Genomic DNA, 111,802 nt, shown 5'->3' with positions numbered 1-111,802 from the left:
TAGCAGATAGCTTACCGCTCCAGACACATGGCGATGCCCATGCCGCCGCCGATGCAGAGGGTTGCGAGGCCCTTTTTCGCATCGCGCTTCTGCATTTCATAGAGCAGCGTGGTGAGGATGCGCGCGCCACTCGCGCCGATCGGATGGCCGATCGCGATCGCGCCGCCGTTGACGTTCACCTTGTCGGCGTCCCAGCCCATATCCTTGCCCACGGCAAGCGCCTGCGCGGCAAAGGCTTCGTTCGCCTCGATAAGGTCGAGATCGCCGACCGACCAGCCCGCTTTCTCCAGCGCGCGGCGGCTCGCCGGGACCGGGCCGATGCCCATGATCGACGGATCGACCCCGCACGACGCCCAGCTCGCAATGCGCGCGAGCACCGGCGCGCCGCGCTTTTCGGCCTCCTCGGCGCTCATCACCACCAGCGCTGCGGCGCCGTCATTGAGCCCGCTGGCATTGGCGGCGGTGACCGTGCCGTCCTTTTTGAAGGCAGGGCGCAGGCCCGATACGCCTTCTACCGTCGCACCGGCGCGGATATATTCGTCGTCCTCGACCACCGTGTCGCCCTTGCGGCCCTTGACCGTGACGGGCGTGATTTCATCCTTGAAGCGCCCATCGCCGCGCGCCTTCTCGGCCAGATTTTGCGAACGCACCGCGAATGCGTCCTGATCGCCGCGCGAAATATCGTATTTCTCGGCGAGATTCTCAGCGGTGATGCCCATATGATAGCCGTTGAACACATCGGTCAGGCCATCCTTGATCATCGTGTCGATCAGGCTGACATCGCCCATCTTGGCGCCCTGACGCAGCGTCTGGGCATGCGCCGACATCGACATGCTTTCCTGCCCGCCCGCGACGATGATTCGCGCATCCCCGGCGGCAATCGCCTGATAGGCGAGCGCGACCGTGCGCAGCCCCGATCCGCAGACCTGATTGACGCCCCATGCGGGTACTTCCTTGGGGATGCCCGCCGCCATCGACGCCTGACGCGCCGGGTTCTGACCCTGTGCGGCGGTCAGCACCTGTCCCAGAATGACCTCATTGACGTCTTCCCCGGAAATCCCGGCCTGTGCCAGCGCGGCCTCGATCGCGCTGCGCCCCAGTTCATGGGCGGGAACGCCCGCAAAGGCGCCCAGAAAGCTGCCCACGGGAGTGCGCTTGGCGGCGGTAATCACGATATCTGGCATGGAATTCTCCGGCAGTCGTTATGATCTTCGGTTCGCTACTTAGTAAGAACGCGGCCGCGTATCCAGTCGCGCAGCGGCAGCCACAGCACTTCGCGCCGCCGGCCGCCGATCACCATCCCCACATGGCCCGCGCCGGTCATATGGCGATCGGCGAGCCCGACCGCACTGGCATGGGGGACGATGCGGTCGCTGGTCGATACGAATTCGATCGTCGGAATATCGAGCGCCAGCGGATCGATGTGCATCCCCGCCACCTGCCAGCGTCCCGTTCCGGGAAGGTCAGCGGCATAGAATTGATCGAACATCTGTTGCCCTGCGGCGTAGGTGAGCGGCGCACCGCCATTCGCCCAGTCCTCCAGCGTGACGAAGCTGCGCGCCTGTGCGCTGTCGGGGGCAAGCTCGGCAAAGCGTTCGAACTTGCGCACGGTGCGCGCCGGATCGAGCCGCCAGAACCCTGCCTGCAACACCTCCATGGGAACGAGGCCGAGCGCGCGGCAGATCGGCTCGGCGCTTGCCCAGAGCGAATCGATATTGTCGAGCGCGTCCGCGCCATAGCCCACGAACCGCCAGGGCGAGGCGATCATGGCGAGTCCGCGCACGCGATGCAGCGCCGCCGCTGCCGCGGCGATCGTCCCGCCAAGGCAATAGCCGACCAGAATCGGCTGCTGGTCGAGCGCCTGCAGCACCGGGATCAGCAATTCGGTGACATGGCGGTTCACATCCTGATCGTCGCGGCCGGCGACCGGATCGCCCCAATCGACCAGCATCGGGCGCAGGTCGCGGTGTCGGGCAAGCCAGCGCAGCAGCGAGGCACCGCGCAGATCGAGGATTTCGGGCGGATTGATCAGCGATGGGACGAATACCACCGGCACACCGCTGGTTGCGCTGCCATAATCGCGCAAACTGGCCCGTCCGGCGCGGGCGATCGCCGGGCGCGGTGTGCGCGGCCGTCCGCGCCGGGCGTTCTGATAGCGCGAAAGGCCTTTCAGCGCCGCAGCGAGCCGTTCGGGCGACCCGGCGGTCTCCTCCCGCACCATTTGCAGGAACATCGGCAACGGACGCGGTCCGTGTTGCGGCGCATCATTATTCGGTGTTAGATGATGATCAGACACTATTGAGGACGCCATGAAAAAAGGTTCGACCAAAGACGGCCCGGTCATTGTCAAAAAATACGCGAACCGTCGTCTGTATAATACCGAAACTTCTTCCTACATCACGCTTGAGCATCTCGCCGCGATGACTCGCGAAGGGCGGGATTTCAAGGTCGTCGATGCGAAGACCGATGACGATATCACGCACAGCGTGCTGACCCAGATCATCATGGAAGAGGAACAGCGTGGCCAGACCATGCTGCCGGTCAGCTTCCTGCGCCAGCTCATCGCGCTCTATGGCGATTCGATGCAGGCGATGGTCCCGGGCTATCTGGAAGCGTCGATGGACAGTTTCCGGCGCAATCAGGAAGAATTCAAACATGCGGTCGAAGGGGCGTTCGCCAATACGCCGTTCGCCGAACTGACCAAGCGCAACATGGCGATGTTCGAAGCAGCCGCCGCTGCCTTTAACAGCCGCGCGGGCGAAGCAGGCGCAAGCGAAGCGCCGGCCGGCACAGCGACCAAGGATGAAGAGATTTCGGCGCTGCGTGCCGAATTGACGCGGCTTCAGGACAAGGTCGAAAAGCTCGGCAAATAAGCGCGGTGGCGTGATCCGGGCCAATCGCTCCAGCGTCTTTGCGGGCTGCGAAGCGGCGCGGCAATCCAGAGGCGAGGCGCGCATGGCCGGATCGCTTCGCCGCTGCGCTTCTCGCAAAAGCGGGTTTGGGTTGGGGTGGTGGCAGACGATGGCGGCCCCGGCCTGCGCCGGGGCGACGATTGCGAAAATCGCGGTGCATACAGGCCGCCGATCCCATGCGTCGCCCCGGCGCAGGCCGGGGCCGTGGGCGTGGGGCGCTATGGTTGCGCGGAGTGGCTCCGATGCAAGGCTGCGGGCGGTGTAGCGCTCTGGATTGCCTGACGGGATCGACGCAGGCCGGTATCGGGATATGCGAGGACAGGGATACGCGCTTGCGATGAACGTTGCGCCGGGATGGATCGCGGTTGCTGTTCTGCTGGTCATCGCGCTCGGTTGTGCGCTGGCCGAACGCGCCCGGCGGAGGCGGCGCGATCTTGACCGGATCGGCATGATCAACTGGATGTCGCTACAGCTCCTCGCGCTGATGGCGGCGCTGCTCGTCGCCGCCTTCACCTGGGTGAAGGGATAGCGCGGCGTCAGTAAAAGGTGCGCAGCGTCAGCACCCGTTCGGTGCCGTCGCACATGCCCAGCCGCACCTTCGTGCCCGGCGTACCCGCCGCCCAGCCGGTGTCGACGCTGCCGGCGCTGTTCGTCGCGATCGTCCGGCCGTCGACCGAGCAGATCAGATCGTCCGTCTGCCAGCCCTGCTTCGCCGCCGGACTGTTCGCCATGACGTGCAGTACGCGCAGCCGGTCGCGGTCGACGCCGGTCAGCAGCCCGCTGGTCGACCGCACCGGCATCGTATCCGCTTGCCTGCCCGGACGGAGCACCATCCGCCCCGCTTTCGCATCGATCAGCAGGCGATAGCGCCGGAGCAGCCCCGACCCGATCCGCCCCGCCATTCCGGTTTGCCGGGAAAAGCCCGATTCATCCTCGACCCGCACCTCGACATTGCGGGCCTGAAGCGAACCCACCGACAGGGCCGGTACGATGGTCAGCCCGACGCGGATCGGCCCCCCCAGCCCGAACGCGATTGCCGAGGTTGCGGGCGAACGCCCGTCCGATCCGGCACGCCATATTGCCGGGGTTATGGTCACCGCGCCGCCATCGCCGGTATCGACCAGCACCGGTGCGACCCGCGTGCCGCCAAGCCTCAGCGCGGTCACGAAGACTTCGCTGTCCTTCGCCCGGCTGAGCGGTGCACGCTGCCCGTCGAAGGGAATCGTACCGCTCGGCAGAAACCGCATCCGCCCCGCATCATAATCCAGATCGAGCGCGCAGCAGGCAATCAGATCTGCCCCGATCAGCGCATCGACCGGTATATCTCCGCCGGTCGCGGATTGCGGCAGATCGGCGACCGCCATCCGAGCCGCGCGGCGGGTGAGGCCGCCCAGCGACAGGCTGCGTGCGCCTGCCCAGCCGATGGTGATGCCGCCGCCGATCGCATCCGCCTGCGACGTAGCGGCGATGCGCATTCCCGCTTTCCGGGCGAAATCGCGCGACACCAGCGATATGCTGACGCCCGTATCGATGATCGCGACAGCGCGGCGGCCATTGATCCGGGCGGAGACGCGTATCTGACCGGCATCGGTCAGCGTGAAGGGCATCCAGCGGCTGGCGCTGTCCTTCGATAAATGTATGGGCGTTGCGGCGCCGGGCGCGGGCCATGCCGCCGCCAGAAACCATATCATGCCGAAGATCAGGCGCCACATGGTGCGATCCTAACGTTCCCGCATCCGTCCCGCCACTATCCTGCCCGAGAGGGAATGCCGATCAGAGACAGGCCTCGAGCAGCGCCTGATCGAAACCGAACTGCCGCGCCTTGTCGAGCGTATAGGGGCGCAGACCCATCGAGCGATATTCGCCGACGATCTTTCCGTCGGCGCTTTCGTCGAGATATTCGAAGCGGAACAGCTCCTGCGTGACGATGACAGGCCCTTCCATCCCGATCACTTCGGTGATGTTGGTGACGCGGCGCGACCCGTCGCGCAGGCGCTTCACCTGAACGATCAGATCGACCGAATCGGCGATCTGGCGGCTGATCGCTTCCTTGGGCACTTTGATGTCGCTCATCATCACCATATTCTCCATCCGCGCGAGGCATTCGCGCGGGGAGTTGGAGTGGAGCGTCGCCATCGACCCGTCATGGCCGGTGTTCATCGCGGAAAGCAGGTCGAAACATTCCGCGCCGCGAATTTCGCCCAGAATGATCCGGTCGGGGCGCATACGAAGCGCGTTTTTCACCAGATCGCGGATCGTGATTTCGCCTTGCCCCTCCAGATTGGGCGGGCGCGTTTCGAGCGGCAGCCAGTGCGGCTGTTGCAGGCGAAGCTCGGCGGCATCCTCGATCGTCAGCACGCGCTCGCCCGGGTCGATCATCTTCGACAGCGCGTTGAGCATCGTGGTCTTGCCCGAACCCGTGCCGCCCGAAATGACGATGTTGAACCGGCTGGCACCTGCGACCTTCAGCGCGGTCGCCATTTTCTGACTCATCGACCCGCCCTGCGCCATCATGTCGAGCGTGATCGGCTTTGCCGAGAATTTGCGGATCGAGATCGCGGTGCCACGCAGGGAAAGCGGCGGCACGATGACGTTGACGCGGCTGCCGTCTTTCAGCCGCGCATCGGCGAGCGGGGTGGTCTGATCGACCCGGCGGCCGACCGAGTTGCAGATTCGCTGCGCGATCTGGAACAGATGCTCCTCGTCGCGAAACTGGACATTGGCGAGTTCCAGCTTGCCACGCCGCTCGACATAGGTCTGGTCGGGACCGTTGACCATGATGTCGCTGACCGCGCTGTCGGCGAGCAGCTCTTCCAGCGGCCCCAGCCCGAGCAGTTCGTCGACCAGCACCTTTTCCAGCGCAAATTGTTCGCGCCGGTTGAGCGTCAGTTTCAGGTCCGCAAGCACTTCGTGAATGATCGGACGAAATTCCTCCGCCAGCTCATCCTTGGACAAGGTCGCTGCCGCTTCCGGGTCGACGCGTTCCAGCAGGCGCGGCAGCACCTGTTCCTTGATGCGGTGGATCGAATTTTCGAAACCGTCCATCCGGCCCCCCGCGACCGGGTCGGGAACGGCCTGACGTTCGCTGAGGCGCGCCATCGCTTCCCGCCCGCGTTCGGAAAAGCCCGAATCAGGCGCCGGCGGGGGCGCGGGGGGCGTTTCGATCGATTCGGGCAGCGGCGGGAATTGGGAGCCCGGTTCCTCCGGCGATTCCGCTTCGGGGGAGGGGCGATGGTGCGAGCCGCCCTGCATCGGCCGGGCCACGCCGAAAGCCGGGCGGCCACCCAGACTTCCCGGTCCGTTCCGTCTTCCGAATGCGCTCATTACCGATTTGTACCCGGATATCGTGAAAACCGATTCTGCGATACGGCACAAGGCTTTACATTTGGATAACTACGCCGGGCGGGTCTCGGCTCCGGCGCAGTCCCGCCGCTGAGGTCGGGTAACGAAAAAGGCCGAAGCGCACTCTGCTTCGGCCTTTTTCGGTTCACCTCACACCTGTTGCGGGCGGCGGGGAGATCAGGTCACAGCCAAGTGGATCGATCCGAACCCTTTGCACGGTGGTCATTGCGAGCCCCGAAGGGGCGCGGCAATCCAGAAGGGGCGCGCAACGCTCCGGATCGCTTCGTCGCTGCGCTTCTCGCGATGACGATCGGCCCGGCGAGTTGCACCGTGACCGGCGGTTACTCCGCCTTTTCGGCGAGGACGGTCAGCCCCTTTTCATTCACCTCGGCAAAGCCGCCTTCGATGCGGATCATGTCGGGCTGGCTGCGCTCATCGGCATAGACGGCGAGTTCGCCGTCGCGCACCGTTGCCATGAACGGCGCATGGCCCGCCAGCACGCCGAAGTCGCCCTCAGTGCCGGGAACGACCACCTGATACACCTCGCCCGAGCGAACGAGCTTTTCCGGGGTCACGAGTTCGAAATGCAGTGCCATTTTTCTCAGCTCCCCCCTCCCTTTCAAGGGAGGGGCAGGGGGTGGGTGAGCGGCGGGCGGGCTGAATGCCCGGTCGCCGCTGCCGCGGCGAGCGCTGCCTTTGAAGCAGCGCACCCACCCCAACCCCTCCCTTGAAAGGGAGGGGCCGGATGTTTGTTACGCTTCGTTCGCCATCTTCTCGGCCTTGGCAACGGCTTCGTCGATGCCGCCGACCATGTAGAAAGCCGATTCGGGCAGATGGTCATATTCGCCGTTCACGACCGCCTTGAACGAGCGGATCGTGTCTTCCAGCTCGACGAACTTGCCCGGAATGTTGGTGAACACTTCGGCGACGTGGAAGGGCTGGCTGAGGAAGCGCTGGATCTTGCGCGCGCGCGCAACGGTCAGCTTATCCTCTTCCGACAACTCGTCCATGCCCAGAATGGCGATGATGTCCTGAAGCGATTTGTACTTCTGCAGGATCGACTGAACCGCACGCGCGGTTTCATAGTGATCCTGCCCCACGACGCGCGGTTCGAGAACGCGGCTGGTCGAATCGAGCGGATCGACCGCCGGATAGATGCCCAGCTCCGAGATCGCGCGATTGAGCACCGTCGTCGCATCGAGATGCGCGAACGAAGTCGCCGGCGCCGGGTCGGTAAGGTCGTCGGCGGGAACGTAAATCGCCTGAACCGAGGTGATCGACCCCTTGTTCGTCGAGGTGATTCGCTCCTGCAGCTGCCCCATATCGGTCGACAGGGTCGGCTGATAGCCCACTGCCGAGGGAATACGGCCGAGCAGTGCCGACACTTCTGCACCCGCCTGGGTAAAGCGGAAGATATTGTCGACGAAGAACAGCACGTCCTGCCCTTCCTGATCGCGGAAATATTCAGCGATCGTCAGGCCCGACAGCGCAACGCGGGCACGCGCACCGGGAGGCTCGTTCATCTGGCCATAGACCAGCGCAACCTTCGATCCTTCGCTGATCGCTTCGCCCGCTTCGTTCTTGGCGATAACGCCTGCGTCGAGGAATTCGTGATAGAGGTCGTTGCCCTCGCGGGTACGCTCACCGACGCCCGCAAAGACCGACGTGCCGCCATGGCCCTTCGCGATATTGTTGATCAGTTCCTGAATCAGCACGGTCTTGCCGACGCCCGCGCCGCCGAACAGGCCGATCTTGCCGCCCTTGGCATAAGGCGCGAGCAGGTCGATGACCTTGATCCCGGTGACGAGAATCGCGCTCTCGGTCGACTGGTCCATGAACTCCGGCGCCTTGGCGTGGATCGGAGCGGTCAGCCCGGCACCGATCGGGCCGCGCTCGTCGATCGGCTCGCCGACGACGTTCATGATGCGACCCAGCGTCTTGGGGCCGACCGGAACCGAAATCTGCGCACCGGTATCGGTCACGCGCTGGCCGCGGGTCAGACCGTCGGTGCCGTCCATCGCGATGCAGCGAACGGTGTTCTCGCCCAGATGCTGCGCCACTTCGAGCACCAGCCGCTGGCCGTTATTATCGGTTTCCAGCGCCGACAGGATCGCGGGCAGATCGTCGTCAAAGCTGACATCGACGACCGCGCCGATCACCTGGCTGATACGGCCGACATTGTTGGTGCCCGTTACGGGCGGGGTCATTTCAGCGGCGGTTGCCATTGGGTGCTTCCTTGCCTTGCCTTACTCGTCGCCCCGGCGGAGGCCGGGGCCGCTTGCTTTGGTGCGCCTTGCCAGAAATCTGGCGATCCCGGCCTCCGCCGGGGCGACGCGGAGATTACAGCGCTTCTGCGCCCGAGATGATCTCGACCAGCTCGGTCGTGATCGCTGCCTGACGCTTGCGGTTATATTCGATGTTGAGCCGCTTGATGAGGTCGCCCGCATTGCGCGTCGCATTGTCCATCGCGGTCATCTTCGACCCCTGTTCGGACGCCGCATTTTCCCGCATCGCCCGGAAAATCTGTACCGCCACGTTGCGCGGGAGCAGATCGGCGAGGATTCCCTCTTCGTCCGGCTCATATTCGATTGCGGCCGTGCCCTGCGGCGCCGTCGCGTCTTCCGGAACCTTTACCGGAATGATCTGCTGCTGCGTCGGGTCCTGCACCAGCACCGACTGGAAGTGCGAATAGAACAGATGCGCGACGTCGAATTCGCCCGCGTCGAACCGCTCGACCAGATCCTCCGCCCATGCATGCGCATCGGCGAAGCTCAGCTTACCCAGATCGCCCGGCTCGACCGATTTCACGATCTGCCCCGGATAGAGCCGGTTGAGCACCGCGCGGCCCTTTTTGCCGATGCAATAGAATTTGACCGTCTTGCCCTGCTTGATGAGCGCGTCGGCGCGGCGACGGGCGAGGCGGGCGATATTCGCATTGAACGCGCCCGCCAGTCCCTTGTCGCTCGTCGCGACGACGAACAGATGCACCTGATCCTTGCCGGTGCCGGACAGCAGCTTGGGCGTGGTCGAGCTGATCGTCACCTTCGATGCCAGCGACGCAACCACCTTTTCCAGCCGTTCGGCATAGGGGCGGCCGGCCTCGGCGGCGTTCTGCGCGCGCTTCAGCTTCGCCGCAGCGACCATCTGCATCGCCTTGGTGATCTTCTGCGTCGACTTCACCGAGTCGATGCGACCTTTAAGAGCCTTAAGAGAGGCCATTCCTACCTATCACCTCCGTTTGGGCTGAGCCTGTCGAAGCCCTGTGCTTGCTCTTCCGAAGAAGAAGGACCGCCCTTCGACAAGCTCAGGGCCAACGGTTTCATCAATCGTTACGCAAAGGTTTTCGCGAATGCGTCGAGCGCTTCCCTGAGTTTCTTCACCGTATCGTCGCCCAGCGCCTTGGTCGTGCGGATTTCGTTCAGCACATCGGCGTGATTGGTGCGCATATCGGCGAGCATCGCGGCTTCGTAACGCGTGACCTGTTCGGTCGGCACGCTGTCGAGATAGCCGTTGGTGCCCGCATAGATCGCGACCGTCTGCTCTTCGAAGGGCAGCGGTGAGAATTGCGGCTGCTTGAGCAGCTCGGTCAGGCGCGCGCCGCGGTTGAGCAGCTTCTGCGTCGACGCATCGAGGTCCGACCCGAACTGCGCGAATGCCGCCATTTCGCGATACTGCGCCAGCTCGAGCTTGATCGAGCCCGACACCTTTTTCATCGCCTTGGTCTGAGCAGCCGAACCGACGCGGCTGACCGACAGGCCGACGTTGATCGCCGGACGGATGCCCGCGAAGAACAGGTCGGTTTCAAGGAAGATCTGGCCGTCGGTGATCGAAATCACATTGGTCGGAATATAGGCCGAAACGTCGCCCGCCTGCGTTTCGATGATCGGCAGCGCGGTCAGCGAACCCGAACCGTTTGCGTCGTTCATCTTCGCCGCACGCTCGAGCAGACGGCTGTGCAGATAGAAAACGTCACCCGGATAGGCTTCACGGCCCGGAGGACGACGCAGCAGCAGCGACATCTGACGATAGGCGACCGCCTGTTTCGAAAGATCGTCATAGACGATGACGGCGTGCATGCCGTTGTCGCGGAAATATTCGCCCATCGCGCAGGCGGTGTACGGTGCGAGGAACTGCAGCGGAGCAGGCTCCGACGCGGTCGCGGCGACCACGATCGAATATTCCATCGCGCCGTTTTCTTCGAGCTGGCGAACGATCTGCGCAACCGTCGAACGCTTTTGCCCGACCGCGACATAGATGCAGTACAGCTTCTTCGATTCGTCGTCGCCCTTATTGACTTCCTTCTGGTTGATGAAGGTGTCGATGGCGACGGCGGTCTTGCCGGTCTGACGGTCGCCGATGATCAGCTCGCGCTGACCACGGCCGATCGGAACCAGTGCGTCGATGGCTTTCAGGCCCGTCTGAACCGGCTCATGCACCGACTTACGCGGAATGATGCCCGGCGCCTTCTGCTCGACGCGGCGGCGCTCATCGCTCTGGATCGGGCCGCGGCCGTCGATCGGATTGCCGAGGCCGTCCACGACGCGGCCCAGCAGGCCCTTGCCCACCGGCACGTCGACGATCTGGCCGGTGCGCTTCACCGTGTCGCCTTCGCGAATGCCGGAGTCCGGCCCGAAAATCACGATACCGACATTGTCGGCTTCGAGGTTCAGCGCCATGCCCTGCACGCCGCCGTCGAACTCGACCATTTCGCCCGCCTGGACGTTGTCGAGGCCGTGAACGCGCGCAATACCGTCGCCGACCGACAATACGGTGCCGGTTTCGGAGACCTGCGCTTCGGTGCCGAAGCTGGCGATCTGGTCCTTGATGACCTTGGAGATTTCAGCGGCGCGGATATCCATGAATTCTAGCCTTTTAGCCTTTCATCGCGTGCGCGAGGGAATTGAGACGGGTCTTGATGGAGCTGTCGATCATCTGGCTGCCGATCCGAACGATCAGACCACCCAGCAGGTCGGGATCGACCGAAAGGTCAAGCGCGACATCGCGCCCGACCCGGGTGCGAAGCTGCGCCTTCAACGCATCGACCTGCGCTGAGGTCAGCGGATGTGCGGAGGTAACTTCGGCGGTGGTTTCCCCGCGATGCGCGGCGGCCAGCGTGCGGAAATCGCGAATGATCGCCGGCAACTGCGCAAGGCGACGATTTTCCGCGACCGTGCCGAGGAACTTTGCGGTCAGGGAATCGATCTGCATCGCATCGGCAGCGGCGGTGACCGCTTTCACCGCCTGAGCGCGCGTGACGAGCGGGCTCGCCACCAGCCGGGCGAATTCGTCCGATTCGCTGAGTGCTTCGCGGACCTTGCCGAGGCTGTCCTCCACCGTTTCGATTCGCTGCGAATCGCGCGCGAGCTCGAACAGGGCGGTGGCATAGCGTCCGCTAAGGCTTGCCTGAATACCGGCGGAATTCTCCACGCGTCGAGGTTCCTCTTTGGAAAAACTAAATCGCCATACAAAAAAAGGGCGGCAAAGCGCGCCCGTGCATGGGTTGTCGGCTGCTAGCATCGGTAAGCCTGTAGGGCAAGCCGCACGAGAATCGCGAATATGCGATGTTTTCTCTTCGGGCCGCTGTGCTTTGATCGCAATTACCGGGATGCCAGCATGCCGCCCAGGCAAGTAGAGAGGCAGGCGATGGACAAAAAATTCTCTCTTCACGGCGAGCAGGGCCGGATGGCATGGGCGGCATTCGACGCGCGCGACCGGGCCGCCGACGGGCGCTTCGTCGTCGCGGTGAAGACAACGCGGATTTATTGCCGGCCGAGCTGCCCCGCCCGGCGACCGCGCCGTGAAAATGTCGAATTCTTCGCTGACGGCGCTGCTGCGGGGCAGGCGGGCTATCGCCCCTGTCTGCGCTGCCGCCCCGACGATGCGGCGCGCGACGCGGTGGCCGTTACCCGCGCGCTCGCGCTGATCGAGGGAGCGGAGCTGCCGCTGCCGCTCGACGAACTAAGCCGGGCGGTGGGCTATGCGCCGCATCATTTCCAGCGATTGTTCAAACGCGCGACGGGGGTGTCCCCGGCCGCCTATGCCCGCGCGCTGAAGGCGGAGCGTGCGCGCGATTCACTGGCGAAGGAGGAGAGGGTGACCGATGCGATCTACGCTGCGGGCTATTCGGGACCGAGCCGCTTTTATGCGGATAGCAAAGAGCGGCTGGGCATGACGCCGGGCGCATGGAAACGTGGCGGAGAGGGCGTGACGATTCGCTGGACGATCGCTGATACCGATCTGGGCCCGCTGCTGATCGCCGCGACCGACAGGGGGCTGTGCCGCGTTTCGTTCGATGAGGACGCAGCGGTGCTGGTCGAACGCTTCCCCAATGCCGATATCGTGCCGGGCGGCGATGCGCTTGCCGATCTCGCCGCGAAGGTGGTGGCGGAGGTGGAGACGCCCGGCCGTCATAGCGACCTGCCGATCGATGTGCGCGGCACTGCTTTTCAGGAAGCGGCGTGGCAGGCGCTTCGCCGCATCCCGCCCGGCGAAACGCGAAGCTATGCCGAGATCGCCGCCGCAATCGGAAAGCCCGGTGCGGTGCGCGCGGCGGGAAGCGCGTGCGGCGCGAACCATGTCGCGATCCTCATCCCGTGCCACCGCGTCCAGCGCGGCGACGGATCGATGGGCGGCTATGCTTATGGTGTGGAGCGCAAACGCGCGCTGCGGAAGCGCGAGGGGGTGGAGGAGTGAAGGGCGCGGGGCGGGTCAGGGGAGAGCCGCGGGCTGAGCAAAAAGAAGAACGGTGCTTCGACGATGCTCAGCACCAACGGTTCTGGTCGCCCGCTATCATCCATTCCGTTCGCCCTGAGCTTGCCGAAGGGCCGTTCTTCTTCGGACGAGAAAAGAACGGGGCTTCGACAAGCTCAGCCCGAACGGTAAGCGGAGGAATAGCGCCTCCCACGCCCTACCGGTTGAACACCTTTTCGCCGAAGACATTGCCCGCAGGCGCATAGCGGCACACCAGAAAATCATCGCGAGCGTTGCTTTCCAGCGCGCAGCCGACCCGCGTGCTCGCGGGCCATACGATCTGCGTATAGTGCGCGACATCGCCGAAGGTGCCGGTCTTCGAGCTGTCGGGCACCGGCCGGTTCACAAAGAACCGCTTTTCGGCGACCCAATGGCCGACCATCTCGGAATAGAGATAGGCACCGCGCGTTCCGGTCCACAGATTTTCGCCCGATCGGGTGGGGCGGTCCTGCATTTCGGAATGTTCGAATCGTCCGGTCGCGGCGAGTTCGCGCGCATAGGCATCGGCTTCGCGCGCCAGTCCCTCGTCCCAGCTGAGCGGCGCGTCGCCGACTTCCGCCCGGGCGCGATTATGCCCGGTCAGCATCGCCTGTTTCAGCTGATCGGCCCCGCGCGGCGCTTCGCCGGCAAAGCTGCGCGGTTCGACCACGCGCTGCGGCGTGCTGTCCGCCGGAACCGTGCACGCGGCAAGGCCGAGCGCCGTCAGCCCCGCCGCGATCTTCCTAAAACGCATGTCCGTCGCCATATGCCGCTCCATGATCGCCGCCCAAACGCAGCCGCTCGCGCTTTATATCCATTGGCCCTTTTGTGTTTCCAAATGCCCCTATTGCGATTTTAACAGCCATGTCCGCGATAGCGTAGATCAGGCGGCGTGGTGCGAGGCGCTGCTCGCCGATATGGCGCATGAGGCGGCGCTGCTGCCCGGACGGCGGCTGGGGTCGATCTTTTTCGGCGGCGGTACGCCATCGCTGATGCCGCCCGAAACGGTTGCGGCTTTGCTCGCGGCGGCGGAGCGGCACTGGGGGTTCGGTCGGGAAATTGAAATCACGCTGGAGGCCAACCCTTCCTCGGTCGAGGCGGCGCGGTTCGGCGATCTGGCGCGCGCGGGGGTCAACCGGGTGTCGCTGGGATTACAGGCGCTCGACAACGAAGTGCTCGGCTTTCTGGGCCGCGCGCATGATGTGGCCGAGGGGCTGGCGGCGCTGGAAACCGCGCAAAAGGCGTTCGACCGGGTGAGCTTCGACCTGATCTATGCCCGGCCCGGCCAGACGCTTGAAGCATGGGAGGCGGAGCTTTCGCGTGCCTTGTCCTTCGGGACCGAACATCTGTCGCTCTACCAGCTGGTGATCGAACCGGGCACCCGTTTCGCCACGCTGTTCGCGAAGGGCGAGCTGACGCTGCCCGAGGGTGATGCCGCCGCCGATCTGTTCGACGCGACGCGCAGCATGAGCGCGAGCGCGGGGCTTCCCGCTTATGAGATCTCCAACCATGCCCGGCGGGGGGCGGAAAGCCGTCATAACCTCACCTATTGGCGCTATGGCGATTATGCCGGGATAGGGCCGGGCGCGCATGGGCGGCGACTGCACAGCGCGACGTTGCGCCACAAAAAGCCGGAAAACTGGATGGCGGCGGTGGCGCGCAACGGCCATGGGCTGAAGGCCGAGGATGCGCTCGAACCCGATATCCGCGCGACCGAGGCGATCCTGATGGGGCTCCGGCTCGACGAGGGCGTCGACCTCGCCCGGATCGCCGGGATCGGCGAGGCTGCGCCCGACCGCTGGCTGGATGCCGACCGCATCGCCCGGCTTGCCGCGCAGCGGCTGGTCGAGGCGACGCCCGACCGGCTGCGCGTTACCCAGGCGGGCATGCCGCTGCTCGACGCGATATTGCGAGAGATCGTGGTCGATCCCGTCGACTGATCCCCACGCCTTCGCCATTGCGAACCCGGCTTGGTGCCGCGCTCCTTCGGGCTCGCAATGACGACCTGTGGCGCGGGAATCAGTCGAAATTGCTCGGCGCGGGCGAGATTGTCACCGTTTGCCCGTCGCGGATTTCCTGCACTTCCAGCGCGCGCTGGGCGACGCCGTTTTTGTTGAAGCGGAACGCGCCGTCCAGTCCGGCAAAACCGTCATCGCTCATCAGGTCGCTGACCGGAAAGGGCTGGCCCATCTTCCAGTCGCGCGCGATCCGCACGGTCAGCAGTACGACATCATAGCCGATCGTCGACAGCCGATAGGGTGCTTTGCCGAAGCGCGAGCGATATTTCTCGGCATATTGGCGGTACAGCCCGTCGGGTACGCTGGCGAACCATGCGCCGTTCAGCGCCTTGTTATCACCGACCGCCGAATCGGTGTTCCACAATTCGGTGCCCAGCACCTTTGCCGATGCGCCGGTCGTCGCCCGGATCGTCGGGATGGCGAGCGCCGCCGTCCCTGCGCTGTCGGCGATCAGGATCGCCTGATAGGGCGAGGTCGCCGGGATGCGCTTGACCGCCGCGTCGATCGAGGCGCGGCTGCGATTATAGGTCTGGATCGACACGACATCGCCCTTTTGCTGCCGCACCGCGCGCAGCAGCGCGTCCGATGCGCGCTCGCCATACAGGCCGATGGGAACCAGCGCCGCGAACTGGGTCATGCCGCTCTTCGCTGCATAGCTCACCACCCGCTCGATCGACTGGGCAGGCGAATAGCCAAGGATAAAGGCGCCGTTTCCGGCGACCGAACTGTCGTTCGAAAAGCTGAGCACGGGAACTTTGGCCGCTGCGGCGATCGGCGTTACCGCACGGACATCCTCCGACAGAAGCGGGCCGAGGATCAGGCCGTTGCCGTCCTCGATTGCGCGGCGCGCAGCGGAAGCTGCGCCGCCCGCCGTGTCATAGGTGGTGATCCGCACCTTTTCGCTTTTGGTGTCGAGCAGCGCCATCTGAGTCGCATTGGCGATCGACTGGCCCACCCCCGCATTGGTGCCCGACATCGGGACAAGGAGCGCGACGCGGTGCCGCTGGTCATCCTGCGGGATGCCGGGGCGCACTGGTTCGGGGTTTTCGGCGGGGCGCGTCGGCCGGGGCGGGGGCTGGTTCGTTTCGGGCGCTCCGCGCGGAACGATGCCCGAACAGGCGCTGAGCGCCATCGCCCCTGCCAGCGCGATCATGCGGAAGAGGCCCATGCCCCGTTGCGGTTTCACTATGGCCTCTGCCATTACAATCTCCATGCACCCCAATTTTGCGCCAGGTCTCTATATCGTCGCCACGCCGATCGGCAATCTCGGCGACCTCACCCCACGCGCCGCAGCGGTCCTTTCCGCCGCCGATGTGATCGCGGTGGAGGATAGCCGCGTCACTGCCGGGCTGCTCCGCCATATCGGGGTGAAGCGGGTGATGATACCCTATCATGACCATAATGCGGAAAGCGTCCGGCCCGGCCTGATCGAGCGGATGGGCCGCGAAGTGGTCGCGCTGGTCTCCGACGCGGGAACGCCGCTGATTTCCGACCCGGGGTATAAGCTGGTGCGCGAAGCGCGGGCGGCGGGGCATCTGGTAGCGACGATTCCGGGTGCGTGCGCAGCGGTTTCGGCGCTGACGCTGGCCGGGCTGCCGACCGACCGGTTTTTCTTTCTGGGTTTCCTTCCCACCAAGGCCAAGGCGCGCGCCGATGCGATTGTGGAGGTCGCTGGCGTGCGGGCGACGCTGGTCCTGTACGAATCGGGGCCGCGGCTTGCCGCGCTGCTCGCCGCGCTGGCCGAGGGGCTTGGCGAACGCGAAGCGGCGGTCGCGCGCGAGATCACGAAAAAGTTCGAGGAGTGCGTCACCGGAACGCTTGCCGGGCTCGCCGCGCATTATGCCGATGCCCCGCCGCCGAAAGGCGAGATCGTCGTGGTCGTCGGCCCGCCGGGCGAGGCACCGCCCGCCAGCGAGGAAGATGCCGATGCAGCGCTCGCCGAAGCGCTCACCCGCCTGCCGGTGTCGAAGGCGGCGGGTGAGGTTGCGAAGCGGCTGGGGCTCGATCGCAAGGCGCTGTACGCCCGCGCGCTCGAGATGAAGCAGTGACCGACCGCCGCCGCGCCGAGATGCGCGGGCGAAGCGGGGAAACGGTCGCGGCATGGTTCCTGCGCATCAAAGGCTGGCGAATCCTCGACAGCCGGGTGCGCACCAAAAGCGGCGAGGTCGATCTGGTGGCCAAGCGCGGCGGGATCATTGCGTTCGTCGAGGTGAAGACACGCAGCCGGGCGGAAGAGCTCGACCATGCGATCGACGAACGGCGGCTGGCGCGAGTCGCGGCGGCGGCAGAGATGCTTGCGCCGCGCTATGCGACCAGGGGCGAGGATGTGCGGATCGACGTCGTGCTGGTGACGCCGTCGCTGCGCCCGGTGCATATCGAAAATGCGTGGATCGGGTGAGCTCCCCGTCGCCCCGGCACTCCATCGTCGCCCCGGCGAAGGCCGGGGCCGCCCTGTTGTGCATCCCATCCACCGGCCCCGGCCTCCGCCGGGGCGACGATTAATGGTCTGCGCCAACACGGTCCTTTCCCTGCGCCGGGGCGACGGAGAGGGCGACGTGCGGCCCTGCACGTGACTTGGCGACATCGGCACCCTAAATGACCGTTCGGGCTGAGCACTGTCGAAGCCCTGCACTTCTTTTCGCTCGTCGGGAAGAAAGAACGGCTCTTCGACTTCGCTCAGGGCCAACCGAGTTTGAAGGACGCATATGACCCTGACCGTCGCCTGCCAGATGGACCCGCTCGACAAGATCAATATCGCCGGGGATTCGACCTTTGCGCTGATGCTGAAGGCGCAGGCGCGCGGCCATCGGCTCTTTTATTATCCCCCCGAAGCGCTGAATTATTCGGACGGGCGCGTCTGGGCAAAGGCATGGCCGGTCGAGGTGCGCGCGAACCCGGACGATCATTTCACGCTGGGCGATCCGGTCAATCTCGACCTTGGCGAAGAGGCCGATGTCGTGCTGATGCGACAGGACCCGCCTTTCGATCTCGGCTATATCACCGCCACCCACATTCTTGAGCGGATCAGCGACCGGACGGTGATCCTCAACGAGCCCGCGCAGGTGCGCAATGCGCCCGAAAAAATGTTCGTGCTCGATTATGCGCGCTACATGCCGCCCACGCTCATCACCCGCAGCTATGACGAGGCGCGGGCGTTTCTCGATACGCATGGGTCGATCGTGGTGAAGCCGCTGCACGGCAATGGCGGCAAGGCGATTTTCAAGATCGATTCGGACGGGCAGAATCTCTCTTCGCTGATCGAGGTGTTCAACAATGCCTATCGCGAGCCGCATATGGTGCAGGCCTTCCTTCCCGACATTGCCAAGGGCGACAAGCGCATCGTGCTGGTCGATGGCGAGGTTGCGGGCGCGATCAACCGCCTGCCGGGCAAGGGCGAGATCCGCTCGAACCTCGCGGTCGGGGGCAGCGCGGAGAAGACCGAACTGACCGAAACCGAGCGCGAAATCTGCGCGGCGATGGGGCCTGAGCTGAAGAAGCGCGGGCTGATCTTTGTCGGGATCGACGTGATCGGCGGCAAATGGCTCACCGAAATCAACGTCACCTCGCCAACCGGAATCGTCGCGATCGACAAGTTCAACGGCACCGACAGTTCGGGGATGATCTGGGACGCGGTCGAACGGCGCGTGGGTGAATTGACGACGCGCTGAAGCGCCGCCCGGACCTTTACGACGATACGGCGCGTTCGTTCGCATCCATGGGCCAGTTCGTCATCAACCTGATCGCCGCAGGCGGATATTGGGGCATTGCGTTCCTGATGGCGCTGGAAAATGTCGTGCCGCCGATCCCGTCCGAACTCATCATGGGGCTGGGCGGAATCGCGGTGGCGCGCGGCAACATGAACCTCGAACTGCTGCTGATCGCCGGTACGATCGGCAGCGTCGTCGGCAATTGCTTCTGGTATTGGGTCGGGCGAAAGCTGGGCGTCAAACGGCTCAAACCCTTTGTCGATCGCTGGGGCCGCTGGCTGACGGTCGATTGGGCCGAGATCGAACGCGTCGAGCGATTCTTCCACAAACATGGCGGCTGGATGGTGTTCGTCTGCCGCTTCCTCCCCACCTTTCGCACCATGATCTCGCTGCCTGCGGGCATGACGCATATGGGTCTGCCGCGCTTCCTTGCCTGGACGACGACCGGCACGCTGATCTGGAACGCCGTGCTGGTCGGCGCGGGCTATTATCTGGGGCGCAACTTCAGCAAGCTCGATCAGGTTATCGGGCCGGTGACGATCGCGATCGTGGCGCTGGTCGCGCTCTGGTATCTTTGGCGCGTCTTCACATGGAAGCCTTCGCCGAGCGAGGAGTGATTCCCGGACCGGATCGTCAGCGAGGAGCCCAGCGACGAAGCGATCCAGTGACGCACGCGCGACGGCGCTGGATTGCCGCGCCCTGCCGGACTCGCAATGACGATAACGCCTTATATCAAGCGGCTCATCCCTCCGCGCGCGGATGGGCGTTGCGATACACGTCCAGCAGATGCGCCGCATCGACTCGCGTATAGATCTGCGTCGAACTGAGGCTGGCATGGCCCAGCAATTCCTGAAGGCTGCGCAAATCCGCGCCGCGCCCCAGCAGATGCGTCGCGAAACTGTGGCGCAGCGCATGCGGGGTGGTGCGATCCGACAGGCCGAGCACGGCCCGCGCGTGCCGCACCGAACGGCGCACCAGCGCGGGCGATAGCGGGCCTCCCTTTACCCCGCGAAAGATCGGCGATCCGGACGACACACCGAAGGGACAAAGATCGGCATAGCGTTCCAGCGCCTCGCGCACCTGCGGCAATAGCGGGACCATCCGCGTCTTCGACCGCTTGCCGGTAACGCTGAGCGTTTCGCCCAGCGGAAAGATGCCGCCCTCGAGCATCAGCGCCTCACCGATGCGAAGCCCCGCGCCGTAAAGCAGCAGCAGCACCGCCCAGTCGCGCGCCGCGATCCACGGTTCGCTCGCCTCCTCCGCCACCGTTTCGGCGAGCGCCAGCACTTCATCCGGCGCGATCGGGCGCGGCACGCCTTTTTTGACGCGAGGGCCCTTCAGCGGCGGGCCGCTTGTCCCTTCGCCTGCCCAGGACAGAAACCCGCGTATCGCCGATACCTCCCGCGCCGCCGACACATTGGACAGACCCTCGCTGCGGCGATGGGCGAGATAGGCGCGAAGATCGGCAGCGCTTACCCGGCCAAGCGCGGCGCGCGAAATCTCCTCGCCCCAATGCTGTCCCAGAAACGCGACAAGGCGCGCCGCCGTCGCCCGATAGGCGCGCACCGTATGCTCCGAACGCCGCCGGTCGGTGCCGAGATGGCGGGCAAAGCCCGTGGGAAGATCGGATATCATGACTATTGCCCTTGCGGCACCATAGCGCGCCGCCGTGAATATATCACGGACCATCCGGTAAAACGCGTAGCTGAAAGATACCGTTCATCAAGGCCCGGCTTATATGCATTGCAACAGGGGGAAGTGACCGTGCATCCGGGCAGTGCGCGATCACCGGTGAAATGGGCGGTTTGCCGCCGGGTAAGGATTTGGGACGATCGATGATTCATGGCGCTCGGCAGATCAATGCATCGCATGCTGAATCGCCCGTCGGGTTCCACGGTCCCTACAGGCACCAGCAACTCGTCGACGCCATTGTCGCTGCGGTGCGCGCGGGCGATGATGACGCAGTCAACCGGCTGGACCGGGTCCTGCGCGAGCTGGAGCGCCAGCAGCGCCATTTCCGCTAAGCCCGCACCGCGCCGCACCGCCCGGGAGCGACGCGGCGCGAGCGCGAGGCAATTGCCGTTCAGCCGATCGTCTGACCCGTCTTGCCCCAGTCGGCGAGGAAGCCCTCAATCCCCTTGTCGGTCAGCGGATGTTTGATCAGCTGGCGGATCACCTGCGGCGGCGCGGTCATCACATCGGCGCCCAGCTTCGCCGCTTCGAGGATGTGGACGGGGTGGCGCACGCTCGCCACCAGAATCTCGGTATCGAACATATAATTGTCGTAGATCAGCCGGATATCTTCGATCAGGCGCATGCCGTCGAACCCGATATCGTCGTGACGCCCGACGAACGGCGAAATGAAGGTCGCGCCCGCTTTCGCCGCGAGCAGCGCCTGATTGGCGGAAAAGCACAGCGTCACATTGACCATCGTGCCGTCGCTGGTCAGCGCCTTGCAGGTTTTGAGGCCGTCGATGGTCAGCGGCACCTTGATCGCGACATTGTCGGCGATCTTGCGCAGCACTTCGGCCTCTTTCATCATGGTTTCATGGTCGAGCGCGACCACTTCGGCCGAAACCGGCCCCGGCGTGATGCCGCAGATTTCCTCGACCACTTCGAGGAATTTGCGACCCGATTTGTGGATCAGCGACGGGTTGGTGGTGACGCCGTCGACCAGACCGGATTCGGCCAGATCGCGGATTTCGGCGGTATCGGCGGTATCGACAAAGAATTTCATGGCTTGGCTTTCCCTGGCAGGCAGAATTTCGAGCGCTCCCTAACCGCTGATCGGCGAAAGGTCACCCCGGATCGAACCGGCAGCGCCTATTCGCCGCTGCGCGCGCGCAGCCGATCGCGCAGCGCGACCAGTGCGCCGCGCAGTTCCTGCACCTCGGGCACGCTGCATCCGCTGGCGGCAAAGACGCGTTCGGGCAGGCGCGCCGCCTCGCCGCGCAGATTGCGCCCCTTGTCGGTCAGCGAAACGATCACCCGCCGCTCATCCTGCGGACTGCGCTGACGATCGACCAGCCCCAGCGTTTCGAGGCGTTTGAGGAGCGGCGTCAGCGTATTGGTTTCGAGCATCAGCCGCTCGCCAATCTCACCCACGCGAACCGAGTCGCGCTCCCACAGCACCAGCAGTACCAGATATTGCGGATAGGTGACGCCCAGCCGGTCGAGCAGCGGCTTGTACATGCGCGTGATCGCATGGTTCGCGGAATAAACCGCGAAACACAATTGGTTATCCAGCGCCAGCAACTCGGCGGAAAGATCGGGTTCGGCCGTTTCCATCGCCCTTCTATAGCGCGGCGAAGCGCAAAGACGAAATAGCGCGCGTCGTATCTTGAACGATTATATCGTGCACGATATATATCATGCCCCTAAAGGAGATATCCGACATGAAGACGCTCTATTCGACCAGTGCCGTGGCAACCGGCGGACGCGAAGGAAGCGCGCGCTCGAAAGACGGCGCGCTGGATGTGACGCTCACCACCCCGAAAGAACTGGGCGGGGGCAGCGGCGCAGGCACCAATCCCGAACAGTTGTTCGCCGCTGGCTATGCGGCCTGTTTCCTGAGCGCGGCAAAGCTGATCGCGGGCCAGCGCAAGGTGACGTTGCCCGATGAAGCCGCCATCACCGCAACGGTCGGCATCGGTCCGAATGACAAGGGCGAAGGCTATGGCCTTGCCGTCGCGCTGACTGCTGATTTCCCCGGTATCGAGCGCGACGAAGCGCAGGCGATCGTCGATGCCGCGCATGCTGTCTGCCCGTACAGCAATGCGACGCGCGGCAATATCGACGTAACGCTCTCGCTCGCCTGAGCCGGAGCGAAGGGGCGCGGCATCTGAGCGCGCCCCTTCCTCCCTCGCGCGCGTCGCGGTAAGGCACCGCCATGCAGTCTTCCCGCGCCCGGGTCATCATCATGAACGCAGCGCTCGGCCCGCTCGATTACCGGGTGCCGCACGGCATGACCGTAGGGCCGGGGTCGATCGTCGTCGCACCGCTCGGCCCGCGCCAGCTATTGGGCGTGGTGTGGGAGGCGGACCGGCTTCCGACCGAAGAGGTCGGCGACAACCGGCTGCGCAACCTGATCGGCGTGATGGACGCGCCGCCGATTTCCGCGCCGCTGCGCCGCCTGATCGAATGGACGGCAGACTATTATCTCGCCGCCCCCGCCTCCGTCCTGCGCATGGCGCTTGCCTCCACATCGGCGCTGGAGGGCGCACGCACCACGCTGGAATATCGTGCGACGGGCGAAGTGCCGCAACGCTTAACGCCGCAGCGCGAACAGGCGCTCGAACGGATCGGCGAGCGGCAGGGCAGCATCCGCGAACTCGCCGCCATGGCCGAAGTGTCGGACGCCGTGCTGCGCGGACTGGTAAAGACCGGCGCGATCGAATCGGTCGAGGTCGATCTCGACGCGCCGTTCCCCATCCCGGTCGCCGATTTCGCCCCGCCCGAACTCGCCCTGCGTCAGGCGGAGGTTGCGGGCGTGCTGCGCGATGCCGTGGCGGAGCACGCCTTCCGCCCCTTCCTGCTCGACGGGGTCACCGGATCGGGCAAGACCGAAGTCTATTTCGAGGCGGTGGCAGAGGCGATCCGGGCGCGGCGGCAAACGCTCGTCCTGCTCCCCGAAATCGCGCTGACCCAGCCGTTTCTCGCGCGCTTCGCCAAACGCTTCGGCTGCGAACCCGTGGCATGGCATTCGGACCTTCGCCAGTCGCAGCGGCGGCGCGCATGGCGGGCGATTTCGAGCGGGGAGGCGCTGGTAACGGTGGGCGCGCGATCGGCCTTGTTCCTGCCTTACGCCAATCTTGGCTGCATCATCGTCGATGAAGCGCATGAAACCAGCTTCAAACAGGAAGAGGGCGTGCATTATCACGCCCGCGACGTGGCGGTGATGCGCGGCCTGTTCGAAAAATGCCCCGTCGTGCTGGCGTCTGCCACGCCTGCGATCGAAACCCGGCATCAGGTCGAACTGGGCCGCTATACCGAGTTGAAATTGCCGGGGCGCTTCGGCAAGGCCGAACTGCCGACGCTGGAGGCGATCGACATGATCTCCGATCCGCCCGAACGCGGCCGCTGGATCGCGCCCAAACTGGTCAAGGCGATCGACGCAACGCTGGAGCGCAAGGAACAGGTGCTGTTGTTCCTCAACCGGCGCGGCTATGCACCACTCACCCTGTGCCGCAATTGCGGTCACCGGTTCCAATGCCCGAATTGCACCGCGTGGATGGTCGAGCATCGGCTGACGTCGCGGCTCGCATGCCACCATTGCGGGCATACCATGCCGACGCCGCGAATCTGCCCCGAATGCCGCGAGGAGGATACGCTGGTCGCCTGCGGCCCCGGTGTCGAGCGGATCGCCGATGAGGCAGCGGCGCTCTGGCCCGAAGCGCGCACCGCGATCGTCACCTCCGACACGCTCTGGTCGCCCGCGCGCGCCGCCGAATTCGTCCGGCGAATGGAGGCGGGTGAGATCGATATCGTGATCGGCACCCAGCTGGTGACCAAGGGCTATCACTTCCCCAATCTGACGCTGGTGGGCGTGATCGACGCCGATCTGGGGCTGGAGGGCGGCGACCTTCGCGCCGCGGAAAAGACGTTTCAGCAGATCATGCAGGTATCGGGCCGGGCAGGGCGGGGCGAGAAACCCGGCACCGTCTATATCCAGACGCATTCGAAGGATGCGCCGGTGATGCAGGCGCTGGTCACCGGCGATGCGGAAAGCTTTTACGCGGCGGAGACCGATGCGCGGCGCGATGCCGATGCGCCGCCCTTCGGCCGCTATGCCGCGATCATCGTGTCGAGCGAGGATAAGGAGGCGGCACAGCTTACCGCGACCGCCATTGCCCGCGCAGCGCCCGACATCGCCGATATGATGGTCTTCGGTCCCGCGCCCGCGCCGCTCGCCATGCTGCGCGGGCGGCACCGGTTCCGCCTGCTCGTCCATGCACGCCGCGCGCTTGCTGTGCAGGATGTGATCCGCGACTGGATCGGCGCGCTCAACTGGTCGCCCAAAGTGCGCGTCGCGGTCGATGTCGATCCGTACAGCTTCCTCTGACGGTCTTGCGAAAGCCCGACCGATCGGGGACAAGGCGCGAGGGCAAGCGGATGAGGGAGAGGGATGCGGCTGTTGCGCGTGCTGATGATGGTGGTCGCTGCGATCGCCTGCACCGGCGTGCCTGCCAGTGCCGATGATATTTCGGCGGCGGCGCGCGGGGTGGTGCGGGTCGTTATTATCGCGCAGGCGGATGGCGAGGAGCTGGGGCGCGGCCATGGCAGCGGCTTCGCCATCGCGCCCAACCGCATCGTCACCAATGCCCATGTCGTTGAACTGGCGAACAAATTCCCCTCGCTGGTGACGATCGACATCGTGCCCGAAAGCGGCGATGCGCATTATGAGGGCGAACTGGTCGCCTTCGATCCCGATGCCGATCTCGCCATCATTCAGTTTGACGGGCCGCCTTTGCCGCCCCTGACCTTGTATTCGCCATCGCTGCCCGACGGGGCGGGGTTGGTGTCGCTCGGCTATCCCGGCAATGTCGACAAGGCGACGATGGAATCGCTGTCGCAAATGCTCATCCCGACCGCGCCGGTGCGATCGAGCGGTATCCTGTCGACGCATCGCGACCTTCGCGGGCTCGGCACGATCGAGCATACCGCGCAGATTGCACGCGGCAATTCGGGCGGGCCCCTGCTCGACCAGTGCGGGCGCGTGGTGGGCGTGAACCGGGCGGTGACCAGCGCCGACGATGGCGATGGCGGTTTTGTGATGTCGCTTGATGAAAACGCGCTGGCCGCGTTCCTGAAAGCACAGAAACAGCCCTTCCGCTCGGTCGACTGGCCCTGCACCAGCATGCAGGCGGTGATGGATGCGGCGCGCGAGCGTGCCAGCCGTCAGGCGGATAACAACGAGGAAGCAGCGCGCGAGCGGCGGTTTCAGGCGCTGCGTGCGCAGGACGCCGCGGTCGCTGCGGCGCGGGCGAAGAATGACGCAACCCGCGAAAATATGATGGGCGGCGCGGCGCTGCTGCTCGTGCTCGGCGCGCTTGGCGTCGGTGCGGGCGGGTGGATCGATAGCAAGGGCAATCGCCGCCGCGCGATTCAGGTTGCGGCGGCGGGCGGTGCGGTCATGATCGGCGCTGTCGTGCTGTTCGTGCTGCGCCCCGATTTCGACCCGGCGAGCCTCGACACGGACAAGGGGCAGGCGGGCGGCGATAGCGGCGCTGCACTGGTGTCGGGCAAGCTCAAATGCAGCTTCGACCCCGATCGCAGCCGGGTGACGGTTTCGGACGCAGCCCCGATGACGCTCGACTGGAAACAGGGCTGCGTCGCGGGACGCACCCAATATGTCGAGGGCGCGGACGGCTGGACGCGGATTCTCGTCCCCGACAATGAAGCGAGTGTGACGGTAAACCATTTCGATCCCGCATCGCGCAGCTTTACCAGCGACCGCTATCTGCTGCCGCGCGATGCGATGGCGCGGGTGCGCGAGCTGCGCACCGATGCCGAGCTGAAGAGCTGCACCAGCGATCAGGCGAAGCTGGGCGAGCTTGCCTCACGCCAGTCGGCGATCCGCGCCGCGCTGCCCGAACAACCCGATGAGCGGCTGGTCTATAGCTGTTCGCCGCAATGACCGAAGGGGGACTATCCATGCGAAGCCTTGCCGCCGCCGCGCTCCTGCTGATTGCAGCAGCGCCGCCCGTATATGCCCAAACCGACGTGTCGGTATCGGTTGCGCCCGGTCTGGGCGAAACGCATTCGGGGAGGTTGCTGATCTTCGCCGAAAAGGTCGCGCCCGATGCCAAACCGCAGGAGGAGGTCGATACCTCCGCCTTCAACCCTACCGGCACGGCAGTGGCGGGGCGCGAGGTGACCGATTTCCGACCCGGCACGCCGGCGCTGATCGGGACCGGCACCGATGCCTTTCCGACGCCTTTTGCCGAGCTTCCGGCCGGCACCTATCGCTTTCAGGCGGTGCTCGACCCCGATCACAGCTATGCCTATGCGGGCCGCGACGCGGGTGATCTGGTCTCGCCGGTGGTGCAGGCGAGCTTGCCCGGCGCGGTGCCGGTGCTGACGCTGGACAAGGCACTGCCGAAAACCGATTTCGACGCGGTGCTGGCGCGCTATCCCGAAGACCTGCGCGCTGCGGTTGATCAGGGGCTGAAATCGGTTCGGCCGGTCGATTTCCAGAGCACGGTCATGACCCGTTTCTGGGGCAGGCCTACCGCGATTCACGGCTGGGTGGCGCTGCCGCCCGGCTATAACCCGAACGGCAAAGCGACCTTTCCCACCGTCTATTCCGACGGCGGGTTCGGCAGTTCGCTCGATTCGGCGAAGATGAGCGCGGCGATGATGGCGCACCGGATGGCGACGGGTGAAATGCCGCCGATGATCTGGGTCTATCTCGACCATCATATCGCCACCGGCACGCATGAATTCGCCGATTCGAAGAATAACGGGCCATGGGGCACCGCGCTGGTCACGGAACTGATTCCGGCGCTCGAACGCCAATATCGCATGGATGGGCGAGCAAGCAGCCGCTTCCTGACCGGGCATAGCTCGGGCGGCTGGTCGACGCTGTGGCTTCAGGTCAAATGGCCAAAGGTGTTCGGCGGCACCTGGCCGACCTCGCCCGACCCGAGCGATTTCCACGATTTCACCAATGTGAATCTCTATGCTGACAACGCCAATTTCTATCACGGCCCTGACGGCAAGCCGCTGCCGCTGATCCGCGACAAGGGCAAGGCGATCGCGACGACGAAGGAATTCGGCGAGCTGGAGCATGTGCTGGGCAGCTATGGCGGTCAGTTCGCCAGCTTTGAATGGGTATTCTCGCCGCGCTGCCCCGATGGCCGCCCCTGTCCAATATTCGACCGGGCGACGGGCGCAGTCGATCCGAAGGTCGCGCGCTACTGGATCGACAATTATGACGTCGCGCATATCGTAAAGCGCGACTGGCATGCGATCGGTCCGGACGTGAAGGGCAAGCTGCACCTGATCGTCGGTACGGCGGATACCTTCTATCTCGACGGCCCCGCGCACCGGCTGCAAAAGGTGCTGGAGGAGGTCGGCGATACCTCCAAATTCCGCTTCATTCCGGACCGCACCCATTTCGACCTGTTCCGCATCGGCGACGACCGGCAGGGCCTGATGAAGGTGATCGGCAAGGAAATGTACGACATCGCCCGCCCCGGTAATGACTGGCAGGCGAAGCAGTAAGAGTCCGGCGAGAAAGATCGTCATTGCGAGCCCCGCAGGGGCGCGGCAATCCAGGGCGGTACGCGCGCGCCGCTGGATCGCTTCGTCGCTTCGCGCCTCGCGATGACGATCGGGTCAGCGCGTCATGACACGCTGCGTTGATGTGGACCTATGCGCGTATTGCGATCGTCGTCACCCCAGCGAAAGCTGCGGCCTCCGGGGGGCTTGGGGAGAACCGATCCGCGCACCTGCAGCAGATGCCAGCTTGCGCTGGCATGACGGCGAGGGGATGGGGCGCCATCCATGCAGCCTGGTATAACGCCTGTGCAATCCCGGCATCAGCGCGATGCGGACAGGGGCGGCCGATCCGGTGCCCCTGCCTGCACAAACCATCAGAACACCGCGTCGACCAGCTTGCGGAACGCGTCCGCGCGGTGGCTGATTTCGTGCTTCTTCGCCGGGTCCATTTCGCCGAACGTTTCGCTTTCGCCCAGTGGCACGAACATCGGGTCATAGCCGAAGCCGACATTCCCGCGCGGCGGCCAGACGAGCTGACCCTCGACCGACCCTTCGAACCATTCGACATGGCCGTCGGGCCAGGCGAGCGCGAGCATGCACACGAAATGCGCCGACCGGCTGACGTCCGGTCCCTTTTCGGCGAGCTTCCCCTCGACCTTGCCCATGGCCATATACCAGTCGCGTCCCGGTGGCCCCTCGACCGGCTGCCGCTCCGCCCAGTCGGCGGTGTAGACGCCGGGCGCATTGCCAAGCGCCTCGACGCACAGCCCGCTATCGTCGGCGAGCGCGGGCAGGCCCGAAAGGTCCGCTGCCTGCATCGCCTTCAATTCGGCATTGGCATAAAAGGTCGTGCCGTTCTCGACCGGTTCGGGAAGGTCGAGTTCTTTCGCCGATACCGGCTCGATGCCGAAGGGTTTCAGCAGTTCGCGAATCTCGCGCACCTTGCCCTCATTATGGCTGGCGATGACCAGCTTGCCGGGCGTGAGTTTGCGGATCGCCTGCGGCGCATCGCCCCCGATCCCTTCTTCGGGGCCGCTCACTTGCCGACAGCCTTTAGCTGCGCCGCGAAGATTTCGTTACAGCCCATCCGCGCGAGGCGGAGCAGGCGAAGCAGCGCTTCCTCGTCATAGGTCGCGCCTTCCGCCGTCGCCTGCGCCTCGGCGATATTGCCGTCGGACAGCAGCACGAAATTGGCGTCGGCATCGGCGTTCGAATCCTCGTCATAATCAAGGTCGAGCACCGGATTGCCCTGATAGATGCCGCAGCTGACCGCCGCGACCTGCTTCTGAATCGGATCGGCGGCCAGATCGCCCTTTGCGATCAGCTTGTCGACGGCCATCCGCAGCGCGACCCATGCGCCCGAAATCGACGCGGTGCGCGTGCCGCCATCGGCCTGAATCACATCGCAATCGAGCGTGATCTGGCGTTCGCCGAGCAGTTTCAGGTCGGTCACCGCGCGCAAGCTGCGCCCGATCAGCCGCTGAATCTCCTGCGTCCGGCCCGATTGCTTACCCTTCGCTGCTTCGCGGCTGCCGCGTGTATGGGTGGCGCGGGGCAGCATGCCATATTCAGCCGTGACCCAGCCTTCGCCCTTGCCGCGCAGCCAGGGCGGAATGCGTTCTTCCACGCTTGCCGTCACCAGCACGCGGGTATCGCCGAACCCGATCAGCACCGATCCTTCGGCATGGCGGGTGAAGTTCGGTTCGATCGTGATGGGGCGCATCTCGTCGGGGCTGCGGCCGGATGGGCGCATGAACATTTCTCCTTTGGTCTCGTTATCGCGGCACCTAGACCCCGTCGCGCCGTCGCGCCAGTGTCGCCGCGATATTCCGCTCAAAGGGACCGTATATGATGAAGAAGCGCCTTTCGATCCTGATCCCGCTCGCCGCGCTTGCCGGCTGCGCGCATAACGAGGCGCAGCCGGGTGAGGGGAGCACCGCCGGGCCTGAGGCGATCCGCTATGAAACCAGCCCCTGTTTCGGCATGTGCCCGGTATATACCGTCACCGTCCGCCGCGACGGCAGCGGCACCTTTACCGGCATGCGCAACACGCAGGTGAAGGGCGACCGCACCTTTACCGTCACCCCGGCGCAATATGCCGCTTTCGCCGCGCGCCTCGCGCCCTATCGCCCCGAAGGCGAGAAATTATATCAGCCCGGATCGCCGCTGTGCGAAAATGCCGCGACCGATATGCCGGGCGTGGATGTGAAATGGACCGGGCCGAAGGGGACCGATCATCTCAACGTCTATTATGGCTGCGACCGGCGGAAGAACGGCGCGATGATCGATGCGCTCGGCAATGCCGTGGACTCGCTTCCCATCGAATCGCTGATCGGCGAGCGCCCTTGAGCGGGGCGCGGCTTGCGCTACATCATAGGATATGATGGCACCGCCGATCACCGAATTGTCCGAACGCGCGCGCGACATCTTCCGCGCCACGGTCGAGGCATATCTCGATTCGGGGCTGCCGGTCGGATCGCGCACGATTTCGCGGCTCCCCGGCTTCAACCTGTCGCCCGCATCGGTGCGCAATGTGATGCAGGATCTCGAAGAGCTGGGCCTGCTCGCCGCGCCGCATACCAGTGCGGGGCGTATGCCGACCGATTTCGGCCTCCGCCTGTTCGTCGACGGCATGATGCACGCGCTCGAACCCAGCAGCGAGGAGCGCGCGGCGATCGAATCGCGGGCAGGCGAAGCCGGATCGATTGAGGAGGCGCTGTCCAACACCACTGCCGCGCTGTCGGGCCTGTCGGCCTGTGCGGGCATGGTGATGGTGCCCAAGCGCGAAATGATCGTTCGCCAGTTCAGCTTCGTACCGCTCAGCCAGGACAAGGCGCTCGCCGTGCTGGTCGGCGAAGACGGCGGGATCGAAAATCGCGTCGTCGACCTGCCCCCCGGCATGGCACCCTCGGCGCTGGTGGAGGCGGGCAATTACCTCACCGCGACGCTTGCCGGGTCGACGCTGGCCGAGGTGCGCGCCCGGCTGGTCCGCCGGATCGATGCCGAGCGCAATGCGCTCGACGCCGCTGCACGCGCGCTCATCGAACGCGGCATCGCTACCTGGACGCAGGACGGCGATGCGCGCCCCGTGCTGATCGTGCGGGGGCAGGCGCGGCTGCTCGACGAAGCGGCGAGCGAGGATCTCGAACGCGTGCGCCTGTTGCTCGACGAGCTGGAGGGCAAGCAGGAGATTGCCCGCCTGCTCGACAGCGCACGCGACGGCGAAGCGACGCGCATTTTCATCGGTTCGGAAAATAAACTTTTCGCGCTGTCCGGCTCTTCGGTCATCGCAAAGCCGGTCCGGGCACTGGACGGTCAGGTCGTCGGCGTGGTCGGCGTGATCGGCCCGACACGGTTGAACTACGCCCGCGTCGTCCCCATGGTGGATTTCACCGCAGCGACCGTTGCCCGATTGCTGGGCTGACGGCCTCAACAGACATGAACAGGAAACAATGAGCGACAACGATCAGATCGATCCCGGCAAGACGGGCGAGGCCGAAGATCTTCGCGAGGAAACGGCGGAAGCCGCGCCCGAACTCGCCGAACATGACAATGCCAATGACCGTATCGCAAAGCTGGAAAAACAGCTTGAGGAAGCGAATGCGGCGACGCTCTATGCGCAGGCGGAAATGCAGAATGTCCGCCGCCGCGCCGAAAAGGAGGCGAAGGACGCGCGTGCTTATGCCGTCACGCAATTCGCGCGCGACGTGTTGTCGGTCGCCGACAATCTTTCGCGCGCGCTGGGCGCGATCCCGAACGAGCTGCGCGGCGATGACAAGATGAAGGGGCTGGTCACCGGTCTTGAAGCCACGGGTCGCGAGCTGGAGACGGTGTTCACGCGCCACGGCATCGCAAAGATCAGCGCGATGGGCGAGGCGCTCGACCCCAACCGGCATCAGGCGATGATGGAAGTGCCGAACGACGAGGCCGAACCCGGCACCATCGTTCAGGAAATTCAGACAGGCTATATGCTCAACGACCGGCTGCTGCGGCCCGCTTTGGTCGGCGTCGCGAAAAAGCCCGACTGACGGCGATGTCCCCGGCTCGGCCGCTATCGGCCGAGCCGGGGTGACGCGGGCCGCGCGAGTTCCTATGTTCGAAGGCATGTCGGCCCGCATCGCATCCATTCCGAACCGGCGCGCGATCATCGATCGCCGCGCGCTCGCCGAACGGCTTTCCGCGCTGGAAGGGCGCGACATCCCCAAATTGCGGCTGGCCGCTGCACTGGTGCTGAAGGACGCGATCGCCGATGGGCGGTCGGAGATCGAAAAGCGGCTGCGCGCCAAACCCTCGGCGGGGCTTGCCACCGCGGCATCGGGTGCGTTCCTGATCGATCAGGTGCTTCGCCTGTTATGGGATTTCACGCTCGAACGGCTCTATCCGAATAACAATCCCAGCACTGCCGAGCGGATGGTGCTGATCGCGGTGGGCGGCTATGGCCGCGGCGAAATGGCGCCGCATTCGGATGTCGATATCGGCTTTCTCACCCCCTGGAAACAGACGGCGTGGAGCGAGCAGGTCATCGAATCGATGCTCTATTCGCTCTGGGACATGGGGCTGAAGGTCGGGCACAGCTCGCGCTCGCTCGACGACATGGTGCGTCAGGCAAAGGCCGATGTGACGATCCGCACCAGCCTGATCGAAGCGCGCTATATCTGGGGCGATACCGATCTGTATGACGAAGCTGCCCGCCGCTTCCATCATGAGGTTCAGGCCGATACCGCGCGCCAGTTCATCGCCGACAAGCTCGCCGAGCGCGATGCCCGGCACAAGAAAATGGGCGACAGCCGCTATGTCGTCGAACCCAATGTGAAGGAAGGCAAAGGCGGGCTTCGCGATCTTCAGACGCTGTTCTGGATCGGCAAATATGCCCATAATGTCCGCCGTGCCGCCGAACTGGTCGATGCGGGGCTATTCACTCGCCATGAATATCGCCAGTTCAATCGCGCGGAGAATTTCCTCTGGGCGGTGCGCTGCCACCTCCATGTCATCACCGGCCGCGCCGAGGATCGGTTGACCTTCGATGTGCAGCCCGAAATCGCCGAGCGGATGCATTATGCCGACCGCCCCGGTAAATCGAAGGTCGAACGCTTCATGCAGTTCTACTTTCTTCAGGCGAAGCGCGTGGGCGACCTGACCGGGCTGTTCCTTGCCCATCTCGACGAAAAATATGCCGCGCGCGGGCGGCGCTTCGGCCTGCCGACGATCCGCCGTACGCCCAAAAAGCTGCACGGCTTCGTGCTCGATCGCGGGCGGCTTGCGCTGCCGTCGGACGATTTCTTCGCCGAATATCCGGTCCGGCTGATCCAGATCTTCCACCTCGCCGGCAAACATCGGCTGGAGATTCACCCGCTGGCGATGCGGGCCGCATCGCGCGATGCGAAGCTGGTCGACGATTGTCGCCGCGATCCGCTCGCCAATTCGCTGTTCCTCGACGTGCTGACCAGCGAACGCGATCCCGAAACCGTGCTTCGCTGGATGAACGAAGCGGGCGTGTTCGGCCGTTTCATGCCCGATTTCGGCCGTGTCGTCGCGCAGATGCAGTTCGACATGTACCATCATTATACGGTCGACGAACACACGATCCGCGCCATCGGGCTGCTCAGCAAAATCGAACATGGCGCGCTGGCCGAGGATCATCCGCTCGTCACTGCGATCCTCCCCAATATCGCCGCGCGCCGCGCGCTCTATGTCGCGGTGCTGCTCCACGACATTGCCAAGGGGCGGGGGGGCGATCATTCGGTGCTGGGCGCGGAAGTCGCCGAACGGCTGTGCCCGCGCCTCGGCATGACGCCGGGCGAAACCGAAACGGTCGCCTGGCTGGTGCGCCATCATCTGCTGATGTCAGCGACTGCGTTCAAGCGCGACCTTGCCGATTTCAAGACGATCCTCGATTTCGCCGAACAGGTGCAAAGCCCGCAGCGGCTGATGATGCTGCTGATCCTCACCACCGTCGATATCCGCGCGGTCGGCCCCGGCATCTGGAACGGGTGGAAGCGGCAGCTGCTCACCAATCTGTACGAATCGGCCGAAGAAGTGCTTCGCCTCGGCCATAAGCAAAAGGGCCGCGACGAACGCATCGCCGCGAAACAGGCCGATGTCGCAGAAGCGCTTGGCTGGGACGATTCGCGGATGAAGCTGCTCATCGACGATCTCCCCGAATCCTACTGGATCGCCGAGCCGGTCGATGTCATCGCCGCCAATGCGCGGCTGATCGATGCGGCGGCGCGCGAGGGCGAGGGGCTGTCGATCGCGGCGGAGGTCTATCCCAATCAGGATGCGACGCTGGTCAGCATCCATTGCGCCGACCATCCGGGGATTTTCTATCGCATCGCCGGTGCGATCCATGCCGCGGGCGGCAATATCATCGACGCGCGAATCCACACCTCGCGCTCGGGACAGGCGATCGACAACTTCCTCGTGCAGGACCCGCTCGGCAACCCGTTCGACGATCCGGGACAATTGTCGCGGCTAAAGGATGCGATCCGCGAAGCGCTCACCAACCGCGCCAAAATGGCCGAGCGGCTGAAGCGCAAGCCGCTTCCCCGGCTGCGCGCCGAAGCGTTCGAGATTCATTCGAACGTGTTCATCGACAACAACGCCTCGAACCGCTTCACGGTGATCGAAGTCAATGCCCGCGACAAACCGGCGCTGCTCCATCACCTTGCGCAGACGCTGTTTCAGGCAAAGGTGACGCTGCACAGCGCGCATATCGCCACCTATGGCGAGCGCGCGGTCGATACGTTCTACGTCACTGACCTGCTGAACGACAAAATCACCAGCACCACCCGCCTCGCCGCCCTAGAACGCCGCCTCCTCGAAGCCGCCGACCATGAAGAGGACACCCGCGAAGCGGCGTGACGGCGTGATAAACCTTTGGGGGTCACGATGAAGACGATCGGCCTGATCGGCGGGATGAGCTGGGAAAGCTCCGCCGAATATTATCGCCTGCTCAATCAGAGCGTGCGCGCCCGGCATGGTCCTGCCGCCTCGGCGCGCTGTGTCCTCTGGTCGTTCGATTTTGCGGAAATCGAGGCGCTGCAACGCGCCGGCGACTGGGACGCGCTCACCGACCGCATGGTCGATGCCGCGCGCCGGGTGGAGGGCGCGGGCGCCGATCTGCTGCTGATCTGCACCAACACCATGCACAAAATGGCGCCGCAGGTGGAGGCGGCGATCACTATCCCGCTGCTCCACATCGTCGATCCCGCCGCCCGGCGGATCGTCGGTGCCGGATTGTCGAAGGTGGCGCTGCTCGGCACCGCCTTCACTATGGAGCAGGATTTCTACCGGGACCGGCTGGCGCAGCACGGGCTCGACGTGCTGGTGCCGGACATGGCCGACCGCGCGACGGTTCACCGGACAATCTATGACGAGCTGGTGGCGGGTATCGTTACCGGGGATTCCCGCGCAGCGTATCGCGACATCATCGCGCGGCTGGTCGGGCAGGGGGCGCAGGCGGTAATTCTCGGCTGCACCGAAATCATGCTGCTCGTCCGCCCCGAAGACAGCGCCGTCCCGCTGTTCGACACCACCGCCCTCCATGTCGAGGGCGCGCTGGAGGCGGCACTGGCGCAATGACCGGCGCGATGGAACTCGCCGACACCATTCGCCAGCTGGGCGCGCTGATCGCTCGCTGTCCCGACCGCGCATTTTTCGACGGGCCCGCCAGTGAAGCAGACATCGCCAAGACGGAAGCGGCGATCGGGCGAGCGCTACCCGATGCGTATAAGCAGTTTCTGCGCGCGCATAATGGCGGCTTCATCGCGCAGGAAGCCGTTACGGAGCGTGATGAAGCGACACTCGATACCGAAGCGTGGAACGCCAACCACTTACTGGGCTGCGACGCGATACGTCACGAATATCGCGATGCGTTTCTGATCGCGCGCGATGTCGAGCCGGACCTTGGCGACTGGCCCTTCATCCCCTTCTGCCAGACCGAGGGGCAGGAAACCCTGGTATTCGGTCCGCCGGGGCCAGACGGTATCGCCCCGGTGCTCGATGCCTTTCACGAGGTCGGTGCCGACGAATGGGGCGTGCTGGCACCCGGTTTCCATGTGTTTCTCAACCGCTATGTCGATACCGAAGGGTTTCCCGAAACCATCGCCCTGACCAACGGCTAGAACGTGCAAGGGCGCGCGCCACTCTCGCCCGCTCAGCGCGAACCTCTCCTGCACCGCTCGCGCAATCATCCCGGAATACGCGCGACGACCTTGATTTCGAAATCGAACCCGGCAAGCCAGTTCACGCCAACTGCGGTCCATGCCGGATAGGGCGCTGCATCGAAAATTTCTGCCTTCACCGCCATGATCGTGCCGAACTGCGCTTCGGGGTCGGTGTGAAAGGTGGTGACGTCGATAATATCGTCGAAATCGCAGCCCCCGGCGTTCAGCGTGGCCTTCAGATTGGCGAAGGCACGTCGCACCTGCGCCTCGAAATCGGGTTCGGGCGATCCGTCCGGGCGGCTGCCGACCTGGCCTGAAACGAACAGCAGTTTGTCGGCGGGGACTGCCGCCGAATAACCATGCTCCTCATACAAGGCATGGCGGTTAGCGGGAAAGACCGGCTTTCTGGTCGGCATGGAAGAACCTTTCTCTGCGAGAGGGAGGGAACACCACAACGGGATTCCACATACGTCGCGTATGTAAATGCTTGTGGAGATTTAAGTCAAGTTTGCATACGAAGCGTATGTGAGTAGGGAAAAGGGCTATGGCAGGGAAACACGCGCCGAGCGTATGGAGGAAAATCGCGAACGCCTGCTCCGGTCGGGACGGCTTGCCTTTGCGCGCGATGGTTTCGCAGCGGCGTCAATGGACGATCTTACCGCCGCTGCAGGGCTGACTCGCGGCGCGCTCTATCACACGTTCGGCGATAAGAAGGGCCTGCTCGCTGCTGTCGTGGCGATGGTCGATGGCGAGATGGCGGCGCGCGCGAAACAGGCCGGAGCGCAGGCGGAAACGCCATGGGAGGCGCTGCTGGCGGAAGGGGCGGCCTATATCGAAATGGCGCTCGATCCCGAAATCCGCCGTATCGTCCTGCTCGATGGCCCTGCCTTTCTCGGCGATCCGTCGCAATGGCCAAGCCAGAATGCCTGTCTCGAACTCACGAAAAGCGCGGTGGCCGATCTGGTTGAAAGCGGCGTCATGCGCCCCGTCGATGTGGAGGCAGCGGCGCGGCTGCTGAGCGGCGCCGCGTTCAATGCGGCTTTGTGGGTCGCGGCCAGCCCAACGCCGGACGAGACCCTGCCCAATGCGATCACGGCCTTCCAAATGATGGCGCAGGGCTTTCTCGCCTCGCGCTCCTGACCCCCATCAGCCCGGCCTGATCCGCGCCGAACCACCTCACCCCGGCAGATCATCCTTCGGGGCCTGCACCCGCGCTGCTTCCTCCGCCTCGGCTTTTGCTTCCGCCTTTGCCTCGGCCTTGTTCTTCGCGGCCTTGGCCTCGCTTGCCCGCGCTTCGTTGCGCGCAGCCTTTTCGCCTTCGGGTTCGGGCGGGACGAAGCTGATCACCACATCGTCTTCCTCGACATAGGGCTTTTGCCCCGCCGCGAAGAATTCCAGCTCGCCATCCTCGTGCCGCACCGCGATCGGCTCGCCGCCTTTGGGCAGGCGCTCGCGATAATCGGCGAAGCTGAACTTTTCGGTGATCCGCGTCTTGCCGAAGCTCCACCCCTCGGCGAGGAGGCGCTGCAATTCCTCGATCGTCCGCTTGCTCTCCAGCAGCACGCGGCCGCGCGGCGACACGCCGCCTTTCTTGATATCGGCGGCCGCCGTCTGGGTCATCAGCTCGAACCCGATTTCGGGGCCGAGATCGGCGCAGATCAGCGAATTATACGCGTCATTGTCCGACGCGACCAATGCCTGCTGATACTGGCCGAGGTCGAGATGGTCCTGCGTCACTTCGTCCAATATATCGCCGCGATACACGTCCAGATTCGCCCGGCGCGGTCCCCTCAACGCAAAGGTCGAGCTGTCGGCGATCGTCACCGGATAGCCCAGTTCCTTCAGATAGACGCCGAACGCCGTCGTCCAGTCATTCGCCCCGACGATCAGCACGCCGTCGCCCTTGCCCCGGTCGATGCCCAGCCGCTTCGCCACCTGCCGCGCCGAAAAGCCATGCGCCAGAATCGTGACCACCACCACGCCGAAGCTCAGCGGCACCAGCGCCTCGGCATCCGGCAGGCCATATGCCTGCAACCGGATCGCGAACAGGCCGGTAATCGCCACCGCGACGATACCGCGCGGCGCGACCCATGCGATGAACAATCGCTCCTTCCACGGCATCGACGATCCCAGCAGGCTGACCAGCGCCGTCACCGGACGGACGAGGAACAGCAGCAGGAACAGGAACACCACGAACCGTGCGCGGAACTGCGACATCGTCTCCCAGTCGAGCGAGGCCGACAGGATGATGAACACGCCGGAGATCAGCAGGACGGTCAGGTCCTCCTTGAACCGCCTGAGCACCCGCGTCGAATGGACCGGCCGGTTCGCCATCACCACGCCCATCAGCGTGACGGTGACCAGCCCCGTCTCATGCTTGATGATATCGGCAATGACGAACCCTGCGATCACGACGATCAGCAGCACCGGGGATTTCAGAAATTCGGGCACATAGCCGCGCGGGAACAGCCAGGTGATCGCAAAGCCCAGCGCGACCCCCAAAAGCCCCGCGACGGTGGTGGCCAGCAACACATCGAGCGTGACCGAGAGCAGCCCGGTATCCGGCCCCTCATAGGTGATATAGCCGTAAATCGCGACGGCCAGCAGCGCGCCGATCGGATCGTTGACGATCCCCTCCCAGCGCAGCGTGTCGGACACGCGATTGGGAAGGTGCAGCGTGCGCAACATCGGCCCGATGACGGTCGGCCCGGTAACCACCAGAATGCCGCCGAACAGCATCGACACTTCCCAGGACAGCCCCGCGCCCCAATGCGCCGCCCATGCGCCGAGCAGCCAGCCGATCGGCACACCGATCAGGACCATGCGCAGCACCGGATTGCCCGCATGGCGCAGATCGCGGAAATTCAGGCTCAGCCCACCCTCGAACAGGATGACAGCGACCGCCAGTTTGATGATCGGTTCCTGTAGCGGCCCCAGATCGCGCTCGGGCACGATAATGCCCAGCACCGGCCCCGCGATCACACCGGCGAGCAGCATCAACGCGATGGCAGGACGGCCCGTGCGCCAGGCAACCCATTGCGCACCGATGCCGATAATGCCGATCAGCGCCAGCTTTACGAGAAGCGAATCAATCATGCCGTACCGGCGGTAGCAGAGCAGGGCGCGGCAGGAGAAACAAACTTTCTATATCGTATTGCCGTCATCGGCGTAGCTGCCCCCAATAATATCCGAACATTGTCGCAAAGCAGGGGCTTTCCCGTTCCCGGCTCTTCTCCGGCACCGAGCCGGGTCGACAGGATCAAACGCCGATAGCGGCGGGCGGTTGCACAAAAGCGAGGCGGCACGGACGGCGCGATAAAATATATAAAGGATGCCGGGCGCTGTATCGCATTGCGCCTGCGATGAACGGCGCGGGATTACGCCGCCGCCACGCGATCGCGTGCGGCGCGTGTTTCGCGCAGCGGTGGTGCGCCGAACAGGCGGCGATAATCGCGCGTGAATTGCGATATGCTTTCATATCCTACACCGAACGCCGCGCTGCTCGCGCTCGCGCCATCAGCCAGCATCCGTCGCCGCGCTTCGACCAGCCGCAGTTGTTTTTGGAACTGCACCGGGGTCAGCGACGTCTGCCGCCGGAAATGATCGTGAAACGACGATGCGCTCATCCCCGCTTCGTTCGCCAGCCGCTCGACGCTGATCGCGCCGGCAAAATCGCGACGAAGCAGCGCGACCGCGCGCGCGATCCGCTCGGCATGGCTGCCCGGCATTCCCAGTGCACGCACCGCACCGCCATGCCGCCCTGCAAGCACCCAGTAATGCAGTTCGCGCACGATTCCGGGACCGAGCGCGCGCAAGCCATCGGGGCGATCGGTCAGCGCGAGCAGCCGGGTCATCGCATCGGCCATCTGCGCTTCGGTGGGCGTAACGCGCACAGCGCTGGTTGCGAGAGGGGACGCGGCCGGCGCACAATCGGCGAGATCGGCGAGGATCGCTGCATCCAGTTCGACGACGATCGACAGATAGGGGGCGGTGCGGCCTGCCTCCAGGACCTGACTGACCGTCGGCACGTCGGATGCGACGAGCAGCGATTCGCCCGCACCGAATACCGTGCTTGTCCCGCCGGACGTTACGCGCTTCGACCCTTGCGCGACGAGGCAGACGAGCGGGCGATAGACGTCGTGGATCAATGCGGTCGGCGAATCGAAACGGATCGCATGAACCCCCGCCATCACCGAAGCCGGACGGCCTGAAGTGGCGGCTGCGTCGTGCGTGAAGCGATCGAGCGCATGGCGGAGCGGTTCGGTGTTCATCGCCTGAATATAGCTGCAACCGTTGCGCGCGTCAGCAGATTTGGAGGATCGGGCAAAAACCGGCCCCGCTTCGGGCAAGCATGCAGCGAGGCTCAGTCGCATATCAGGCAGGCAATCTGAGCAATGGAGCATGTCATGACCAAGATCAGCCTGATTACCGGCGGCAGCCGCGGCCTGGGCCGCGCAATGGCGCTCGCGCTGGGGCAGCGCGGCGGCGATGTCGTCATCACCTATCACAGTCGCAGCGACGATGCCGACGCGGTCGTCGCCGAGCTTCGCGAGATGGGCCGCACCGCGGTCGCATTGCAGCTCGACACCGCAAAGGTCGCCGGTTTCGCCGATTTCGCCGAGCGGCTGAAACAGGCCCTGTCGCAGCATTGGAGCCGCGATAGCGTCGACCATCTCGTCAACAATGCCGGCTATGGCGAATATGCGACGATCCCCGAAACCAGCGAAGCGCAGTTTGACGGGCTGGTCGATGTGCATCTGAAGGGCGTGTTCTTCCTCACCCAGACGCTGTTGCCGATGATCGCCGATGGCGGGCGGATCGTGAATATTTCCTCGGGGCTGACCCGGATGATCTTTCCGGGCTATGCGGCCTATGCGGCGATGAAGGGCGCGATCGAAGTGCTCACCCAATATCTGGCGAAGGAACTGGGCTCGCGCGGGATCGCGGTGAACACCGTCGCGCCGGGAGCGATCGAAACCGATTTCGGCGGCGGCGCGGTACGCGACACCCCCGACCTCAACGCGCAAATCGCGTCGATGACCGCGCTCGGCCGGGTCGGCGTGCCCGAAGATATCGGCATGATGGTCGCTGCGCTGCTCAGCGAAGACAATCGCTGGGTCAATGGCCAGCGGATCGAAGTATCGGGCGGGCAGGGGCTGTAATCCCTGTAGACCTGCTTAGGCCGTAACGACGAAAAGCCGCCCCGAACGCTGGTCCGGCACGGCTTTTTCGTTGGGTGAGCACCCGCATCCGCCACGCCCGACAATGCCACCCAAACGCCCGATGCCACCCCAAACGCCACCGCCCCGGGGCGATGGCCATGGCAAGGATGACGGCCGGCGCCATGACGGGGCGAGCCTGCCGGTATTGCGATGCGAAGAGCTCAAGCTGACCGGACGCAGTCCCGCTAAGATGATTTTGCGCGCATGGCCGACTGCGACCGCAGCAACAGTGGAATGGCCGATACCGATGGAAAGCGGCCTGTTCGCTTTTGAGCGGAAGCAGACCAAAGCGGACGCTAGCAAACCTCGAATTTGGCAACTGCGCGCCTTCAAGCTTTTGTCAGCAGGGGCCGTGCCAATAAACGCCGTGCCCCAGTTCTGACCAGCACTCGACGAGCATTGCCAAGTCCTGTTTATCCACAGCGAAGCCATAGCCCCAGCCGCCGTCAAAGAATGGTTTTGTCGTGATATCCACCATCCCGTGGCGAACGGTTACAGAATATGGCTTCAACGTTGCGATAGCAGGTGGCCACTTGGCTTTCGGGATGTCAGCGTGCTGGACTGAAGGGCCGAGCGAATAAGTCGACATCAGATGCTGGGATTCGGCTGCGATCGCCTTCAATTGCGCCTGACTGTGAGTAGGATGCGGGAAAGCGCAATATATTGCCAGCGCGATTAAGCCGATGGTCGGGGCAACAGGCCGCAGACATCTTTGCACTTGAGCTTCTCCTTCACGTGCGTGTCGGCACCACGATACCCTCGAGCTTACAGGTGCTTTGAACGTCCGCAAGCAGCCAGCAATTGATCGGTTGTGAACGACGTAATCTGGGGCGAAACCCGACAGGCTGTATGTACGACGAGCCCGTAATTTGTTCGTCATCGCGAGGAGCGAAGCGACGTGGCGATCCAGTCGCTCGGCGCATAGCCCTTAGCTCTGGATTGCCGCGCCGCTATGGGTTCGCAATGACGAGGCTGCCGGTGATCCGTTTGCGACCTCATCGCGCATCAAACAACAAAAAAGCCGCCCCGAACGCATGGGTCCGGGGCGGCTTTTGTGTCGCGCAAACAGTGCCTCGCCGTTTATTTCGGCGCCAGCACCATCAGCATCTGGCGGCCTTCCATCCGGGGATAGCTTTCCACCTTTGCGGTTTCGGTGACGTCCTCGGCGACGCGGCGCAGCAGTGCCATGCCGATTTCGCCATGGCTGAGTTCGCGACCACGAAAGCGCAGGGTAATCTTCACCTTGTCACCGTCTTCGATGAACTTGTGAACATTCTTCATCTTGGTGTTGTAATCATGATCGTCGATATTCGGACGCATCTTGATTTCTTTGATGTCCTGCGTCTTTTGCGTCTTGCGCGCCTGATTGGCCTTTTTCTGGGCTTCGTACTTATATTTTCCGACGTCCAGAAACTTGGCTACGGGCGGGTCGGCATTGGGCGACACTTCGACAAGGTCGAGCCCGTACTCGGCAGCCTGCTCCATCGCCTCACGCGTGAACATCACGCCAAGGTTTTCGCCTTCATGGTCGATCACGCGAACCTTGGGCGACTGGATGAACTCGTTGTAGCGCGGCCCGTTCATCGGCGGCGGCGACATCGAGCGTCTGTTCATGGGAGGACGTATAGTGCTTTCTCCTGTAGCAATTAAAAAGCTTTGCTTGACTTTATAGCGCGTCGCGCGCCGTTCGAACAGTCACCTGACGAACGGCACGGCGACAAAATCGCTCCGACTCGCTGCTTAGCGTATATCGGGAGCCTTTGCCGCATCTGCAAGACGCATGATCACGTCACCGAGCGCGATAATTTCCTGTTTCGCGCCTTCGCCCAGCACGCGCAGCGCGACGGTGGCTTCCTCCGCCTCTCGCTTGCCCACGACCAGCAGGTTGGGAACCTTCGCCACCGAATGTTCGCGCACCTTGTAATTGATCTTCTCGTTGCGAAGGTCGACCTCGACCCGGATGCCCGCCGCGCGCAGCTGCCCGGCGACCGCACGCGCATAATCATCCGCATCGGACACGATCGTCGCGACCACTGCCTGGGTGGGGGCGAGCCATAGCGGCAGTTTCCCTGCGAAATGCTCGATCAGGATGCCGATAAACCGCTCATACGACCCGAAAATCGCACGGTGCAGCATGACGGGGCGGTGCCGTTCGCCATCCGCCGCGGTATAGCTTGCATCGAGCCGCTCGGGCAGCACGCGGTCCGACTGAATCGTGCCGACCTGCCAGGTCCGCCCGATCGCATCGGTCAGATGCCATTCCAGCTTGGGCGCGTAGAAGGCGCCTTCGCCCGGCAGTTCTTCCCAGCCATATTCGGGGGTGGCGAGGCCCGCTTCCTTCACCGCGTTGCGAAGCTCTTCCTCCGCCTTGTCCCAGTCGGCGTCCGATCCGAACCGCTTTTCAGGCCGAAGCGCCAGCTTGATCGAATAGCTGAACCCGAAATCGCGATAGACCCGGTCTGCGAGTTCGCAAAAGGCGCGCACTTCATCGACGATCTGGTCTTCGCGGCAGAAGATATGCGCATCGTCCTGCGTGAACTGGCGCACGCGCATCAGGCCGTGCAGCGCGCCATGCGGCTCGTTGCGATGGCAGCAGCCATTTTCATACAGGCGCAGCGGCAAATCGCGGTACGATTTGATCCCCTGTTTGAACACCAGCACATGCGCCGGGCAGTTCATCGGTTTCAGCGCCATCCATTCGGCTTCGTCCGAAACGATCGGGCCTTCATCCTCGACATTCGGCACTTCGTCGGGGATCACGAACATGTTCTCGCGATATTTGCCCCAATGGCCCGACTGCTCCCACTGGCGCGCGTCCATCACCTGCGGCGTCTTGATTTCGCGATAGCCGGCGCCATCGATCGCGCGGCGCATATAGGCCTCCAGCGCGCGCCAGATGACATAGCCCTGCGGATGCCAGAACACGCTGCCATGCGCTTCGGCCTGAAGGTGGAACAGGTCCATCTCCGCGCCCAGCTTGCGATGGTCGCGCTTCGCCGCTTCCTCCAGCTTGTGCAAATGCGCGTCGAGCTGCTTCTTGTTCAGCCAGCCGGTGCCGTAAATCCGCGTGAGCTGCGCATTATTCTGGTCGCCGCGCCAATAGGCCCCGGCAACGCGCATCAGCTTGAACGCCTGCGGGTCGAGCTTGCCGGTCGAGGCAAGATGCGGCCCCCGGCACATGTCGAGCCAGTCCTCACCCGACCAATAGACGGTCAGCTCTTCGCCCTCGGGAAGTTCGGCCGCCCATTCGGCCTTGAAGCTCTCCCCGTCCGCCTTCCATTTGGCGATCAGGTCTTCGCGGCTCCACACCTCACGGCGCAGCGGTTTGTCGGCGCGGATGATCTCGCGCATTTTCTCTTCGATCGCGGGCAAGTCGTCCATCGAAAAGGGCGCGCGATCCTCCGGCGCCTTTACGTCATAATAAAAACCGTCCTCGGTCGACGGGCCAAAGGTGATCTGCGTGCCGGGCCACAACGCCTGCACCGCCTCGGCCAGCACATGCGCATAGTCATGCCGCGCCAGTTCCAGCGCCGCCTCTTCATCGCGCGACGTCACCAGCGCAAGTTCGGTATCCCCTTCGAACGGGCGCATGATATCGCGCAGCTCGCCATTCACCCGCGCCGCAATCGCCGCCTTGGCCAGCCCCGGCCCGATCGAAGCCGCCACATCCGCCGGAGTCGTTCCCTCCGCAACCTCACGGACGGAACCGTCGGGCAGCGTGATCTTGAACATCTCGGACATGGGGGAAACGGACTTTCGATAAAAAGGTTGAAGGATTCAGCGCGCCGCATATGCCCTTGGGGACCACTGCGGCGCAAGCGCTAAGCGGACGCAGCTTTACGGGCTCGAAAGGAACCCTGCCATGCCAGCCATCCTGATCTGGGCCGCCGTCGCGATCGTCGGCACACTCATCATCTGGAAGGGCAGCGGCATTCTGGAGCGCGCCAGCCAGCGTCTCGCCGAATATTATCGCCTTCCCGAAATCGTCAAGGGCGCGGTCGTCGTCGCGGTGGGGTCGAGCTTTCCCGAACTCACCACCACCGTCCTGTCGGCGGCGCTGCACGGCGCGTTCGAACTGGGCGTCGCGGCGATCGTCGGGTCGGCGCTGTTCAACATCCTCGCAATCCCTGCGCTGTCCGGCCTTGCGGGCGGCGGGCTCAAATCCAGCCGCGATCTGGTGTATAAGGAATCGCAATTTTACATGATCGCAGTGGCGGTGCTGCTGCTCGCCTTCTGCTTCGCCGTGATCTATCATCCGCAAGGGGAAAGCGGCGCGCTTCAGGGCGAGATGACCCGCCCGCTCGCGCTGATCCCGCTGCTGCTTTATCTGCTCTATATCTTCGTCCAGTATCAGGACGCGGTCGACGCCCGTACCGAAGAAGTGCCGCACGACATCCGCCCGCTTGTCGAATGGGGCCTGCTCGGCCTGTCGCTGCTGCTGATCGTCGTCGGGGTCGAAGCGCTGGTCCGAGCCGCGATCAATTTCGGGGAGATTTTCGGGACGCCCGATTTCATCTGGGGCTTCACCGTGGTCGCCGCCGGAACCTCGCTCCCCGACGCCTTCGTCTCGATCCGCGCCGCGCGAGCGGGGCATGCGGTCACCAGCCTGTCGAACGTATTGGGCAGCAACATCTTCGACCTGCTCGTGTGCATCCCGGCGGGGGTGCTGATCGCCGGCAGTGCCCCCATCGACTTCGCCGTCGCCGCGCCGCTGATGGCAGTGCTCACCGTCGCGACGATCGCGCTGTTCCTGACGATGCGCACCGATATGCGGCTGGGCAGGACCGAATCGGGGTTCCTGATGGCGCTCTACGCGCTCATCCTGCTGTGGTTCTGCCTCGAAAGCTTCGGCGCCATCGACTGGGTCCCCGGCCTGCCACCCGCAAATGCCACTTAGCCTCTTTACGTCATTGCGACCCCGGCCCGTGAGCCGGGGGAAGCAATCCGGCGCCCCATGCGAATCGCCGGATCGCAGTGAAAAACCTCACCTCGCCTCCACCCGTTCGCCCTGAGCGAAGTCGAAGGGCCGTCCTTCTTCTTTTCATCCTCACAGCCCGTCAAAAATGGACCCCTTCGACCGCCCGCAAAGCCAGACACTCAGGACCAACGAACGCGCGCCAGCCGCTCAAACATTCAGCGCGATCAGATACAGGCTCGACCCCATGATCCACAGCCCGTCGATTGTCTTCAGCCGCTTCGCTCCCAGCCATAGCGCCAGCGGCCGCGCGAAATAGCCGCCGACCAACGCTCCCGGCGCGGCGAGCGCCACCACCTCCCACACCACCGTCCCGCTCAGAATGTGGAACATCGCCCCGGCAAGGCACGAGACGCTCGAAATCACCACCGCCGCGCCTGCGCACAGCACCACCGGATAATGGCGGATGAACAGATACAGCGCGACCAGCTCGCCCACCCCCACCGAAAACAGCGCGGTAATGAACCCGCCGACCAGCCCTATTGCGGCCAGCATCACGAAATCCCCCCGCGCCACCCGCGTCAGCGCAGGCCGCGTCCGGTTGACGGTCCAGGTCGTCGCCACCACCCCCGCGCCCAGTGCAAGCGAAAACGCCTTGAACCCCAGCAGCACGTCATGCGGATCGAACTCCGCCACCCGCTGAGTCACCAGCATCACCGGCAGCGCCCCCGCCAGCACCACCGCCACCACGCCCCAGAAATCCGATAGCCCGATCTCGCGCGTCGTCGGTTCCTGCGCATGCAGTCCCCCCGACCAGCGCAGCGCCCCCATGCTCATCCCGAAACACTGGATCAGGAAAGACGCGGCCACCACCTGCGTGCGATCGAGCGCCATCACCCCTGAATCGCGCAGCGCATTGAACACCGGCACGAACACCACACCCCCGCCGGTCCCCGACGTATTGGCAATGGTAGCCCCCAGCACCCCGACCCCCGGCAAAAACCAAAGCCGCGCCAGCAACGCCGGATCAAGCCGCGCAAACCCCCAGATCGCCGCATAGCCAAGCACCAGCAACCCGGCCCCGACCGCCCCCGCAATCTTCATTCAGTCTGTTTCCTCACCCATCCGTCATGCCGATTCATTCCCGGCATTCACTGCCCTTTATGGAGATGAAGGAAGTGACACGCAGATCATTACTGCACAGCAAGGGTGGCCGCTATTACGAAGATAGCCGCGCGGCATTAGCGTCGGAATTTGCTGGTTAGTGGACGTTCGTGCATTAAGTTGAAGATGCTGCTTCCCAATCGCCGCTCCCCTGATTTCCTGCTCGTCATCGCGGGCGCGCTATTCGGCGTGGGCCTCGCCGCTCGGTTCGCGTTCGGTGAAGGCCCGGTAGCATGGGTACTTCTCATCTGCGCCTTCCCACCCGCGTTTGAGGCCGAGTTGGTGCGTCGATCAGGCCAAATCGGCGCAATGATCTACTCGCGAGACCAGGACGAAATCTCGAGCCTGACATATGATCGTAGCGGCGCTATCCTGCGCTGCGTGTTCATGACGATCGTGCTTGGCTCAACCTACCTCTTTGGTCGAGGCGGCTACAATCTCATTCCCGACAGTGTCTGGGCTGTCCCGCTACTCGTCGGACCTGTCATCGCTTATGTGATCTGGGGCGGGTGGTCCTATCGCCGTCGGATAGTAGCGGCGGCGAGAAGCGGATCATGGTCGAAGCGTCGGCCTCGCTAACGCCCGAAAATGTGAATGTGGTACTGTCAAGCCGGATGCAAGTGTCCGCATTTGGGTGCCATATGCAGTCTGTTTTCGGTCTGATACGCCGCCTCCGCCGTCATTCCTGCGGAAGCGGGAATGCAGTGGCGCGCAAAGCTGAGGGCAGATAGCTGGATCGCAGCTTTCACGCGCATTACGGTAATGTGGATAAGGATTCGGCGGGCAGGCCTCCCAAAAACCGCTGTCCTACACGCCCCCGTTTTGCCATCCTCGCCGCATGACCCGCGCGCTCTCTTCCGCCACCCGCCCGATCGGGCGGTGCGGGGAGGGGGAGCGAGGGGGGACGTACCGTGAACTTCCACAACTTCCGCGTACGCCCGCTACCCGAATCACCCCGCGCCGCTCATCGCGACACCAGCCCGAACGGCACGATCCGGTTGTCGGCGCTATGCCCGATCTCGGCACGGCCCAGATACGGCACGCCCATTTCGCCGCACCAGCGCGCGGCCATCTCCTCGGGCGTCTCACCGAAGCGCGGCTCATTCTCCTGCACATCGACCACCTGACCCAGCCGGATACCGGCCAGTCCTTTCAGCTGCGTCGAATGGCTGAGCGTGAACAGCATCCGGTCGATCCGGTACAGCGGCTCCGACACCTCCTCGATCATCAGCACATGGTCGGTCATGTCGGGCAGCCATTGCGTCCCGATCATCGCGGTCAGGATGGCAAGGTTCATCGCGATCACCGGCGCATCGCCGATATTGGGCTCCAGCACCGCGGGGTCTCGATTGACCAGCCAGTCGAGCGATCGCGCAACGCACACGCCCTGATCCTTGCGCCCGATCTCGATCGGCATCGGCCCGTGCACCGGCCGTCCGATCCGCCGGGCATAGAGCGCACCCAGCAAAAACCCCATGTCCGAATAGCCGATATAGGTCTTCGCCCGCGCCGCCTCGTTCAGCTCGGGCATCACCGCCGACAGGATCCGGTTCGATCCATATCCGCCGCGCGCGAACCAGATCGCATCGAACGCCGGATCATTGGCATATTCCAGAAACGCCGCCGCGCGCACTGCGTCCGGCCCTGCGAAATGTCCGTCTTCGGCAAAGCACTGATCGTGAAACACCAGGTCGACATTGGGAAAGGCGATTGCGGCCAGCGCCGCGGTCGCCGCCGCCACCTGTTCATCGATCGACCGCGCCGGTGCCACTACCCCGATCCGCATGCTTTGCCCTTCCGTCTTTCTGTTCGCCCGTCAACGCACATCGCTCCTGTGCCGTTCGCACGGTGCGAAGTCGAGCCGCGTTGCGCACCGTGCGGCTATCCCGGCCTGTTTGCGACATGCTTTCGTGGCGGCAGAGCCGGCCAAACGCCCGAACCTGCCCCAAAAGCGCCGCCACCTGCCACAAGCGCGGCCACCCGCCTAACGAGCGCCGCGATCGGAATGCCGCCCCGCTTGCCTCTGCAACCCAAACCGCCGATAGCCTGACGCTTATGGAAACGAACAAATCCTATTTTTTCGTCGGTGTGGGCGGCTCTGGCATGATGCCGCTCGCCATGATCCTTGCCGGGCGCGGGGCGAGCGTATCCGGGTCCGACCGCTCGCTTGACGCTGGCCGGGTTCCCGCAAAGTTCGACGCCCTGCAATCGCGCGGTATCCACCTGTTTCCGCAGGACGGCAGCGGTATCACTTCGGCCGATCAGGTCGTTATTGCTTCCGCCGCGGTGGAGGACAGCGTCCCCGATATGGTGAAGGCGCGTGACGTCGGCGCCACCCATATGACCCGCCCCGAACTACTCAGCCGCCTGTTCAATGAATCGGCGCATCGCATCGGTGTTGCCGGGACGAGCGGCAAATCGACTGTCACCGGCATGATCGGCTGGATATTTTCCCAGGCGGGCCGCGACCCCACCGTCATGAACGGCGCGGTGATGAAGAATTTCGCCACCCCTGACGCGCCCTTTGCCAGCGCGCTGGTCGGCGAGGGCGACACGTTCATCAGCGAAGTCGATGAAAGCGACGGGTCGATCGCGCTCTACAATCCGACCATCGCGGTGCTCAACAATGTCAGCCTCGACCATAAGAGCCTTGAAGAGCTTCGCGCGCTCTTCGGCGATTTTGTCGGCCGTGCGAGCGCGTCGGTCATCAATATCGGCGATCCCGAAAGCGCCGCCATCGCATCCCGGCTCGACCGCGAAACGGTGATGACCTTTGCCGTGGATCGCGCTGCCAACCTCACCGCGCGCAATCTCAAGCCCGAACCCTTCGGCATTGCGTTCGACCTGCATATCGCGGGCCAGTTTCGCCAGACGGTTCGCCTGTCGGTGCCAGGGCGGCATAATGTCGAAAACGCGCTCGCTGCGCTTGCCGCTGCCTTCGCCTCCAGCATCATTCCGCCCGTCGCCATTCCTGCGATCGAAGGCTTCACCGGGCTGAAGCGCCGTTTCGAGCGGGTGGGGGAGGCCAATGGCATCACCGTCATCGACGATTTCGGCCACAACCCGGAAAAGATCGCCGCGACGCTCGATACGCTGCACGCTTTTCCCGGCCGTCTGCTGCTGATGTTTCAGCCGCACGGCTATGGCCCGTTAAAGGTCATGCGCCGCGAACTGGTCACCATGTTCGTTTCGCGGCTCAAAAAGGGCGATCAGCTCGTCCTGCCCGATCCGGTTTATCAGGGCGGGACGGTAGCGCGCGAGGTGACCAGCGCCGACATCGTCGCCGAGCTCACCCCGGCCGGGATCGACGCCCGCCACATCCCCGACCGCGATGCCGCCGCCGCGCATCTGGTGGCCAGCGCAAAGCCCGGGGACCGTATCGTCATCATGGGCGCGCGCGACGACACGCTCAGCCTGCTAGCGCAAAGGATGCTGGACGATTTGAACAGATAGCTTGTCTATATGGAAAGCTAAGTTGACATCCTGATGCGAATCGATGTAAACCTCGCTTGTCATTGCAACAAGGGAGCTTGTCATGGTTGTAGCAGAGGAGGAAATCCGCCCGCCGCGTATCGGCCCGGCGGTCGCGCTATATGTTTTCAGCCTGTTCGGCGGGGTCGCGCTTCATAAGGGGCTCGATCTGCACGGCTGGGTCCTCGTGCCCATTTACGCCGTGCCGATCGCCGCGCTCGGCTGGATGATCGTGCAGAAGCGCCGGATGCGGGCCGTCGGTGCGGCCGGTTGTTCGGGCGGTAAGGCCTATCAGCGCCGGATTCTCGGCCTTGCTCTGGCCTATATGGCGCTGCTGATGCTGGCCAACTGGCTCAACAGTCAGTTTGCCCTGCACGGCATCGCCGCAGTTTTGGTCGCGCTTCTGCCAGCGCTGCCGCTGATCGGGATGATCCTTGCCATCGGGCGGCTGATCATCGACGAAAAGGACGAATATCTGCGTGTTCTTCACGTTCGGCAGATGCTGGTCGCGACCGGTTTCATGCTCAGCGTCTGTTCGATCTGGGGCTTTCTCGAAAGCTTCGATCAGGTGCCGCATGTCCCGGCGTACTGGGCGTTCGTGATCTGGTGCGGCGGTCTGGCGCTCGGCACGCTGTATAACGAGATGCGACCATGAAGAACCGCCTTCGCGTGCTGCGCGCCGAACGCGAGTGGAGTCAGCAGGATCTCGCCGACCGGCTGGAGGTGTCGCGCCAGAGCGTGAATGCCATCGAAAAGGGCCGTTACGATCCCTCGCTCCCGCTCGCCTTCAAGATCGCCGATCTTTTCGGCCTCGCCATCGAACAGATTTTCATCAACCCCGCTTTGGAAGGGGAAGAAGCATGATCACTTGCCAGAAATCACGTCGAATCGCCGTTTATGTTTCCGTTATCGTCATGTTGATGAGCGCTGCGCACCATCGCGACCGGATGACCTCGCCCACGCAAACAATGCACGCGATAGGCCATCATTTCGATTTCGACCTGTCGCTGCCTGGAATTCGTGCGCATCTTTCCACGGGCTCGGCACGCTGAACAAAGGACACCCGATCATGTTGAAACAGACCATGTTCGCCGCCGCGCTCATGCTCGGCACCGCTGCCGAGCCAGCCCTTGCTCAGACGGCAACGCAGCAAGCATCCGCCACCATGCAGATGGACCATATCTCGGTCCAGGCGATCGGGGCGGGCGATCCGATCATCCTGATCCCCGGCCTGTCGACCCCGCGCAATGTCTGGGACGGCATCGCGCCCGATCTCGCGAAAACGCACCGCGTCTATCTGGTGCAGGTCAACGGCTTTGGCGGCGGCGATCCGGGCGCGAATCTGAAGCCCGGCATTCTGGACGGCGTGGTCGCCGATCTCGCGACGTTCATTCGCGATCACAAGCTCGAAAAACCTGCCATGGTCGGCCATTCGATGGGCGGGCTTGCCGCGCTGATGTTCGCAAAGGCGCACCCCGATCAGGTCAGCCGGGTGATGGTCGTCGATGCGCTTCCCTTTATCGGCGCTCTTTTCGTGCCCGGCAGCACAGCGGACACGATCGAGCCGCTCGCCGTCCAGATGCGCGACCGGATGCGCACGAAACAGACGTCCCAAAGCGCCGAGGCGACCGCCCGGACCATGGCGGTAAAGGCCGGTTCGCGCGCGCAGATCGCGCAATGGGTGCTTGCCGCCGATCCGCGCGTCGCTTCGGCAGCGATGTATGAGGATATGACCACCGATCTGCGCGGCGACATGGCGACCATCGAAACGCCGATCACGCTCGTATATCCGCACAATGAATATGTCCCGCTTGCGCGTGCCGATCCGCTGTATCGCGGCCAGTATCAGGGTGTCGCGAATATGCAGTTCGTGCCGGTCGGCGACAGCGGCCATTTCGTCATGCTCGATCAGCCCGAAGCGTTCGTCCGGGCGCTGAACGAATTTCTCGCCGATTGAGCTTTGCGCCCCTGTGATACACCGATAGCATTGCCACTATGACCATGACCGAAACCAGCCAGCCCGACGCTCCGCGCCTCGCCTTTCACAAGACCGAAGGGGAGGGGCCGGTGATCATCTTCCTCCCCGGCTATGCCTCCGACATGGAGGGGAGCAAGGCGACCGCGCTCGAACAATGGGCACGCGATGCGGGGCGCAGCTATATCCGCTTCGACTATTCGGGCTGCGGGCAGAGTGAGGGCGAATTCGAGGATCGCTCACTCGCCGACTGGCGCGACGATGTATTGAGCGTCATCGACGAACTGGCCGATGGACCGGTGGTGTTGGTCGGCTCCTCAATGGGCGGCTGGCTGATGCTGCTCGCGGCGAAGGCGCGGCCCGACCGGGTGGCGGGGCTGGTCGGAATCGCGCCCGCGCCCGATTTCACCGACTGGGGCTTTACCCCCGATCAGAAGATGGAATTGCTCAACAAGGGGCGGCTCGAAGAGACATCCGACTATGCCGACGAACCGATGGTCACCACCCGCAAATTCTGGAGCTCGGGCGAAGCCAATCGGGTGATGTTCGGCACCATCCCGATCACCTGCCCGGTGCGGATCCTTCAGGGGCAGCGCGATAAGGAAGTGCCGTGGGAGCGCGCCCCGCGCCTTGCCCAGCTGCTGGCGGGCGACAATGTGCAGGTGACGCTGGTCAAGGATGGCGACCATCGCCTCTCGCGACCTCAGGATATCGCGCTGCTGTTCCGCACCGTGGCCGAAATCTGCGATTGTGTCGCATGACCGGGCTTCCATCGCGGCACCCGCGACCCTATCTGCCGGGCCAAAAGGAGGTCCGCCCGCAATGAAATTCCTGCATACCATGCTCCGCGTCACTGATCCCGACGCGACGATCCGCTTCTTCAACCTGCTGGGGCTTGAGGAAGTACGCCGCACCGACGTCGAAAAGGGGCGCTTCACCCTCATCTTCCTCGCCGTGCCGGGGCAGGAGGGGATTGCCGAGGTCGAACTCACCCACAACTGGGACCCGGAGGAATATTCGGGCGGCCGCAATTTCGGCCATCTCGCCTTTCAGGTCGATAATATCTATGACAGCTGTCAGCGGCTGATGGATGCGGGCGTGACGATCAACCGCCCGCCGCGCGACGGCCATATGGCGTTTGTGCGCACCCCCGATAATATCTCGATCGAGCTGCTTCAGGACGGCTATCTCGATCCGCAGGAACCCTGGGCCTCAATGCCCAATACCGGCGAATGGTAAGCCGATGAGCGCGCCGATCCGGATCGTCGGTCTGCCGGTGCTCAGCGACAATTATGTCTGGCTGATGCACGATCCCGCCTCGGACGAAACCATCGTCATCGACCCCGCCGTCGCCGAACCGGTGCTGGACGAGACGAAGGCGCGCGGCTGGCGCATCACCGCCATCTGGAACACGCATTGGCATCCCGATCACACCGGCGGCAATCAGGCGATCAGGGACGCGACCGGCTGCACGATCATCGCTCCCGCTGCCGAGGCGGAGCGAATCCCCACCGCCGACCGGCTGGTTGGGGAGGGCGATAGCGTCGCCATCGGCGACCATGTCGCGACGGTGATGGAAGTGCCCGCCCATACCGCCGGGCATATCGCCTATCATCTCGCCGGCGACGGCGTAATTTTCGTCGGCGATACGCTCTTCGCCATGGGCTGCGGCCGCCTGTTCGAAGGCACGGCGGAGCAGATGTTCGCGAATATGCAGCGTCTGGCGCAGCTCCCCGACGCGACTCAGGTCTATTGCGCGCACGAATATACGCAGTCGAACGGCCGGTTCGCACTGGTCGCAGAGCCCGAAAATCTGGCAATCAAACAGCGGATGATCGACGTGAACACCCGCCGCGCCGCCGGGGAGGCGACTATTCCCACCACCATCGGGCTGGAGCGCGAAACCAATCCCTTTCTGCGCGCCGCATCGGCGGAACAGCTTGCGGAACGACGCAACGCAAAGGATAGTTTTACCGGATAAGGCGCGGCGATATCCGCGCCCGAAAGGATGATGGATATGCGCAACCTGCTGTTTCCGCTCACCGCGCTGATGCTTGCCGGGCCGTTGCTGGCCGGATGCGCCGGTCAGGGATCGGCGCCGGGTGACAAGCCCGGTCCCGACCGGCTTGCCGAAATTCTGAAAGGCTATGAACCGGTCGATTCGTTGCAATGCGTCGATCCGCAGCGCGTCCGCTATAGCGAGACGGTGCGCGGCGGCATCGTCTATCGTGCGTCGGTCGGTCGCAACATTTACGTGAACGAAATCCCCGAAGGATGCATGGCCCCGCATGGCGACGACATACTGGTGAGCTTTCCCTTTGGCGGGCGCTCGTGCCAGGGCGACCGGGTCAAATGGGTTTCGCGGGTCAACAGCATGCAAAGCGGCTTTTGCGTGCTGGGCCGCTTCGCCGAATATCGCCCGACGAAGCAGCCCGGACAATAACCGCTACAATACGTAGCGGCTAAGGTCGGTATTGCGCGCAATGCTTTCGAGTTGCCCCTCGACATAAGCGCGATCGACGGTGAGCGTGGTATCGCCGCGCTCCTCGGCATCGAAACTGACTTCTTCGAGCAGCTTTTCCATGACGGTCTGAAGCCGCCGCGCGCCGATATTCTCCACCTCGGCATTCACCTCGGCGGCGATCCGCGCCACCGCCTTGATCCCGTCGGGGGTGAAGTCCAACGTGACGCCCTCGGTCCCGATCAGCGCCTTATACTGCTGCGGCAGCGAAGCCCGCGTATCGGTCAGGATCGACACGAAATCGTCCTCGGTCAGCGCCTGTAGCTCGACCCGGATCGGCAGGCGCCCTTGCAGTTCGGGCAAAAGGTCGCTCGGTTTCGACACATGGAAGGCACCGCTCGCGATGAACAGAATATGGTCGGTCTTCATCGGTCCATATTTGGTCGCAACCGTGGTTCCTTCGATCAGCGGCAGCAGGTCGCGCTGCACACCTTCGCGGCTCACCGAACCGCCGCTGCGCGATTCGCTGATCGCGATCTTGTCGATCTCATCGAGGAACACGATGCCGTTCGCTTCGGCATCCTGCAGGGCCACCCGGCTGACCTCTTCCTGATCGAGCCGTTTTTCGACCTCTTCCTCGACCAGCTTTTCGAACGCGGTGTGGACCGTCATCTTGCGCCGCTTCATCTGGCCGCCGCCGAACGCCTTGCCCATCATATCGGACAGGTTGATCATCCCGACATTGGGGGCGCCGGGGATTTCGAACGGCATTTGCGACTGCGCCTCCAGCTCGATCTCGATTTCCTTGTCGTTAAGATGACCTTCCTCGATCCGCTTGCGGAAACTTTCGCGCGTCGCTGCGCTCGAATCCTTGCCGGTCAGCGCATCGAGCAGCCGCTCGAACGCTGCCGTCTCGGCCTTTTCCTGCACGGCATGGCGGCGGCGGTCCTTTTCCAGCCGGATCGCTTCTTCGACCAGATCGCGGGCAATCTGTTCGACATCGCGCCCGACATAGCCGACCTCGGTAAATTTGGTCGCTTCGACCTTCACGAACGGCGCATCGGCCAGCTTGGCGAGGCGGCGCGAAATCTCGGTCTTGCCGCAACCGGTCGGCCCGATCATCAGGATGTTCTTCGGCGTCACCTCATCGCGAAGATCGGCGGGCAGCTTCTGCCGCCGCCAGCGATTGCGCAGCGCCACCGCGACGGCGCGCTTGGCGTCTTTCTGCCCGATAATATGCTGGTCGAGCGCGGCGACGATCGCCTTGGGAGTAAGGGAGTCGGTCATTTCTGTCTCAAAAAATGGAATTGCGGGATAAGGAAGAAGCAGGGCGCATAGCCCCGGCTCAGCTGTCGCTGTCGAGCGTTTCGACGGTCAGATTTTCGTTGGTATAGACGCATACGTCAGCCGCGATCTTCATCGCCCGGCGGCAGATCGTTTCCGCATCGCTTTCATATTCGACCAGCGCGCGGGCTGCGGCCAGCGCATAATTGCCGCCCGATCCGATCGCGGCGACTCCGGCTTCGGGTTCCAGCACATCGCCATTGCCGGTGATGACCAGCGTGATCTCCTTATCCGCGACGATCAGCATCGCCTCCAGATTGCGAAGATATTTGTCGGTGCGCCAGTCCTTGGCCAGTTCCACCGCCGCGCGCAGCAATTGCCGCGAATGCCGCTCCAGCTTCGCCTCCAGCCGTTCGAACAGCGTGAAGGCATCGGCGGTCGCGCCCGCAAAGCCCGCGATCACCGCGCCGTCGGCAAGCGTGCGCACCTTGCGCGCATTGGGCTTCATCACCGTTTGACCGGCAGTTACCTGCCCGTCGCCCGCGATCACCACCTTGCCGGATTTGCGCACGGAAAGGATGGTCGTGCCGTGCCACATAATCTTATTATCGCTCATGCGCGGCGATATGGGATCGACCAGCGCTTCACGCAAACCCCCGACCGACAATGCCTCGCTTCGTCTATCATGAAAGATGAGGGGAGAACGATGCGTGCATCGTCAGGAGAGTTGCCATGTCCGTTCACTGGATTACCAATGCCGCCCCGGACGCTCGCCCCATTCTGGGCGATATGGCCGAGATCATCGAAATGGAGGCGGAAGCGCGCCGTGACGAGGCGCAAAGCTTTCTGGGACTGCTGTACGCGCTTCCGGTAAGCCTCGCATTCTGGGGTGTCGTGGCGCTGTTCGTCTGGCGCTGACACCAAGCTGCGTTGATGTGGACCTATCCGCATATTGCGATCCTTGCCACCAGTCGTCACCCCAGCGAACGCTGGGGTCTCCGGGGGACTTGGGGAGAACGGAGCAGTGCACCTGCAGCAGATGTCAGCGTACGCTGGCATGACGGCGGGGGGATGGGGCGCCATCCATGCAGCGTGGTATGACGCCCCCGAAATCTACACCGACCTGCAATAATCTGGACTCACTGCAAAGGTCGTCATCGCGACGAGCGCAGCGACGCGGCGATCCAGCGACGCGTAAGCCGCTTCCGGATTGCCGCGCCCCTTCGGGGCTCGCGAGTGACAATCGTGGCATGCATTTGGATTAATGCCGGTCAGTATCAGCGGTCCGACCCCTTCATCTTCCCGAACTGGCGCGCTGCGGTATAGCCGAGATACCCGGTGCCGAAGAGCGTATAGAGCGGTTCGGGAAGTGCGGCGAGATAGCCGGTCATACCCTCGACGATCCCGTGCGCCAGTGCGGGATCGAATGCGCCGATCACGCCCATCGGGATCGACCACAGGAACAGCACGTACATCACGTACAGGAAGCTCGGCCTTGCCCGGCTGGTCCAGGGGTCGGGCGACTGCGCCTCCGCCACGATCGCCGACAGCTGCGCCTTTACCTGTTCCAGCTCCTGCGCATTTTGCAGTTCGAGCAGTTTCAGTTTCGCCGCGTCTCGCGCAGCCGGGTCGGGAATGATCTTGTCGATCAGCCCGGCGATCGGCGCGATTATGCCGTTGATGATGTTCATCGCACCCCTTCCTTAACCGATACGGTTCGCAAGCCAGCCATATAGAAACGCCTCATTGGCCGGGCGACGTTCGGCGAGCGCCAGATAGCGTTCGCCCTGCAGCGCGTTGATTGCGTGTACCAGCACTTGCTCACCCGCTTTGCCGCGCAGTTTCACAAATGCGTCGAGCGCGGCGAGCGTCGCCGGGCCGATCACCGAATCCAGTACAAGGTCGGGATAATCGCTCGCGCCGCGATTGAGCGCATTGAGCGCACGTTGCATAAATCCGATTCCCACCGCCGGGCCCATATTCACCCCGGTATCGAACAGCTCCGCTGCCAGCATCGGCGCGCGTTCGGCCACCTTGTCGAAACCGGGTGCTGCCCAGTACCGGCGGCGATAGATTGCATGGGCGGCTTGGCGGGGAAGCGAGCGCATCGGTCCGGCATAGCCCTCGGCACGCGCGACCGCTTCGGTAATCCCCCATCGCGTCGCCCCGCCGCGATCGGCCTTGTGATCGACGAATCCCCCTTCGCGCGCAATGACCTCTTCGATCAGCGAATCAACCTGCATGTCCGAATCTCCTCTGCCCCTTCGGCGAGAGGATATAACCAAATAGGTTCATGTAGGACAGCGGAAAATGCGCCTCGTCAACCTTCGGGCGGGCGTTCTGCCTCGTCGGCGGCGTTTTGCAGGGCAGTGGCGGTTTGGCGTGCGGCATCGGGGGTCAGCGAAATCGCCACTCCTCTCGGCCCGTCGAGCAGCACCTGCCCTTTCTCGGCCACCGCGCTCAGCGGCTGATTATGCGGCCGATGATAGGGCTCCATATTGTCCTCCAGCCAGTATTCGGTCTAGAAACGAGGCCATGCCTCGTTCCGTTCCCATTGGACCGGGGCCGGTGAGGGGCATGACGACACGATCTTTTCTGATGACGCACCGGCATCCGCGTCTGACCGATGCCGAGCGTACCGCGCTGAACAACGCAGTTGCGCATGTTCGCGAAGTTCCGGCCCGGCATGTGCTGGTGCGCGAAGGCGTGCCGCTCAGCCAATGTACGCTGCTCACCCGCGGCTTCATCCATCGCTACAAGGATACGCAGGATGGCCGGCGGCAAATCCTTGCGCTGCACATTCCCGGCGATTTCGTCGATCTGCACAGCTATCCGCTCAAACGGCTCGAACATTCGGTTGCCGCGACCACCGATGTCGAAATCGCGGTTTTCCCGCATCAGGCGATCCGCGAACTGACGCTGATCTCGCCCAATCTCACTGAGCTGCTGTGGCGCAGCACGCTGATCGACGCGGCGATCAACCGCGAATGGCTGGTGTCGATCGGTGCCCGCTCAGCGGCAGTGCGGATCGCGCACCTGTTCTGCGAATTGCGCGCCCGGATGGAGCGGGTCGGCATGGCGGACGAACATGGTTTCGAACTACCGATCACGCAGGTCGATCTGGCCGACGCCACCGGCCTTACCCCGGTCCATACCAACCGGATGGTGCGCCAGCTGCGCGACCAGAAGCTCGTCGATTTTCGCGATCGCCGGGTCGTCATTCACGACCTCGACCGGCTGATCGACTTCGCGCAGTTCGATACCGGTTATCTTTTCTTCGACTGACGCCATGATGCGATTCGCAAGACCCATGGCATCATAGCCAGGTCCGCGCGGCGGCTGAGCGAAGCCGATGCGCGATGCGTCAGCATCCCGGCGGTTCGCTATCAGCACTTGTGGGGGGCGGGCACATGCGCCGCCCCCGGCTGTGCTTATTCCGCAGCGTGACTGCCCGAAAACATGTCGGTGCCCAAATCTTCCTCGCGCGAATCGTCATTGCCGGCCTTGGCCTTCTGACGCTTGTCGAAGCTGTCCCACACCTCGTTCCAGTTGCCGCGCGTCGCGCCCTTGGAATATTCTGTGGCGCGCGTTTCGAAGAAATTGGCGTGCTCGACCCCGTTCAGCAGCGGCGTGAGCCAGGGCAGCGGATGCTCCTCGATCAGATACATCGGCTTCATGCCCAGCTGCTGGAGCCGCCAGTCGGCGATGTAACGGATATATTTCTTGATATCCTTGGGCGTCATGCCGTTCACCGGACCCATTTCGAAGGCAAGGTCGATAAAGGCATCTTCCAGCCGGATCGTCGTCGCGCACTGATCCAGAATGTCTTCCTTGACCGATTTGGTCAGGCAGTCGCGTTCCTTCACGAATGCGTGGAACAGGTTGGTGATGCCTTCGCAATGCAGGCTTTCATCGCGCACCGACCAGCTGACGATCTGCCCCATGCCCTTCATCTTGTTGAAGCGCGGGAAGTTCATCAGCATCGCGAAGCTCGCGAACAGCTGCACGCCTTCGGTAAACCCGCCGAACATGGCGAGCGTGCGGGCGATATCTTCATCGGTGTCGACGCCGAACTTCTGAAGGTAATCGTGCTTGTCCTTCAGCTCGGTATATTCGAGGAACGCGCCATATTCGCTTTCGGGCATGCCGATCGTGTCGAGCAGATGGCTGTACGCCGCGATATGGATCGTCTCCATATTCGAAAAGGCGGCGAGCATCATCTTCACTTCGGTCGGTTTGAACACCCGGCCATATTTTTCGTGATAGCAATCCTGCACCTCGACATCAGCCTGGGTGAAGAAGCGGAAAATCTGCGTCAGCAGGTTGCGCTCATGCTCGGTCAGCTTCTGCGCCCAGTCGCGGCAATCCTCGCCCAGCGGCACTTCTTCGGGCAGCCAGTGGACCTGTTGCTGGCGCTTCCAGAAATCATAGGCCCAGGGATATTCGAAGGGCTTGTAGGTTTTGCGGGCTTCGAGAAGGGACATGGGGCTACTCCGGATGCGAAACTGAAAAACAAAAAGGGGCGGCGGCGCGGTTCATGCCGCGCCTCCCGCAGCGATCTCGCCATTCCACGACCACATGGCTGCGGCCGACATGGTGAGAATGGCGGCAAGGGCAAGCGCCATCACCGCGATCATGCGATAGGCATAGATTCGGGCCTCGCCGACCGGCCTTCTAAGCCGCGACAGCAGCCACAGACCGGACAGCGCGGCGGTAAGCGCCACCGCGAACATCACGAGGATCGTCGGGCTCAAGGTCGCGAGGCTCATCGCCGCACCACGCGCGTACGATACACGGTTCTGGTCCCGCGTGCACCCACGCCCAGAAACACGATGCCGACAAAATAGCCGAAATCATACCAGCCGCCATTATTGGGCACGGCATAAATGGCGATGTCGGGCAGGAACAGCGACAGTACCCATGCCACGGGAAAGATGAATCCGTGCCACAGACCCAGCAGGAAGCCGGGTGCGGCTGGCGTGACTGCGCTCGCGACCTGACGCGCGCATCCGCTCAGCAGGGCGGTGAGGGGGACGAGGAGAAAACCGGTCCGTTTCATGCCACCTCCAATAGTTGCACCTGCGCAACGGGATTTTCAGGAACAGTTGGCGCTGCGGCCCGTTGATAGCGCATATTGGCAAGAACAGATTTGGGAGAACGCAAATGTTCGACAAGATGCGCATCAAGGAACATATGGAAATCGCTGGCAAGAACGGTCAGCATGTCGGTACCGTCGACAAAGTCGAAGGCGACCGTATTAAGATGACCAAGACTGACAGCGGCGATTCCCGTCACCATTACATCGAAATGGATCTGGTCGACCGCGTGGAAGACAATCGGATTTACCTGAAGGTCGACGAACCGACCGCGCAGGACATGAAAGTCTGATCGACGCGACAGCCGACGATTCAAAGCCCCCGCCCGGCATCGCCCGGCGGGGGTTTTATTTTGTGCAAAGCGTCGCCGATCGCGTGCATCAATTCGCGCGGACGTGCGTTTTCCTATTCGTCTGAAGCAAGGAGACGCATCATGGCTGATACCAGCAACATCAAAGAACATATGAACATCGTCGGCGCGGACGGCGTGCATCTCGGCACCGTCGATCATATGGACGGCGACCGGATCAAGATGACCAAGAACGACAGCCCGTCGACCAAGGACGGCAAGGGCGCGAAGCACCATTACATTCCCGCCGGCCTGATCGCAGAGGTCGAAGGCGACACCGTGCGCCTTTCCGCGACCGCGCAAAACGCGCAGGACATGTTCGAAACGGCTGAGTAACTGCGGTTCGCAGTGACGCGACGCTATAGCGCCATCGTCATTGCGAGCCCCGTAGGGGCGCGGCAATCCAGCTTTTCGCGCCGTACCGGTGCAATGCGGGATCGCCGCCTCGCTCCGCCCGTCGCAATGACGGCGCGGTCGGCGGGCAGCGCTTTCATATAACAGGCGCTGTCGAGCGCAGATAAACGCCCCGGTCCGCATCATGCGGGCCGGGGTGTCGCTTGTCTGTATGTCGCTGATCCTGCGCATATCTCTTTTCTCCGCCCTTTGGCGGCATAGGGTGCGCTATGTCCCGACAGTGCCGGGACACGCGCCGCGCCTTACTGACAGGCGAGGCACTCGTCATAGTCGGTGGTCGGCAGTTCGTATTTGGCGAGCTCGGACGTATTGTCCGCTTCCACGCCGCCTGCGAACCCTGCACGCTGCACCGATTTCGACCGCAGATAGTAAAGCGACTTGATACCCAGCTCCCACGCGCGGAAATGCAGCATCAGCAGGTCCCATTTGTCGCAATCTGCCGGGATGAACAGGTTCAGCGACTGTGCCTGATCGATATAGGGCGACCGGTCACCGGCCAGCTCCAGAATCCAGCGCTGATCGATCTCGAAGCTGGTCTTGTAGCAATCCTTCTCCTCGGCGTTGAGGAAATCGAGATGCTGCACCGAACCGTTCTTTTCGAGGATCGAGTTCCAGATCGCGTCCGAATTTTTCGACTTCTTATCGAGCAATTTTTCCAGATACGGATTCTTCACCACGAAGCTGCCCGACAGCGTCTTGTGCGTATAGATATTCGCCGGGATCGGTTCGATGCACGCGCTGGTCCCGCCGCAAATGATGCTGATCGACGCGGTCGGCGCGATCGCCATTTTGCAGGAGAAGCGCTCCATCACGCCGACATCGGCTGCATCGGGGCAGGGGCCGCGCTCGACCGCGAGCTGCATCGACGCTTCGTTTGCCGCCGCATTGATATGCTTGAAGATGCGCGTGTTCCACGACTTCGCCATCGCGCCTTCGAACGGCAGTCCGCGCGCCTGCAGGAAGGAGTGGAACCCCATGACGCCAAGCCCGACAGAGCGTTCGCGCATCGCGCTGTATTTCGCCCGCGCCATCTCTTCGGGCGCGCGCTCGATATAATCGCTCAGCACATTGTCGAGAAAGCGCATGACATCCTCGATAAAGCGCTTGTCCTTCGACCATTCGTCCCAGGTTTCGAGGTTGAGCGAGGACAGGCAGCACACCGCCGTGCGGTCATTGCCCAGATGGTCATAGCCGGTCGGCAGCGTGATTTCGCTGCACAGATTCGACGTCGAAACCTTCAGCCCAAGCTCGCGATGATGCTTGGGCATGTTGTTGTTCACATGATCGGCGAACACGATATACGGCTCGCCGGTCGCCAGCCGGGTTTCGACCAGCTTCTGGAACAATGCGCGCGCATCGACCTTGCCGCGCTCCGACCCGTCCTTGGGGCTGCGCAAAATCCATTCGCCGCCGTCGCGCACGCATTCCATGAATTCGTCGGTCAGCAGTACGCCATGGTGCAGGTTCAGCGCCTTGCGGTTGAAATCGCCCGAAGGTTTGCGGATTTCGAGGAATTCCTCGATCTCCGGATGGCTGACGTCGAGATAGCAGGCGGCCGAACCGCGACGCAGCGATCCCTGACTGATCGCAAGCGTCAGCGAATCCATCACCCGCACGAACGGAATGATGCCGCTGGTCTTGCCGTTCAGGCCCACCGGCTCGCCGATGCCGCGCACATGGCCCCAATAGGTGCCGATGCCGCCGCCCCGGCTGGCCAGCCACACATTCTCGTTCCAGGTGTCGACGATGCCGTTCAGGCTGTCGGGCACCGAATTGAGGTAGCAGGAAATCGGCAGGCCGCGTCCCGTACCGCCGTTCGACAGAACGGGCGTCGCGGGCATGAACCATAATTTCGAGATATAGTCGTACAGCCGCTGGGCATGTTCGCCATCGTCGGCATAGGCGCACGCCACGCGCACGAACAGGTCCTGATAGCCCTCGCCCGGCAGCAGATAGCGGTCCTTCAGCGTCTCTTTGCCGAAATCGGTGAGAAGGGCGTCGCGCGAATGGTCGACCTCGATTGCATAAGCGCGCGGGTCCACCGTTTTTGACGTGCGCTCGGGGGCCTTGCCCGGTGCGCTGGTGCTGGCGGCGGCTTGTGCGGTTTCGGTGGCGGTGTCGCTCACGTCGTGCGTTTCCCTGAAATCCATGACTGGCCCCGTTCCTTGTACGTTCGAATCGAGGCGGACCCCGATGCTATCATCCCGGCGGCATTGCGCGAGAACAAAAAGTGATCATCTGCGCCGAAAAGGCGCGGTTGGGGACAGCCTGCAATATCGTCATGCGGCCACTGGTCTACCAGTGATAGGGTCTGCCCCCGCAAACAGCCACTAGAGATTGTGCCCAATCGCTTCCGAACGCAAGCGGATTAATTACGTTTCCGGGACTCGGTTCGTCGCCCAAATGACTCGTTTCACCGGTCCGAAGGGACCGCGACGCGTGGACCTTCCACGGGTCCGAAACGTGCAAGAGAACGAGCAGCGAACAAAAAAATATTCCGGTGGATAGAATGCTGCACCCGCCGCTTGGCCACATATGGTGTCGCGGGCATCGAAAGGCCATAAAAAATCGGCGGGCGCATGGCACCCGCCGATCCTTTCGTTACCGATGACGGTGTGGTCAGAAGCCTGCCGACACCTGCACCCCGTAGAAGCGCGGCTCCGCCGGGATCAGCGTGATGTCGCCGAACGACCCGCCGGTATTGCCTGCATCGAGCAGATATTTCTCGTTGGTCAGATTGTGGACCCAGCCAGCGATTTCGAACCGGCCGTCACCGAAGCGCACGCCCGCTTTGGCATTGACGAGCGTTACGCCGTCCTGAGACGCGGCCTCGCTATTGGGCAGTTCGAAATAGATTTTGCTGCGATAGGTGACGCTGGGCGTTGCGAAGACCGCCATGCCGTTACCGATCGGCGCGTCGATCGAAAAGCCGCCCGCTGCCTGCCATTTCGGCTGCAACCGGAACCGGTCGCCGGCAAACTGGAACCGCGCATCGTCTTTGATCTTCGCGTCGGTATAGGCGAAATTGCCGAACAGGTTGAACCACGAAACCGGCCGCACCGACATTTCGCCTTCGACGCCGAAATTCGTCGCATCGCCCGCGCTTTCGGTGCGGAACGACCCGTCGCCCTGACGCACCGATACCTGAAAGCCCTTATAGGTATCGTAATAAACGCCCAGTGAGGCAGAGAGCGGCCCCCGCGCATATTTCACGCCGCCTTCATAGTTCCAGACGGTTTCTTCCGGGATCACGCTGATGTCGGGGCGTGGACCCGCTGCCGATACGACATTGACGGTCGGCGAACGGCGACCCTTCGAAATCGTGCCGTACAGGTTAAGCCCGTCATTGATCTTGTAGAGCAGGTTGAAGCGGGGCAGCACGCCCGAAAAGCTCTTCTTCGCCGAATACGTCCGGCCCGCCGTGTCGACGATCGGCAGTAGCGGGCGAAACACGCCGGCTGCCTTGAAGATCTCACTGTTCGGCATATCGGCAGTATATTCCGATTTGCGCTGTTCGATCAGCACGCGGGTGCCGATGGTGACCTGCAGGCGCGGCGTAATGTTCCAGGCAACGTCGCCGAACACCGAATAGCTGTCGTTTACGCCGTAATTGGCATAGGCGCCGCTATAGGGAATGGCGGCGAGCGGCTCGGGGAGGAAGATGCCGGTCAGCACCGGCGTCACCCGGCTCGCCGTGACCGTACCGTCGGGCGCGATACACGGCAGGCCCGCGATCGGCAGGATATTGGTGCCGGGGTTCAGCGGATTAGGAACGCTGCCTCCCGTAGCGAGCAGCGAACATTGCAGATAGGTGCCTTCTTCGGTCGAGAAAGGAACGACCTGCCGCGAATCTTCGTGGAAGAAATTCCATCCGAACGACGCGCGGACATGGTCGTCATTATAGGTGAAGCGCCCTTCATGGCTCGCCTGCCAGCCCTTCGCGTTCTCGGCGAATTCCAGATACCAGGCGGCGGAACCGTCGGCATCGAAGACTTCACGCGAATCGAAATCGCGATAGCCGTTCACCGTGGTGAAGTTCCAGCCATCGGCAAAGTCATAGGAGACGGTCAGGTTGGCGTCATAGACATCGCGCGTCAGGCCAAGATCGTCGCTGCCCAGCACCGATTTCGAAATGCCTGCGGGCGCGCCACTCAGATTGGCATCGCCGAACGGATCGGCGGGGCCGTTTGCGGTCGGGTAAATGCTCGAAATGAACGGCGTGCCGCTGTTGCGCTGACGGTCATAAGTGCCGATCAGGTCGATCGTCAGATCGTCGGTCGGGGTGAAGCGAAGCGATCCGCGAACGCCGAGCTGATCCTGCGCATACAGATCGCCCTGCCGGTCCGACAGATTATGGACATAGCCGTCGCGCTTCTTCCACTGAAATGCGACGCGGCCCGCCACCTTGTCATTGCCGCCGTTCAGATAACCGCTCAGCAATTTCTGGTCGTAATTGCCGTATCCGCCGGTCAGATTGCCTGAAAAGCCGGGCTTGGGCCGGGCGGAGATCAGGCTGATCGCGCCGATGGTCGACGCGGTGCCGAACAGCGTTGCCTGCGGCCCCTTGATCACCTCGATCCGGTCCATGTCGTACACGCCCTGATAGGCGCCGCGCGAGCGCGAAATATCGACGCCGTTATAATAAAGGGTGACGCGTGCCGCCTGCTGCGCTGATCCCGAATCCGACGTCACACCGCGAATGACGATGCCGGGATTATTGGCGCTCTGTTCCTGAATATTGAGGCCGGGAACATAGTTGCTGATCTCGTCGAGATCCGAAACGCCCAGCGTGTCCATCTGCTTGGCCGTAACCGCGCTGATCGTGATCGGCACGTCGAGCGCGCGCTGTTCCACCTTTTGCGCGGTGACGATGATGTCGTTCTGATCTTCCAGCCCGCTGGTCTGCGCAAGGGCAGGTGCGGCGATGGTCGACAATAGCGCGGTGGTGAGCAGCAAGGCTGTGCGACGCATGGTAAAACCCCTTTTCTAACACGATACGGCGCAGCCCCTGCGCGTCTCGCGTTGCAGCGCGGCGAAGCTTTTGCGCAAAAATCGTGACAGATTTTTTTCAATTTTGGGAATTGTCCCGTCTCCCGCCGCTTGAGGGGCAGGGCGGCGCGCGATAGCCTTTGCCGCTTATCGGGGGAGAATATTTCGATGCATGTTCGTCTTGCCGCTGTTTCGACGGCCGTTTGTGCCGTTGCCGTCTCGATCAGCGCCGCCCCGCCGACGGTCGCGCAGGTTGTGGTTCCGCAGGTGGAGGAACGCCCGCTCGCCGATCTGTCGTCTGCGCTCTCGCGGGGCGAGGTGACGAGCGAAGCACTGGTGCGCGCCTATCTCGACCGGATCGCGGCGATGGACCGCAACGGACCGGCGCTGCGCAGCATCATCGCGGTCAATCCTCAGGCCATGGCGGAGGCAAAACGGCTCGATGCCGAACGGCGCGCGGGCAGCGTACGCGGTCCCCTCCACGGCGTTCCGATAGTCATCAAAGATAATATCGAACTCGCCGGACCGCTGCCGACCACGGCGGGAAGCCTTGCGCTGATCGACAATGTCACGAACCGCGACGCGCCGGTGGTCGCACGGTTAAAGGCGGCGGGCGCGATCATCATTGCCAAGACCAATCTTTCCGAATGGGCGAATATCCGCTCGACCCGTTCCATGTCGGGATGGAGCGCGGTCGGCGGGCTGGTCAAAAACCCCTATGCGCTCGATCGCACCGCCTGCGGATCGTCGAGCGGCACCGGTGTCGCCGTGGCGGCGAGTTTCGCTGCCGCAGGGATCGGCACCGAAACCGACGGATCGGTGGTCTGCCCTTCGTCCATGAACGGCCTTGTCGGGCTGAAACCGACCATGGGTCTGGTCAGCCGGACTCATATCGTGCCGATCAGCCATAGTCAGGATATTCCCGGCCCGATGGCGCGCAGCGTGCGCGATACCGCGTTGCTGTTCACCGCAATGGTCGGCAGCGACCCCGCCGATCCGGCAACCACCGATGCCGATAAGCATCGCATCGATTATGCCGAGGGCTTGTCGAAAGATGCGCTGAAGGGCGTGCGCATCGCCGTGCTTCATCCTGATATGCCGGAAACGCTGAACGCGCGCTATCGGCAGCAATTGCAGATGCTGCGCGACGCGGGAGCGGTGCTGGTCGATGTCGAGGCACCCGATACCGACGGCATGGGCGATGCCGAATTTCAGGTGCTGATGATGGAGCTGAAAAGCGACATGGCGGCCTATCTCGCCACCCTGCCCGATACCGTGAAGCCGCGCAGCCTCGCCGATCTGATCGCGTTCAACAACGCGCATCGCGATAGCGAAATGCCGCATTTCGGGCAGGAAATTTTCGAAATGGCCCAAAAGACCGGCGGCGTCGACGATCCGGCCTATGCCGCCGCCCGTGCGAAATCAAAACAGCTCGCCACCCATGCGATCGACACGATGCTTCGAGAGGCGGATGCCGCGATGCTGGTGGAACCGACCTATGGCATGGCCTGGCTTTCGGACACGATTTACGGGGATCAGTTTTCCGGCCCCAGCGCGTCCGATCTGCCAGCCATTTCGGGCTATCCGCATCTGACCGTGCCGATGGGGCTGGTGCAGGGCGTGCCGGTCGGCCTGTCCTTTATCGGCCCGAAATATAGCGATGCCCGGCTGCTCGCGGCGGGCTATGCCTATGAACAGGCATCGCAGGCACGCATAGCGCCGCCTTATCTGCCGACGCTGACCATGGGCGTGTCGATCGCGGGAAGGGGGGAGTAGCGCCGCTCCCGCCGGATCCGGCGTTAGCTCAGCGGCATCCGCATGCCGCGCCAGCGGCTGGCAAGAAATCGCTGCCAGCCGAGCAGCAGGGGCACCAGCACCAGTTCGATGCCGAGCGCGACGAGGTGCCCCTGCGAGGGCGGCTCGCCCTGCCAGAGCGCGATGAACCGGGCGAGGCCGCCCGCCATCATGATGAAGCCGAGCGTGCGGAAGCGATGGCCGCGCGCCTCGATTTTCGGAATGCAGCTCAAAAAGCCGATCGCGATGCCGAGTTGCAGGCCCGACAGATACCGAAAATGGCTGTCGAGATCGGTCGGAACACTGCCCAGATAGCCGAGCCAGTCCGGCCCGCGAGCGATGCTCACCCCGGCAGCCGACAGCGAAAACACCGCCATCGCGGCGATGATCAGCTGAAGAATGCGGCGTTCGGTGTCGAGCGTCATCTACGGCTCCATACAAGAAATCTATCGAATGCTGGCAATGTCAACGCCGCGACAATGACCATCGCCTGCCGCTGTGACAACGCCCGATCAACAAATGCTATCCTGCGCATTGCGACAGGCCGTCCGCGCGCTGGTGAGGGCGAAGGGGGCGCCGGCGCGGCTCGAAGGTCGTCGGATTGGTCATGAACGCTGCCTTATGCGGCGCTGGTGCCGACCGGCGCAAGCCGCCCCGCCGCAAACCATACACGTTCCGCGAGGGAAAAAGGCAAAGCGAAGCATCGGGAACCGGGCGACCTATCATGCGCTTTCGATTCCATGACCCAGAGCAGTGACAAAAATCCCGTCGCCATCATCACCGGCGCTAGTTCAGGCATCGGCATGGGCGTCGCCCGGCGGCTCGGCCTCGACGGTGCGGCGGTCGCGATCAACTATCACTCGCATCCCGAACCCGCAGAGGACCTTGCCCGCGAAATCCGCGATGCAGGTGGGCGGGCGATTACGGTGGGCGCTGATGTGTCGTCGGAGGAAGATGTCGCCAGGTTGTTCGACGCGACGATACAGGCATTCGACCGCGTCGATATCCTCGTCGCCAATTCGGGCGCGCAAAAGGATGCGGCCATCGCAGACATGACGCTCGATCAGTGGCGCGCGGTGATCGACCTCGACCTGACCGGCCAGTTTCTGTGCTGTCGTGAGGCGGTGCGCCGGTTCCGTCAGCAGGATGCGTCGCAGGCGCCCTTCCGGGCGAAAGGCGCGATCGTGTCGATGACCTCGGTCCATGATGCCATTCCCTGGGCCGGGCATATCAACTACGCCTCGGCAAAAGGCGGCGCGCGCATGTTCGTCGAGACGCTCGCGCAAGAGGTGGCGGGCGAGCATATTCGCGTCAACGCGGTCGCCCCCGGCGCCATCCGCACGCCGATCAACAAAGACGTGTGGGGCGAGGAGGAGAGCCTGAAGAAGCTGCTAGAACTGATCCCCTATGGCCGGATCGGGGAGCCGGAGGATGTCGCCGCAGCGGTGGCGTGGCTCGTCTCCGACGCTGCCGATTATGTCACCGGCACTACGCTTTATGTCGATGGCGGGATGATGCTTTATCCCGGCTTCCGCGATAACGGATAGCGCGCGTCACCGCCGGATATAGCGAAAATACCAGACCTTAGCTGGCATTTCGCCGTAAGATATTGAAACCAGAGGGTAAAGTCGGCCATCAGTGACCCTGGTTTTCGGCCATGTAATCACCGGACAATCACCGATTTTGAAGCGATATCGCACGTTAGCGGGCGCTCGGATGGGTTCCTGCCATCACAAGGAGATGATTCAAATTGAGCCACGACCTGCTTTTGTCCGCCCCCACACGGATTGTCGAGAGCGTGGGCAATTCGCTGACTTGGCCCGCCCGATCGACTATGGCGAGGCATGTCCATCATCGACGCCTTCACGAAAGCGCACGCCAAACTGAGCGTCCCGGTCAACGGGCTCTATCTTCCCGTCCCCCAGGTCATCGAAAGCCTGCAGCGCTTCTGTCGGCCGCTGGTCTTCCACAATGACGGTTATGATCATGACATCTCGTTCTCCGGCTCCTGTCTCCTGTTCCGACACCGCGGCCATAACCTGCTGTTGTGCACCCGGCACCAGCTTACGAACGCAAAGCGCTCGTCGGACCAGATCATCCTCGTCGTCGACGGGGCCCAGGGCCGCCGGGTCGGCATCAATCCGAACGAGGTAAGCCAGGGCGTGCTCGATCCGTCGTCCGATCCAGCCTATGCCGACCTGGCCGACATCATGATCGCGGAATATTCGCCTCGGAATCCCGGCCGCGACCTTGCCCCGCACTTCCTCTCTTTTGATCTCGAATCGGCTCGCGATCTGCGGACCGTGGACCCCGCCTCGGTCGATGCGATCTTCTCGATCGGCTATCCAACCGGCGACACGTCTTATGACACCACTTTTGACGATGATTGGCAGTTGCTTGGTGTCGATGTGGTGTCACGCTGGTGGAAGCTTTATTTCAAGCCAGCGACGCCGACGGTGTGGGATGCCGCCGGCACTGTTCCGTTGGAACCCGCGAGCAACGATGATCCTATCCCCGATGACCCGGACGGCATGAGCGGTGCGCCGGTGTTCTTCATCCACGGTATCAAAGCCGGGCAGCCAGAACTCGGCTCTGCAGGCATCATCGTGCGCGGCAACAAGCTGGGTCGCATCAACATGATCGAGGCTGCTCACATCAGGCAGGCCTTAGCTCTTCATCTGGCTGCGTGATGATGACATTCCGCGCCGGTCGCGGTGCCAGAGCCTGAAAGCGGGGAGCACGCCATGAAGCGATACAGGTTCGAAGAAATTCTGAAGAGCAAGTTTCGCTGGCCCACGGCCGGCGACGTCCCGTTTGTCGTCGCGGCCGATCCAGACGCCAACGCCAATATTGCCCAGGACGAATTTACACGGCTTGTGCTGATGACCGACGGCTACAAAAAGGCCGCGGATCTGATGGTGGAGCATGCCACGAGCGCTCCGGCCGAGCGCGACTATCTCGTCTGCCCGATCATCTTCAACTACCGCCAGTTCATTGAGCTATCGCTCAAATATGTCATCGCAACCTACGGCCACACCGTCGGTATCGATCCGATCTGGAAGACCCATGACCTCGCTCGGCTCTGGCAGTCCTTCGCCGAATTGCTTCAGCGCTATGGCACGAGCGATCCCGACATCGCCGACCCGATCGTGTCGGAGGTCGTCGCTGAATTCGCCAAGATCGACCCCGGTTCCTATTCCTATCGCTACCCGGTCGATACGAACGGCCAGCCGATTCCGATCGCTTATGCGGATCTTCACCTTCCGACCCTTGCGGACGTCATCAACGGCGTTGCCGGCTATTTCTCCGGCACCGACGGATATCTGAGCGATCTGCAGGGCGCCGCACCCTGATGATCTATGACCAGCCGGGCGCCTTGGGCATCTCCCGCCGAGCGCTCTGCCAGTAGCGGTCGATAACTTCGCGAAACCCTGCCTTCGCTTTCCGCTGCACTGGCAGGATTGGGCAGTCCCCGTTAGGTCTTGATCATGCCCGACAATCAGTTCCAAGACTTTATACATGGAGCGAAACCGCTAAGCGGCCAGCTCGGCCTTACGCATGTCACCGATTGTGCGAGGCTGTCCGGCCTAGTTGCATCCCGCAAGCTCGAACCGCGGCTGTGCGACGTCTATGGTGAACCGCTGGTCTATCTCTTTTACGGGCGGCCGGCGTATCGGCGGGCATGGAGCGGCGGCGCGACCACCAACCTCGATTACGCGCGAATCTGTCTGATCCTGCGCGACGATGTGGCCGCGCACGCCCACCGTATCCTCCCGTTCGATAGCGGCGGCTTCCACCGATATAGCGGCGCGTTCCACGACAGCCTGACGCTGGCGGATTTTGAAATCCTGCCGACGGATCATCCCCTCAAGGTGATCGGGGCCTTCTACGACAGCCTCGAAGATTACTGGATGATGGAGCCGGTACAGCCTCGGACCTTTCCAGTGACCCAGCACATCGTAAGGTCTTATTACCAGCTGATCTCGGGCGGACTCGCGGAGCAATTCGACGATCGCTGCTCGGCCATCGAGGTCCAACTGGCCGACACGCTTCTGCTCGACGGTCAGGTGCTGGCCGTGATCGGCCCCAATCAAATTTTTGATGATCCCAAGGTGAAGGCGATGGTTGCCGATTGGGGCGCAGAACCACGCGGGTATCGCGTTCCAAGGATGTTCAACCCGGCAGAAGTTGCGGGTCGCATTTTCAGCGAGGTCGAGCGCTTCCTGGAGGACCAGACGTGGCTGTAGACGTCAGCCCATCGCAAGCGCGCGCCGTCGCGGTCTTCAACCCCACCGCGCCCGCGCCGGGATTTCTGCAGCCGTTGCTGGTCGGCATGGGCGGGGATAATCGCAGCTTCGTGCAGGTCGTGGCCGCGCCCGGGCGACTCGCCGGCTTCGCAGAGGTCGCATGGCCCGATCGCGATTTTATCGCCTTGAACGAAGAACCTGTTTTGCAGATCGGCGGTGAACCCCTCTGGGGTTTCCTCTTCCCTGACGAGCCGCCACTCGTTGCTCTCTGGTCAACCTTCCGCGAAACGATGCGCACGCGGGTCGGTGATCCGAAACTCGCCGAGAAGCCTCTCCAGCTTTTCGACATCGTCGACACGCTCGATTTCGACGAATTCAAGCCGTCAATCTACGTCCGGGCCTATCGCGCATATACCGAGATGGGGCCGACCGCCGCCAATCGTTGGCGCGACCGATCCATCCTCGAGCCGGCACTGGCGCGCATCCTGCCAGCGCTGGGACTGCCGTCGCATCGCACGACGGTGGTCGATGGGCCGACTGGGCGAACAAGCTCCACGACGCCGCGTTTGCGAGCGCGCTTGACGGATGGTGAACTCCTCGTCTTCCTTGAAGGCGCTATCGGCGAAGCGGAGCAACGCGGCTTTCAGGATGCCTACGACCAGTTGGTCGCCCAATATCCGGACCTCTTCGCGGATGGCGTTCGGGTCATTGCGACACACCCTCCGAGGCGCGCCGGCCCGCCACAAATCAAGGCCGAGGGCACGACCGTCGTCCTTGTCGGCCGGATCCGCGAAGGCCAAGTTTCCTATGATGAGTGGATCAGCCAGGGCGTCGAGGTCGCGGACGAGAGCCGCTTCCACCCGGCGCTTCGCATTCGTCGCGTTCCCAAACTGACGATTCTTCTCGGCGCCCAACCCGATTGGCCGCAGCTGGTCGAGGCCGGCATCCGAATGGGCGAACATGCGGCGGTGATCGTGTCGCTCTCCACCTCCGCCGCGCCGATGCTGCGCGACCTCGAGTTCCAAGCGCAAACCAACCTGCCGACGATTACCTTCTTCGCCCCTTATGCCACCAGCACGGTGAGGGGACGCGATCCTGTCGCGCCCATCCGGCCGATTCTTGAGATCGTAAAGCGCGAAATGGAGGGCGCGCCGTTCTTCGATGTTCACCGCCTTTTGAAAGCGCAGCACAACATGCTCGTGCGTGAGCCGATCTCGTCGAACCAGACTTCGATCGAGCTCGCCTGCCGTCTCGCGGCGCGCGCACTGAAGGCCGGCGCCGTCCTTGGCGGCGCCGCTCGTCTCTATTCACAAGGGGCGGTCAGGCGAGCCGACCACCAAAGTTTTGCCGCCGCGCTCGCGCACCTGTTCGAGATCGAGGAGAGCGAGCCCGTCCATATCGAGGCGCGGCGCGCCGCATTGCTCCTGCTGGTTGAGCGGATCGCGCAAAACGAACCGTCCCACTATGCCGATAGCCAGCGGCAAGGGATCATGCGCCTGTTCGAACTGCGCGGGTGGCGCATCGGTCAAGATCATGGCCGGGCATTCGACCTCGAAGATGACCAGCGGCGGTTCAGTGTCGTCATCGTTGATCACGCCCGGGACGTGCCCGCGGAAGATCCCGAGGCGGCCGCTCCCGGCCTGACCCGTGCGCCCCTGCTGGTGATCCATGTCGAGGCGCGTCGGGAGCAGCTTCTCATTGGCAATCGCGGGCAATTTTTCCACGCCGCGATCGAAGATATCGCCCTCATCGAGCCGGGGACCCTGTGGGTGTGGAAGGTATTGAGCCGTCAGCTCTTCGAAGCCGCCGCGCGTCCGTCCCAAGGCGCGCTGCGGCTGTGTGCCAGCCTCATTGTCGAAGCGGTCCGCCAGCGGCGTATTCAGCGGTCACTCTCGGACATTGACTGGAACCATATCCAGGATCTGCTCACCTCTTCGGATTGTGAGAGGTTCATCCGGTTCGTCGATCGGCGGACACCGCGGCGCACGGCCACGCTTGTGATCCAGATCGCCGACAAGTCTGGTTCCGACAACCAGCAGATCGCGGTCGATTTGACGATCGAAGATGATGGACCTGTCGTTCAGGGCACCGATTTCACGGAACTACCGTTCGACTGATCGACGGGCTTGGCAGCAGCCTTGCGCGCTGGTTGCGCCACATCATAGTCACCGCTGACATTAGCGCGATTGAGCGCCGGGCAAATTTAGCCGGGAGGTCGGATACTTCTGTCCGGCGAGAGGATCGTGATCCGATGGGTGGCGCGGGTGAGCGCCACGTACCAATCCTTGTTGCTCAGGCTGGGCGAGTGGACGATAACGACATTCGCAAATTCCAGCCCTTTGACCAGCAAGGTGCTGCCCACACTATAATAGGGCACGCGCCGGCCAGCGTGCCGAAGTTGATTCTGGACGCGCCAAACCGCCTCGGCGAGACTGATGTCTTCGCCAGACATGATCAGCTTGAGCGCAGAACGCACCGCCGACAGCATCTCGCGGCGATAGATATGGCATGCGGGCAGACCGGCAAAACCGTCGATCAGTGCGAGACACGACGCGTTGCTCGCATCCTGTTCGAGCGCGAGCGCCAGCCCGATCAGGGTTCCAAAGCGCGTTTCGCCGAGCTTGCGGCCGAGCTTTCGTGCCGCAACGGCCTTTTTGAAGTCGGCCCGGCCGATGCCCGACATGCACTTCTCGAGCAGATCCAGCGTGGCTTCGAGTCGCTTGGGGCCGTTGGTCGTGGCAAGTTTCCGGGTCGCACCGAAGATCGCCTTGCACTCCACGGGCTCGATTGTGGAGAAACGCTGCTTTCCAAGCGAGCGCGCGATCGCGGCTCTCGCGCCTTCATTCACCGAATCCGCGATGACGACCAGGTTGCCATCGTTGCCCATCGCCTTGAGGCACGCGGCGACGATCTTGTTCTGGCGAGGGCCATCCTGGTCCGGGAGCCACTCCCACGTCACGCAGGCTGGCCGCTTGTCGAGCGCAACATTGCTGCCACTTTCGAGCACGGGCCTAATCGCCTCAAGCCATGTGGCGAGCGCCGCATTGCCGTGACGATGCCACCGGTGGGCCTTCGTAAGTGTCCGGATGAGGGGGAAGTGCGGAAAGACAGCCGCTTTCCAATCGACCGGCGCCTGCCCGTTGAAATCGAAGATGGCCTGTAGCGGATCGCCGAACACGCATGTGGGCAGAACCTTTGAGATGGCCGTGACAATCTCGTGCTGGCGGTGACTGCAATCCTGATATTCGTCGACCAGGACCCCGCAATAGGAGGCGCGCAGCACACGTTCGATGGCTCCACTCGCTAACAGTTTCAGCGCCGCCGCGTAAACCGCCGACCAATCCTGCTCACCCTTAGGTTCCGTCACGGTTAGGCCGGAGCGTAGTGGGTACGATGCGGAATAGCGTAGGCACCAGCCAGCGATGGTGTCGATCGCGTATCGGTTGGTAGACACCTTGCGGTCGCGAAGTCGACGGCGCAGGGCATCGACTCCGGCATGGGTGTGAGTCAGGATAAGACGCCGGCCCTCGCTATGTTCGACAGCATTAGCGATCTGCTCGGTCTTGCCGCAGCCGGCGGCCGCGACGACGCTGCCTGCGCGAGTCGCGCAGACAATGGCGGCTAGATCTGCATCATCGGCTTCAGCCATCGATCCAGTCGCGGACACGCTGAAGGCCGATTGCCAAGGGCATCATCGGAATTTGATGGAGACAGGGCTCGATGATCGCTGCAATCGCTTCGCCGTGATCGATCGACTTGAACCAAGGCTTATTCTTCGCCTTGGCGGTCACACCGAGAATGCGGCGAAAGGCAGGCGTGTCGAAAGCTACCGGCAAGGTGAGATCGGGAAGAGGTGCGGTGCCCGCGAGCGCGCACTGCGCGTTGATGCGCGTCAATATGCTTTCCGCGGTGTGGCAGGACGCCGCATAGGCAATCAGGTCGCGTACAATGGCCCATGGGACGTCGAGAAAGATGCGCTCTTCGGTCGAGCAGGTATCGGGCCAAAGGAGCATCACCGCGCCGGCGGCCTCAGCGGCGGAAATATCGGCAGGGGATGGTGGCTCGTCGGTATCGAGCAATGCCAGGCATTGGTATCCGAGTTCCTGAAGGTGCTTGGTCAGCATGACCGCTTCGGGCACGCCGCGCCCGTCGATCGCGACCGTGCCGTTCAATGCAAAGGAATCGGAGCCTGCAGCGATCCAGAGCGCGTCGAGCCCGCGGAGCAATCCGCATTCGGTCCGGCCTTCGCCGACCAAGATACGACGCGCGAGAAAGGCTTCGGGAGAACTGCGTAGATAGCGTTGGGCGGCGCCGTCTTGGGTTGTGCCCTTGACCGAGCGCACCACGGTGTCGCCGTCGTCACAACGCACGGCGTGGATATTTGGCGCGCTGAGCTCGCGCAGGACGACTTCGGAATGGGTGGTCAGGAATATCTGCGGTGCAGCGGCAGTAGCGGGGGCGACGCCGGTTGCCGGCGGTGCGAGCAGATATTTCAGCAGGCGGGTGATCCGGTGCGGCTCGAGGCCGTGCTCGATCTCGTCGACCAGCGCGATGTGCGAGCCGCGCGCATTATGCTGGAGCGCGGAGACAATGAGCCTGGAGGAGCCGGTGCCGAGCGTACGGAGCGGCAAATCGCCATCGTGCAGCGTGACACCGCCCGCCGTGATCGAGGCGCTCTGAATATCGAGCTCGGCGGTCAGCCCTTTGCGGACTCGAACCGAAAAGTGCTTACCCAAACTCTCGGCACGCTCCGTCGGGATAGCGAACACATCCTTGTTGCTGAGGCGAAATGCGTCGCGCGCAGCGCGACTGGCTGCGGCGAGCTGTTCGGTCATACGGGCGCCATCGCCGATGCGGTTCAGAATCGAATGGCGTCCCCAGCTAAGGTGGCGTTCGGCGTAAGGTCCAAGACGCGTGGTCGCCAGTTCGCGGGCATCGGTGAAGCGCAACGAGGGTGGGTCGTCGGTGCCGCTGAGCCGGTCGTTGAAAATCGACCAACGCCCCTCGAGTGTAGCGGGATCAAGTTCGACGCGGATCGAGAGCGCGTCGACAAAGCCGGTGTCGGTTTCGCCAGGCTCGTCGATGAGGGTAGCGGTTGTGGGATTCCAGCCCCGCAAATGGAGGCCATAGCGATTGTCTGCGCAAAACTCAGCTGGAATTCCGACCAGGGTCACTGTGATCGTGGCGGCGGCGGTGAAATCGAGATTATGGAAGTCGGTATCGTCGCCAAGATAATTGCTACGCGGATTGAGCGCGAGATCGATCGCATCAAGGATCGTTGTCTTGGTCGAATCCCCCGGTCCGATGAGACAGTTCATGCCGGGCGATGGCGACCAGTCGAGGGACCGGATTCCGCGGTAATTCCTGATCTCGAGATGAGCGATCCTCACAGAAACCTTTCCGGCGCTAGGCGCGCTTCATCATGAGATACTTGTTTAGCAGATCGCCGGCCCAAGTTCGCGAGCGAGGCGTTAGAATGGAAACCACCTGCCGCAGCGGCGAGCTGGCGCCGCTATCGATGGTTCCCTGAGCCAGAATCTGACAGAGGCAGTGGCCGGCCGTCATCGCTCACGCTGGTCAATCTGCCACTGAAACGAATGGTTGCGCATGCCGGTTATCCCAATGCACTGACACTGGCCAACCGCACGCGGTCTTTGATCCATTTGCGCGCTGACGCCAGGCTTTGACGATAATCATCGGCCGCCATCGAGAGCGATTCTGGCGAAGTCGCGCGTTCAAGATCTTCGGTCGACCAGTCATCGAGCATGCGCTTTGCCAAAGCAAAACAGGTGGCCTTCCCAACTCTGAAAGCCAGAGTGCGCTGGGACGCCTGCAATGCGGTCGCGCGTGCTTCGTCCGGATCTTCGGCATCAGAAAACTCGTTTGACAGTTCGTCCGCCATCTTGGCGACGACCGGATACAGGCCGTTCACGAACAACGTCTGTACCTCTGGGTAGAAGCGGGCGGCTCGGCCTTTCATCTCGCGATCAGCAATCTCGTCGGCTTCGGTGAGAATTTTGATCTCAGGAGCGCGCTCAAGCGCCCGCGCAAGCTTCGACGCGGTCGCGCCCTCAGGCGCCATTCGCACGCGGGATGTCGATGCCCGGGGCTCAGTCCGTTTTACCGGCGGCTTGATGCCGGGGACTTTCTCCTCGTCTTCCTCAGACTGGAGCGTCGTCGGTTCAGGCTCGGCAAGCCCGGCGTCATTGGCTTCAGACCGAGTGATCTGTTCCGGACTCTTCTTGACGACATTGGTCGGCACGCGAAGCTCGTCGAGCAGTGACTGAAGGTCGGATTGAAGGTCGTTCAGATCGTCGGCGCTGTCGGGGGATTCCGACCTAATGACCTCCTTCACCCAGTCGGGCATGAGCTGCCGGACCAGATAGGCATGTTGATCGGCAGTAAGCGGCGATCGATCGTGGCGCCACGTAAGCGCATCGCGGTACTGGTTTGGAAATGCCGCATCATCGGGCAGCCGGACTTCAACCGTCAATACCTTCGATCCGAACGGTATCCCGAACGTGGGCGCGACCGACGACCAGACTTTCTGCGTGCGAAAGTCATACCGCTCGTCGCGGTAAACCAGAGCCAGGAACGTCGTTGAGCCGGTCGCGGCGTTGGCCCGAGCACTATAGGTATGGCTAGACCCTTCGTGCTTGGGGTCATGAATGTAACGGACGGTTATGCCCGTCTCCGCATCGACGACGTCTTCGTGACGCGGAAGTCGATCAAGAATCTCGTCGAGCGTGCGCAGTTGCCGGAACCTACCTGTTTCTTCCTTGCCCCCACCTTTGGTCATCGCGACGTCGATGCGCACTTGCACACCCGGCGAGAATGACACGAAACGCCTGAAAATGGACGTGGCGATGAAGCTGCGGTCAACCGACACGCCAGTGCCGATCGGCTCGGCGACCGTATCGTGGTCAAGACTTTCGCCAAACAGCACGACTTCCGTCCAGTCGAAATCGATGGCTGTCCCGGCCGCCTGGACGACCGAAGTGACATCATAGATCGTATCGGTCTGGCCATCGGCCAGTTGCACGGAGAAGCGAACATAGGTCTGTTCCTCCTCGTCCCACCCGATTGTGACCTCGTTGACTTCTCCGTCTTTGCAGGACCGATAGCGGATCCCATCCGGCGACGCGGCGAGCCCTGACACCTTTGCGCCGATGCCAAAGTTTCCGTCGAGCGCCATCATCTTGTTGACCGATGAACTCAGGTCGGTCGCGCGCCGCAGCTCGGCCGCGCTCATCCCGACGCCGGTATTCCAGAAGGTCAGCTTCCGCACGCCGTCGATCACCGTCGGGAAAATCTCGACGCGCCGATTGCCTTCGGGCGCGAGCGCTGCGTTCTCGTCGGCGTTCTTGAAGAACTCGCGGATGAGCGTGTTGATCGGCGCCTGCTGAATCAGCCGGTTGATCAGGAAGGTCTTGTCACCAATTCCGAGGTGTTCCGGCCGCATGATCTCGTCCCTGTTTAGAGCTTAAAGCTGTCCGAAGGTTCGGTTGACGAACCGAAGCGCTTCTCGAGGTCGGACACGGCCTCCTTCAGCGCTTTGCTAATCTTCCGAATATCGGCCTCGCTAAATTCGTAGGCCCGACGGTTCGAAAGATTCCCCAGCTTGCGGATCGCGTCCAACGCGATCTGCGTGCGCCCTTCCGCCAAGCGCACAAAATTCGTCCTCTTCTCACTGTCAGCCACGAGTCGCCTCCATCATGAATTTCAAGGTAATAATGATTCCTTATTCTTGCAATAGTTCGGCGTATTTCACGGTGATATTCACTGTTAAATCGTCATGAAATTTTATAAGGCCTTGGAATCCCCGGAGGAATCTGCTCCAGTGTCCCCACATCGGCCGCTGACGTCCCGAACGATACCTGCCGTTGGACCAAGATTCTCTCGATCCTTGTCGCTAACCCAGGTCTGCCGGGCCAGTTCACAGGTAACATCGACCCAGTTGCTCATCGGAGAGGTGTTCGTCCCATTCACGATCGTGGTGACGGGGTCCGGTTCGCTGTCGAAAGGGATGCCGTGCAGCTCGCCAACCGGTCTGATCGGGGTCGTTCGATGCCCGTCGGCATGATAGCGTTGCGGATCACGGAATAGATCGAGGCCGGAGTGTTCAAGACCGCAGTCGGCAAGAAAGAGCTATCGGCGATCATTGAATCGATGTCCGACCTCGATGTTGCTCGCTTCCTCTACTGCCAAGAAATGGCCGGAGCCTATCTCGCAGTTGGCAAGTTCGAGAGCATGCTCATCTCAGCAATGCACATGTGCGACCGGGTCAAGTTGCAGAAGGCGCTCGGACCGGACCAGGGCGCTTGGGAGCGATCCGTGGCAAAAAGAGCTTTGCTTGAGGGTTCCACCTTGGGATCGTTGATCAAGATTCTCGAGCGCCTCGAGATCGACGATGCCGACACCGCTTATCTGAAATGGATCAAAGAAAAGCGCGATTACTTTGTCCATCGTCTCTTTCACGAGGGCGCTTGGCCAGGCGAGTTGGACGAGCTTGGATGCCGGTTGATGCGCCGGAGGCTTGTCGCACTTCAGCTCTGGCTGGAACGCGGCGAACGGAATATTTGGCTAATTTTCGAGAGAGCTGGTTTCGTTGAGCTAAATCGACTTAGTGACGGTAGTTTCCTCGCGATGAACATGGCCATCTACGACGCGGTCCAAGGCGACGTGGCCAGAACGAAGGGCGATGTGGGCTAGGTGCGTCATAATCTCGATCTACTCCGCGCAGATCACTGTGACCGCAGACATTCCAGTATGGAAGCGCGATGAAACGCGGAAAATGCTGGCCGTATGGTCAGTCAACGGCGAGTTCCACCACGTCGATATAAAATGCTCCGCCTTTCCAGTCGCGTGTGACGCCAGCCTCCTCGGCCTCCTCATACTTCGCCTTGCAGAAGCAGCGAACTTTCCCGTCGATCTCGATCTTGACGGCAAGACCTTTTCCCTCCGGCTCGTCATCGCAAAGACCGATGACCCGGCGCTCCAGCATGATCGCGCCGTCATCGATGCGGCTACCGCGAACGTGATGAGACGCAATCGGCGGGATTGGGCCGCGCCCATAGGTCGCGGCCTCCGGATAGAAGCCGATCACCACATCGGCGGGGACCCCGGCAGGCAGGTCGAACGATCGCGGGAGCATACGCCGTGCGGTGATCGTGCCCCACTCGCTCAGGTCACCGAACCGCTCGAAACCATGGCGCTGCCAGAAGGTCCATGAGCTTCGCGGCGAACATTCGATCGAGAGGACATTCACATTGTCATCCATCGCCCGTTGCAACGATGCCGCGAATAGCGCATCCCCCAGCCCCTGCTGACGGCAGTCCTTGCGGACGCTGACAATGTCAGGCGCATAGTCGCCTACCTGCACGGCGACGACCTCATCATCGCGCCGAATGACCCACAAGTCGCCATACTCAAGAGCGCGCTCAATGATCCCCCGGTTGCACCAGAAGCCTTCGCCGTCCTCCGCATATTCTCGCTCGAGCCAGGTGAGGGCAGCGGCGAGATCGGCGGGCGTTGCCTTGATCACCTCCATGATCAAATCTCCCACGGGCCGCCGGGACGCCAGCGCCCCTCAAAGGCCGCGCCGCCAGCCAGGGCAGCGACCGGCGGCATCACCAACCGCTCGATCTGCGCCTGAACATCCGGAAACGGCTCCGGCGCGAGTGCTATCTCGGTGCGCCTGAGAAAGGCGGCCCACTGGCCCTGCCTCTCGTCGGCATAGGCGGCAGTCAGCGCGGCCGGGATTTGCTCCGGGATTTTCGTCTGGCGCCGCTCGAAGGTCGCGGCGATCGCGCCCGCCAACACGGTGCCGTCAAATTCGAAACTATTGGCGATGGCCCAAAGATCGTAGAAGTCCTTCAGGCGGGTGTTGATCATATCGAGCGCCACCATCGCCTGGAATTTCTCCGCAACGACCGTTTCCGGCGGATAGGCACGCAGCTCGGCCATCGGCTGATCGAGCATCGAGGGATAGCGGATATCGACAGGCGCTGGCGTAACGGCATCTCCATAGCCGATGTCGACGTGCATCGGCAGGCGGGCGCCCGCGAGCTCCGCCAGAAAGTCGATCCGGACGCCAGCATATTCATCCTCCGCGCGCGCGGCAGCGGCCTTCAGCGTGTCCGGCCGGAACAGGATCCCATCATCCTCGACCTCAATGGCAAGGATTTCCTGAAACACCGAGGCCAGCTTGTCCGGCGCATTCTCGCCGGCGCCGAGCAGATCGAGATCGCCGGTCGCGCGGTACGGCGCGTCGGTCCACAGGCTGAAAAGCATCGCCCCCTTCAGGATGAAACGGTCTCGATGTGGCGAACGGCTCAGCCGATAGAGCAGCCGCTCGATGACATAGCGTGTCATCAGGAGCTGCGCGTTTTCCCGCCGGCTGCGCGCCCGCGCAACCAGGCGGTCGCGGACCGAGATCGCGACATTCTTCGGTGCTTGGCTCACACCATCGCCTCCAGATACGGCCGCATCACCGATTGAACGCGATCCATCTGCGCATAGCGGTAGATCTGATTGAGATCGCGACGGGAGCGGGTCTTCATGAAGTCGCGCAGTGCTTCGACCGCCACATCGATACCGATCTTGTTCCGATGCTTGAAGCAGTCGGCGACCGTTTTTGCCGGGTCGGTGATCGGAACCGGCACACCATCGATCATATGGGTCTCGACACCGGCCGTGAGCGCTTCACCACTTGCGCGCACGATCTTGAGCGCGACCGATGCGTTCACCGGCGCCCAATCTTTCTGTCCCAGCATCATCCAGACCATGTGCGGCGTCTGCGTGGTCAGCTCGTGATATTGCAGCGCCGACAGGAGGCAGATCACGCCTTTGGGCTGGATCCGGGCCGCTTCCGCCAGACTGGTACTGCTCTCGACCGATGCGTCGGCGAGCTTGTAGAGTCCGCGACCGATCTGCTGCAGAATGCCCTGATCGCGCAGCCGCTTCACCGTTGCCCGCGTGACACCGGCCGCATCGAAGTCGCGGCCGCGCGCAATGCCGCACTGACGTGCGACTTCAAGGGCCCGATCGCGGTGACTCGCAGCTTCCATGAGCAATGATATAATTCCTTGGTATTTACGCGCAATGACCAAGGATTTGTATCGCAGCACCCGGCGTCATGCTATCGCTTCGGCATGACGGATTCAGCTTCCTTCTCGGAACGCCACGGCTATCACGGCGCCGATGTCGAAATCACCACCCGGGAGGACGCCCCGGAGGAGGTTCGAGCCGCTGTCCTGATGCTGGGCTATGCCGCCGGCATGGGGCCAAGCGGCATGCGTGACACGGTCTGCGAGGTGCTGCTCAAGCGCCCCGATCCCAACAACTGGTCGCCGGGCAATATCGAGAACGAGGTCCATCGGCTGATCGACGACGCGCCCTGGTACAAGGTCTACGACATTGCCGAGCGCATCCACGCCGAGATTGCCCGCGAAGATTATACCGGTACCAAGCAGGCCGAATATGCGCGTCGCCTGACCCAGTTCTTTCGGGAACACGGCGTCGGCTGGCAGATGGAGGAGGGGCGCATCGTCTTCCGCGGTTCGGAAGCCTTCACCCTGGCGACCCGCGATGCTGTCGCCACCATGCAGCAGGCCGGAAGCCCGACCGCGGCGAACGAGGTTCACGAAGCGCTCAAGGACATTTCGCGTCGCCCCTCGGCCGACGTCACCGGCGCGATCCAGCATGCGATGGCGGCTCTTGAATGCGTCGCGCGGGAAGTCGATGGGAGCACCGATACCCTGGGCCAGATCATCAAGCGGCTCACGATCCCGCAGCCGCTCGATGGCGCTCTCCACCGCCTCTGGGGGTTCGCATCCGAGCAGGGCCGCCACATCCAGGAAGGACGCGAGCCCAGCTTCGAAGAGGCGGAACTGGTCGTCACTGTCGCTTCCGCCGTCAGTGTCTACCTGCTGCGGCAGGCAACGCCCGCCGGATCGCGCTAAGCGGGCGAGATGCCGGCCTTGCCGAACAGTCCCGCAGCACGAGAGGCCGCGATCGAGCGTGCCAAGCGCCCTTCGGAAGACGCCTATCTGAAGGCGCAGATCAACCAGTCAGCACGCGTCCTGATCGATTTCGTGACGGAAAACCGCGCGACCGATGCGTTCGAATTTCCCTTCAGCCACTCTTATCCGCGCAATTGCTGCGAAAGCGTCTCGATGATCTTCAGCTATCTGCTCGAAGACAAATATGCGCTCCCGGACGTCACGATCATCCGCGGCACGAAGCCGCGCCTGCATGAGCATCACTTCTGGGTGCGGGCAGCCGGATCGCTCTACGATCTCACCGCCCAGCAGTTTCCGGGGCGGCTACCGATCCTCGGCGTCGAGCGTCACGCCCTCTTCGCCAGTTTTCCGGAGCATCGCGCCATCCATGAGCATGGCTTTGTCGACCGCGAAGAGGTTCTTGCCCTCCATCGCGCCGGCGTGATTCCCTTCTGAGCCATGGAATGCTTCCGGATCGACGAGAGCGGCTACACCGGCTTCGATCTCCTGAACCGCGACCAACGGTTCCAGGGTGCGACCGCCATTGCGATCGACGATGAAGAGGCCGCCCGGCTGATCAGGGAGTATTTCCCGCGATTGCAGGCGGGCGAACTGAAATATCGCGCGCTCTCGCGCCGTCCCGGCAATCATCCGCGCCTGCTCGCGCTCCTCGCCGAACTGCTGCGCGCGCATAAATCCGTGACCTATGTCTGCGATAAGCGGTTCCTGCTGATCCTCATGTTCTGCGACTATGCCGTCGAGCCATATTATTATGAGCGGGGCTGCAATTTTTACGAGGACGGCCAGAATTACGGAATGGCCTCGCTGCTGGCGACGGCAGGCCCCACGCTGCTCGGCAAGTCCGAATTCGAAGCGATGCTCGCCGCGTTCCAGCGCGCGACCAAGGAAAAGACGCCCGCCGCCCTCAAGGATCTGGTTCGAGCAGCGCAAAAGACCAAGTGGCGGGAGTTGCCCGAAGCCATCGGCCCGCTTGCCCAATATGCCGCCCCGGAATGCCTGTCGGCGATCGCGACCGAAGGCGTGACCACCGACGCGGCATTGGTTGTCCTGCAATCGCTCATCACCCGCATGGAAGTGATGAGCGACGGTCCCTACCGCGTCGAGCACGATCAGTCGAAGAACCTCGCCACCTATCACGACCTCCTATGCCGCTTCATCGGCCATGAGGAGGAGATCGAACTCCGCCAATCCGAGATCGCCAGCTTCAAATTCCCGCTCAAACTGACCGAGGTCGTCCAGGTCGACTCCAAGGCGAGCCCGGCCGTCCAACTGGCGGATGTCATGATCGGTGCGGCGCTGGAGGCCGCAAACGTCATGACAGGTCTGCGCGCTGACGGCTTGGACCCGGAGAAACTGATGCCGCTCTATGCCGAGGATCAATTCATTCACCTGATCCCCAGCGTCGATTTCGCGGAACAGAAGCAGTTTCGGCGTGGCACTCAGGCGGCTGAAGTGATCGACTATTTTGCGGCAAATTTCGGGCCGAAGAAGTGACGACGGGCGCGAAGAGCGAGGATCCGACCTCCGACGTCGGGCGCAAGCGGCACTATACCGATCCGATGGGATCGCGAGCGCCAGAACTGGAGCGATGCCTCATTCGCCACCGCGCACTTCAGATGATCCTGATCCTCTATTATGCCGAGGAACTGAAGCGCGATGTCATCAATGGCGTCGCCGCGCAGATGCGCTGGCGCGGACAAAGCACAGCGCAGCCAGCCGGCGGAGATGGGCCATCGCAGGAGGGCAAGAAGCAGAAGCGCGCCTTCGACCATCTCGTGCAGGACGGCGTTCTGACCGACGACGAGCGGCGACACATGGTTGCTCTGATCGGTCGGCGCAATGGCATCGCCCATCACCTCGACCATGTGACCGCGGACCTTACGACCGATCGGACCGTGCGGGAATGGCTTGACTATTATCCCGACCGGCAGACCCACGATTATGAGGCGCTCGACCAGTTACGCGCCGCCCGCCGGCTGCTGTCGGAGCGCATGGCAGCGCATCATTATGTCCTCGAAATCGATATGCGCGGCATGTTCTTCGAGAGTACCGAGCGTGTCCTCAGCGCGGACCTCAAAGCCCTCGAACGCCGCATTCGAGCCCTGATGCGCCAACGACGCGGCAACATTGCCCAGCTCAACGCGGAACTGTCGCTCGAGGGTAGCGAACTCACCGGTCTGTTCGATCCGCGCTGGCCGGAGAATCGCTACGGCAACAGGCAGCGCCTCACCCCGCGCGGCGTCGAGACATGTTATCTCCTCTACGACATGGGCAAGTCGCCGCTCGCGGTCGCGCACCTCATGGACCTCTCGCTGACCGCGGCGCGTCGCCGCGCGCGACTCTGGAAAGCGGCGGGCGGTCCAAATAGGGAGCGCCGACCGCTCGCAGACATTCCGAAAGCGCGCATTCGCTATCGTCTGGAAGATTAGCATCATGGCAAAGAAAAAGACCGCCGTTCACGTCTTCTATTCGTGGCAAAGCGACTCGCCCAAGAAGACCAACCTCAATGCGATCCGCACGGCGCTGGCTGGTGCCTGCAAGCGTCTGGAGGCGGCCAATCCCAAACTGAAACTGGTGCCTGACGAGGCGACCCGGGACACCAGCGGAAGTCCGAAGATCTACGACAAGATCGTCGAGAAGATCGACGCGGCGGCGATCTTTATCGCCGACATCACCACCGTCACCGCGCCGGGGGCGGACCGGCCATGTCCCAACCCAAATGTGGGCTACGAGCTTGGCTATGCCGTGGCGACATTGGGCTGGGACCGCATCATCCTGTTGTTCAACACGGCGATCGGCAATTTCCCGGCCGATCTCCCCTTCGACTTCGCCCAGAACCGAGCGAGCCCCTATAGCTACGCCCTGACCGATCCATCGACGAAACGCGACGATCTCGGCAAGCTGCTGGAGATCGCGGTCAAGGCGGTTCTCGACAAGAATCCGAAGCGTCCAGCCGAGATCAAGGGGCTGTCGCGCGAGAAGATCGAGCACGATCATGATGTCGAGAATATGCGCTGGCTGATGGACACGCTCCATCTCCCCACCCTCCAGCAGCATATCGAAGAGCTGCCCCACATGATCACCGACAAGGCGATCTGGTTCTTCGAGAATTTTCGCGGGGTCGCCGAGAACAGCCTGTTCAGCGTGTACGACCCCGTGCTGCGCGAGGCGGTCGACAAGCTTTATGGCGGGTGGCTCCGGGCCCTTGCGCATGTTGACGAATATAATTCGACGCCCAGCGGGAAATCCCATGTCTTCAGCAGTCCCGGCGATATGCCGCTGACGGGCTCGCGCCAGACGGCATGGAATGAAATCGACGCCGGTCGCCACGAAATGGCGGCCGGCCTCACCACAATCCTGGAACGGCTGCGCGCCGACTATATCGAGATCAACATTCTGCGGACCAACGAGCGGGCCTGGAAAGGCTATGTCGATTTTCAGCGGGAGGTCGAAGCTCGGTGGGACGCAAAGCCGAAACGCCGCAAGAAGAAGCCGAAGGATTAGGTGATGCTGAAGGGGAATGCCTTCCCCTGACGCGGCGCCGAAGTCGCCGCGAACCCCTTCTGCGGGCGGCTCCGCCCCCGCATCGCCCCTTAGAGTGAGAGGAAATCGGGAAGTCCCGTGACGGGTAAGGGCTGAGAGAGAGGCTCTCGGCGCCCGTCGTGGAGATTTCCCATGGCGACTATCCTCACGCAGTCCGACACGTCCAGGCCGGTTTCGGCGGGCTACAAGGTCGATATCTCACGCGGTCAGCGCATCGCCCGCGTTTCCTCCGAGTGGTTCTCGCGCCCCGACGACGAACGCTTCCTTTCGCTGTCCTCGCTCCACGCCGCCGTTAAAGCCCGGGCCGAGCGCGCCACCGCACGAACCGTTGAGACCCGCGATGTCCGGGTCGAGGCCAGCCGCGACGATGCCGAACGCCTGGCGCTGCTCGTGCCCGGCCGCGACGAACCGATCACGCCAACTCATTGGTCGTTCGGCCAGCTTTGCAGCCTCGTCGGCGCGCCCGCTGGCTATCTCCGCCAGCTGCCCGCCCCGCTTGCCGGCATCAACATGCAGCACGGCCTGTTGTCGCATCGCGCCGAACTCATGAAGACGCTTGAGACCGACGATGGCCGGATCGAACTGCGCGCCGTCACCGGGCCAGACTATGGCCGCATCTGGGATCATGAACTGGTCGCGGCGGTCATGAAGATCGCTGGCGACGGCACCGGCGACACGCGCTGGAAGGTGCCCGGCCTGCTCGACTGGTCGACCATGATCCACAACCCGTTCGTCGAGGTGACCAAGGATACGACCACGCTCTACGCGAGCGACCGCGATGTCTTTCTGTTTTTGGTCGATGATGCCCACCCGATCGAGGCCGGTCGCCTGCCCAACGGCGATCCCGATCTCTTCTTCCGCGGCTTCTACGCCTGGAACAGTGAGGTGGGCTCGAAGACGCTCGGCATCGCCTCATTTTATCTCCGGGCGGTCTGCATGAACCGCAACATCTGGGGCGCCGAGGGCTTCGAGGAGATCAGCATCCGGCACAGCAAGTTCGCCGCCAACCGCTTCGCGCATGAGGCGGCGCCCGCGCTGGAGAATTTCGCCACGTCATCACCAGCGCCGTTCATGGCCGGCATCAAAGCCGCGCGTGAACGGCTGGTCGCCCGCACCGACGAGGATCGGCAGGCCTTCCTGCGCAAGCGCGGCTTCTCGAAGGGCGACACCGACCGGATCATCGCCACCGTGCTCGACGAAGAGGGTCACCCCCCGGCGTCGATCTTCGATTTCGTCCAGGGCATCACTGCGGTCGCGCGCGACAAGCCCCACCAGGACACCCGCCTCGAGCTTGAGGGCAAGGCCGCCAAGCTGCTCGCCGCCGCCTGATCGGCGATATCCACCTCATATCGAAAGGAGCGGTCTCATGATCGTTCTGCCACCGATCGTTCGCTACGCGTTGCGGGCTAATCACATCAATCGCCGGGCGGCAGCCGAGCGCGAAATCGCGGAGCCGGACCCAGTGCCGCTGATCAAGTTCTTCAATCCGCTGGGCGCACAGACCTGGCTCGCCACCGAACTCGGCGAGGATAACGATGCGCTTTGGGGATTGGCTGACCTCGGCTTTGGATGTCCGGAGATAGGTCCTTGGTCGCTCAGCGAGCTATCGGCGATCCACCTGCCGTTCGGCATGGGCATCGAGATCGATGCCGCCTTTACGTCCGATGTTCCGCTCTCGGTCTGGGCGACATGGTCGCGCCGAACGGGCTCGATCCTCTGGACCGAGACCCTGTTCCGGCGATCACCGCCGGGCGCGCCCTTGCAGGACTGACGGCCCGTCTTTCGGGCGTCGGCGCGGCTCTCCTCCTCTTAGAGGGAGAGGGCTGCGCCGGCTCCATGACGGGTTGAGGGTCGAGAGAGAGTCTCCCGGCCGCCCGTCATGGAGAAGACCCATGACCAAGCATGTGAAGATCGTCCTGAGCGGTTCGCGGGACATCGCCTTCAACCAGCTGGTGCTGAGCCAGGCTAATGTCCGCCGCGTGAAGGCCGGCGTCTCGATCGACGCGCTCGCCGCCGATATCGCCCGGCGCGGTCTCCTGCAGAGCCTGACCGTTCGGGCGCGGCGCGATGCCGATGGCGCCGAGACCGGCCTCTTCGAGGTGCCGGCCGGCGGTCGCCGCTTCCGCGCGCTCGAAAAGCTGGTGAAGCAACGCCGGATGGCGAAGACCGAGCCGGTGCCCTGCATCGTGCGCGACGATGATCAGATCTCGGCTGAGGAGGATTCGCTCGCCGAGAACGTCCATCGCGAGGCGCTGCATCCGCTCGACCAGTTCCGCGCGATGCAGCAGCTTGTGACCCAGGGCACCGACGTCGAGACGGTCGCCGCCACCTTCATGACGACTCCTGCAGTCGTGAAGCAGCGCCTTCGCCTCGCGTCCGTCTCGCCGAAGCTGCACGATGTCTATGCCGAGGATGGCATGACGCTCGAACAGCTGATGGCCTTCTCGGTCTCCGAAGACCATGGGCGCCAGGAGCAGGTCTGGGAATTGCTCCAGTCGAGCTACAACCAGCAGCCTTATATGATCCGGTCCAAGCTGACCGAGCAGTCGGTGCGTGCGACGGACAAGCGGGTGCGCTTCGTCGGTCTCGACGCCTATGTCGCCGCCGGCGGCTACGTCCTGCGCGACCTGTTCGAGGACGATCAGGGCGGCTGGCTGCAGGATGTGGCCTTGCTCGACCGCTTGGTCGACGAGAAGCTGAAGGCCGAGGGTGCCCGCATCGGCGAGGAAGGCTGGAAGTGGATCGCGGTCGCAGTCGACTTTCCCTACGACTATGACGACGGCATGCGCGTCATCGACGGCGACCAGCCCGAGATGACCGAGGCCGACGAGGGTCGACTGGCTGCCCTTCGCGAAGAAGCGGAGGCGCTCGAAGAGGAATGGTCCGGAGCCGGCGACGTGCCCGACGAAGTCGATGCCCGCGTCACCGCGATCGACGAGGAGATCAGCGCGATCGTCTCGCGCCCGCTGGTCTATAAACCGACCGAGATGGCTCGCGCTGGCGCGTTCGTCAGCATCGACAGCGATGGCTCGCTTTACGTCGAGCGCGGCTACATTCGCCCCGAGGACGAGCCTGCCGAGGAGCCGGTGGAAAGCGCCGACGAAGATGGCGCCATCGCGCTCGACGAAACTGGGCATCGCGCCGACGACGCCGACGCCGGTCCCGCGATCGTTTCCCTCGGTGGCACGCCTGGCGCTGTCGAGGGCGCCGATGAGGACGAACAGGACGATCTGCTGCGTCCGCTGCCCGACCGTCTGGTCACCGAGCTGACCACGCATCGTACGCTTGCGCTGCGCAACGCGGTCGCCAGTCATCCGCAGGTCGCTTTCGCCGCCGTGCTTCACGCCATCGTGCTCGACACCTTCTACCATTATTCGAGCGCGGCGAGTTGCGTGGAGATTTCGGTCCGGGGCGGCAGCCTCGGCACCCATGCGCCGGGACTCAACGACAGTGCCGTCGCACAGGCGATCGACGCGCGGCACGAAAGCTGGTCCGAACGGCTTCCCGATCAGCCGGCGGACCTGTGGGACGTGTTGATTGCGCTGAGTGCCGACGATCAGGCGACGCTGTTCGCTCACTGCGCGTCGTTCGGCATCAACGCGGTGTGGGAACCGGCCAATCGCTATAATGAGGGCCGCGTATCGGCGCGAACCGTCTCGGGCCGGATCGAGCACAGCCATGTGCTTGCCCGTGCCGCCGACCTCGACATGGTCGCCGCCGGCTGGACCGCCACGGTCGACAATTATCTTGGCCGGGTGACCAAGGTCCGCATCCTCGCCGCCGTCGAGGATGCCAAGGGCGTCGAGGTCGCCGCGCGCATGACGGGCATGAAGAAGCCCGACATGGCCAAGGAAGCCGAACGCGTGCTTACGGACAGCGGCTGGCTCGCCGAGCCGCTCCGCACCCCTACCGTCGAACCTGTCGATGAACCGGCGGCGATCGACGGCGAAACGGCCGTGGAGGCCGAGGCGGCATCGGAGCAGGATGCCGGCGAGGGCAACGAGCATTTCGCTATCGCGGCGGAATAGCTCCCTTCCATCTGGGGCCTGTCGCATCGGCAGGCCCCATTTTCATCGGAGAGGCTTATGGCCGGCGCCGCTTCAGACCTTTCCCGACAGCTTGCGCGCAACGCGGAAGCCGTCTGCCGCCACTATCTCGCGGCCGGTCATCGCGAAGGGCGCTACTGGATTGCAGGCGACATCCAGGGCTCCAAGGGGCGCAGCCTCTATGTCCGTCTGAAGGGCGGCGAACATGGCAAGGGCGCCGCCGGCAAATGGACCGACGCCGCCACCGGCGAGCATGGCGATCTGCTCGACCTGATCGGATCGCACTGCGGACACAGCCTGTTGGCCGACACCCTCGACGAGGCGCGCCGATTCCTGGCTCTCCCGCGCGAGGTTCCGGACTTTGACCCCGACGAGCCTGCCGCTCCGCGTGGATCGCGCAAAGCTGCGCAGCGCCTGTTCGCCGCATTACGTCCGATCTCTGGCACCCTTGCTGAACGCTATCTTCGGGCACGGGGAATTACCGGCCTTCGCACCGAACGCTGGCTCCGCTTCCATCCTCGCTGCTGGTATCGCCCGTCCGACGGCGACCCTCCCGGCACAGCGAACGCCTTTCCCGCATTGATTGCCGCCGTGACCGACGATGATGGCATGATCACCGGCTGCCATCGCACTTGGCTGTCCCCCGACGGTTCCGGCAAAGCGCCAACCGCCACGCCGCGACGGGCGATGGGCGACCTTCTCGGCATGGGCGTGCGCTTCGGTCGAGCAACCACCGTCATGATCGCCGGCGAAGGACTCGAGACGGTCTTGTCGGTACGCACGACCGCGCCCGCACTCCCGGCAATCGCCACACTGTCCTCCGCACATCTTGCCGCGATCCGCTTCCCTCCAACGCTCCAACGGCTCTATGTCGCCCGCGATCGTGATCCCGCAGGAGCCCATGCGCTCGGCAAACTTCGGGATCGCGCGGCCAATGCCGGCATCGAGATGCTCGATCTCGAGCCGCAGGCGGACGACTTCAACACCGACCTGCAGCATATGGGAATCGATCGCTTTCGCGAGTTCCTCCGAACGCTCCTTCGCGTCGACGATCTCGATCGCATGACTCTGCTTCGTTGAGCGGCACGCCAATATCGTGATCGGACCTCGCGTTGATGTCCCGCGTCCCGGCCTTCTGAGAGGGCGACGGATCGACAGCCGCCCGGTCCGCACAACGGCTCCGCTGCGGCTATTTTCCGCCGCGCGTCCGCTTCGCTTCCGCGCTTTGCATCGCGATCCAAAATAGCCGCGCTACGCCGTCCTCCGCTCGCGCTTCGGCCCCGCCGGCGCTGGCGCGCCGGATCGCTTCCGCTCGGGGTGCGCGCACCGAGCGGCCGCCGCCAGTCGTCGCCACGAAGGCCGCGACGGACGCGGTCACGCGAGGACAAGACGATGACCGATCACGACGAACCCGAGCACGAGCAGTCGCACATCGCCCACTTGCTCGACGAACTGGAGCTTTACGGCCGACGGCCCTTTGAAGACGAAGCCGACCCTCGACCGCTTCCCGAAGCCCGACTGGTCGCAGGCGCTGCCGCCGACACCTTCGATGCGATGGTCGCAGCACTCTCCGACACCAGGCTCGAGCCAGACCTCGAGGATTTGCTCTGGGGCATCACCAACGTCTTCCACCGTGCGGGCGAACGGCTCGAACGCGAGCTCGACGACAATGAGCAGGAGCAACGCCGGCTGCAACGCGGCCTGGATGGGTCCGAAGTTCGATCTGTAGAGCTCGAGACGGCGACCGCGATCGGCCGCACCCTGCTCGAACGACGCGATGCGATGGAAGCCTTTCGCGACTCCTTCGCCGATCAATTCCAGACCCACTGCCGCAAACCCTGGGTCACGCGCTCGGGATCACTCCTCAACCGCAAGATGCTCACTGCCAGCATGATCGACAGCCGTGATTTCATCATGGCCCGCAAACGGACCGACGCTGAGCTCCTCATGCCCGCCGGCACACGTATCGCGATCACCGGTGGCGCCGATTATCAGGATCACCGGCGCGTATGGGATGTCCTCGACCGCGTTCTCGCCAAGCACCCCGACATGGTCCTGCTCCATGGCGGCACGCCATCCGGCACCGAGCATATCGCGGCGTGCTGGGCACGGACTCGCAAGGTCACAGCGATCGTGTTCCGGCCGGACTGGGCCAAGCACGCCAAGGCGGCTCCCTTCAAGCGTAACGATGTCATGATCGAGCAGCTGCCAGCCGGGGTCATCCATTTTCCCGGCACAGGTATCAGCGCCAACCTCGCCGACAAGGCGCGCAAGGCTGGCATCCCGGTCTGGCGCTTCGGCGCCAGCTGACACTGGACGGCGCGTTGCCGGTCGGGAAGATACCACCGATGAGCGGTAGCGAATCCAACCTTGGATGGGATCATGCGGCGAGCAGGACCAGCGCGGCGGACGCGTTGGTAAAGATCGCTGCCGCGCGCCCCGCTCAGCTGGCCGCCCGCGAAACCGCGCGCCGGTCCAAACTGCCCTTCAAGGCGGCACTTTATCGTGACAGCCTTTTGTGGCGGACCGAGGAGCTTGGGCGCTCAGCGCTCGGCGCTTATGACCGAGACGACCATGTCGCCGGCATCGTGCTGACGCGCGCGACGATCGAGACGATCGCGGCGCTGAACAGCCTGCATCGGTTGGTAACCCGCTATCAGGGCGGTGGCATCGACACGCTCGACGCGACCCTCATGAGCATGTTGATGGGCTCGCGCGTCCGTGACGACCGACCAGACGCCATCAACATCCTGAACGCGGTCGACAAACTCACCAAGACGTTGCCCGCCTTTCGCGCACTTTACGATCAGCTCAGCGAATATGCGCACCCCAACGACGCCGGTACCGCATCCTCCTTCGCGATACTGAATACCGTGCCGCTCGGCGCCACTTTCGCAGCGCGTGGCGAGCAATATGAGCGGCGCGCCTGGCTGATGATCGAGTGTCTGGCGGCGTCGCTGATGCTCGTGATGCCGCTGTACGTGGAGCTGGTCGACGCGGGACCGGCCTTCGCGCGGCAATGTGATGCCGATGTGGACGGCACGTAGCGCCTAGAAGCCGCCCAACAGCTGTTTTGCGAGCGCGATGAGGTCGTCCGCCAATGCATGGAACAGCGTCAAGGCGCCGCCCCAGGTTGCCACCTTCATAGCGTTTTTGATGAATTCGTCGACCGCAAGATCGCCCTTCTTCGTGAGCCAGGTCCCGAGCGCTTTGCCCCAACCGGCGAATCTGCGCGACAGTGTGGCGAGTTCGGCCGGATCAGGGTCGGCGGCGGCGAGCTCGGTCCGCGTCTCGACAATCGCTAATCTGATCTCGGCCGTCTCCGCCTCGCCATAAGGCGGCAGGCCGATCTCCTCGGGCGGCGCGTTATGCCCGATATTGCCCGGCTGGCCGGGCAGCGAAGCGATCGCCGCCTCGAGCTGGTCGAGGCGATCAAGGATACGCTCGGTCAGCTCCGCACGGTTCGCGACTGAAACTTCGTCAGCTTCCGGTTCTGGCTCCGGATCCGGGTGCTCATAATAGTCCCCGTGCGACGTCGGAGCCCACTCGACCGTGCCGTCGCGCTCGATATGCTCGACCGCCGCCATGATCGTGGCCTCGTCAAATCGATGGGAAAACTCCCCATGGAGCACATCGCTCGCTTCGAAGGGGCCTCCCCAAGGAAACAGGAAGGTCTGCTCTTCGCTGTCCCGAGGCATTTCGACCTGAGGATCTTCGAACTGCTCGAAAAACCATGCCTCCATCGTCTCGATAGCGTCGGCTCGCTTCTGCGCTTCGCGCTCTTCCTCCTCGCGCTTTTCGTCCTCTATCGACTCCCAATAATGGCGCTCTTCGTCCTCATTGTCGCGATCGAGATTCATATCGCCAGTCTATGCGCCCCGGCCCACGCGACCAAGTCCATCGTTGACAACGGAACATAACAAGAACATATTCAGTCGCGTATCGAGGTCACTTCGTCCAGCGGCACGGCACCGCAGCGCGGCGACGGACATTTCACTTGCCATGACCTGCGATAGGCTTCACATCTTGTAAGCCGAGGCTGGCACCGAGGGGAAGGACAGGCCCGGATGGGACAAACATATTCAATGCAGAGGGTGTGAGTATGCGGCTCGCACTCAGCGACTCGGGTCCTGCACTGGCGCCCATCTCCCCACGCCGCGAGCTTGGCGCCTATGAAGCGTTGTGGCTGGAAAAGGGCGCTACCTTCAAGAGCCTCGCCGACAAGTTCGCGCTCGATTCCGAAGCGCTACCTTCCGACTTCGTGCCGGCTCAGCTCGCCGATCAATGCGCCGCTGAAGTGATGGCGGCTTTGAAGAAGGCGGGCGTGCATCAATTCGGCGTGCGCATCCACCATGCGGGTGACTATCCGGCCAAGCTTCGCGATGCGCGCCATCCGGTCGAATTGCTCTATTATCGCGGCGCGTGGGAAATCACCGAGACGCGCTGCATGGCTGTGGTGGGCAGCCGCGAAGCATCGCCCGATGGCATCCGCCGGGCTGAGCGCCTTGCGCGCGAGTTGGTCGATCGCGGCTTCACCGTCGTCTCCGGCCTAGCGAAGGGCGTCGACTCCGCTGCGCATCGCGCGGCCATCGCGCGCGGCGGTCGCACGATCTCGGTGGTGGGGACGCCGCTCGGCGCCTGCTATCCCAAGGAAAATCGCGAGCTCCAGGAGGAGATCGCCCGCGACCATCTGCTGATCTCGCAGGTGCCCGTGCTGCGCTACGCCAAGCAAGCGCCCCAGCATAACCGGCTGTTCTTCCCCGAGCGCAATGTGACGATGAGCGCGCTCACCGAAGGAACGATCATCGTTGAGGCTGGCGAGACGTCGGGTACGCTTACACAGGCTCGCGCCGCGTTGCACCAGCGCCGCAAGCTGTTCATCCTCGACTCCTGCTTCCAGCGGACCGACATCACCTGGCCGGCACGTTTCGAGGCGGAAGGCGCTGTTCGCGTCCGTACTCCCGAAGACATCTGGAGCGCTCTTGGTTGACGGCGTCCGGCTATCCCTGATCGATGAAACGAGCCGCGCGGATCACTACCATCTGACGGCCGAGGACAAATGCTATTATCTGTACGAATACACGTCACACCGCGACTATTCGTTCAGCACCACCAACAATCTGATCAGCAACCTAAAAAAGAAGCCGAGCCAGGCGGGCCAGCCCCATTATTGGTATAAAGGGCAGGCTATCGGCAATTGCGCGCGCTCGCTCGCCGCAGCGCTCAACGCCAATTGGCTCGCCAACGCGACCCTCGTGCCGGTGCCCGGCTCGAAGGCGGCAGACCATCCCGATCATGACGACCGCATCGAGCGGATCTGCCGCCTCATGCGTCAACCGTCACCCGACGTCCGCGCACTGGTGCGTCAAGGAGCGTCCACCAACGCCTCGCACGAAGTCGCGCAAGGAGACCGCGTTACCGTCGAGCAATTGCTCGACCTGTACACGATCGACGAGGCGCTCGCGCTTCCACCGCCCCAAGCGATCGGTATCGTCGATGATGTGCTGACCGCCGGGACCCATTACCGTGCCATGCACACGGTCCTGTCCGGCCGGTTCCCCGGCGTGGCTATCATCGGCCTTTTCGTCGCCCGCCGCGTCTTCCCTGACGATCCGCTTATTTTCGGAGACGTGTAGCGTGGAGCGCAGCGGCGTCGATATCCCCTCGCAGAGCGTGCATGACGGACACGCAGCCGGTCAGCTCGATCTGCAGCGCCGCCGTCTGCTAGACGAGGAGCGCGCCTTTCTTGCGCTCGCTACCGTGCGCGGCATCGGCCAGAAGACGCTGTTCGCACTCGCCGACGCCGGCCGCTCCTTCAGCGATGCGCTCGAATTTGGTCCGGAAGAGACGCAGCCCAAGGTTAGCGGTGATCGGCCAATGTCCGAACGGCATTGGTCGACCGTTCGGCAGAATGCGCTAGGTCGCGGTGACCGCCTCGCCGAACAGCTCGAAGCACTCGGCATCGCCATGCTGTTCCGGCACTCGCCTGGCTTCCCTAACGCGCTCCTCGAGCTCGAGCGGCCGCCGCACTGGCTCTTTGTCCAGGGTTCGGTCGAGCTTCTCGCCGAGCCTTCCATTGCTATCGTTGGCACCCGCAAGCCGAGTCCGGATGGCTACTTCCTGTCTCGCTATGTCGGCGCCTGCCTCGGCGAATGGGGCGCGCCCACCGTGAGCGGCCTGGCCGCCGGGATCGACCAGCTGGCGCATGAGCATTCGCTGCACGCCGGCGTGCCCACGATCGCGGTCCTAGGCACCGGTATGCTCGAAGACTATCCCAAGGGATCGGGCCGGCTGCGCGACCATATCCTTGCGACCGGCGGCAGCATCGTCAGCGAATATCTGCCCAATGCCTCCTACAGCGCCGAAAACTTCGTTCAGCGCAACCGGCTGCAGGCAGCGCTCGGCCGGATACTGCTCCCCGCCGAATGGCAGCGCCGCAGTGGAACCGCTCATACGGTCCGCTTCGCGACCGCGCTCGGCCGTCCGATCGCTTGTCTCCGCCTGCCGGAATGGCCAGCCGACCGGCTAATTCTCGAATCCGGACTGGGTCTGCCATCGGGCGAGATTTTCACGGTACCGCACGAGCAAGGTCGCTTCGACGCATTCGTCCGCGCTGCGATCGGTCGGCCCTCGCTTGCGCAGATGGGCCAGCTTTCGCTCTTCGGAGACAGCTAGACATGCTGAAGGGGGCAATCTTTTCATTGCACGACGTGCTCGTGAAGCAGGGCACGATCGATGGCGCGCTGTTCGAAGAGACGCTGCGCTTGCTGCGGTATCTGAAAGCGCGGGGTGTCGAACCGGTCTTCATCAGCAATCACGACTGGACCGTGACGACGCCTGACAAGGCACAGCCGTTTCGGACGTTGCTCGAAGAGCGGCTCGGTCCCGTCAGCTACTATATCGGTGGCCGCGACGGAATGCCGTACAAGCCGCGCGCCGATGCCACCGGCCATATCCTTGCGCAAAAGAGCTGGCAGAAGAACGAAGTCCTCTACGTCGGCAGCACGACCGACGATATGAAAACCGCTGCCAATGGGGGCCTGCTCTTCCTCAACGCCATGTGGCACGGCGTCGCGAGCCCTTATGGCTTCCAGTTCGAGTCTCCCCGCGACGTTGCGCGTTTCGTCGATTGCCTCTGCCTCGGTCTCAACGCCTGGTTCTGGGCTCTGGAACAGGGCGATCTGCGGGTCTACGCCTTGGCGCCGTTCACGACGCTTTCGCCCAAATACGCGCAGGCCCATGCGTATTCGGAAAATGCGAAGGCGACGTCGAAACATGGTGCCGGTGACGCCAACTTCTGGGGACGCCTGCTCGCCGCCCGCATCTACGTCTCGGGCCTGGCCGACGACATCGACTATATCACCGCCTATCCGGGACATGCGCCCACCTCCAATCAGACTGTGATCGGCGAAGCATTGAATATCCTCGGCCAGTCCCTGCGTAAAAGCTATCTCCCCGACCTGATCCTGCGTCACACCAAAGCTGTGAAGTCGCAAACAGCACGTGCATCGGGGGGAAGCGTCGGCCTCGACAATCAGCTCAATACGATCCGGCTGAATCCCGCGCCGGTCCGGGGCGTCGGCGGTAAGCCGTACAAATCGCCGCCGGCACGCGGGGGCAAGCGTGTCCTCGTCGTCGACGACATCTGCACCGAGGGTAACAGCTTCGAAGCCGCCCGAGCCTATTTGAGAGCTGCCGGCGCGAAGGCGGTTTGCGTGAGCTGGCTGAAGACGATCAACACCGACTATCGGGCGGTGTCACCACCCTTCGGCCCGTTCGGGCCCTATGTCGCCAACACCCTCCCCACCACGATCGCCACAGCCACGCACTGGTATTCGAGCGCGATCAGTTCGCATGCCGCACCGACCGACCTTGCCGAGGTCTATCAGCGCTATTTCAGTTGGGACTGGCCCGCCGGCATCTGACTAGCCGCAAGGCCAAGGGACCAGGTCATAGCGCTAGGCCCAAGCTGTTCCACGCTCCGCACCGCGGCGCCACTCCCCGCTCTTTGAGGCGCTAGTCCTTCCCGGACCCGCGACCTTGTTCGATCAACCCGCAGGGGGTCCGCTATGCTCTGCATGCGGCCGCTGTTCGGGCTGTGCCCTCACGGACGCGGTGATCGCGGTCGCGCGCCCGGATGCGTCGGCGCCTGTCGAGCGGGGAGTGGCCCCGCTCAGAACGACAGGAGTCGGACATGAGCCTCGAAACCGCACAGCGCTACGCCTGGAACCTCGCTTGCACCCTCAAGGTCATCATCATCCTGATCGAGACCGATGAAGGTTACAACGCGATGCCGACCGATGACTATGACGGCGACCTCGAGCGCGTGGTCCGCGAATATGATGTCCACGCAAGCTGATCCGCCCACTCGGCCCGACCGGGCGACCCCGCCAGCGGTTTTGCTGGCGGGCCATTTCTGCTATGATCCCGACGCGCTGTGGTGGCAGGTGGAAGCGCGTCAAACCCCTTGCCATAAGGATGCGACGCCATGCCGGTCATGCTCCCCTTGACCCTGCTCGGGGTCGGTTATCTGATCTACCAGATCTTCGCCGGTGCGACACTGGCGCTGCCAATTGCCCTCGGCGTCGCCGCCGGGTTCGGCGCTAGCCGTCTCGGCTGTTCGCCCTTGCTGGCCGTCGGCATCGGCGTGCTCGTATGCTTGGTCGTCATCGGGACGAGCCGGTTCGCGGCGCTGAAGCTCGCCAGCCCCTATGCGAGGGCCGCGCTCGCGGCGCTCTTCGCAATGCCAGCGGCACTTGCCAGATATTCCGTCGCACATGCGCTGGGATGGTTTGCGGGCAGCACCGGCATCATCGCCGGGCTGATCGGCGCCGGCCTTTGCGCCGTGATCGCCGCCCACCGCCTGTTGCGCCCCGCAATCTGATCTTCCCGCCAAGGCTCCAAATTCGCCCCGCCAGGTCGATCCGGGCGGGGTTTTTCGCGTCCGAGCATCGCCAACGGCCGGAAGGAGGCGGGGCGATCTGTTCTGTCTGTCCGCCCGTCGCCGCCGTTTGGCGTTGGGAGCGGATGCGCTGGAGGAAGTCCAAGCCCGACGACGCGCCCACCTCGTCTGGTCTCTTGGTTTGACGGCTGATTCGCGGGGTCCCATCCGATCGCAGGAGGAGGCGTTCGCCGCCGCGATGCCGGTACCACGGGCGTCACCCCTATCTGCACGCGTTCATATCCGGGACCACGATCGCGATGTCGGGCTTCTGGAATGGCACCGATACGGGCGCCACCTCTCGTGTCGGCGGATCCAGGCCAGTGCCCAAACGGTCTCTCTGAAATGGCTTGATGACCGGGACCGGCTTCGCCTCTGCCGCTCATGGCCGCAACGGCTTTGGGTCACTTTTTTCCCCTGCCGGCTGCGCCGGCATTCCTCGCGGGATCAAAAAAGCGCTCCGCCGCCGTCTTCCGCTGACGCTTCAGGCCTACGACTGCGGCCGCGGCAGCCCCGGTCATGTCCCAAGCCATCGAGACCGTGATGGGCACGGGCCTCGTGGATCAAGACTGGAGATTTGAAATGGCTACCATCGGCACCTTCAAGAAGACCGCCAACAACGAGTTCGTCGGCGACATCGTCACTCTCAGCGTCCAGGCCAAGGGCGTCCGCATCGTTCCCGACAGCAACCGCGCCAACGACAATGCGCCCTCACACCGGGTAATGGTCGGCCGGGCCGAGATCGGTGCCGCCTGGACCAAGCAGTCCAACGAGGGCCGCGATTATCTGGGCCTCAAGCTCGACGATCCGAGCTTCACCGCTCCGATCTACGCCAACCTCTTCGACGACGAGGACGGCGAGACCTTCAACCTGATCTGGTCGCGCCCCAGCCGCCGCAACGGCGACTGATCCGACCAATCAAACGCCCCGCCCGGATCGACCGGGCGGGGCTTTCATTTGATCCATTTTGAACATAGTTATTAACCACTTGCGATAAGTTGCGACTTATTCGCAGATAAGCTGGCGCGTCGTTGCGCAGTGCAGCATTCGCAACTTAGGTTATTCCCGCAGGGGGCATCGAGGAGTTTCACGATGCCAGGATATAACCGCTTACGCTTACCCGCTGAATATCAGGCTCTGACCGCATTGGACGCGCGCGGCTTCGCTTGGGAATGGCTGCGTCGCAATCCGGACTTCCGCGATATCTGGCGCTCCGGCAACCCGTCAGCGCCGCGCGCGCGCACGGGTACCCAAGCGGTGATGCGCCGGTCCGCGCGCAGGATTCTGAATATTTCAAAGCATCCCTTGGCAGGGAGGTGGTCCCATTGGGGCCTCACCTTTCGCGTCCGATCCCGACACGCCGGCAGTCGACGCGCCGCCGATCGCCTGGAGTCCGGAAGTTGATACGTCCGTTCTGACGATCGTGCGGCCGGTGCCATGGGCAACGGCGATCGGCGATCTCCGTTTCTTTTTCGAACGCTGGGGCGAGCGCGTGATCCGGATCGGCTCGCCGGGAGGGACGCACCTGCTGATCCGCCGCCGAGGATCGCCCGAATTGCAGCTCTGGCTTCCCTCGGGCCTCGCGCCCGCGACGGGCGGCAGCTTCGGCATCTATCTCCACCCCGACACGAGACACGCGACCCGCATCCAGGCCGCGGCGACCTTCCGCCGTTCAATCGGCCATGGTGTTCCCGTCCGCGCCGCACCTTTCGCGCAGGCGCACCGCCACGCGGCGATGCTCTATGTCCATGACCTGGCGCAGGACGGTGCGAGCTTGCGCGACATCGGCGGGCTGGTCCTTGATCAGCCGCCAGGAGACTGGCGATCGAGCTCGGAACGCTCCGATCTGCGGCGCCTTGCCGATGCCGCGGCCCAGATGATCGCTGGTGGCTATCGTCTGCTGCTTGGATCACGTCCACCGTCCTAGCAGCCGCTGGTGGTCTGATGTGGTCGGAATTCATGCCCCCTCGTTCCGGCCACCACGGGCCTTCTTTCGTCGCCGATGATGACCGGGTTCGCGAGGCGCTTGGCACGCGCCTCGCTTCTCGCCCCACAGGAGCCCGGTCATGCCCGACATCATCAAGGACACACGCTATCTGCGTACCAAGGAGGCCGCCCATTATGTTGGCCTGTCGGCGCGCACGCTCGAAAAACACCGGACCTACGGCACCGGCCCCGCTTACCGGAAAATCGGCGGGCGCGTCGTTTACAAGCTCGAGGAATTACGCGCCTGGGCCGATCGCGGCGCGTGCGCATCGACGTCGGACCCGAACAACGGTTCTGTCCTCCCGGCCGTGCGCCGCCCCGACCAGACGCCGGAGCACGGGTGATGGCCAACGCTCCGCACCTTTCGCCGCAACCGAGCGCGCCTGATCGCCAGTTGCGACACTTCTCCAACCGGCTCCGCCTGATCGCCACCGGTACGGCCGCGCTTGCCGGCCTGCTTCTGCCGACGATCCACCATCCGCCTGTGCGTCTCATCTGGAACGCGTCGGCGAGCGTGCCGCTCGGCCTCTATCGCATTGACCCGGCACCCGCATTGCGCGTCGGCGACATGGTCGCGGTGCGCCCGTCGCCCACGCTCGCGCGCTTCCTGGCGGGGCGCCGCTATGTCGAGGCGAATGTCCCGTTGCTGAAGCCCATCGCGGCGACGGGCGGCGCGACCATCTGCCGTCTTGGCCTGCGCGTGACCGTCAACGGGTGGACGACTACCTCCGCGCTGCCGCGCGATCGCGCCGGCCGTCCCCTGCCATCGTGGTCGGGCTGCCGTCGACTGAAGCCCGACCAGCTGTTCCTGATCGCGCCAGTACACCGGGACTCGTTCGACAGCCGCTACTTTGGTCCGGTCGACCGGCACCAGGTACTCGGTATCGCGACCCCGATCTGGACCTGGTCATGAGCGCGCGATTCAGGAACGCCGGCTGCGCGGTCGCGCTGTTCGCGGCGACATGCCCGGTCGTCGCGCAGCCGGCGGCATCGTCAGCCACCAATGGTTGCGCGCTCCATGCGCCCGAAGCCGCCAACCGATCAGGCTTGCCGATCGATGTCGTGCTGCGCGTCATGATGGCGGAATCGGGCGGCAATCCCCGGATCGTATCGCCGAAAGGGGCGATGGGCTGCATGCAGATCATGCCCGCGACCTGGGCCTATCTCACCGCGCGCTACCGTCTCGGACCCGATCCGTTCGATGCGCGCATGAACATGATCGGCGGTGCCATGTATCTCGCTGAGCTCACAAACCGCTACGGCGCTGCCGGTGCGATCGCGGCGTACAATGCCGGCCCGGGACGTTACGAGCGCTACGTTGCGGGCTCCGCCCCGTTGCCGGCAGAAACGATCGCCTACGCCGCGCGCATCGCATCGCCCGTCACGCGCGGACCTGCGCCAATCGCCCCGCCGCGATGGCAGGAGGCCGAGCTGTTCCTGGCACGCGCCGTCACGTCCGATCCAACCGGAAGTTCGCCCCGGATCGATCCCGTTGCCGAGCGCGCGGCCAGCGATCGGATGTTTCCGCTCGCACGGCTGCGCAACGCTGAAGACAAGTCGGCTGCTGCACGATGACGCCGGCCAGGCTATCTGCTGCGCCCATGACAAAATGGACTCTCGACACCTTGCGCGCGCTCGACCTCAAATATGCGAAAGAGGGCGTGCATATGCACCAGCGGCCGTTCCGGGCGGCCACTGAAATCCTCGGTTCTGCCTTCTCAATGGGCGTCGGCGGGAACCCTGAAGTGCAGAAGATAATGAGCGCGTATCGCGCCATGATGCCGGAGGTGGACGATTCCTGGCCCGGCGTGGGCATCGGCCTGGCAGCCGTCGTCGATCAGGTCCGCAAGGTTACGGTGCCGGTCGTGTTCGGACAGCAGACGCTCGAACCATGGAGCGTGTCGGGCTTTCCGAGCAAAGAGGCATGGTGGTCGTGGTGCCGTGAGGACGAGCGGATGGCCGCCGGGACGGCGTTCGCTTTCGCCGATCTGCTCGATCTGACCTACGGGCTTGACGATATTCGTGGCGGCAATGGTGCCGATCTCGAATTATGGAAGATGGCGACCTCCAATCTGGCGGATGCCGCCAACAACCTTCCCACGACCTTCAGCGTCGATTCGGTTCTGCAGCCGATCTGCCTCGTCGCCGAGCTGTCGATAAAAGCCGCGCTGGTGCGGAATGGCGCCGGCCCGAACAGCTTCGGCAAGAAGGGTGCAGAGGGACACGATCTCGTGAAGCTCAGCAGCCGGCTTGCGGCGGAAACGCCTCATCGTGACGATCTTCTGATCGCTCAGATCGTGGCGCGCATGCCGCATTATGTCGGCAGTCGCTATAAGCCCGCTGGTCTCACCCGGCTCGACGTCGTGCGGCTCGCGCTCGGCGTCCAGTTCATTGCCGCTTCGACCGTGCGCCGCTTCAGCAACCGCGACTTTGCCGCACCGATGGCAACGGGCGACTGGCCGGCACCGCGCCCGCCGCTGTTCGACAGCTGAGTTCGTATCGTGCGCTCTGCGATCGCGCTCCACGCGAAGGCGGTCACCGGTCCCCAATGCGCGGACGCTCTTGAAGATTATCTTTCGTCCTCCTGCGCGCCGTCCGGCCCGCGCAATTTCGCCTGTGCGGTTTCGTCCGCCTCGGTCGCGAACGCTCGGGCACCGCGTCGCCGGTACAGCAGCTTCGATTGCGCCCCGTCATCGCCCTGGAGGCGGATCGCGAGATCAAGGAAGGCGCCGTACAGCAATGCCCGGTCATCGTCCGTGAGGCCGACGAGACCAGCTTTCTGCACGAGGCCGCCGAGCTCGATGAGATGTTTGGTGCGTTCGCGCCTGGCCATCACCCATGCTCGCGTGTCGATCCTTGCCCGCGCCGCATCAAGCCGGTTCCGTGCCTGCTTCAGCCGCCTTGCCGCTTGCGCTATTGCCACCAGCGCGGCGCGAGGATCGCCGGCTCGTGTCGCGAAAGAATTGCGCTCCCCGCGCGCTCCACTTCGTCATGACCGCCTTGTCCGTCTCCGCCACTACCGCCAGCAGGGCGCCGGCAAGCAAATCGGGCTCGAGCACATCAGCGCCGGTCGCTTCGATCAGTTCGCCGAATTGTTGGATCTTGCGTTGTTTGAGCAGCTTCGCCCGATCATTGAGCGCCTTCAGCTCGGCGTCGAAATCCCGTACCTTTCGCATCGTCACATCTCCATTTGTCGTGTCGATGCGGCCTAGCTGGGTCTGACCAGCCCCTATTCAACGGATCAAATCTCTCCGGAGCGCTCTAGCGTAGGAGAGCGCGCTTATACGTCGTACCGACGTCGCGGGTTCAGGCGTAAATGGGTTGCCGCGATGGCGATCTATCACTTCTCGGCCAAGATCATGGGACGCGGCACGGGCCGCAGCGCGGTGGCGTCCGCTGCCTATCGCTCGGCATCGCGCCTCCATGACGAGCGGCTCGGCCGACATCACGACTTCACCAACAAGGCTGGCGTCGTCCATTCCGAGGTGATGTTGCCCGAAGGCGCGCCCGAGCGCCTCCGCGACCGTGAAACGCTGTGGAATGAGGTCGAGGCGACCGAAAAGCGCAAGGACGCACAGTTCGCCCGCGAAGTGGAATTCGCGATCCCACGCGAGATGACGCGGGACCAAGGTGTTGCGCTGGCCCGAGAATTCGTCGCCCGAGAATTCGTCGGGCGCGGCATGGTCGCCGATCTCAACGTCCATTGGGACATCGGCCCTGATGGCGAGGCCAAGCCGCACGCGCATGTCATGCTGACCATGCGCGAGGTCGGCCCGGACGGGTTCGGGCCGAAGGTGCGCGAGTGGAACGCCACGGCGTTGCTGCAGAGCTGGCGCGAGAATTGGGCGCGCCACGTCAACGATCGCCTGTCGCAGCTCGGGATCGAAGTGCGGATCGATCACCGTAGCTATGACGCGCAGGGCATCGAGCTAGAGCCGCAGCACAAGATCGGTGCCGCGGGCGCTCGCCGCGAAGCGAAAGGCGAGGACGCCGAACGCGCCCAGGACCATCGCGCAATTGCACGCGACAATGGTGCGGCAATCATCGCCGATCCGCGCGTCGGACTCGAAACGCTGACGCGGCAGCAAGCGACGTTCACCGTGCGCGACCTGGCGATGTTCGCGCATCGCCATTCCGACGGACAGGAACAGTTCGATCGCGTGCTCGACGCCATGCGCCATCATGAAACGGTGCTCGCGCTTGGACACGACGGTCATGGCGCGGAGCGCTTCACCACCACCAGCATGTTGAGTGCGGAACAGGTGCTGGTGCGCGACGCCGAGCATCTCGCGCAGATGCGAGGTCATAGTGTATCGCGCGCGGATCTCGGCCGCGCCGTTGACGCCGCCGAGGCGCGCGGCATGCAACTCGGTGCCGAACAGCGCGCCGCGCTCGATCATGTGTTGCGTAAGCCCGGTCTCGCTCTCGTCGTGGGCTACGCTGGTGCCGGCAAGTCAGCGATGTTGGGCGTCGCGCGCGAAGCGTGGGAAGCGACCGGCTACACCGTGCGCGGCGCGGCGCTGTCGGGCATCGCCGCCGAAAATCTCGAAGGCGGATCGGGCATCGCGTCGCGCACCATCGCCAGCCTCGAACATGGCTGGGCGCGCGACCGCGATCGGCTCACGCCACGCGATGTGCTGGTGGTCGACGAGGCAGGGATGATCGGCACGCGGCAGCTTCAGCGCGTGCTCGCAGAGGCCGCGGGCGCTGGCGCCAAAGTCGTCATGGTCGGCGATGCGCAGCAATTGCAGGCGATCGAAGCGGGCGCGGCATTTCGTCTGCTCGCCGAGCGCCATGGCGCCGCCGAGATCGGGGAGGTGCGTCGGCAGACTGCCGAATGGATGCGCGAGGCGACCCGGAATTTCGCGACTGGTCGAACCGGCGAGGCGCTGGCGGCCTACAACCAGGCGGGCATGGTCCATGCCGCCGATACGCGCGACGTCGCCCGCGCGGCGCTCATCGATCGCTGGGATGCGGAGCGCCGCGATGCGCCCGCCGCCTCGCGCATCATTCTCACCCATACCAACCAGGAGGTTCAGATGCTCAATCGTGCGGCGCGCGACCGGCTCCATGCGCAGGGCGAACTCGGGACAGACTTGGCGATCCGCACCGAGCGCGGACTACGGGAGTTTGCCGACAATGACCGAATCCTCTTCCTCAAGAACGAGCGCGACCTCGGTGTGAAGAACGGCACGCTCGGCACCATTGAGAAGGCCGCGCCGGACAATCTCTCGGTACGGCTCGACGACGGCCGCCGGATCAGTGTCGATCTCAAGACCTACGCACATGTCGATCATGGCTATGCTGCTACCGTTCACAAAACGCAGGGGATGACCATCGACCGCACCCATGTGCTGGCGACGCCCGGCCTGGATGGGCATTCTTCTTACGTTGCGCTCAGCCGCCATCGGACAAGCACCGTGCTTCACTATGGGCGGGACGATTTCGCCGATGAGGCGGCGCTCCGCAGAACGCTGGCGCGTGAACGGCCGAAGGATATGGCGCTTGATTACGATCGAGCGGCTCCACCGTCGCCGACCCGTCCGCAACCCACGGCCGTTGCGCGGGCGCCAGCCGATCCGGGACCGACAGCGCCGCGCGAACAGCCCCGCCGACTGGCAGCTCTCGTTTCCCGCGTGTTCGGTCGAGCCGAGGAGCACACTCCCGCACAGGCACCGACGCGCGACACGTCCGTCGCGGTGGGCTCCCAGGAAGCCGGCGGCGGCCGGCATCCCGGGAGGGACCAGGTCGACGCACGCGCCCAAGCCGCGTCCCGGGCCAAGACCGCTGAGTCAGGACGCAGCGCCGATCCTGCGAACAGCGACCAGGCGAAGGCGCTCCGCGCGATGATGGCGGCACGCAATGCAGCGCCCCGCCAGACGCCGGAAGCGATGCGCGAAGCGCTGGCAGCCGCGAAGAAGGCGCCCGTCGCCTCGCGCGATAAGGATTACGGGGCGGAGCGATGAACACGCCCGGTAGCAGCGGCGGCGGTCGCGGCGGCGGTTCCGAACCGGTCGTCCAGCAGATCGCCTTCCTCTCTGCCATCGCTGCGGTCGCCATGTGCTGGCCGCTCGTGCGGCTGCTCATTCCACTCGACGGTCGCTTCGCGTTCGCCGATCTCGTGCGCGAGCATTGGGCGCATCGTCACGCTTTAGAACCCTGGCTGGAACAACGCTGGGCCTGGCTCGCACTCCATGGCTATCATCTGTGGTTCGCGCTCGCCGCATTCCCGGGCACGGTCGCGGCGGCCATCGTCCAATGCGTCGATCGCCGGACTTTCTGGCCGCTCGTTTATGCTCCGTTCGGTTGGCTCGGCGGCAGCGCGCTTGGGTTTTCGCTCTACACCAGTTTTCGAGCCGACAGCTGGCCGCTTGCAGTGGTGATGCCCGCGGCTTTCGGTTTCTTGGGCGGCGCGATCGCAGCCCGTCTTGCCGCCAGCCCGCGCAAGGTTACCCATCTGCGCGGCACCCGCCTGGGCGTCTTCACCGGACAGCGTGGCGGTCGACTCAAGGCCCGCCTGACGGGCGGGGTCACCTTGGCGGGGGTTCCGCTGTCGCGGGAGGACGAAACCATGCATGTCGCGGCGATCGGCGCGACCGGCTCCGGCAAGTCGACGGCGTTGCGTGCCCTGATGGCGGATGCGATCCGACGCGGCGATCGTCAGGTCGTGGCCGATCCGGACGGCGCCGCGATGAGTGCCTTCTTCGAAGCCGGCGACGTCATACTCAACCCCTTCGATCGTCGCTGCGCGCGTTGGGACCTGCTCGCCGAGATCGAGCGCCCGGGAGACTATGCGTTTCTCGCTCAGTCCGTGCTGCCGCACCTCGGTATCGGCGAGCACGATCAATGGATCACCTATGCTCAGCAATTGCTCGCGGCAGCACTGGAGAATTTTGGACGGCTTGGGCTCGGCACGACCAGCGACCTCATCACCATGCTAGCGTCAGGGTCCGTCGCTGAGCTCAAGCTCCTGTGCCAAGGCACAGCCGCGGCGCGCTATTTCGAGCCAGGTGGCGAGAAGATGCTCGCCAGCATCCTCGGCACATTGGCGCCGGCGATTGGGAACCTGCGCTTCATCATCGCACTCGATGGCGAACCCTTCTCGATCAGGCAATGGGTCCGATCCGGCGCGGGGTCGCTCTGGCTCCCCTATACGGCCAATCAGGTCGCGGCACTGCGCGGGCTCATTTCGTGCTGGATGAATATCGCCATCCTTGAAACCTTATCGTTGCCGCCCGATCGGGATCGCCGAATCTGGTTCCACATCGACGAACTGGATGCGCTCGGTCGGATCGAAGGCCTGAAGGACGCTCAGGCACGTCTCCGAAAATTCGGCGGCTGTGTCGCGATCGGCTTTCAGTCATCTGCGCAAGTCAAGGCGGTCTATGGTGAGGGGGCGCACACAATTATCGAGAATTGCGGAAACCTGCTGCTTCTCCGCTCCGGCCTCAGCGAGGGCGGCGGCACGGCCGAACTTGCCTCCGACCTGATCGGCAGCCGCGAAGTGGAGCGCGACGATATCAGCCGATCGAGGACCCGCGGCCGGTACGCTTCTCGCTCGATGTCGATGCAGAGCAAGCGAACGGTCGAGGAAGTGACACTCGCCAGCGAGATTATGCAACTTTCGAACCGTGAGGGCTTCTTGAAGCGCGCGACTGGCGCGGAATGGAGACGGGTGCGATTTCCTTATGTTAGGCTCAGGACTCATTGCGGCAGCCAGAAGATGACGGTTGCGGCGATGCAGATAGCTGACATGAACGTGTGGGCGCAGCGATCGTAGCGGGTGT

The 111,802-nt window shown here is 63.5% G+C and carries 112 protein-coding genes and 2 pseudogenes; 68 read left to right on the top strand and 46 right to left on the bottom strand.

The features are described 5' to 3' along the window. Positions 1 to 11: 11 nt before the first annotated feature. Positions 12 to 1,184, bottom strand: coding sequence for an acetyl-CoA C-acetyltransferase (locus tag EV664_RS08070; RefSeq protein ID WP_133495184.1), 1,173 nt, complete (start codon positions 1,182 to 1,184; stop codon positions 12 to 14). Between the two features lie 35 nt (positions 1,185 to 1,219). Then, positions 1,220 to 2,233, bottom strand: coding sequence for an alpha/beta fold hydrolase (locus tag EV664_RS08065; RefSeq protein ID WP_162848804.1), 1,014 nt, complete (start codon positions 2,231 to 2,233; stop codon positions 1,220 to 1,222). A 76-nt stretch (positions 2,234 to 2,309) separates the two neighbouring features. Here EV664_RS08065 and phaR point away from each other — a divergent pair, with 76 nt between their 5' ends. After that, positions 2,310 to 2,873: a polyhydroxyalkanoate synthesis repressor PhaR gene (gene phaR / locus EV664_RS08060; RefSeq protein WP_133495182.1), complete on the top strand. Its 564-nt coding sequence runs from the start codon at positions 2,310 to 2,312 to the stop codon at positions 2,871 to 2,873. Positions 2,874 to 3,249: 376 nt separating this feature from the next. Further along, the gene (locus EV664_RS08055) at positions 3,250 to 3,441 is read left to right on the top strand and encodes a hypothetical protein (protein WP_133495181.1); all 192 of its coding nucleotides are present in this window, start codon (positions 3,250 to 3,252) and stop codon (positions 3,439 to 3,441) included. A 7-nt stretch (positions 3,442 to 3,448) separates the two neighbouring features. Here EV664_RS08055 and EV664_RS08050 read toward each other — a convergent pair whose 3' ends face one another. From EV664_RS08050 to EV664_RS08020, 7 genes are all read right to left on the bottom strand, one after another. Next, a complete protein-coding gene (locus EV664_RS08050; RefSeq protein WP_133495180.1) occupies positions 3,449 to 4,624 on the bottom strand; it encodes an aspartyl protease family protein in 1,176 nt (391 codons plus the stop codon). Positions 4,625 to 4,685: 61 nt separating this feature from the next. After that, positions 4,686 to 6,236: a TadA family conjugal transfer-associated ATPase gene (locus tag EV664_RS08045; protein WP_133495179.1), complete on the bottom strand. Its 1,551-nt coding sequence runs from the start codon at positions 6,234 to 6,236 to the stop codon at positions 4,686 to 4,688. Between the two features lie 359 nt (positions 6,237 to 6,595). After that, positions 6,596 to 6,850, bottom strand: a complete 255-nt coding sequence (locus EV664_RS08040) for an ATP synthase F1 subunit epsilon (RefSeq protein ID WP_133495178.1) — start codon at positions 6,848 to 6,850, stop codon at positions 6,596 to 6,598. Between the two features lie 156 nt (positions 6,851 to 7,006). Next, positions 7,007 to 8,479, bottom strand: a complete 1,473-nt coding sequence (gene atpD / locus EV664_RS08035; protein WP_133495177.1) for a F0F1 ATP synthase subunit beta — start codon at positions 8,477 to 8,479, stop codon at positions 7,007 to 7,009. 115 nt (positions 8,480 to 8,594) lie between these two features. Further along, positions 8,595 to 9,473, bottom strand: coding sequence for a F0F1 ATP synthase subunit gamma (locus EV664_RS08030; protein ID WP_133495176.1), 879 nt, complete (start codon positions 9,471 to 9,473; stop codon positions 8,595 to 8,597). Between the two features lie 110 nt (positions 9,474 to 9,583). Further along, positions 9,584 to 11,113, bottom strand: coding sequence for a F0F1 ATP synthase subunit alpha (atpA, locus tag EV664_RS08025; protein WP_133495175.1), 1,530 nt, complete (start codon positions 11,111 to 11,113; stop codon positions 9,584 to 9,586). Between the two features lie 13 nt (positions 11,114 to 11,126). Continuing rightward, the gene (locus EV664_RS08020; RefSeq protein ID WP_133495174.1) at positions 11,127 to 11,681 is read right to left on the bottom strand and encodes a F0F1 ATP synthase subunit delta; all 555 of its coding nucleotides are present in this window, start codon (positions 11,679 to 11,681) and stop codon (positions 11,127 to 11,129) included. Positions 11,682 to 11,897: 216 nt separating this feature from the next. Here EV664_RS08020 and ada point away from each other — a divergent pair, with 216 nt between their 5' ends. Continuing rightward, entirely contained in the window at positions 11,898 to 12,947 is a 1,050-nt protein-coding gene (gene ada / locus EV664_RS08015; RefSeq protein ID WP_229668176.1) for a bifunctional DNA-binding transcriptional regulator/O6-methylguanine-DNA methyltransferase Ada, read from the top strand. Positions 12,948 to 13,161: 214 nt separating this feature from the next. On the opposite strand, the gene EV664_RS08010 is transcribed toward ada, so the two are convergent. Beyond that, positions 13,162 to 13,737, bottom strand: coding sequence for a CAP domain-containing protein (locus EV664_RS08010; protein WP_133495173.1), 576 nt, complete (start codon positions 13,735 to 13,737; stop codon positions 13,162 to 13,164). Positions 13,738 to 13,759: 22 nt separating this feature from the next. Here EV664_RS08010 and hemW point away from each other — a divergent pair, with 22 nt between their 5' ends. Continuing rightward, positions 13,760 to 14,923, top strand: coding sequence for a radical SAM family heme chaperone HemW (hemW, locus tag EV664_RS08005; RefSeq protein ID WP_133495172.1), 1,164 nt, complete (start codon positions 13,760 to 13,762; stop codon positions 14,921 to 14,923). Positions 14,924 to 15,002: 79 nt separating this feature from the next. Here hemW and EV664_RS08000 read toward each other — a convergent pair whose 3' ends face one another. Then, positions 15,003 to 16,202 (bottom strand): penicillin-binding protein activator, encoded by a 1,200-nt coding sequence (locus EV664_RS08000; protein WP_188656384.1) that lies wholly within the window; start codon positions 16,200 to 16,202, stop codon positions 15,003 to 15,005. A 10-nt stretch (positions 16,203 to 16,212) separates the two neighbouring features. Here EV664_RS08000 and rsmI point away from each other — a divergent pair, with 10 nt between their 5' ends. From rsmI to EV664_RS07975, 4 genes are all read left to right on the top strand, one after another. Continuing rightward, complete coding sequence (gene rsmI / locus EV664_RS07995) at positions 16,213 to 17,049, top strand: 16S rRNA (cytidine(1402)-2'-O)-methyltransferase (RefSeq protein WP_133495171.1); 837 nt, start codon at positions 16,213 to 16,215, stop codon at positions 17,047 to 17,049. Beyond that, positions 17,046 to 17,399: a YraN family protein gene (locus tag EV664_RS07990; protein ID WP_133495170.1), complete on the top strand. Its 354-nt coding sequence runs from the start codon at positions 17,046 to 17,048 to the stop codon at positions 17,397 to 17,399. Before rsmI ends, EV664_RS07990 begins: the two co-directional genes overlap by 4 nt. A gap of 307 nt (positions 17,400 to 17,706) precedes the next feature. Further along, complete coding sequence (gshB, locus tag EV664_RS07980) at positions 17,707 to 18,669, top strand: glutathione synthase (protein ID WP_133495168.1); 963 nt, start codon at positions 17,707 to 17,709, stop codon at positions 18,667 to 18,669. Positions 18,670 to 18,716: 47 nt separating this feature from the next. Continuing rightward, positions 18,717 to 19,325 carry a DedA family protein gene (locus tag EV664_RS07975; RefSeq protein ID WP_133495167.1) on the top strand — a complete coding sequence of 203 codons (609 nt, stop codon included), beginning with the start codon at positions 18,717 to 18,719 and terminating at the stop codon, positions 19,323 to 19,325. Positions 19,326 to 19,449: 124 nt separating this feature from the next. On the opposite strand, the gene EV664_RS07970 is transcribed toward EV664_RS07975, so the two are convergent. Continuing rightward, a complete protein-coding gene (locus tag EV664_RS07970) occupies positions 19,450 to 20,343 on the bottom strand; it encodes a tyrosine recombinase XerC (RefSeq protein ID WP_133495166.1) in 894 nt (297 codons plus the stop codon). Between the two features lie 200 nt (positions 20,344 to 20,543). Between EV664_RS07970 and EV664_RS07965 the strand changes: the two genes are divergently transcribed. Then, entirely contained in the window at positions 20,544 to 20,732 is a 189-nt protein-coding gene (locus EV664_RS07965) for a hypothetical protein (protein ID WP_133495165.1), read from the top strand. Positions 20,733 to 20,791: 59 nt separating this feature from the next. On the opposite strand, the gene fsa is transcribed toward EV664_RS07965, so the two are convergent. After that, positions 20,792 to 21,445, bottom strand: coding sequence for a fructose-6-phosphate aldolase (gene fsa, locus EV664_RS07960; protein WP_133495164.1), 654 nt, complete (start codon positions 21,443 to 21,445; stop codon positions 20,792 to 20,794). Positions 21,446 to 21,531: 86 nt separating this feature from the next. Next, the gene (locus EV664_RS07955; protein WP_133495163.1) at positions 21,532 to 21,996 is read right to left on the bottom strand and encodes a MarR family winged helix-turn-helix transcriptional regulator; all 465 of its coding nucleotides are present in this window, start codon (positions 21,994 to 21,996) and stop codon (positions 21,532 to 21,534) included. Positions 21,997 to 22,103: 107 nt separating this feature from the next. Here EV664_RS07955 and EV664_RS07950 point away from each other — a divergent pair, with 107 nt between their 5' ends. The 4 genes from EV664_RS07950 to EV664_RS07935 all read left to right on the top strand — a co-directional run bounded on the left by EV664_RS07950 (position 22,104) and on the right by EV664_RS07935 (position 27,933). Further along, positions 22,104 to 22,526: an organic hydroperoxide resistance protein gene (locus EV664_RS07950; protein ID WP_133495162.1), complete on the top strand. Its 423-nt coding sequence runs from the start codon at positions 22,104 to 22,106 to the stop codon at positions 22,524 to 22,526. Between the two features lie 71 nt (positions 22,527 to 22,597). After that, a complete protein-coding gene (locus EV664_RS07945) occupies positions 22,598 to 24,769 on the top strand; it encodes a primosomal protein N' (RefSeq protein WP_133495161.1) in 2,172 nt (723 codons plus the stop codon). Between the two features lie 63 nt (positions 24,770 to 24,832). After that, entirely contained in the window at positions 24,833 to 26,344 is a 1,512-nt protein-coding gene (locus EV664_RS07940) for a trypsin-like peptidase domain-containing protein (RefSeq protein ID WP_133495160.1), read from the top strand. 17 nt (positions 26,345 to 26,361) lie between these two features. After that, positions 26,362 to 27,933: an alpha/beta hydrolase gene (locus EV664_RS07935; RefSeq protein WP_229668175.1), complete on the top strand. Its 1,572-nt coding sequence runs from the start codon at positions 26,362 to 26,364 to the stop codon at positions 27,931 to 27,933. Positions 27,934 to 28,304: 371 nt separating this feature from the next. On the opposite strand, the gene rdgB is transcribed toward EV664_RS07935, so the two are convergent. Then, positions 28,305 to 28,970 (bottom strand): RdgB/HAM1 family non-canonical purine NTP pyrophosphatase, encoded by a 666-nt coding sequence (rdgB, locus tag EV664_RS07930; RefSeq protein WP_133495158.1) that lies wholly within the window; start codon positions 28,968 to 28,970, stop codon positions 28,305 to 28,307. Beyond that, the gene (rph, locus tag EV664_RS07925) at positions 28,967 to 29,683 is read right to left on the bottom strand and encodes a ribonuclease PH (RefSeq protein WP_133495157.1); all 717 of its coding nucleotides are present in this window, start codon (positions 29,681 to 29,683) and stop codon (positions 28,967 to 28,969) included. Before rph ends, rdgB begins: the two co-directional genes overlap by 4 nt. Before the next feature lie 95 nt (positions 29,684 to 29,778). On the opposite strand from rph, the gene EV664_RS07920 reads away from it, so the two are divergent. From EV664_RS07920 to EV664_RS07895, 6 genes are all read left to right on the top strand, one after another. Next, a complete protein-coding gene (locus tag EV664_RS07920) occupies positions 29,779 to 30,279 on the top strand; it encodes a DUF6438 domain-containing protein (RefSeq protein WP_229668174.1) in 501 nt (166 codons plus the stop codon). A 31-nt stretch (positions 30,280 to 30,310) separates the two neighbouring features. Further along, complete coding sequence (gene hrcA / locus EV664_RS07915) at positions 30,311 to 31,354, top strand: heat-inducible transcriptional repressor HrcA (RefSeq protein ID WP_133495156.1); 1,044 nt, start codon at positions 30,311 to 30,313, stop codon at positions 31,352 to 31,354. 28 nt (positions 31,355 to 31,382) lie between these two features. Continuing rightward, positions 31,383 to 31,958 (top strand): nucleotide exchange factor GrpE, encoded by a 576-nt coding sequence (grpE, locus tag EV664_RS07910; RefSeq protein WP_133495155.1) that lies wholly within the window; start codon positions 31,383 to 31,385, stop codon positions 31,956 to 31,958. Between the two features lie 76 nt (positions 31,959 to 32,034). Beyond that, complete coding sequence (locus EV664_RS07905; RefSeq protein WP_133495341.1) at positions 32,035 to 34,791, top strand: [protein-PII] uridylyltransferase; 2,757 nt, start codon at positions 32,035 to 32,037, stop codon at positions 34,789 to 34,791. Positions 34,792 to 34,818: 27 nt separating this feature from the next. Continuing rightward, positions 34,819 to 35,511 (top strand): aspartate/glutamate racemase family protein, encoded by a 693-nt coding sequence (locus EV664_RS07900; protein WP_133495154.1) that lies wholly within the window; start codon positions 34,819 to 34,821, stop codon positions 35,509 to 35,511. Further along, positions 35,508 to 36,053: an SMI1/KNR4 family protein gene (locus EV664_RS07895; protein ID WP_133495153.1), complete on the top strand. Its 546-nt coding sequence runs from the start codon at positions 35,508 to 35,510 to the stop codon at positions 36,051 to 36,053. The genes EV664_RS07900 and EV664_RS07895 overlap by 4 nt, the downstream gene beginning before the upstream one ends. A 65-nt stretch (positions 36,054 to 36,118) precedes the next feature. Here EV664_RS07895 and EV664_RS07890 read toward each other — a convergent pair whose 3' ends face one another. Next, entirely contained in the window at positions 36,119 to 36,511 is a 393-nt protein-coding gene (locus EV664_RS07890) for a RidA family protein (RefSeq protein ID WP_133495152.1), read from the bottom strand. Positions 36,512 to 36,620: 109 nt separating this feature from the next. Here EV664_RS07890 and EV664_RS07885 point away from each other — a divergent pair, with 109 nt between their 5' ends. Then, the gene (locus tag EV664_RS07885; protein WP_229668173.1) at positions 36,621 to 37,235 is read left to right on the top strand and encodes a TetR/AcrR family transcriptional regulator; all 615 of its coding nucleotides are present in this window, start codon (positions 36,621 to 36,623) and stop codon (positions 37,233 to 37,235) included. Positions 37,236 to 37,271: 36 nt separating this feature from the next. Here the strand turns inward: EV664_RS07885 and EV664_RS07880 are convergent, their stop codons facing one another. Both EV664_RS07880 and EV664_RS07875 read right to left on the bottom strand, forming a co-directional pair. Beyond that, positions 37,272 to 39,191, bottom strand: coding sequence for a cation:proton antiporter (locus tag EV664_RS07880; RefSeq protein WP_133495151.1), 1,920 nt, complete (start codon positions 39,189 to 39,191; stop codon positions 37,272 to 37,274). A 281-nt stretch (positions 39,192 to 39,472) separates the two neighbouring features. Beyond that, positions 39,473 to 40,366: an AraC family transcriptional regulator gene (locus EV664_RS07875; RefSeq protein WP_133495150.1), complete on the bottom strand. Its 894-nt coding sequence runs from the start codon at positions 40,364 to 40,366 to the stop codon at positions 39,473 to 39,475. Between the two features lie 135 nt (positions 40,367 to 40,501). On the opposite strand from EV664_RS07875, the gene EV664_RS07870 reads away from it, so the two are divergent. Further along, positions 40,502 to 41,257, top strand: a complete 756-nt coding sequence (locus tag EV664_RS07870) for an SDR family NAD(P)-dependent oxidoreductase (protein WP_133495149.1) — start codon at positions 40,502 to 40,504, stop codon at positions 41,255 to 41,257. Between the two features lie 400 nt (positions 41,258 to 41,657). Here the strand turns inward: EV664_RS07870 and EV664_RS07865 are convergent, their stop codons facing one another. The 3 genes from EV664_RS07865 to thrS all read right to left on the bottom strand — a co-directional run bounded on the left by EV664_RS07865 (position 41,658) and on the right by thrS (position 45,058). Beyond that, positions 41,658 to 42,035, bottom strand: coding sequence for a hypothetical protein (locus EV664_RS07865; RefSeq protein ID WP_211338485.1), 378 nt, complete (start codon positions 42,033 to 42,035; stop codon positions 41,658 to 41,660). A gap of 362 nt (positions 42,036 to 42,397) precedes the next feature. Next, on the bottom strand, positions 42,398 to 42,931 hold the full coding sequence (infC, locus tag EV664_RS07860) for a translation initiation factor IF-3 (RefSeq protein ID WP_133495147.1): 534 nt from the start codon (positions 42,929 to 42,931) through the stop codon (positions 42,398 to 42,400). Positions 42,932 to 43,057: 126 nt separating this feature from the next. Continuing rightward, on the bottom strand, positions 43,058 to 45,058 hold the full coding sequence (gene thrS, locus EV664_RS07855; RefSeq protein WP_133495146.1) for a threonine--tRNA ligase: 2,001 nt from the start codon (positions 45,056 to 45,058) through the stop codon (positions 43,058 to 43,060). A gap of 121 nt (positions 45,059 to 45,179) precedes the next feature. Here thrS and EV664_RS07850 point away from each other — a divergent pair, with 121 nt between their 5' ends. Next, complete coding sequence (locus EV664_RS07850) at positions 45,180 to 46,214, top strand: sodium:calcium antiporter (RefSeq protein ID WP_133495145.1); 1,035 nt, start codon at positions 45,180 to 45,182, stop codon at positions 46,212 to 46,214. 228 nt (positions 46,215 to 46,442) lie between these two features. On the opposite strand, the gene EV664_RS07845 is transcribed toward EV664_RS07850, so the two are convergent. Further along, the gene (locus tag EV664_RS07845) at positions 46,443 to 47,336 is read right to left on the bottom strand and encodes a sulfite exporter TauE/SafE family protein (RefSeq protein ID WP_133495144.1); all 894 of its coding nucleotides are present in this window, start codon (positions 47,334 to 47,336) and stop codon (positions 46,443 to 46,445) included. A 180-nt stretch (positions 47,337 to 47,516) separates the two neighbouring features. On the opposite strand from EV664_RS07845, the gene EV664_RS07840 reads away from it, so the two are divergent. Then, a complete protein-coding gene (locus EV664_RS07840) occupies positions 47,517 to 47,975 on the top strand; it encodes a hypothetical protein (protein WP_133495143.1) in 459 nt (152 codons plus the stop codon). 385 nt (positions 47,976 to 48,360) lie between these two features. Here EV664_RS07840 and EV664_RS07835 read toward each other — a convergent pair whose 3' ends face one another. After that, positions 48,361 to 49,182: an LD-carboxypeptidase gene (locus tag EV664_RS07835; RefSeq protein WP_133495142.1), complete on the bottom strand. Its 822-nt coding sequence runs from the start codon at positions 49,180 to 49,182 to the stop codon at positions 48,361 to 48,363. Positions 49,183 to 49,451: 269 nt separating this feature from the next. Here EV664_RS07835 and EV664_RS07830 point away from each other — a divergent pair, with 269 nt between their 5' ends. From EV664_RS07830 to EV664_RS07795, 8 genes are all read left to right on the top strand, one after another. Further along, positions 49,452 to 50,849, top strand: coding sequence for a UDP-N-acetylmuramate--L-alanine ligase (locus tag EV664_RS07830; RefSeq protein ID WP_133495141.1), 1,398 nt, complete (start codon positions 49,452 to 49,454; stop codon positions 50,847 to 50,849). Positions 50,850 to 50,931: 82 nt separating this feature from the next. After that, entirely contained in the window at positions 50,932 to 51,522 is a 591-nt protein-coding gene (locus EV664_RS07825) for a hypothetical protein (RefSeq protein ID WP_229668171.1), read from the top strand. Then, positions 51,519 to 51,731 carry a helix-turn-helix transcriptional regulator gene (locus EV664_RS07820; protein ID WP_133495140.1) on the top strand — a complete coding sequence of 71 codons (213 nt, stop codon included), beginning with the start codon at positions 51,519 to 51,521 and terminating at the stop codon, positions 51,729 to 51,731. Before EV664_RS07825 ends, EV664_RS07820 begins: the two co-directional genes overlap by 4 nt. 205 nt (positions 51,732 to 51,936) lie before the next feature. Further along, the gene (locus EV664_RS07815; RefSeq protein WP_133495139.1) at positions 51,937 to 52,824 is read left to right on the top strand and encodes an alpha/beta fold hydrolase; all 888 of its coding nucleotides are present in this window, start codon (positions 51,937 to 51,939) and stop codon (positions 52,822 to 52,824) included. Positions 52,825 to 52,862: 38 nt separating this feature from the next. Beyond that, positions 52,863 to 53,603, top strand: coding sequence for an alpha/beta fold hydrolase (locus EV664_RS07810; protein ID WP_373287500.1), 741 nt, complete (start codon positions 52,863 to 52,865; stop codon positions 53,601 to 53,603). Between the two features lie 61 nt (positions 53,604 to 53,664). Then, positions 53,665 to 54,081 (top strand): VOC family protein, encoded by a 417-nt coding sequence (locus tag EV664_RS07805; RefSeq protein WP_133495138.1) that lies wholly within the window; start codon positions 53,665 to 53,667, stop codon positions 54,079 to 54,081. A gap of 4 nt (positions 54,082 to 54,085) precedes the next feature. Next, the gene (gene gloB, locus EV664_RS07800; RefSeq protein WP_133495137.1) at positions 54,086 to 54,823 is read left to right on the top strand and encodes a hydroxyacylglutathione hydrolase; all 738 of its coding nucleotides are present in this window, start codon (positions 54,086 to 54,088) and stop codon (positions 54,821 to 54,823) included. Positions 54,824 to 54,859: 36 nt separating this feature from the next. Further along, complete coding sequence (locus EV664_RS07795) at positions 54,860 to 55,285, top strand: hypothetical protein (protein WP_133495136.1); 426 nt, start codon at positions 54,860 to 54,862, stop codon at positions 55,283 to 55,285. Positions 55,286 to 55,288: 3 nt separating this feature from the next. Here EV664_RS07795 and hslU read toward each other — a convergent pair whose 3' ends face one another. Continuing rightward, positions 55,289 to 56,590 (bottom strand): ATP-dependent protease ATPase subunit HslU, encoded by a 1,302-nt coding sequence (hslU, locus tag EV664_RS07790; RefSeq protein WP_133495135.1) that lies wholly within the window; start codon positions 56,588 to 56,590, stop codon positions 55,289 to 55,291. A gap of 58 nt (positions 56,591 to 56,648) precedes the next feature. Beyond that, positions 56,649 to 57,203 (bottom strand): ATP-dependent protease subunit HslV, encoded by a 555-nt coding sequence (hslV, locus tag EV664_RS07785; RefSeq protein WP_133495134.1) that lies wholly within the window; start codon positions 57,201 to 57,203, stop codon positions 56,649 to 56,651. A 116-nt stretch (positions 57,204 to 57,319) separates the two neighbouring features. Between hslV and EV664_RS07780 the strand changes: the two genes are divergently transcribed. After that, entirely contained in the window at positions 57,320 to 57,505 is a 186-nt protein-coding gene (locus EV664_RS07780) for a hypothetical protein (RefSeq protein WP_133495133.1), read from the top strand. A gap of 359 nt (positions 57,506 to 57,864) precedes the next feature. On the opposite strand, the gene EV664_RS07775 is transcribed toward EV664_RS07780, so the two are convergent. The 3 genes from EV664_RS07775 to EV664_RS19185 all read right to left on the bottom strand — a co-directional run bounded on the left by EV664_RS07775 (position 57,865) and on the right by EV664_RS19185 (position 59,084). After that, on the bottom strand, positions 57,865 to 58,278 hold the full coding sequence (locus EV664_RS07775; protein WP_133495132.1) for a holin family protein: 414 nt from the start codon (positions 58,276 to 58,278) through the stop codon (positions 57,865 to 57,867). Between the two features lie 12 nt (positions 58,279 to 58,290). After that, the gene (locus EV664_RS07770; RefSeq protein ID WP_133495131.1) at positions 58,291 to 58,830 is read right to left on the bottom strand and encodes a glycoside hydrolase family 108 protein; all 540 of its coding nucleotides are present in this window, start codon (positions 58,828 to 58,830) and stop codon (positions 58,291 to 58,293) included. A 77-nt stretch (positions 58,831 to 58,907) separates the two neighbouring features. Next, positions 58,908 to 59,084: a hypothetical protein gene (locus EV664_RS19185; protein WP_162848801.1), complete on the bottom strand. Its 177-nt coding sequence runs from the start codon at positions 59,082 to 59,084 to the stop codon at positions 58,908 to 58,910. An 80-nt stretch (positions 59,085 to 59,164) separates the two neighbouring features. On the opposite strand from EV664_RS19185, the gene EV664_RS07765 reads away from it, so the two are divergent. Beyond that, positions 59,165 to 59,872, top strand: a complete 708-nt coding sequence (locus tag EV664_RS07765; RefSeq protein WP_133495130.1) for a Crp/Fnr family transcriptional regulator — start codon at positions 59,165 to 59,167, stop codon at positions 59,870 to 59,872. A 146-nt stretch (positions 59,873 to 60,018) separates the two neighbouring features. On the opposite strand, the gene EV664_RS07760 is transcribed toward EV664_RS07765, so the two are convergent. Genes EV664_RS07760 through EV664_RS07750 form a run of 3 tightly spaced genes read right to left on the bottom strand, consistent with a single transcriptional unit; the run spans position 60,019 to position 61,646 of the window. Continuing rightward, positions 60,019 to 61,071: a ribonucleotide-diphosphate reductase subunit beta gene (locus EV664_RS07760; RefSeq protein WP_133495129.1), complete on the bottom strand. Its 1,053-nt coding sequence runs from the start codon at positions 61,069 to 61,071 to the stop codon at positions 60,019 to 60,021. Positions 61,072 to 61,122: 51 nt separating this feature from the next. Further along, complete coding sequence (locus EV664_RS07755; RefSeq protein ID WP_133495128.1) at positions 61,123 to 61,356, bottom strand: hypothetical protein; 234 nt, start codon at positions 61,354 to 61,356, stop codon at positions 61,123 to 61,125. Continuing rightward, positions 61,353 to 61,646 carry a hypothetical protein gene (locus tag EV664_RS07750; RefSeq protein ID WP_133495127.1) on the bottom strand — a complete coding sequence of 98 codons (294 nt, stop codon included), beginning with the start codon at positions 61,644 to 61,646 and terminating at the stop codon, positions 61,353 to 61,355. Before EV664_RS07750 ends, EV664_RS07755 begins: the two co-directional genes overlap by 4 nt. 104 nt (positions 61,647 to 61,750) lie before the next feature. Here EV664_RS07750 and EV664_RS07745 point away from each other — a divergent pair, with 104 nt between their 5' ends. Beyond that, positions 61,751 to 61,975 carry a DUF2171 domain-containing protein gene (locus tag EV664_RS07745; RefSeq protein WP_133495126.1) on the top strand — a complete coding sequence of 75 codons (225 nt, stop codon included), beginning with the start codon at positions 61,751 to 61,753 and terminating at the stop codon, positions 61,973 to 61,975. 141 nt (positions 61,976 to 62,116) lie between these two features. Beyond that, entirely contained in the window at positions 62,117 to 62,368 is a 252-nt protein-coding gene (locus EV664_RS07740; protein WP_133495125.1) for a DUF2171 domain-containing protein, read from the top strand. A gap of 320 nt (positions 62,369 to 62,688) precedes the next feature. Here EV664_RS07740 and EV664_RS07735 read toward each other — a convergent pair whose 3' ends face one another. Further along, positions 62,689 to 64,596 (bottom strand): ribonucleoside-diphosphate reductase subunit alpha, encoded by a 1,908-nt coding sequence (locus EV664_RS07735; RefSeq protein WP_133495124.1) that lies wholly within the window; start codon positions 64,594 to 64,596, stop codon positions 62,689 to 62,691. Between the two features lie 469 nt (positions 64,597 to 65,065). Then, on the bottom strand, positions 65,066 to 67,417 hold the full coding sequence (locus EV664_RS07730) for a TonB-dependent receptor (protein ID WP_133495123.1): 2,352 nt from the start codon (positions 67,415 to 67,417) through the stop codon (positions 65,066 to 65,068). A 186-nt stretch (positions 67,418 to 67,603) separates the two neighbouring features. Between EV664_RS07730 and EV664_RS07725 the strand changes: the two genes are divergently transcribed. Further along, complete coding sequence (locus EV664_RS07725) at positions 67,604 to 69,211, top strand: amidase (protein ID WP_133495122.1); 1,608 nt, start codon at positions 67,604 to 67,606, stop codon at positions 69,209 to 69,211. A 23-nt stretch (positions 69,212 to 69,234) separates the two neighbouring features. Here the strand turns inward: EV664_RS07725 and EV664_RS07720 are convergent, their stop codons facing one another. Next, complete coding sequence (locus EV664_RS07720) at positions 69,235 to 69,654, bottom strand: DUF4345 domain-containing protein (protein WP_133495121.1); 420 nt, start codon at positions 69,652 to 69,654, stop codon at positions 69,235 to 69,237. A 315-nt stretch (positions 69,655 to 69,969) separates the two neighbouring features. Here EV664_RS07720 and EV664_RS07715 point away from each other — a divergent pair, with 315 nt between their 5' ends. The 5 genes from EV664_RS07715 (at position 69,970) to EV664_RS07695 (ending at position 75,593) form a co-directional block, all read left to right on the top strand. Beyond that, complete coding sequence (locus tag EV664_RS07715; protein ID WP_133495120.1) at positions 69,970 to 70,776, top strand: glucose 1-dehydrogenase; 807 nt, start codon at positions 69,970 to 69,972, stop codon at positions 70,774 to 70,776. A gap of 297 nt (positions 70,777 to 71,073) precedes the next feature. Continuing rightward, positions 71,074 to 71,919 (top strand): hypothetical protein, encoded by an 846-nt coding sequence (locus tag EV664_RS07710; protein WP_133495119.1) that lies wholly within the window; start codon positions 71,074 to 71,076, stop codon positions 71,917 to 71,919. Positions 71,920 to 71,973: 54 nt separating this feature from the next. Next, on the top strand, positions 71,974 to 72,582 hold the full coding sequence (locus EV664_RS07705; RefSeq protein WP_211338484.1) for a HEPN domain-containing protein: 609 nt from the start codon (positions 71,974 to 71,976) through the stop codon (positions 72,580 to 72,582). A gap of 135 nt (positions 72,583 to 72,717) precedes the next feature. Beyond that, positions 72,718 to 73,476 (top strand): hypothetical protein, encoded by a 759-nt coding sequence (locus EV664_RS07700; RefSeq protein WP_133495118.1) that lies wholly within the window; start codon positions 72,718 to 72,720, stop codon positions 73,474 to 73,476. Next, the gene (locus tag EV664_RS07695) at positions 73,467 to 75,593 is read left to right on the top strand and encodes a hypothetical protein (RefSeq protein ID WP_133495117.1); all 2,127 of its coding nucleotides are present in this window, start codon (positions 73,467 to 73,469) and stop codon (positions 75,591 to 75,593) included. The genes EV664_RS07700 and EV664_RS07695 overlap by 10 nt, the downstream gene beginning before the upstream one ends. 86 nt (positions 75,594 to 75,679) lie before the next feature. On the opposite strand, the gene EV664_RS07690 is transcribed toward EV664_RS07695, so the two are convergent. The 4 genes from EV664_RS07690 to EV664_RS07675 all read right to left on the bottom strand — a co-directional run bounded on the left by EV664_RS07690 (position 75,680) and on the right by EV664_RS07675 (position 81,177). Next, positions 75,680 to 77,125: a UvrD-helicase domain-containing protein gene (locus tag EV664_RS07690; RefSeq protein WP_133495116.1), complete on the bottom strand. Its 1,446-nt coding sequence runs from the start codon at positions 77,123 to 77,125 to the stop codon at positions 75,680 to 75,682. Further along, complete coding sequence (locus tag EV664_RS07685; protein WP_133495115.1) at positions 77,118 to 78,866, bottom strand: ATP-dependent nuclease; 1,749 nt, start codon at positions 78,864 to 78,866, stop codon at positions 77,118 to 77,120. The genes EV664_RS07690 and EV664_RS07685 overlap by 8 nt, the downstream gene beginning before the upstream one ends. Before the next feature lie 224 nt (positions 78,867 to 79,090). Beyond that, positions 79,091 to 80,938, bottom strand: a complete 1,848-nt coding sequence (locus tag EV664_RS07680; protein ID WP_133495114.1) for a hypothetical protein — start codon at positions 80,936 to 80,938, stop codon at positions 79,091 to 79,093. A gap of 14 nt (positions 80,939 to 80,952) precedes the next feature. Next, positions 80,953 to 81,177: a hypothetical protein gene (locus EV664_RS07675; RefSeq protein ID WP_133495113.1), complete on the bottom strand. Its 225-nt coding sequence runs from the start codon at positions 81,175 to 81,177 to the stop codon at positions 80,953 to 80,955. 417 nt (positions 81,178 to 81,594) lie between these two features. On the opposite strand from EV664_RS07675, the gene EV664_RS07670 reads away from it, so the two are divergent. After that, complete coding sequence (locus tag EV664_RS07670; RefSeq protein ID WP_133495112.1) at positions 81,595 to 82,188, top strand: hypothetical protein; 594 nt, start codon at positions 81,595 to 81,597, stop codon at positions 82,186 to 82,188. Positions 82,189 to 82,285: 97 nt separating this feature from the next. Here the strand turns inward: EV664_RS07670 and EV664_RS07665 are convergent, their stop codons facing one another. Genes EV664_RS07665 through EV664_RS07655 form a run of 3 tightly spaced genes read right to left on the bottom strand, consistent with a single transcriptional unit; the run spans position 82,286 to position 84,545 of the window. Continuing rightward, entirely contained in the window at positions 82,286 to 83,026 is a 741-nt protein-coding gene (locus EV664_RS07665; protein WP_133495111.1) for a GNAT family N-acetyltransferase, read from the bottom strand. A 2-nt stretch (positions 83,027 to 83,028) separates the two neighbouring features. Further along, on the bottom strand, positions 83,029 to 83,940 hold the full coding sequence (locus EV664_RS07660) for a nucleotidyl transferase AbiEii/AbiGii toxin family protein (RefSeq protein WP_133495110.1): 912 nt from the start codon (positions 83,938 to 83,940) through the stop codon (positions 83,029 to 83,031). Continuing rightward, the gene (locus tag EV664_RS07655; protein ID WP_133495109.1) at positions 83,937 to 84,545 is read right to left on the bottom strand and encodes a type IV toxin-antitoxin system AbiEi family antitoxin domain-containing protein; all 609 of its coding nucleotides are present in this window, start codon (positions 84,543 to 84,545) and stop codon (positions 83,937 to 83,939) included. The genes EV664_RS07660 and EV664_RS07655 overlap by 4 nt, the downstream gene beginning before the upstream one ends. A gap of 18 nt (positions 84,546 to 84,563) precedes the next feature. On the opposite strand from EV664_RS07655, the gene EV664_RS07650 reads away from it, so the two are divergent. The 11 genes from EV664_RS07650 (at position 84,564) to EV664_RS07600 (ending at position 96,135) form a co-directional block, all read left to right on the top strand. Beyond that, positions 84,564 to 85,439: an AbiJ-NTD4 domain-containing protein gene (locus EV664_RS07650; protein WP_211338483.1), complete on the top strand. Its 876-nt coding sequence runs from the start codon at positions 84,564 to 84,566 to the stop codon at positions 85,437 to 85,439. Between the two features lie 18 nt (positions 85,440 to 85,457). After that, the gene (locus EV664_RS07645) at positions 85,458 to 85,934 is read left to right on the top strand and encodes a hypothetical protein (RefSeq protein ID WP_229668169.1); all 477 of its coding nucleotides are present in this window, start codon (positions 85,458 to 85,460) and stop codon (positions 85,932 to 85,934) included. Positions 85,935 to 85,937: 3 nt separating this feature from the next. Continuing rightward, the gene (locus tag EV664_RS07640; RefSeq protein ID WP_133495108.1) at positions 85,938 to 86,993 is read left to right on the top strand and encodes a DUF3800 domain-containing protein; all 1,056 of its coding nucleotides are present in this window, start codon (positions 85,938 to 85,940) and stop codon (positions 86,991 to 86,993) included. A 122-nt stretch (positions 86,994 to 87,115) separates the two neighbouring features. After that, a complete protein-coding gene (locus EV664_RS07635; RefSeq protein ID WP_229668168.1) occupies positions 87,116 to 87,928 on the top strand; it encodes a hypothetical protein in 813 nt (270 codons plus the stop codon). A gap of 4 nt (positions 87,929 to 87,932) precedes the next feature. Beyond that, on the top strand, positions 87,933 to 89,003 hold the full coding sequence (locus tag EV664_RS07630; RefSeq protein WP_133495106.1) for a hypothetical protein: 1,071 nt from the start codon (positions 87,933 to 87,935) through the stop codon (positions 89,001 to 89,003). Positions 89,004 to 89,174: 171 nt separating this feature from the next. Beyond that, complete coding sequence (locus tag EV664_RS07625) at positions 89,175 to 90,371, top strand: DUF932 domain-containing protein (protein ID WP_133495105.1); 1,197 nt, start codon at positions 89,175 to 89,177, stop codon at positions 90,369 to 90,371. A gap of 37 nt (positions 90,372 to 90,408) precedes the next feature. Beyond that, positions 90,409 to 90,813: a DUF2958 domain-containing protein gene (locus EV664_RS07620; RefSeq protein ID WP_133495104.1), complete on the top strand. Its 405-nt coding sequence runs from the start codon at positions 90,409 to 90,411 to the stop codon at positions 90,811 to 90,813. Between the two features lie 121 nt (positions 90,814 to 90,934). Beyond that, positions 90,935 to 93,070 carry a ParB/RepB/Spo0J family partition protein gene (locus tag EV664_RS07615; RefSeq protein ID WP_133495103.1) on the top strand — a complete coding sequence of 712 codons (2,136 nt, stop codon included), beginning with the start codon at positions 90,935 to 90,937 and terminating at the stop codon, positions 93,068 to 93,070. A 57-nt stretch (positions 93,071 to 93,127) separates the two neighbouring features. Continuing rightward, complete coding sequence (locus EV664_RS07610) at positions 93,128 to 94,168, top strand: DUF7146 domain-containing protein (RefSeq protein WP_133495102.1); 1,041 nt, start codon at positions 93,128 to 93,130, stop codon at positions 94,166 to 94,168. Positions 94,169 to 94,480: 312 nt separating this feature from the next. Continuing rightward, positions 94,481 to 95,398 (top strand): DUF2493 domain-containing protein, encoded by a 918-nt coding sequence (locus EV664_RS07605; RefSeq protein WP_133495101.1) that lies wholly within the window; start codon positions 94,481 to 94,483, stop codon positions 95,396 to 95,398. Positions 95,399 to 95,436: 38 nt separating this feature from the next. After that, on the top strand, positions 95,437 to 96,135 hold the full coding sequence (locus EV664_RS07600) for a hypothetical protein (protein WP_133495100.1): 699 nt from the start codon (positions 95,437 to 95,439) through the stop codon (positions 96,133 to 96,135). A 3-nt stretch (positions 96,136 to 96,138) separates the two neighbouring features. Here the strand turns inward: EV664_RS07600 and EV664_RS07595 are convergent, their stop codons facing one another. Continuing rightward, positions 96,139 to 96,948, bottom strand: a complete 810-nt coding sequence (locus tag EV664_RS07595) for a hypothetical protein (RefSeq protein ID WP_133495099.1) — start codon at positions 96,946 to 96,948, stop codon at positions 96,139 to 96,141. A 242-nt stretch (positions 96,949 to 97,190) separates the two neighbouring features. Between EV664_RS07595 and EV664_RS07590 the strand changes: the two genes are divergently transcribed. From EV664_RS07590 to EV664_RS07535, 13 genes are all read left to right on the top strand, one after another. Beyond that, positions 97,191 to 98,078 carry a DNA-processing protein DprA gene (locus EV664_RS07590; protein WP_133495098.1) on the top strand — a complete coding sequence of 296 codons (888 nt, stop codon included), beginning with the start codon at positions 97,191 to 97,193 and terminating at the stop codon, positions 98,076 to 98,078. Further along, positions 98,071 to 98,724: a hypothetical protein gene (locus EV664_RS07585; protein ID WP_133495097.1), complete on the top strand. Its 654-nt coding sequence runs from the start codon at positions 98,071 to 98,073 to the stop codon at positions 98,722 to 98,724. The genes EV664_RS07590 and EV664_RS07585 overlap by 8 nt, the downstream gene beginning before the upstream one ends. Position 98,725: 1 nt before the next feature. Next, complete coding sequence (locus EV664_RS07580) at positions 98,726 to 99,763, top strand: DNA-processing protein DprA (RefSeq protein ID WP_133495096.1); 1,038 nt, start codon at positions 98,726 to 98,728, stop codon at positions 99,761 to 99,763. A gap of 2 nt (positions 99,764 to 99,765) precedes the next feature. Then, positions 99,766 to 101,013 carry a hypothetical protein gene (locus EV664_RS07575; RefSeq protein ID WP_211338482.1) on the top strand — a complete coding sequence of 416 codons (1,248 nt, stop codon included), beginning with the start codon at positions 99,766 to 99,768 and terminating at the stop codon, positions 101,011 to 101,013. A 269-nt stretch (positions 101,014 to 101,282) separates the two neighbouring features. After that, a complete protein-coding gene (locus EV664_RS19180; RefSeq protein WP_162848800.1) occupies positions 101,283 to 101,447 on the top strand; it encodes a hypothetical protein in 165 nt (54 codons plus the stop codon). Between the two features lie 129 nt (positions 101,448 to 101,576). Continuing rightward, positions 101,577 to 101,972 carry a hypothetical protein gene (locus tag EV664_RS07570; protein ID WP_133495095.1) on the top strand — a complete coding sequence of 132 codons (396 nt, stop codon included), beginning with the start codon at positions 101,577 to 101,579 and terminating at the stop codon, positions 101,970 to 101,972. Positions 101,973 to 102,611: 639 nt separating this feature from the next. Beyond that, positions 102,612 to 102,938: a DUF736 domain-containing protein gene (locus EV664_RS07565; protein ID WP_056381788.1), complete on the top strand. Its 327-nt coding sequence runs from the start codon at positions 102,612 to 102,614 to the stop codon at positions 102,936 to 102,938. A 183-nt stretch (positions 102,939 to 103,121) separates the two neighbouring features. After that, positions 103,122 to 103,433: a transcriptional regulator domain-containing protein gene (locus EV664_RS19780; RefSeq protein ID WP_133495094.1), complete on the top strand. Its 312-nt coding sequence runs from the start codon at positions 103,122 to 103,124 to the stop codon at positions 103,431 to 103,433. An 88-nt stretch (positions 103,434 to 103,521) separates the two neighbouring features. After that, positions 103,522 to 103,956 (top strand): DNA -binding domain-containing protein, encoded by a 435-nt coding sequence (locus EV664_RS07555; protein WP_162848799.1) that lies wholly within the window; start codon positions 103,522 to 103,524, stop codon positions 103,954 to 103,956. Positions 103,957 to 104,095: 139 nt separating this feature from the next. Beyond that, a complete protein-coding gene (locus tag EV664_RS07550; RefSeq protein ID WP_133495092.1) occupies positions 104,096 to 104,359 on the top strand; it encodes a helix-turn-helix transcriptional regulator in 264 nt (87 codons plus the stop codon). Next, a complete protein-coding gene (locus tag EV664_RS07545; RefSeq protein WP_229668167.1) occupies positions 104,359 to 104,928 on the top strand; it encodes a S26 family signal peptidase in 570 nt (189 codons plus the stop codon). The genes EV664_RS07550 and EV664_RS07545 overlap by 1 nt, the downstream gene beginning before the upstream one ends. Next, the gene (locus EV664_RS07540; RefSeq protein WP_133495091.1) at positions 104,925 to 105,590 is read left to right on the top strand and encodes a lytic transglycosylase domain-containing protein; all 666 of its coding nucleotides are present in this window, start codon (positions 104,925 to 104,927) and stop codon (positions 105,588 to 105,590) included. Before EV664_RS07545 ends, EV664_RS07540 begins: the two co-directional genes overlap by 4 nt. A 26-nt stretch (positions 105,591 to 105,616) precedes the next feature. Next, on the top strand, positions 105,617 to 106,507 hold the full coding sequence (locus tag EV664_RS07535; RefSeq protein ID WP_133495090.1) for a HEPN domain-containing protein: 891 nt from the start codon (positions 105,617 to 105,619) through the stop codon (positions 106,505 to 106,507). A gap of 77 nt (positions 106,508 to 106,584) precedes the next feature. Here EV664_RS07535 and EV664_RS07530 read toward each other — a convergent pair whose 3' ends face one another. Together EV664_RS07530 and EV664_RS07525 are read right to left on the bottom strand one after the other, a co-directional pair. After that, on the bottom strand, positions 106,585 to 106,848 hold the full coding sequence (locus EV664_RS07530; RefSeq protein ID WP_133495089.1) for a conjugal transfer protein TraD: 264 nt from the start codon (positions 106,846 to 106,848) through the stop codon (positions 106,585 to 106,587). Between the two features lie 37 nt (positions 106,849 to 106,885). Next, entirely contained in the window at positions 106,886 to 107,191 is a 306-nt protein-coding gene (locus EV664_RS07525) for a conjugal transfer protein TraD (protein ID WP_133495088.1), read from the bottom strand. Between the two features lie 153 nt (positions 107,192 to 107,344). Between EV664_RS07525 and traA the strand changes: the two genes are divergently transcribed. Then, a complete protein-coding gene (traA, locus tag EV664_RS07520; RefSeq protein WP_133495087.1) occupies positions 107,345 to 109,981 on the top strand; it encodes a Ti-type conjugative transfer relaxase TraA in 2,637 nt (878 codons plus the stop codon). Then, a pseudogene (locus EV664_RS19525) lies at positions 109,978 to 111,687 on the top strand (type IV secretion system DNA-binding domain-containing protein); the annotation flags it as partial. The gene traA and the pseudogene EV664_RS19525, both read left to right, overlap by 4 nt. A 32-nt stretch (positions 111,688 to 111,719) precedes the next feature. On the opposite strand, the pseudogene EV664_RS19520 reads toward EV664_RS19525, so the two are convergent. Beyond that, a pseudogene (locus EV664_RS19520) lies at positions 111,720 to 111,802 on the bottom strand (IS5/IS1182 family transposase); the annotation flags it as partial.

This window comes from Stakelama pacifica, from assembly GCF_004361835.1.
GTDB classification, from domain to species: Bacteria; Pseudomonadota; Alphaproteobacteria; order Sphingomonadales; family Sphingomonadaceae; genus Sphingomonas; species Sphingomonas pacifica.
Note: the sequence above shows the minus strand (reverse complement) of the source record. Positions and strands in the feature narration are given on the sequence as shown.

What these genes read in the sequence shown, in the direction of transcription:
- EV664_RS07725 (WP_133495122.1), top strand. Translation starts at nt 67,604, where the DNA reads ATGCATGTTCGTCTTGCCGCTGTTTCGACGGCCGTTTGTGCCGTTGCC.
- EV664_RS08055 (WP_133495181.1), top strand. Translation starts at nt 3,250, where the DNA reads ATGAACGTTGCGCCGGGATGGATCGCGGTTGCTGTTCTGCTGGTCATC.
- EV664_RS07620 (WP_133495104.1), top strand. Translation starts at nt 90,409, where the DNA reads ATGATCGTTCTGCCACCGATCGTTCGCTACGCGTTGCGGGCTAATCAC.
- EV664_RS07715 (WP_133495120.1), top strand. Translation starts at nt 69,970, where the DNA reads ATGACCCAGAGCAGTGACAAAAATCCCGTCGCCATCATCACCGGCGCT.
- hrcA (WP_133495156.1), top strand. Translation starts at nt 30,311, where the DNA reads ATGATGGCACCGCCGATCACCGAATTGTCCGAACGCGCGCGCGACATC.
- EV664_RS07530 (WP_133495089.1), bottom strand. Translation starts at nt 106,848, where the DNA reads ATGGCCAGGCGCGAACGCACCAAACATCTCATCGAGCTCGGCGGCCTC.
- gloB (WP_133495137.1), top strand. Translation starts at nt 54,086, where the DNA reads ATGAGCGCGCCGATCCGGATCGTCGGTCTGCCGGTGCTCAGCGACAAT.
- EV664_RS07545 (WP_229668167.1), top strand. Translation starts at nt 104,359, where the DNA reads ATGGCCAACGCTCCGCACCTTTCGCCGCAACCGAGCGCGCCTGATCGC.
- EV664_RS07525 (WP_133495088.1), bottom strand. Translation starts at nt 107,191, where the DNA reads ATGCGAAAGGTACGGGATTTCGACGCCGAGCTGAAGGCGCTCAATGAT.
- EV664_RS07880 (WP_133495151.1), bottom strand. Translation starts at nt 39,191, where the DNA reads ATGATTGATTCGCTTCTCGTAAAGCTGGCGCTGATCGGCATTATCGGC.
- EV664_RS07970 (WP_133495166.1), bottom strand. Translation starts at nt 20,343, where the DNA reads ATGATATCCGATCTTCCCACGGGCTTTGCCCGCCATCTCGGCACCGAC.
- gshB (WP_133495168.1), top strand. Translation starts at nt 17,707, where the DNA reads ATGACCCTGACCGTCGCCTGCCAGATGGACCCGCTCGACAAGATCAAT.
- infC (WP_133495147.1), bottom strand. Translation starts at nt 42,931, where the DNA reads ATGAACAGACGCTCGATGTCGCCGCCGCCGATGAACGGGCCGCGCTAC.
- EV664_RS07845 (WP_133495144.1), bottom strand. Translation starts at nt 47,336, where the DNA reads ATGAAGATTGCGGGGGCGGTCGGGGCCGGGTTGCTGGTGCTTGGCTAT.
- EV664_RS07640 (WP_133495108.1), top strand. Translation starts at nt 85,938, where the DNA reads ATGGAATGCTTCCGGATCGACGAGAGCGGCTACACCGGCTTCGATCTC.
- atpD (WP_133495177.1), bottom strand. Translation starts at nt 8,479, where the DNA reads ATGGCAACCGCCGCTGAAATGACCCCGCCCGTAACGGGCACCAACAAT.
- EV664_RS07770 (WP_133495131.1), bottom strand. Translation starts at nt 58,830, where the DNA reads ATGCAGGTTGATTCGCTGATCGAAGAGGTCATTGCGCGCGAAGGGGGA.
- EV664_RS07705 (WP_211338484.1), top strand. Translation starts at nt 71,974, where the DNA reads ATGAAGCGATACAGGTTCGAAGAAATTCTGAAGAGCAAGTTTCGCTGG.
- EV664_RS08030 (WP_133495176.1), bottom strand. Translation starts at nt 9,473, where the DNA reads ATGGCCTCTCTTAAGGCTCTTAAAGGTCGCATCGACTCGGTGAAGTCG.
- EV664_RS19185 (WP_162848801.1), bottom strand. Translation starts at nt 59,084, where the DNA reads ATGGAGCCCTATCATCGGCCGCATAATCAGCCGCTGAGCGCGGTGGCC.
- hslU (WP_133495135.1), bottom strand. Translation starts at nt 56,590, where the DNA reads ATGACCGACTCCCTTACTCCCAAGGCGATCGTCGCCGCGCTCGACCAG.
- rph (WP_133495157.1), bottom strand. Translation starts at nt 29,683, where the DNA reads ATGCGCCCATCCGGCCGCAGCCCCGACGAGATGCGCCCCATCACGATC.
- EV664_RS07550 (WP_133495092.1), top strand. Translation starts at nt 104,096, where the DNA reads ATGCCCGACATCATCAAGGACACACGCTATCTGCGTACCAAGGAGGCC.
- EV664_RS07850 (WP_133495145.1), top strand. Translation starts at nt 45,180, where the DNA reads ATGCCAGCCATCCTGATCTGGGCCGCCGTCGCGATCGTCGGCACACTC.
- EV664_RS08050 (WP_133495180.1), bottom strand. Translation starts at nt 4,624, where the DNA reads ATGTGGCGCCTGATCTTCGGCATGATATGGTTTCTGGCGGCGGCATGG.
- EV664_RS07625 (WP_133495105.1), top strand. Translation starts at nt 89,175, where the DNA reads ATGGCGACTATCCTCACGCAGTCCGACACGTCCAGGCCGGTTTCGGCG.
- EV664_RS07610 (WP_133495102.1), top strand. Translation starts at nt 93,128, where the DNA reads ATGGCCGGCGCCGCTTCAGACCTTTCCCGACAGCTTGCGCGCAACGCG.
- EV664_RS07600 (WP_133495100.1), top strand. Translation starts at nt 95,437, where the DNA reads ATGAGCGGTAGCGAATCCAACCTTGGATGGGATCATGCGGCGAGCAGG.
- EV664_RS07940 (WP_133495160.1), top strand. Translation starts at nt 24,833, where the DNA reads ATGCGGCTGTTGCGCGTGCTGATGATGGTGGTCGCTGCGATCGCCTGC.
- EV664_RS07570 (WP_133495095.1), top strand. Translation starts at nt 101,577, where the DNA reads ATGCCGGTCATGCTCCCCTTGACCCTGCTCGGGGTCGGTTATCTGATC.
- EV664_RS07835 (WP_133495142.1), bottom strand. Translation starts at nt 49,182, where the DNA reads ATGCGGATCGGGGTAGTGGCACCGGCGCGGTCGATCGATGAACAGGTG.
- EV664_RS07895 (WP_133495153.1), top strand. Translation starts at nt 35,508, where the DNA reads ATGACCGGCGCGATGGAACTCGCCGACACCATTCGCCAGCTGGGCGCG.
- EV664_RS07665 (WP_133495111.1), bottom strand. Translation starts at nt 83,026, where the DNA reads ATGGAGGTGATCAAGGCAACGCCCGCCGATCTCGCCGCTGCCCTCACC.
- EV664_RS07575 (WP_211338482.1), top strand. Translation starts at nt 99,766, where the DNA reads ATGCTGAAGGGGGCAATCTTTTCATTGCACGACGTGCTCGTGAAGCAG.
- EV664_RS07825 (WP_229668171.1), top strand. Translation starts at nt 50,932, where the DNA reads ATGGTTGTAGCAGAGGAGGAAATCCGCCCGCCGCGTATCGGCCCGGCG.
- EV664_RS07815 (WP_133495139.1), top strand. Translation starts at nt 51,937, where the DNA reads ATGTTGAAACAGACCATGTTCGCCGCCGCGCTCATGCTCGGCACCGCT.
- EV664_RS07710 (WP_133495119.1), top strand. Translation starts at nt 71,074, where the DNA reads ATGTCCATCATCGACGCCTTCACGAAAGCGCACGCCAAACTGAGCGTC.
- EV664_RS07630 (WP_133495106.1), top strand. Translation starts at nt 87,933, where the DNA reads ATGGCAAAGAAAAAGACCGCCGTTCACGTCTTCTATTCGTGGCAAAGC.
- atpA (WP_133495175.1), bottom strand. Translation starts at nt 11,113, where the DNA reads ATGGATATCCGCGCCGCTGAAATCTCCAAGGTCATCAAGGACCAGATC.
- EV664_RS07805 (WP_133495138.1), top strand. Translation starts at nt 53,665, where the DNA reads ATGAAATTCCTGCATACCATGCTCCGCGTCACTGATCCCGACGCGACG.
- hslV (WP_133495134.1), bottom strand. Translation starts at nt 57,203, where the DNA reads ATGAGCGATAATAAGATTATGTGGCACGGCACGACCATCCTTTCCGTG.
- EV664_RS07780 (WP_133495133.1), top strand. Translation starts at nt 57,320, where the DNA reads ATGTCCGTTCACTGGATTACCAATGCCGCCCCGGACGCTCGCCCCATT.
- EV664_RS07565 (WP_056381788.1), top strand. Translation starts at nt 102,612, where the DNA reads ATGGCTACCATCGGCACCTTCAAGAAGACCGCCAACAACGAGTTCGTC.
- EV664_RS07810 (WP_373287500.1), top strand. Translation starts at nt 52,863, where the DNA reads ATGACCATGACCGAAACCAGCCAGCCCGACGCTCCGCGCCTCGCCTTT.
- EV664_RS07920 (WP_229668174.1), top strand. Translation starts at nt 29,779, where the DNA reads ATGATGAAGAAGCGCCTTTCGATCCTGATCCCGCTCGCCGCGCTTGCC.
- EV664_RS07875 (WP_133495150.1), bottom strand. Translation starts at nt 40,366, where the DNA reads ATGAACACCGAACCGCTCCGCCATGCGCTCGATCGCTTCACGCACGAC.
- EV664_RS07935 (WP_229668175.1), top strand. Translation starts at nt 26,362, where the DNA reads ATGCGAAGCCTTGCCGCCGCCGCGCTCCTGCTGATTGCAGCAGCGCCG.
- EV664_RS07655 (WP_133495109.1), bottom strand. Translation starts at nt 84,545, where the DNA reads ATGGAAGCTGCGAGTCACCGCGATCGGGCCCTTGAAGTCGCACGTCAG.
- EV664_RS07945 (WP_133495161.1), top strand. Translation starts at nt 22,598, where the DNA reads ATGCAGTCTTCCCGCGCCCGGGTCATCATCATGAACGCAGCGCTCGGC.
- EV664_RS07690 (WP_133495116.1), bottom strand. Translation starts at nt 77,125, where the DNA reads ATGGCTGAAGCCGATGATGCAGATCTAGCCGCCATTGTCTGCGCGACT.
- EV664_RS07900 (WP_133495154.1), top strand. Translation starts at nt 34,819, where the DNA reads ATGAAGACGATCGGCCTGATCGGCGGGATGAGCTGGGAAAGCTCCGCC.
- traA (WP_133495087.1), top strand. Translation starts at nt 107,345, where the DNA reads ATGGCGATCTATCACTTCTCGGCCAAGATCATGGGACGCGGCACGGGC.
- EV664_RS07720 (WP_133495121.1), bottom strand. Translation starts at nt 69,654, where the DNA reads ATGACGCTCGACACCGAACGCCGCATTCTTCAGCTGATCATCGCCGCG.
- EV664_RS07965 (WP_133495165.1), top strand. Translation starts at nt 20,544, where the DNA reads ATGATTCATGGCGCTCGGCAGATCAATGCATCGCATGCTGAATCGCCC.
- EV664_RS07905 (WP_133495341.1), top strand. Translation starts at nt 32,035, where the DNA reads ATGTCGGCCCGCATCGCATCCATTCCGAACCGGCGCGCGATCATCGAT.
- EV664_RS07595 (WP_133495099.1), bottom strand. Translation starts at nt 96,948, where the DNA reads ATGAATCTCGATCGCGACAATGAGGACGAAGAGCGCCATTATTGGGAG.
- EV664_RS07590 (WP_133495098.1), top strand. Translation starts at nt 97,191, where the DNA reads ATGCGGCTCGCACTCAGCGACTCGGGTCCTGCACTGGCGCCCATCTCC.
- EV664_RS08070 (WP_133495184.1), bottom strand. Translation starts at nt 1,184, where the DNA reads ATGCCAGATATCGTGATTACCGCCGCCAAGCGCACTCCCGTGGGCAGC.
- EV664_RS19180 (WP_162848800.1), top strand. Translation starts at nt 101,283, where the DNA reads ATGAGCCTCGAAACCGCACAGCGCTACGCCTGGAACCTCGCTTGCACC.
- EV664_RS07795 (WP_133495136.1), top strand. Translation starts at nt 54,860, where the DNA reads ATGCGCAACCTGCTGTTTCCGCTCACCGCGCTGATGCTTGCCGGGCCG.
- EV664_RS07890 (WP_133495152.1), bottom strand. Translation starts at nt 36,511, where the DNA reads ATGCCGACCAGAAAGCCGGTCTTTCCCGCTAACCGCCATGCCTTGTAT.
- EV664_RS07870 (WP_133495149.1), top strand. Translation starts at nt 40,502, where the DNA reads ATGACCAAGATCAGCCTGATTACCGGCGGCAGCCGCGGCCTGGGCCGC.
- grpE (WP_133495155.1), top strand. Translation starts at nt 31,383, where the DNA reads ATGAGCGACAACGATCAGATCGATCCCGGCAAGACGGGCGAGGCCGAA.
- EV664_RS08045 (WP_133495179.1), bottom strand. Translation starts at nt 6,236, where the DNA reads ATGAGCGCATTCGGAAGACGGAACGGACCGGGAAGTCTGGGTGGCCGC.
- EV664_RS07955 (WP_133495163.1), bottom strand. Translation starts at nt 21,996, where the DNA reads ATGGAAACGGCCGAACCCGATCTTTCCGCCGAGTTGCTGGCGCTGGAT.
- EV664_RS07540 (WP_133495091.1), top strand. Translation starts at nt 104,925, where the DNA reads ATGAGCGCGCGATTCAGGAACGCCGGCTGCGCGGTCGCGCTGTTCGCG.
- EV664_RS07615 (WP_133495103.1), top strand. Translation starts at nt 90,935, where the DNA reads ATGACCAAGCATGTGAAGATCGTCCTGAGCGGTTCGCGGGACATCGCC.
- EV664_RS07635 (WP_229668168.1), top strand. Translation starts at nt 87,116, where the DNA reads ATGATCCTGATCCTCTATTATGCCGAGGAACTGAAGCGCGATGTCATC.
- EV664_RS07775 (WP_133495132.1), bottom strand. Translation starts at nt 58,278, where the DNA reads ATGAACATCATCAACGGCATAATCGCGCCGATCGCCGGGCTGATCGAC.
- EV664_RS07760 (WP_133495129.1), bottom strand. Translation starts at nt 61,071, where the DNA reads ATGTCCCTTCTCGAAGCCCGCAAAACCTACAAGCCCTTCGAATATCCC.
- EV664_RS07950 (WP_133495162.1), top strand. Translation starts at nt 22,104, where the DNA reads ATGAAGACGCTCTATTCGACCAGTGCCGTGGCAACCGGCGGACGCGAA.
- hemW (WP_133495172.1), top strand. Translation starts at nt 13,760, where the DNA reads ATGATCGCCGCCCAAACGCAGCCGCTCGCGCTTTATATCCATTGGCCC.
- EV664_RS07820 (WP_133495140.1), top strand. Translation starts at nt 51,519, where the DNA reads ATGAAGAACCGCCTTCGCGTGCTGCGCGCCGAACGCGAGTGGAGTCAG.
- rsmI (WP_133495171.1), top strand. Translation starts at nt 16,213, where the DNA reads ATGCACCCCAATTTTGCGCCAGGTCTCTATATCGTCGCCACGCCGATC.
- EV664_RS07535 (WP_133495090.1), top strand. Translation starts at nt 105,617, where the DNA reads ATGACAAAATGGACTCTCGACACCTTGCGCGCGCTCGACCTCAAATAT.
- EV664_RS07830 (WP_133495141.1), top strand. Translation starts at nt 49,452, where the DNA reads ATGGAAACGAACAAATCCTATTTTTTCGTCGGTGTGGGCGGCTCTGGC.
- EV664_RS07750 (WP_133495127.1), bottom strand. Translation starts at nt 61,646, where the DNA reads ATGAAACGGACCGGTTTTCTCCTCGTCCCCCTCACCGCCCTGCTGAGC.
- EV664_RS07735 (WP_133495124.1), bottom strand. Translation starts at nt 64,596, where the DNA reads ATGGATTTCAGGGAAACGCACGACGTGAGCGACACCGCCACCGAAACC.
- EV664_RS08040 (WP_133495178.1), bottom strand. Translation starts at nt 6,850, where the DNA reads ATGGCACTGCATTTCGAACTCGTGACCCCGGAAAAGCTCGTTCGCTCG.
- EV664_RS07765 (WP_133495130.1), top strand. Translation starts at nt 59,165, where the DNA reads ATGACGACACGATCTTTTCTGATGACGCACCGGCATCCGCGTCTGACC.
- EV664_RS07740 (WP_133495125.1), top strand. Translation starts at nt 62,117, where the DNA reads ATGGCTGATACCAGCAACATCAAAGAACATATGAACATCGTCGGCGCG.
- EV664_RS07755 (WP_133495128.1), bottom strand. Translation starts at nt 61,356, where the DNA reads ATGAGCCTCGCGACCTTGAGCCCGACGATCCTCGTGATGTTCGCGGTG.
- phaR (WP_133495182.1), top strand. Translation starts at nt 2,310, where the DNA reads ATGAAAAAAGGTTCGACCAAAGACGGCCCGGTCATTGTCAAAAAATAC.
- EV664_RS07680 (WP_133495114.1), bottom strand. Translation starts at nt 80,938, where the DNA reads ATGCGGCCGGAACACCTCGGAATTGGTGACAAGACCTTCCTGATCAAC.
- EV664_RS08010 (WP_133495173.1), bottom strand. Translation starts at nt 13,737, where the DNA reads ATGCGTTTTAGGAAGATCGCGGCGGGGCTGACGGCGCTCGGCCTTGCC.
- ada (WP_229668176.1), top strand. Translation starts at nt 11,898, where the DNA reads ATGGACAAAAAATTCTCTCTTCACGGCGAGCAGGGCCGGATGGCATGG.
- EV664_RS07700 (WP_133495118.1), top strand. Translation starts at nt 72,718, where the DNA reads ATGCCCGACAATCAGTTCCAAGACTTTATACATGGAGCGAAACCGCTA.
- EV664_RS19780 (WP_133495094.1), top strand. Translation starts at nt 103,122, where the DNA reads ATGCCAGGATATAACCGCTTACGCTTACCCGCTGAATATCAGGCTCTG.
- EV664_RS07605 (WP_133495101.1), top strand. Translation starts at nt 94,481, where the DNA reads ATGACCGATCACGACGAACCCGAGCACGAGCAGTCGCACATCGCCCAC.
- EV664_RS07745 (WP_133495126.1), top strand. Translation starts at nt 61,751, where the DNA reads ATGTTCGACAAGATGCGCATCAAGGAACATATGGAAATCGCTGGCAAG.
- EV664_RS07730 (WP_133495123.1), bottom strand. Translation starts at nt 67,417, where the DNA reads ATGCGTCGCACAGCCTTGCTGCTCACCACCGCGCTATTGTCGACCATC.
- EV664_RS08000 (WP_188656384.1), bottom strand. Translation starts at nt 16,202, where the DNA reads ATGGCAGAGGCCATAGTGAAACCGCAACGGGGCATGGGCCTCTTCCGC.
- EV664_RS08065 (WP_162848804.1), bottom strand. Translation starts at nt 2,233, where the DNA reads ATGTTCCTGCAAATGGTGCGGGAGGAGACCGCCGGGTCGCCCGAACGG.
- EV664_RS07975 (WP_133495167.1), top strand. Translation starts at nt 18,717, where the DNA reads ATGGGCCAGTTCGTCATCAACCTGATCGCCGCAGGCGGATATTGGGGC.
- thrS (WP_133495146.1), bottom strand. Translation starts at nt 45,058, where the DNA reads ATGTCCGAGATGTTCAAGATCACGCTGCCCGACGGTTCCGTCCGTGAG.
- fsa (WP_133495164.1), bottom strand. Translation starts at nt 21,445, where the DNA reads ATGAAATTCTTTGTCGATACCGCCGATACCGCCGAAATCCGCGATCTG.